At 69.9% G+C, this 115343-nt stretch carries 82 protein-coding genes (1 of these 82 running past the window's edge); 45 read left to right on the top strand and 37 right to left on the bottom strand.

Annotated elements, in window-relative coordinates:
• On the top strand, positions 1-737 hold the 3' portion of the coding sequence (gene ppc, locus ACFO6Q_RS06560; protein ID WP_380019793.1) for a phosphoenolpyruvate carboxylase. Its footprint begins 1969 nt before the window's first position; 737 of the gene's 2706 nt are visible here — the last part of the coding sequence; the start codon falls outside the window, past its left edge; it ends in the stop codon at positions 735-737.
• 67 nt (positions 738-804) lie between these two features.
• Here the strand turns inward: ppc and azu are convergent, their stop codons facing one another.
• From azu to ACFO6Q_RS06530, 6 genes are all read right to left on the bottom strand, one after another.
• On the bottom strand, positions 805-1248 hold the full coding sequence (azu, locus tag ACFO6Q_RS06555) for an azurin (RefSeq protein ID WP_380019792.1): 444 nt from the start codon (positions 1246-1248) through the stop codon (positions 805-807).
• A 38-nt stretch (positions 1249-1286) separates the two neighbouring features.
• A complete protein-coding gene (locus ACFO6Q_RS06550; RefSeq protein WP_380019791.1) occupies positions 1287-2333 on the bottom strand; it encodes a DUF6607 family protein in 1047 nt (348 codons plus the stop codon).
• An 11-nt stretch (positions 2334-2344) separates the two neighbouring features.
• A complete protein-coding gene (locus tag ACFO6Q_RS06545) occupies positions 2345-3019 on the bottom strand; it encodes a hypothetical protein (RefSeq protein ID WP_380019790.1) in 675 nt (224 codons plus the stop codon).
• Positions 3020-3047: 28 nt separating this feature from the next.
• Positions 3048-5306 (bottom strand): TonB-dependent hemoglobin/transferrin/lactoferrin family receptor, encoded by a 2259-nt coding sequence (locus tag ACFO6Q_RS06540; protein ID WP_380019789.1) that lies wholly within the window; start codon positions 5304-5306, stop codon positions 3048-3050.
• Between the two features lie 128 nt (positions 5307-5434).
• Complete coding sequence (hemP, locus tag ACFO6Q_RS06535; RefSeq protein ID WP_380019787.1) at positions 5435-5647, bottom strand: hemin uptake protein HemP; 213 nt, start codon at positions 5645-5647, stop codon at positions 5435-5437.
• 252 nt (positions 5648-5899) lie between these two features.
• On the bottom strand, positions 5900-12085 hold the full coding sequence (locus ACFO6Q_RS06530; RefSeq protein ID WP_380019786.1) for a DUF3616 domain-containing protein: 6186 nt from the start codon (positions 12083-12085) through the stop codon (positions 5900-5902).
• A 305-nt stretch (positions 12086-12390) separates the two neighbouring features.
• Here ACFO6Q_RS06530 and ACFO6Q_RS06525 point away from each other — a divergent pair, with 305 nt between their 5' ends.
• The 5 genes from ACFO6Q_RS06525 (at position 12391) to ACFO6Q_RS06505 (ending at position 27777) form a co-directional block, all read left to right on the top strand.
• On the top strand, positions 12391-14748 hold the full coding sequence (locus tag ACFO6Q_RS06525) for a winged helix-turn-helix domain-containing protein (RefSeq protein ID WP_380019785.1): 2358 nt from the start codon (positions 12391-12393) through the stop codon (positions 14746-14748).
• A 359-nt stretch (positions 14749-15107) separates the two neighbouring features.
• Positions 15108-20813 carry an Ig-like domain-containing protein gene (locus ACFO6Q_RS06520; protein ID WP_380019784.1) on the top strand — a complete coding sequence of 1902 codons (5706 nt, stop codon included), beginning with the start codon at positions 15108-15110 and terminating at the stop codon, positions 20811-20813.
• Positions 20814-21049: 236 nt separating this feature from the next.
• Positions 21050-23365 (top strand): winged helix-turn-helix domain-containing protein, encoded by a 2316-nt coding sequence (locus tag ACFO6Q_RS06515; protein WP_380019782.1) that lies wholly within the window; start codon positions 21050-21052, stop codon positions 23363-23365.
• 334 nt (positions 23366-23699) lie between these two features.
• Positions 23700-26714, top strand: a complete 3015-nt coding sequence (locus ACFO6Q_RS06510) for a choice-of-anchor J domain-containing protein (RefSeq protein ID WP_380019780.1) — start codon at positions 23700-23702, stop codon at positions 26712-26714.
• A gap of 52 nt (positions 26715-26766) precedes the next feature.
• Positions 26767-27777, top strand: coding sequence for a hypothetical protein (locus ACFO6Q_RS06505; RefSeq protein WP_380019779.1), 1011 nt, complete (start codon positions 26767-26769; stop codon positions 27775-27777).
• Positions 27778-27906: 129 nt separating this feature from the next.
• Here the strand turns inward: ACFO6Q_RS06505 and ACFO6Q_RS06500 are convergent, their stop codons facing one another.
• The 6 genes from ACFO6Q_RS06500 to ACFO6Q_RS06475 form a co-directional block, all read right to left on the bottom strand.
• Positions 27907-31926 (bottom strand): S8 family serine peptidase, encoded by a 4020-nt coding sequence (locus ACFO6Q_RS06500; protein WP_380019778.1) that lies wholly within the window; start codon positions 31924-31926, stop codon positions 27907-27909.
• A gap of 673 nt (positions 31927-32599) precedes the next feature.
• A complete protein-coding gene (locus ACFO6Q_RS06495) occupies positions 32600-33583 on the bottom strand; it encodes a FecR family protein (RefSeq protein ID WP_380019776.1) in 984 nt (327 codons plus the stop codon).
• Entirely contained in the window at positions 33573-34142 is a 570-nt protein-coding gene (locus ACFO6Q_RS06490) for an RNA polymerase sigma factor (protein ID WP_380019775.1), read from the bottom strand. The genes ACFO6Q_RS06495 and ACFO6Q_RS06490 overlap by 11 nt, the downstream gene beginning before the upstream one ends.
• A 62-nt stretch (positions 34143-34204) precedes the next feature.
• Positions 34205-34885: a TetR/AcrR family transcriptional regulator gene (locus ACFO6Q_RS06485; RefSeq protein ID WP_380019774.1), complete on the bottom strand. Its 681-nt coding sequence runs from the start codon at positions 34883-34885 to the stop codon at positions 34205-34207.
• Between the two features lie 105 nt (positions 34886-34990).
• Entirely contained in the window at positions 34991-37840 is a 2850-nt protein-coding gene (locus tag ACFO6Q_RS06480; protein WP_380019773.1) for a TonB-dependent receptor, read from the bottom strand.
• A gap of 329 nt (positions 37841-38169) precedes the next feature.
• On the bottom strand, positions 38170-38760 hold the full coding sequence (locus tag ACFO6Q_RS06475; protein WP_380019772.1) for a GNAT family N-acetyltransferase: 591 nt from the start codon (positions 38758-38760) through the stop codon (positions 38170-38172).
• A gap of 177 nt (positions 38761-38937) precedes the next feature.
• On the opposite strand from ACFO6Q_RS06475, the gene ACFO6Q_RS06470 reads away from it, so the two are divergent.
• From ACFO6Q_RS06470 to ACFO6Q_RS06455, 4 genes are all read left to right on the top strand, one after another.
• Complete coding sequence (locus ACFO6Q_RS06470; RefSeq protein WP_380019771.1) at positions 38938-39168, top strand: hypothetical protein; 231 nt, start codon at positions 38938-38940, stop codon at positions 39166-39168.
• Between the two features lie 10 nt (positions 39169-39178).
• The gene (locus ACFO6Q_RS06465) at positions 39179-39493 is read left to right on the top strand and encodes a hypothetical protein (RefSeq protein ID WP_380019770.1); all 315 of its coding nucleotides are present in this window, start codon (positions 39179-39181) and stop codon (positions 39491-39493) included.
• Between the two features lie 145 nt (positions 39494-39638).
• The gene (locus ACFO6Q_RS06460; RefSeq protein WP_380019769.1) at positions 39639-40709 is read left to right on the top strand and encodes a serine hydrolase domain-containing protein; all 1071 of its coding nucleotides are present in this window, start codon (positions 39639-39641) and stop codon (positions 40707-40709) included.
• An 88-nt stretch (positions 40710-40797) separates the two neighbouring features.
• On the top strand, positions 40798-41949 hold the full coding sequence (locus tag ACFO6Q_RS06455; RefSeq protein ID WP_380019768.1) for a serine hydrolase domain-containing protein: 1152 nt from the start codon (positions 40798-40800) through the stop codon (positions 41947-41949).
• On the opposite strand, the gene ACFO6Q_RS06450 is transcribed toward ACFO6Q_RS06455, so the two are convergent.
• On the bottom strand, positions 41900-43510 hold the full coding sequence (locus tag ACFO6Q_RS06450; protein ID WP_380019767.1) for a winged helix-turn-helix domain-containing protein: 1611 nt from the start codon (positions 43508-43510) through the stop codon (positions 41900-41902). The two genes, ACFO6Q_RS06455 and ACFO6Q_RS06450, sit on opposite strands and share 50 nt — an antisense overlap.
• A 260-nt stretch (positions 43511-43770) precedes the next feature.
• On the opposite strand from ACFO6Q_RS06450, the gene ACFO6Q_RS06445 reads away from it, so the two are divergent.
• A complete protein-coding gene (locus ACFO6Q_RS06445; protein WP_380019766.1) occupies positions 43771-44328 on the top strand; it encodes a TMEM165/GDT1 family protein in 558 nt (185 codons plus the stop codon).
• A 59-nt stretch (positions 44329-44387) separates the two neighbouring features.
• Here the strand turns inward: ACFO6Q_RS06445 and ACFO6Q_RS06440 are convergent, their stop codons facing one another.
• Positions 44388-44726, bottom strand: coding sequence for a P-II family nitrogen regulator (locus ACFO6Q_RS06440; RefSeq protein ID WP_380019764.1), 339 nt, complete (start codon positions 44724-44726; stop codon positions 44388-44390).
• A 293-nt stretch (positions 44727-45019) separates the two neighbouring features.
• On the opposite strand from ACFO6Q_RS06440, the gene ubiK reads away from it, so the two are divergent.
• The 7 genes from ubiK (at position 45020) to ACFO6Q_RS06405 (ending at position 53417) form a co-directional block, all read left to right on the top strand.
• Positions 45020-45289, top strand: coding sequence for a ubiquinone biosynthesis accessory factor UbiK (ubiK, locus tag ACFO6Q_RS06435; protein ID WP_380019763.1), 270 nt, complete (start codon positions 45020-45022; stop codon positions 45287-45289).
• 188 nt (positions 45290-45477) lie between these two features.
• Positions 45478-46980 carry a YifB family Mg chelatase-like AAA ATPase gene (locus ACFO6Q_RS06430; RefSeq protein ID WP_380019761.1) on the top strand — a complete coding sequence of 501 codons (1503 nt, stop codon included), beginning with the start codon at positions 45478-45480 and terminating at the stop codon, positions 46978-46980.
• A 72-nt stretch (positions 46981-47052) separates the two neighbouring features.
• Positions 47053-48834 carry a potassium/proton antiporter gene (locus ACFO6Q_RS06425; protein ID WP_380019760.1) on the top strand — a complete coding sequence of 594 codons (1782 nt, stop codon included), beginning with the start codon at positions 47053-47055 and terminating at the stop codon, positions 48832-48834.
• Between the two features lie 61 nt (positions 48835-48895).
• Positions 48896-49954, top strand: coding sequence for an XdhC family protein (locus ACFO6Q_RS06420; protein WP_380019759.1), 1059 nt, complete (start codon positions 48896-48898; stop codon positions 49952-49954).
• Positions 49951-50550, top strand: a complete 600-nt coding sequence (locus ACFO6Q_RS06415; RefSeq protein ID WP_380019757.1) for a nucleotidyltransferase family protein — start codon at positions 49951-49953, stop codon at positions 50548-50550. Before ACFO6Q_RS06420 ends, ACFO6Q_RS06415 begins: the two co-directional genes overlap by 4 nt.
• Positions 50551-50743: 193 nt before the next feature.
• A complete protein-coding gene (locus tag ACFO6Q_RS06410) occupies positions 50744-51214 on the top strand; it encodes a (2Fe-2S)-binding protein (protein WP_380019756.1) in 471 nt (156 codons plus the stop codon).
• Positions 51204-53417 (top strand): xanthine dehydrogenase family protein molybdopterin-binding subunit, encoded by a 2214-nt coding sequence (locus ACFO6Q_RS06405; RefSeq protein WP_380019755.1) that lies wholly within the window; start codon positions 51204-51206, stop codon positions 53415-53417. Before ACFO6Q_RS06410 ends, ACFO6Q_RS06405 begins: the two co-directional genes overlap by 11 nt.
• A 36-nt stretch (positions 53418-53453) precedes the next feature.
• Here the strand turns inward: ACFO6Q_RS06405 and ACFO6Q_RS06400 are convergent, their stop codons facing one another.
• Positions 53454-54641, bottom strand: coding sequence for a putative peptide maturation dehydrogenase (locus tag ACFO6Q_RS06400; protein ID WP_380019754.1), 1188 nt, complete (start codon positions 54639-54641; stop codon positions 53454-53456).
• A 65-nt stretch (positions 54642-54706) separates the two neighbouring features.
• Here ACFO6Q_RS06400 and ACFO6Q_RS06395 point away from each other — a divergent pair, with 65 nt between their 5' ends.
• The gene (locus ACFO6Q_RS06395) at positions 54707-55048 is read left to right on the top strand and encodes an NHLP-related RiPP peptide (RefSeq protein ID WP_380019753.1); all 342 of its coding nucleotides are present in this window, start codon (positions 54707-54709) and stop codon (positions 55046-55048) included.
• Here the strand turns inward: ACFO6Q_RS06395 and ACFO6Q_RS06390 are convergent.
• The 4 genes from ACFO6Q_RS06390 to aceB form a co-directional block, all read right to left on the bottom strand.
• Entirely contained in the window at positions 55045-57696 is a 2652-nt protein-coding gene (locus tag ACFO6Q_RS06390) for a putative peptide modification system cyclase (RefSeq protein ID WP_380019752.1), read from the bottom strand. The genes ACFO6Q_RS06395 and ACFO6Q_RS06390 overlap by 4 nt on opposite strands.
• Before the next feature lie 163 nt (positions 57697-57859).
• Complete coding sequence (locus tag ACFO6Q_RS06385) at positions 57860-58927, bottom strand: GGDEF domain-containing protein (protein ID WP_380019751.1); 1068 nt, start codon at positions 58925-58927, stop codon at positions 57860-57862.
• A 286-nt stretch (positions 58928-59213) separates the two neighbouring features.
• Positions 59214-60515: an isocitrate lyase gene (gene aceA / locus ACFO6Q_RS06380; protein WP_380019749.1), complete on the bottom strand. Its 1302-nt coding sequence runs from the start codon at positions 60513-60515 to the stop codon at positions 59214-59216.
• Positions 60516-60597: 82 nt separating this feature from the next.
• Positions 60598-62199 (bottom strand): malate synthase A, encoded by a 1602-nt coding sequence (gene aceB, locus ACFO6Q_RS06375; protein WP_380019748.1) that lies wholly within the window; start codon positions 62197-62199, stop codon positions 60598-60600.
• A gap of 143 nt (positions 62200-62342) precedes the next feature.
• On the opposite strand from aceB, the gene ACFO6Q_RS06370 reads away from it, so the two are divergent.
• Both ACFO6Q_RS06370 and ACFO6Q_RS06365 read left to right on the top strand, forming a co-directional pair.
• Positions 62343-63341 carry a LysR family transcriptional regulator gene (locus tag ACFO6Q_RS06370; RefSeq protein WP_380019747.1) on the top strand — a complete coding sequence of 333 codons (999 nt, stop codon included), beginning with the start codon at positions 62343-62345 and terminating at the stop codon, positions 63339-63341.
• Between the two features lie 139 nt (positions 63342-63480).
• Positions 63481-64038, top strand: a complete 558-nt coding sequence (locus tag ACFO6Q_RS06365; RefSeq protein ID WP_380019746.1) for an ECF-type sigma factor — start codon at positions 63481-63483, stop codon at positions 64036-64038.
• Between the two features lie 40 nt (positions 64039-64078).
• Here ACFO6Q_RS06365 and ACFO6Q_RS06360 read toward each other — a convergent pair whose 3' ends face one another.
• Together ACFO6Q_RS06360 and ACFO6Q_RS06355 are read right to left on the bottom strand one after the other, a co-directional pair.
• Entirely contained in the window at positions 64079-64708 is a 630-nt protein-coding gene (locus ACFO6Q_RS06360; RefSeq protein ID WP_380019745.1) for a hypothetical protein, read from the bottom strand.
• Positions 64709-64792: 84 nt separating this feature from the next.
• On the bottom strand, positions 64793-65608 hold the full coding sequence (locus ACFO6Q_RS06355) for a rhodanese-like domain-containing protein (protein ID WP_380019744.1): 816 nt from the start codon (positions 65606-65608) through the stop codon (positions 64793-64795).
• 129 nt (positions 65609-65737) lie between these two features.
• Between ACFO6Q_RS06355 and ACFO6Q_RS06350 the strand changes: the two genes are divergently transcribed.
• The gene (locus ACFO6Q_RS06350) at positions 65738-68035 is read left to right on the top strand and encodes a protein kinase domain-containing protein (RefSeq protein ID WP_380019743.1); all 2298 of its coding nucleotides are present in this window, start codon (positions 65738-65740) and stop codon (positions 68033-68035) included.
• A 46-nt stretch (positions 68036-68081) separates the two neighbouring features.
• On the opposite strand, the gene ACFO6Q_RS06345 is transcribed toward ACFO6Q_RS06350, so the two are convergent.
• A complete protein-coding gene (locus ACFO6Q_RS06345; protein WP_380019742.1) occupies positions 68082-69632 on the bottom strand; it encodes an Ig-like domain-containing protein in 1551 nt (516 codons plus the stop codon).
• Between the two features lie 150 nt (positions 69633-69782).
• Here ACFO6Q_RS06345 and rraA point away from each other — a divergent pair, with 150 nt between their 5' ends.
• Entirely contained in the window at positions 69783-70259 is a 477-nt protein-coding gene (gene rraA, locus ACFO6Q_RS06340) for a ribonuclease E activity regulator RraA (RefSeq protein WP_380019741.1), read from the top strand.
• Between the two features lie 16 nt (positions 70260-70275).
• Here the strand turns inward: rraA and ACFO6Q_RS06335 are convergent, their stop codons facing one another.
• Complete coding sequence (locus ACFO6Q_RS06335) at positions 70276-70893, bottom strand: DUF4126 domain-containing protein (protein ID WP_380019740.1); 618 nt, start codon at positions 70891-70893, stop codon at positions 70276-70278.
• Between the two features lie 148 nt (positions 70894-71041).
• Here ACFO6Q_RS06335 and ACFO6Q_RS06330 point away from each other — a divergent pair, with 148 nt between their 5' ends.
• Both ACFO6Q_RS06330 and ACFO6Q_RS06325 read left to right on the top strand, forming a co-directional pair.
• Entirely contained in the window at positions 71042-71332 is a 291-nt protein-coding gene (locus tag ACFO6Q_RS06330) for a hypothetical protein (RefSeq protein ID WP_380019739.1), read from the top strand.
• 139 nt (positions 71333-71471) lie between these two features.
• Positions 71472-71729 (top strand): GlsB/YeaQ/YmgE family stress response membrane protein, encoded by a 258-nt coding sequence (locus ACFO6Q_RS06325; RefSeq protein WP_380019738.1) that lies wholly within the window; start codon positions 71472-71474, stop codon positions 71727-71729.
• A 74-nt stretch (positions 71730-71803) separates the two neighbouring features.
• Here the strand turns inward: ACFO6Q_RS06325 and ACFO6Q_RS06320 are convergent, their stop codons facing one another.
• Both ACFO6Q_RS06320 and ACFO6Q_RS06315 read right to left on the bottom strand, forming a co-directional pair.
• Positions 71804-73465, bottom strand: a complete 1662-nt coding sequence (locus tag ACFO6Q_RS06320; RefSeq protein WP_380019737.1) for an MFS transporter — start codon at positions 73463-73465, stop codon at positions 71804-71806.
• Positions 73466-73505: 40 nt separating this feature from the next.
• Positions 73506-74891 (bottom strand): hypothetical protein, encoded by a 1386-nt coding sequence (locus ACFO6Q_RS06315; RefSeq protein ID WP_380019736.1) that lies wholly within the window; start codon positions 74889-74891, stop codon positions 73506-73508.
• A gap of 376 nt (positions 74892-75267) precedes the next feature.
• Here ACFO6Q_RS06315 and acs point away from each other — a divergent pair, with 376 nt between their 5' ends.
• From acs to ACFO6Q_RS06295, 4 genes are all read left to right on the top strand, one after another.
• Positions 75268-77208, top strand: a complete 1941-nt coding sequence (gene acs / locus ACFO6Q_RS06310; protein ID WP_380019735.1) for an acetate--CoA ligase — start codon at positions 75268-75270, stop codon at positions 77206-77208.
• A 106-nt stretch (positions 77209-77314) separates the two neighbouring features.
• Complete coding sequence (locus ACFO6Q_RS06305; protein ID WP_380019734.1) at positions 77315-77998, top strand: response regulator transcription factor; 684 nt, start codon at positions 77315-77317, stop codon at positions 77996-77998.
• A 51-nt stretch (positions 77999-78049) separates the two neighbouring features.
• Entirely contained in the window at positions 78050-79177 is a 1128-nt protein-coding gene (locus ACFO6Q_RS06300; RefSeq protein ID WP_380019733.1) for a hypothetical protein, read from the top strand.
• Positions 79174-79920, top strand: a complete 747-nt coding sequence (locus tag ACFO6Q_RS06295) for an ABC transporter ATP-binding protein (protein ID WP_380019732.1) — start codon at positions 79174-79176, stop codon at positions 79918-79920. Before ACFO6Q_RS06300 ends, ACFO6Q_RS06295 begins: the two co-directional genes overlap by 4 nt.
• A 48-nt stretch (positions 79921-79968) precedes the next feature.
• Here the strand turns inward: ACFO6Q_RS06295 and ACFO6Q_RS06290 are convergent, their stop codons facing one another.
• Together ACFO6Q_RS06290 and ACFO6Q_RS06285 are read right to left on the bottom strand one after the other, a co-directional pair.
• The gene (locus ACFO6Q_RS06290) at positions 79969-81177 is read right to left on the bottom strand and encodes a S8 family serine peptidase (RefSeq protein ID WP_380019731.1); all 1209 of its coding nucleotides are present in this window, start codon (positions 81175-81177) and stop codon (positions 79969-79971) included.
• Positions 81178-81404: 227 nt separating this feature from the next.
• Entirely contained in the window at positions 81405-84896 is a 3492-nt protein-coding gene (locus ACFO6Q_RS06285; RefSeq protein WP_380019730.1) for a hybrid sensor histidine kinase/response regulator, read from the bottom strand.
• 87 nt (positions 84897-84983) lie between these two features.
• Here ACFO6Q_RS06285 and ACFO6Q_RS06280 point away from each other — a divergent pair, with 87 nt between their 5' ends.
• The 5 genes from ACFO6Q_RS06280 to ACFO6Q_RS06260 all read left to right on the top strand — a co-directional run bounded on the left by ACFO6Q_RS06280 (position 84984) and on the right by ACFO6Q_RS06260 (position 88637).
• Positions 84984-85655, top strand: coding sequence for a 4'-phosphopantetheinyl transferase family protein (locus ACFO6Q_RS06280; RefSeq protein WP_380019729.1), 672 nt, complete (start codon positions 84984-84986; stop codon positions 85653-85655).
• Between the two features lie 151 nt (positions 85656-85806).
• Entirely contained in the window at positions 85807-86307 is a 501-nt protein-coding gene (locus ACFO6Q_RS06275) for an RNA polymerase sigma factor (protein ID WP_380019728.1), read from the top strand.
• Positions 86300-86761, top strand: coding sequence for a hypothetical protein (locus tag ACFO6Q_RS06270; protein ID WP_380019727.1), 462 nt, complete (start codon positions 86300-86302; stop codon positions 86759-86761). Before ACFO6Q_RS06275 ends, ACFO6Q_RS06270 begins: the two co-directional genes overlap by 8 nt.
• A gap of 23 nt (positions 86762-86784) precedes the next feature.
• Complete coding sequence (locus ACFO6Q_RS06265) at positions 86785-87777, top strand: PDZ domain-containing protein (RefSeq protein ID WP_380019726.1); 993 nt, start codon at positions 86785-86787, stop codon at positions 87775-87777.
• A 65-nt stretch (positions 87778-87842) separates the two neighbouring features.
• On the top strand, positions 87843-88637 hold the full coding sequence (locus tag ACFO6Q_RS06260; RefSeq protein WP_380019724.1) for a pyridoxine 5'-phosphate synthase: 795 nt from the start codon (positions 87843-87845) through the stop codon (positions 88635-88637).
• Positions 88638-88641: 4 nt separating this feature from the next.
• Here ACFO6Q_RS06260 and ACFO6Q_RS06255 read toward each other — a convergent pair whose 3' ends face one another.
• From ACFO6Q_RS06255 to dnaA, 9 genes are all read right to left on the bottom strand, one after another.
• Positions 88642-89058: an ExbD/TolR family protein gene (locus ACFO6Q_RS06255; protein WP_380019723.1), complete on the bottom strand. Its 417-nt coding sequence runs from the start codon at positions 89056-89058 to the stop codon at positions 88642-88644.
• A 249-nt stretch (positions 89059-89307) separates the two neighbouring features.
• Positions 89308-89724 (bottom strand): ExbD/TolR family protein, encoded by a 417-nt coding sequence (locus tag ACFO6Q_RS06250; RefSeq protein ID WP_380019722.1) that lies wholly within the window; start codon positions 89722-89724, stop codon positions 89308-89310.
• Between the two features lie 3 nt (positions 89725-89727).
• Entirely contained in the window at positions 89728-90438 is a 711-nt protein-coding gene (locus tag ACFO6Q_RS06245) for a MotA/TolQ/ExbB proton channel family protein (RefSeq protein WP_291183140.1), read from the bottom strand.
• An 85-nt stretch (positions 90439-90523) separates the two neighbouring features.
• Complete coding sequence (locus ACFO6Q_RS06240) at positions 90524-91282, bottom strand: energy transducer TonB (RefSeq protein ID WP_380019720.1); 759 nt, start codon at positions 91280-91282, stop codon at positions 90524-90526.
• Positions 91283-91538: 256 nt separating this feature from the next.
• A complete protein-coding gene (locus ACFO6Q_RS06235) occupies positions 91539-92819 on the bottom strand; it encodes a tetratricopeptide repeat protein (RefSeq protein ID WP_380019719.1) in 1281 nt (426 codons plus the stop codon).
• A gap of 197 nt (positions 92820-93016) precedes the next feature.
• Positions 93017-95425 (bottom strand): DNA topoisomerase (ATP-hydrolyzing) subunit B, encoded by a 2409-nt coding sequence (gene gyrB, locus ACFO6Q_RS06230; protein WP_380019718.1) that lies wholly within the window; start codon positions 95423-95425, stop codon positions 93017-93019.
• A 67-nt stretch (positions 95426-95492) separates the two neighbouring features.
• The gene (gene recF / locus ACFO6Q_RS06225; RefSeq protein WP_380019717.1) at positions 95493-96575 is read right to left on the bottom strand and encodes a DNA replication/repair protein RecF; all 1083 of its coding nucleotides are present in this window, start codon (positions 96573-96575) and stop codon (positions 95493-95495) included.
• A gap of 58 nt (positions 96576-96633) precedes the next feature.
• On the bottom strand, positions 96634-97734 hold the full coding sequence (gene dnaN / locus ACFO6Q_RS06220; RefSeq protein ID WP_380019716.1) for a DNA polymerase III subunit beta: 1101 nt from the start codon (positions 97732-97734) through the stop codon (positions 96634-96636).
• A 230-nt stretch (positions 97735-97964) separates the two neighbouring features.
• Positions 97965-99290, bottom strand: a complete 1326-nt coding sequence (gene dnaA / locus ACFO6Q_RS06215; protein WP_380019715.1) for a chromosomal replication initiator protein DnaA — start codon at positions 99288-99290, stop codon at positions 97965-97967.
• A gap of 251 nt (positions 99291-99541) precedes the next feature.
• On the opposite strand from dnaA, the gene rpmH reads away from it, so the two are divergent.
• From rpmH to ACFO6Q_RS06185, 6 genes are all read left to right on the top strand, one after another.
• Positions 99542-99682 (top strand): 50S ribosomal protein L34, encoded by a 141-nt coding sequence (gene rpmH / locus ACFO6Q_RS06210; RefSeq protein ID WP_131993844.1) that lies wholly within the window; start codon positions 99542-99544, stop codon positions 99680-99682.
• Positions 99683-99698: 16 nt separating this feature from the next.
• Entirely contained in the window at positions 99699-100082 is a 384-nt protein-coding gene (gene rnpA, locus ACFO6Q_RS06205; RefSeq protein WP_380019714.1) for a ribonuclease P protein component, read from the top strand.
• A 122-nt stretch (positions 100083-100204) separates the two neighbouring features.
• Positions 100205-101902, top strand: a complete 1698-nt coding sequence (gene yidC, locus ACFO6Q_RS06200) for a membrane protein insertase YidC (protein ID WP_380019713.1) — start codon at positions 100205-100207, stop codon at positions 101900-101902.
• Between the two features lie 7 nt (positions 101903-101909).
• Positions 101910-103244 carry a tRNA uridine-5-carboxymethylaminomethyl(34) synthesis GTPase MnmE gene (mnmE, locus tag ACFO6Q_RS06195; RefSeq protein WP_380019711.1) on the top strand — a complete coding sequence of 445 codons (1335 nt, stop codon included), beginning with the start codon at positions 101910-101912 and terminating at the stop codon, positions 103242-103244.
• Positions 103245-103420: 176 nt separating this feature from the next.
• Complete coding sequence (locus tag ACFO6Q_RS06190) at positions 103421-104467, top strand: virulence RhuM family protein (RefSeq protein ID WP_380019710.1); 1047 nt, start codon at positions 103421-103423, stop codon at positions 104465-104467.
• Between the two features lie 239 nt (positions 104468-104706).
• Positions 104707-109545: an ExeM/NucH family extracellular endonuclease gene (locus tag ACFO6Q_RS06185; RefSeq protein ID WP_380019708.1), complete on the top strand. Its 4839-nt coding sequence runs from the start codon at positions 104707-104709 to the stop codon at positions 109543-109545.
• Between the two features lie 54 nt (positions 109546-109599).
• Here the strand turns inward: ACFO6Q_RS06185 and ACFO6Q_RS06180 are convergent, their stop codons facing one another.
• A complete protein-coding gene (locus ACFO6Q_RS06180) occupies positions 109600-110496 on the bottom strand; it encodes a TraB/GumN family protein (protein ID WP_380019706.1) in 897 nt (298 codons plus the stop codon).
• Positions 110497-110583: 87 nt separating this feature from the next.
• Here ACFO6Q_RS06180 and ACFO6Q_RS06175 point away from each other — a divergent pair, with 87 nt between their 5' ends.
• From ACFO6Q_RS06175 to ACFO6Q_RS06155, 5 genes are all read left to right on the top strand, one after another.
• On the top strand, positions 110584-111285 hold the full coding sequence (locus ACFO6Q_RS06175) for a glutathione S-transferase N-terminal domain-containing protein (protein ID WP_380019705.1): 702 nt from the start codon (positions 110584-110586) through the stop codon (positions 111283-111285).
• 268 nt (positions 111286-111553) lie between these two features.
• Positions 111554-113806: a S9 family peptidase gene (locus ACFO6Q_RS06170; RefSeq protein WP_380019704.1), complete on the top strand. Its 2253-nt coding sequence runs from the start codon at positions 111554-111556 to the stop codon at positions 113804-113806.
• 9 nt (positions 113807-113815) lie between these two features.
• On the top strand, positions 113816-114229 hold the full coding sequence (locus ACFO6Q_RS06165; protein WP_380019703.1) for a VOC family protein: 414 nt from the start codon (positions 113816-113818) through the stop codon (positions 114227-114229).
• Positions 114216-114647 (top strand): EamA family transporter, encoded by a 432-nt coding sequence (locus tag ACFO6Q_RS06160; RefSeq protein WP_380019702.1) that lies wholly within the window; start codon positions 114216-114218, stop codon positions 114645-114647. The genes ACFO6Q_RS06165 and ACFO6Q_RS06160 overlap by 14 nt, the downstream gene beginning before the upstream one ends.
• Positions 114648-114836: 189 nt before the next feature.
• Positions 114837-115343, top strand: a 507-nt coding sequence (locus ACFO6Q_RS06155) for a winged helix-turn-helix domain-containing protein (protein WP_380019701.1), incomplete at its 3' end; no start/stop codon positions are given.

Genomic DNA, 115343 nt, shown 5'->3' with positions numbered 1-115343 from the left:
CCGTGCTGCTGGCCACGCTGCGGCCGCGGCCACCCGAGCCGCGCGAGAACCGCTGGCGCGAGGCGATGCGCCTGCTCGCCGACGACGGCGCCGCGCGCTATCGCGAGCTGGTCGTCGAGACACCGGAGTTCGTCGACTACTTCCGCGCCGCCACGCCGATCGACGTGATCGAGCGCATGACGCTCGGCTCGCGGCCGTCGCGACGCGGCGGCGGCAAGGCCGGCGTGGCCAGCCTGCGCGCGATCCCGTGGGTGTTCGCCTGGACGCAGTGCCGCTCGAACCTGCCCGGCTGGTACGGCGTCGGCAGCGCGTTCGACGCGGCCGCCGCGCGCGGCGACGAGGCGGTGCTGCGCGAGATGGCGCGCGACTGGGCGTTCTTCCGCACGCTGATCGGCGACCTGGAAATGGTGCTGGCCAAGAGCGACCTCGGCATCGCCGAGCGCTTCTCGCATCTGTCGGGGCCGCTGCACGCGGCGTTCTTCCCGCGGCTGGCCGAGGAGTTCCGCCGCACCGTGGACTGGGTGCTGCGGCTCAAGGACGCCGACCGCCTGCTCGCCGACGATCCGCGCCTGGCGCAGTCGATCCGCCTGCGCAATCCGTACGCCGATCCGATGAATCTGATCCAGGCCGACCTGCTGCAGCGCTGGCGTGCGGCCGACTGCCCCGACGACGAGGTGTTCGGCGCGCTGGTGTCGAGCGTGCACGGCGTCGCGCAGGCCCTGCAGAACACCGGCTAGGAACGGTCGCGCCGCACCGGCCGCTCCGTGGCCGGCGCGGCGCCCGTTCCCCAAGCGCGAGCGGCGCTCAGTTGCGCCGGATCGTTCCCTTCATCACGCTCCAGTGGCCGGGGAACGAGCAGAAGAACGCGTAGTCGCCGCCGGCGGCGAGCTTGTCCGCGGCGAAGGTGACCGTAGCGCTCTCGCCGCCGCCGACGACCTTGCTGTGGGCGATCACGCGCGCGTCGTCCGGCTTGACGTAGTCATGGTCGAGGCCGGCGGTGGCGCCGTCGGTGGCCACGCCCTGCAGGTCGGCGGCCTTCGCCACCACGACGTTGTGGCCCATGAGGTTCTTCGCCAGCTTGCCCGAGTGCTTGAGGTGGATGGTGAAGTCCTTGCAGCCGGCGTCGACGACGATCTCCTTCTTGTCGAACTGCATCATGTCGTTGCCGTCGAGTTCGACGGTGCAGCCGGCGGCGGCCGCGGAGGCCGATCCGGCCAGCAGGGCGAGTGCGGCGAGAGTCTTGAGCATGGCGCGGGTTTCCTTCGTGTCTGGATTGGGAGCGGTCGTCACGGCGAGCGCGAGGCGATGCCGGCGGCGGACGCGCGGACGTATTCGTCGAACACGGCGCGGATGTCGGCCGCCGGCACCGTCTCGCCCTTCTCCGCGCGCTCGGCCAGCGCGAAGAACTTCTCGATGCGGGGCTCGCCGTTCGGTTCCGGACTGGTGGTGAAGTTCGGGTGCGCGGCCTCGTAGCGCGCCCACTCCGCGCGCAGGTCGGACCAGAACGCCGTGGTCTTCTTCCAGTACTCGCGGCCGGCGCCGAAGTCGTAGTCGGCGATGCGCGTGTAGCTGTTGATGCCGCGCTCGCGCGCCAGTGCCTGCACGCCGCCGCCGGGCGTCAGCGCGAGCTTGGTGTTGTCCTGCTCGTGCACCCAGCCGCCCGGCGTCAGCGCGTGGCGGTTGATCACTTCCAGCGCCTGGTAATCGCTGCGCTTGGTGTATTCGCGCCGCGGCAGCGGACGCCAGACGCGGGCCGATTCCCACACGTTCTCGCCGTTGGCGTGCACCCAGCGGCCGACGCCGGCGTAGCGCGGCGCGTCGTCGACCTCGTACACGGTCTGCGACCAGGCCCCGCGCGCGTCCGCCTCGGCGACCGGCTGCGTCTGGAAACGGCCCAGGCCGCGGAAGCTCAGGATCTGCCTGGGCTGGTACTGCCAGTCCTGGCGCCAGTGCTTGACCACGGTGTGGTCCTTGCCGAGCACGAGGATGTGCTGCAGCGAGATGCGCTCGCCGGTGTCGGCGATGACCTCGACCAGCTCGGTGCCGCCCGAACGCTGCGCCGCACGCGGCGCGTAGCCGGGCGCGAGCGCGGCGGTCTCGTCGAAGGCGAAGCGCACGCGGAACTCGCCGGCCATCGCGAGGATGCTCTTGCGGTCGCACTCGAACGCGGCTTCCGGCGTCGACGGCGTCGACGCACACGGCGGCGTGTAGTTGGCCGGCGCGGCTTCGGCCAGCGGCCTGGGCGCTTCCTTCGCCGGTTTGGCCGCGTACGAGGCGCAGCCGGAGAGGGCCAGGACGGCTAGCGCGACAAGGGCTGGCAACGAGGGACGCATCACAATCTCCTTCAAGCGGAATGCAGAGGCGAAACGAGCTCGGCGCCTTCGCTGCGCGCGATCGCGCGCGACAGTTCCAGGCCGAGCAGGGAAAGACGCAGCGGCGGTTGCGCGTCGAGCGTGCGCAGCCACGGCAGGCGGCCGAGTTCGAAGCGCAGAACGCGCGCGCGCCAGGCGCTGCCCAGGCGCGCCAGCGCGCCGCGCAGGAAGGCCGCGTGTGCGTGCCAGCGCGTGGGTTCTTCGCAGGCCGGCGCCAGGCGCGTCGCCGCCGCCATCTCGTCCCAGGCCAGGTAGTCGGTATCGGGCAGCAGGAACAGCTTCGCGCGCACTTCGTCGCGGGCGTCGCGGAAGCTGAGCCATTCGCGCGGGCCGTGCGGGGTGACCGCGGTGTGCGCCGTGATCGAGCGGCAGCGGCCGAGCACGGCCAGCGCCGGATGCTCGAGCAGCACGATGCCGCGCGCACCGATCAGCGCGCGCAGCGGCGACGGGCGCCGCTCGCGGCGTTCCAGCCAGAGCACCGCGCCCAGGCGCGGCAGCCATTCGGCCAGGCGCGGCAGGTCGAGCACGACGGGATCGGTCGAGGCGGCCGGCGCGGCCTGCGGCGCGGGCGCTTCGCTCCAGCGGCCGAACGGCTCGTCGACGGGATCGGGCGGCAGCGCATTCCAGTCGTCGTGATGGTCGCTCATGCTCCGCCCTCTTAGGCCGGTGGTCTCGTCAGAAGGTCGCGCGCAGGCCGACACGCACCGCGCGGCCGGGTTCGCTGTAGCGATCGATCGTCGTCGCGCTGAACGGAATCGCGTTGACCATGCTCCAGTTCCAGTAGCGGCGGTCGGTGAGGTTGGTCAGTGCGCCGAACAGCTCGATGCGCTCGTACGGTTTCCAGCGCGCATAGAAGTCGACGGTGGCGTAGCCGGGCGCGGCGAACGGTGCGGATTCGCCTTCGGCCGGCTTCGGCAGGCGGTCCTTGCGCCGGACGAAGCGGCCGAGCAGCTCGGCGCTCCAGTCGGCGCGCTCGTAGGCGAGGCCGACCACCGCGCTGAGCGGATCGACGCTGGCCAGCGGTTCGTTGGCGGTTTCGTCATCGGCGTGCGCGTAGGCGATGTTGCCCTTCAGCGAGAACCCGGCCAGCGCGTCGTCGAAGGCGCCGAAGTCCAGGCCGTAACGCGCCTCGACGCCGCGGATCTTCACGCGGCTGCGGTTGACCGACTGGAACAGCATCAGCCCGGTTTGCGGATCGATGCCGACGAAGGACTGCGATTCGATGAAATCGCGGTAGCGGTTCTCGTAGGCCGACACGCTGGCGTAGCCGTAGCGGCCGTTCGCGCGCAGGCCCACTTCCAGGCCGTTGCTGGTTTCCGGCTTCAGCTTCGGATTGGGCAGCGCGGTGTAGCCGAACTGCAGATTGGTGAAGCCGATGTTGACGTCGTTGTACGGCGGCGCGCGGAAGCCGTGCGCGTATTGCGCGAACGCCGACCAGGTGTCGTCGAAGCGCCAGATCGCGCCGAGCTTCGGCGACCAGCTGGTGTGGTCGACGTCGACCGGGCGGATGCCGGGATTGTCATCGGCAAACACTCCGTCGTGGCGCGGCTCGAGCTTGTAGTAGTCCACGCGCAGCGCCGGGATCAGGCTGAGCCGGCCGTCGGCCAGGCGCATCTCGTCCTGCGCGAACAGCGCGGCCGTGGTGGTGTCGCTGGTCGGGAAGTCGCGCACCGGGAACGTGTCCGGCGAGACGACGTTGGTGACCGCGCCGGTGGTCACGTCGCGCTGCCAGCCGTCGCGCTGTTCCTGCGTGCGCGTGCGCGAAAGATCCACGCCGTAGGTGATCGCATGCTCCACGCCGCCGGCGCTGAAGTCCTTGCGCGCGGTGGCTTCGGCGCCGAGCACGCGCTGCTCGAAGGTGAACCGGCGGTAGCGCTGCTTCGGATTGACCGGGCCGGCGTCGCCGAGCGTCCAGCGGTCCTCGTAGGTGTCCTGCGTGATCTCGCTGCGCTGCAGGTAGACCTTCCAGTCGAGCCGGTCGGCGAGCGCGGAGGCGAGCGGCAGCTCCTGGTCGAACGACAGGCGCAGGCGTTCGCGCTCGTCGCGGCCGTCGAGCGCGGTCGTCAGCGTGTTGGTCATCGCGCTGTAGCCCAGGCTGCTGAGCACGTCGGTGTCGACCTTGCCGCGCTCGCCGTCGAAGGTGAGCCGGTCGACGCGACCGGAATCGGCGTTGTGCACGTACTTGGCAAGCAGCGCGTCGCTGCGCGTGTCCTGCGGATTGGGCCGCGTGCGGCGCGCGCCGGAGCTATCGTCCTCGCCCATCGTGTTCTGCGCGTGGCCGTCGCGGTGCGTGGCCACCACCACCACGCCGTCGCTCGCGCTGCCGCCGGCCCAGGTGCCGCTGACCGCGGACTCGCGGCTGGCGCTGTCGTAGAGCAGCTTGGCCGAGCCGAACTGGCCGCCGTCCTTGCCGAGGTAGTCGGCCGGATCCTTGGTCGTGAACGCGACCACGCCGGCCAGCGCGTCCGAGCCGTACAGCGACGACGCGGCGCCGCGCACGATCTCCACGCGCTTGAGCGCGTCGACGTCGACGACGTCGCGGCCGGCGCTGGAGAAGCTGCCGATGGCGAACGCGTCGGGCGCGGCGATGCCGTCGACCTCGATGCGCACGCGATTGCCGGACAGGCCGCGGATCGCGAAGCCGCCGGTGCCGAAGCGGTTGCCGCCGCTGCTGCTGCCGGTGACCGACACGCCCGGCTCGTAGCGGACCAGGTCGGCGATGTTCTGCGCCTGGCGGCGATCGATCTCGAGCGCATCGATGACGCTGACCTCGCTGGCGACGTCCTTCTGCGCGCGCTCGGTCATCGTCGCGGTGACGACGATGCGTTCGAGTTCGTCGAGGATGCCCAGTTCGGGCTCGGGCGCGGCATTGTCGGCACGCGCGATGCCGGCGAGCGCGGCCAGCACGGCGCCGACGAGAGGTTTGCGGATCATGCGGTCCCTGTTGGACAGTCGTTCGGAACAACTGGCTGGCGAGAGACCGGGATGGCGACCGGCTCGGAGCTGGCGACGTTGGAGCGGTAACCGGCGCGACGGCCGGGGGCGCGGCGGTGCCGCGCGGTTTACTTGGTGAGGATCAGCTTGTCGTTGCGCGTCAGGCGCAGGCGGTATTCCTGCCCGGCGTGCTCGATGACCAGCTCGTTGCCGCCGCCGAGCAGCTTGCCGCTGGCGATGCGCTGCGGCGCGAGGCTGCTGCGCGGACGAGGGTCAGCGACCGGATTGGCGCGCGTGCCGGAGTCGGAAACGCCCGGCGCAGCATGATGTGGCTCGAACATGGCTCAGCTCCCGCATCGTGGTGTCGGGGTAAATGATAACGATTCTCATTTGAGTGTCAATCGCTTCATGCCGGGGCATATGGAATATCGTGGGAGCCTTGGGCAAACCCGCGGCAATCGGGGTCTGTGCAAACGCGAAAGCCCGCATTGCGCGGGCTTTCCTTATTTCGGCAGTCGCGGAAAGCCGGCGCCGCCTCGTTCCGCCACGTCCGGCGCCTGCTTCCTGCCGCAGGCGCCGGACGTTGCGACGGGTCAGTCTTCGGCGGCGGCCGGGATGACGCTCAGCGGCGCCGCCGACATCAGGCGGTAGGTGGCCGGACGCAGAACCAGCGGCAGGTGCAGTTGCGCGCTTCGGGACTGCAGCTGCGCCGTCCGCTGGATGCCGCTCTCCACATGCTCGCCGTTCGAGGACGATTGCGCGTCGGCGAAGGTCAGGGCGATCTCCTCGCCGACCCGCACCGGCAGCCATGCGCTGGCGTACTCGTTGCCGCCTTCGTCGGAAGCGACCAGTCGCGCCCAGCTTCGCGAGTCGGCATCGAACCGCTCGAGGCGGAATGCCTCGCGCGCCGCGGACCCGCTGCCGGCTTCTCCGGTCAGCACGGTACCAATGAGGTTTCCGTCCGCGGCCGGCCAGGTCATTGTGATCGTCTCAGCGGCCGTCGCCGACTGCGGCGGCGTCGCATTGACGCCATTGCCGTAGGCTTCGAAGCCGCTGCGGAAAAGCACCACATAGGCCGTTGCGCCGGCCGTGTTGTTGGACGGTTCGGTGTCGTGGGCGTCGTGCGCCTGCGCCTGGCTCTCCAGCGCGCCCTCGGCGTCCCAGCGCACCGGTGCGCTGATCAGATAGCTGACGCTGCCGCCGGCCGGAATGGTCAGGCCGCTGTCGCTGATGTCGCCTTGCCCGCTGGCCGTGCAGCCGCTGCTGGCCGGCCCGACGCACAGCCATTGCGCGAAATCCACATCCAGCGCGGCCGACAGGACGCTCGACACGCTCGACGAGGTGGCGGCATCGGGGCCCAGGTTGTTGACGACGACCAGATGGTCCAGGAGCTGGCCGCGCTGCACGTGCTGCTGGCGCGCCTGGATGTCGACGGCCAGGTTCGTCGCCGGATCGGGCGACTCGACGCCGGTGCCGGTCAGCGCGACCGAGGCGGTACCGCCGCTCGTGCTGCCGACGTTCAACGTCGCCTGCACCGGTCCGGCGGCGGTCGGCGCGAACATGACCACGACGTCGCAACGGCCGGCCGGCGGCAGGCGGTCGCCGCATGCACCGGCGTCGATCGTGAAGCCGTTGCCGGGAGCAACGAAGCTCAGGCCGGTCGCTTCGGTACCGCCGCCGTTGATCAGGGTCGCCGACAACGCCTGGCTGGTCGTGCCGACTTCGACTTCGCCGAAGCCGAGCGTGGCCGGATCGAAGGAGAGTGCCGCTTCGGCGAGGAAGGTCGCGGTGACATTTTTGTCGGCGCCCATGCTGATCGAGCATTCGGCGACACCGCTGCAGTCGCCGCCCCAGCCGCCGAAGACGAAACCGGCCGAGGGCGTGGCGGTCAGCGTCGCCGCCGTGTCCTGCGGGTAGCTCTGCTCGCAGTCGCCGGGACAGGCGATGCCGTCGCCGGTCACCGTGCCCTGGCCGCTGCCTTCGATGACGACCGCGAGCGAATGCTCCACAACACCCGGGCATTGCTCGAAAGGCACGCTGGCGCGCTTGCTGCTGCCCGGATTGCCGATCGCACCGCCGGCGGAAGCACGCGATTCCTCGACGTCGCCGACGGTGGACAGCGTCCACTGGTAGACGTCGTCGGCGCCCAGGCCCGCGGCGGACACCCAGCCGCTGGCGCCGCTGGTCACGATGCTGCCGGGGAAGTTGCCGCTGCCGTAGGCCAGGCGATCGACGAGCTGGTTACCGGCGTCGAAGATGTTGATCTGGTCATTGCCGCCGAGGTTGTTGGTGTAGCCGCCGAGAATCTTCACCTCGGCGCACAGGCCCCATTCGGCGCGGAACGCCTCGGCGTCGCTTTCCGTGAAGACCACCGACTGACCCGGCTGCACGATTCCGAAACCGCTCAGGCTGAAGACGCCCGGCGTGGCGCTGTCGTCGTCGTAGCTCCAGCCGGTCAGGTCGACCGCTTCGGCACCGACGTTGGTCAGCTCGACGAACTCGCCGCCCGGACCGCCGTACATCCATTCGGTGATGCGGATGCCGCTTTGGCCGCCGCCCGGAACCGCCGCCAGCGCGAACACCTGCGAATAGGATTTCTGGAACGGCTGCTGCAGGTCCTTGGTGGCACCGGTTCCGTAGAAGTTGCTGTCGCCGCTGTCGGTGATCAGGCGCACCAGCGCGCCTTCCGTCAACGGATGCGGCACCGTGCCGATCGCTTCCCAGGTTCCGCCGGTCAGCGCGTTCTCGGCAGGCAGTTCCTGGTTCAGCGCCGGCGCGTGATCGGGATTGCCGTCCCAGGTGTACAGCGCCCAGGTCCCGTTCTGCGGGGACGGCCCGGCCGAGATCAGATAGTCCCCTTCGGCGTTCGAAGCCATGGCGCGAATGCTGCGCCCGCCCAGGTCCATGAGGATCGGTGCGCCGAACTGCGCCGGGCCGGTACCGGGAGTACCGTTGATGATCGACTCGACGTTGAGCAGCGGAACGACCAGCGCGCGATGGACGCCGGCGACGTTGATCGTCGGCGCGCGGAAGCCGAGGTAGACCGCTTCACCGTCCGGGCTGAACTCGAGGCCTTCGATGTTGAACCCGTCCGGCGCGTTGGGCAGCACGCCCGGCGTGGTCGCCGCGATGAAGCCCAGCGCGTCGGCTCCGAGCCCGTGGCCGTTGTTCTGGTCCCACGAGCGCAGCTCCGACCACAGGTTGTTGTATCTGCCGCGGAAGGTCAGCTCGGTGTCCGCACCGGAGCCGCTGATCGTGGCGGCGACGAAGGTGCGGCGTTCCGGACGGGCCGAGCCGCTGCGGTTGTTGCCGTGCGAACCGGTCAGCAGCACCAGGTCGCCGAATCGCGCGATGCCTTCGAAGTCCACCTCCGAGCCGGTGCCCAGATCGCCCGAACTGAACGACCACGTCTTGACCGGCGGTCCGCTGCGGTCTTCCCGATGCAGGAAGATCGTATTGGTTTCGTCGTTGAGCAGGATCACGTAGCCGTCGCCGACGCCCAGTGCCGCAGAAGCGTCGCTGATCCAGTGGTGGTAGCGGCCGCTCGGATCGGGCGCCTGGTTCGACGAGGCGTACTGCATCGTCACCGACTGACCGTTGCCTTCCGGGTCGGTGACGATGAAGGTCACGTTGGAAACGCCGCGCCCCGTCGGACTGAACGAGACCGTGCGCTCCGCGCCGGTGCCCGCGACCACGACGCCCGAGGCCGGAATCACCGCCGCATTCGACGAAGACACCTCCACCGCCAGGGCGGCGAGGTCCGAATCCGGATCGCCCAGCGTCAGCGTCGTACCCGGATTGGTCGGATCGCCGACCGAACCGGTCACGATCGACTGCGCCACCACGATCGTCGGCGGCAGGCCGATCACCGTCTCGAACGGATCCACCGCCGTCGGCTCGTGCGAAGGATCGGCCGTCAGGGTCGGGCCGTTGCCCAGTTGTCCGTAGTTGTCGCGGCCCCAGCAGTAGAACTTGCCCGCCTGCGTCGCGGCGCAGGTGAGGTTGTTGTCCGCACTCAGTTCGGTGAACACGGTTCCGGCCGGAAGGTTCGCGGTCGACACGGGATGCGGGCTGTAGCGCGAGGTCCCGTCACCGGTGCCCAGGGCGCCCCAGTTGCCGAAGCCCCAGCAATACGCCGCGCCGGTATCGAGAATGCCGCAGGTATTGGTGCCGCCGCCTTCCAGTCGCACGAAATGCGTGCCGGCCGGAATCGTCGACGTCACGACCGGGTTCGGCCGCAGGATGTCCAGGCTTTGCGCACCGTTGCCGGTGGCGCCGTTGATGCCGGCACCCCAGCAATAGGCGACGTGCCCGGTCGACAGCGCGCAGCTGTGGCTGTCGCCCGTGGTGACCTGGTCGAATACCGTTCCGGCCGGCAGGGCCGAGACGTCGACCGCGGTGATCGGATAGCTTCCGCCGGAAACGCCGACGCCGATGACGCCGTTGCCGTTCTGTCCCCAGCAGTACAGGGCGCCGTTCGAGGCCACCGCGCAGGTGTGGTTGAACGCCGCGCTGATCGACGACAGCGTCACGCCTGCGGGCAGCAGGGCCATGTCGACCGGCGAAGGACTGGGCTGGTCGTCGACGATGCCGGCAGGCAGGCCGAGCGCACCGCCGCGGCCCCAGCAATAGCCGGTGCCGCTGTCGGCGACGCCGCAGACGTGCGTCCGGGCCGCCGACAACGAGACGAACCTCGCGCCGTTCAGCGGTGCCATGTCCACCGCGACCGGCACGTACTGGTTGCCGGTGACGCCGGCACCATTGCCGAGCTGGCCGTAGTTGTCCTCGCCCCAGCAATAGGCCGCGCCTTCGGGCGTCAGCGCACAGGCCGACGTGCCGCCTGCCGTGATCGACGCGAAGCGCGTACCGGCCGGCAACGCGCTCATGTCCACCGGGTACGGACTGACCATGTTCGCGGTGACCGTCGCGCCGTTGCCGAGCTGGCCGACCGAGTCCCGGCCCCAGCAATAGGCCGCGCCGGCCGGATCGAGGCCGCAGGCGAATTCCAGGCCGGCCGCGATGGTCGCCGGCTCGATGGTCGGCGTCACGCCGCCCGGATAGGCGATCGGCGTGTTCGGCACCCATTCATCGCCGAGGTCGGGGCCGTTGCCGAGCTGGCCGAAGGGATCGGTGCCCCAGCAGTAGCCGACGTCCGCCGTCGACTGGGCGCACATGTGCGTTCCCGAGGTCGCCACCGCGATGTGATCGAAGCGGGAGCCCGGCGGCAGCGCGGAAAGACTGACGGCGACCGGGCTGATGTTCGTCGAGGAGCCCGGAATGTTTCCCCAGCAGTACGTCGCGCCGCCGAGCGTGACCGCGCAGGTCAGTTCATCGCCGGCTTCGACGAACGACCAGGTCGTTCCGCCCGGCAACCCGGTCAGGTCGAGCGGCAGCGGCCGCGGATTGTAGTTGCCGCTGGCCATGCCGCCGTTGCCGAGCTGGCCCACGTTGTCGCGGCCCCAGCAGTAGACGACTCCCTGCGTGGTCAGGCCGCAGCTGTGGTTGTCGCCGGCGACCACCCAGTCCCACTGCGTTCCGGCAGGCAGGCCCGTCAGGTCGACCGCAACGGGCGAGTACACGTTGGTGTCGAACTGATCGCTGCCGATGCGTCCGTACGTCGTGTTGCCCCAGCAGTAGGCGTCGCCGCCGGTGGTCACGCCGCAGGTGTGGATCGAACCCGCCGACAGACGCTTCCACTTCGTTCCCGCGGGCATCGCCGACATGTCGATGGCGGTCGGCACCCAGACCGTCGCGCCGTTGCCGCCGATGCCCAGCTGGCCCGGTCCGCCCGAGCCCCAGCAATAGCCCGTGCCGTCGGCCGCGACGGCGCAGGTATGTCCTTCGCCGACGGCGACGTCGACGAAGGTCGCGCCCGGCGGCAATGCGGAGATGTCGACGGCGACCGGCGAAACCTGGTCGCCGGTCACGCCCGGACCCGCGCCGAGCGCACCGGAATTGCCGGCGCCCCAGCAGTAGAGCGCCCCTTCCGTGGTCAGTCCGCAGGTGTGCAGGTCGGCCGCATCCACCGCCGCCCATTCGATGCCGGCGGGCAGACCGGACACGTCGACCGGTGTCGGCGACTGCTGATTGCCGGTGAGTCCGGCGCCGTTGCCGAGCTGGCCGCGCGTCTCGATGCCCCAGCAGTAGGCGACGCCGTTGCGGATGCCGCAGGCATGATCGTCGCCGGCCGCCAGCGGTTTTTCGACCAGGGCCGCACCGACGGAGCCGCAGGGATCGTGCGCCACGCCGGCGCGCGCGCTCCTGCCCGGGCTGCCGATCGCGCCGCCGGACGACGCGAACGAACCCTCGGTATCGCCCACGCTCGACTTCGTCCATTCGAGCGCATTGTTCGCGCCCAGTCCCGCCGCGGACACCCAGCCGCTCGCGCCTTGCGTGCGGATGCTGCCGGGGATGTTCTGATCGCCGTACGTCAGGCGATCGACCAGCGCATGGGAGGCGTCGAAGATGTTGATCTGATCGTTGCGACCGAGATTGTTGGTGTAGCCGCCCAGCAGTTTCTGTCCGGCGCACAAGCCCCAGTCCGCGCGGAACGTTTCGGCGTCGCTTTCGGTGAAGACCACCGACTCGCCCGGCTGCACCACGCCCAGACCGCCCAGGTCGAAGACGCCCGGCGTGGCGCTGTCGTCGTCGTAGCTCCAGCCGGTGAGGTCCACCGGCTGGCCGCCGACATTGGTCAGCTCGACGTATTCGCCTCCGGCGCCGTCGTACATCCATTCGGTGATGCGTACCTGTGCTTGAACCGTGCTCGCGACAAGCACGCCAAGCAAGCCGGCAGCGAACCGGCGCGCCCGATCGATCGTCATGGTGACCCCTGCGAAGAGAAGAAGAACGGCCGCCGATGCGGCTCGGCTGCCGAAGTCCTCGTAGCGTGGGCGAGCGATGTAACAGCGCCGTGAAGACGGCGTGTCAGATACGTCTAGACGTCCAAACGCAAAATTTCCTTCGTCGTTCCTTCCGCTCGTCGGCGACGAAACCACCCTGCGCGTCGCGCGCATCGTCCGGTTTCGCGACGCGCGATCGCATCGCGGCACGCCGGCCTCGGGCGGCGCACTACAATGCTTCGATGGGCCCGTGCATCTATCGATTCTTCGACTGCAGCGTCGACGTGGCTGCGCGCGAGCTGCGCCGGTCCGGCGAGCGCGTCGCGCTGTCACCGACGGTGTTCGATTGCCTGGTCTATCTGATCGAGCATCGCGGACGCGCCGTCGGCCACGACGAACTCGTCGCCGCCGTGCTCGGCAAGGTCGACGTCGGCGACACCGTCCTGCGGCAGATGGTGCGCCGCTTGCGGCAGGCGGTCGGCGATGCCGGCAACCAGCAGCGCGTGCTGCGCACGGTGGCGGGTTTCGGTTATCAGTTCATCGCCGAACTGACCGTCGACGGCGGCGCCGAGCCGACGGCAGCCGCGTCACCGGTACTTGCCCCTCCGACACCGGCGGCGCCGGCGCGCCGGATCGGATGGATGGCCAGTGCGCTGGCGCTGCTGACCCTGCTGGCGGGTGCGGCCGCCGTCCTGCATTCCGGTCGCGAGCGGAGGTCCGATCCGCCGCTGCCGCCCGTGCCGGCCGCAGCGACGACGGACGCGGCCGTGCTTCCGGTCGAGACCGCCGCCGCCGAACAGTGGGCCTGGGTCCGGCTGGGCCTGATGGACCTGATCGCGTCACGCCTGCACGCCGGCGGCCTCACCGTGGTGCCGACGGAGAGCATCGTCGCGCTCCCGCGCGACAGGCCGGCCGCGGAGATGGCTTCGGCGGTGCGCAAGCTCTCCCCGACACGCTATCTGATCCTGCCTTCGGCCGAGCACAACGAGCGCGAGTGGATCGTTCGCCTGCGCCTGGACGCCGACGACGGCAATCATCGCGAAGTCGAGGCGCGCGACGCCGATGTGACGCGCGCCGGCCAGCTTGCCGTCGATCAGGTTCTGATCCTGCTCGGCCGTCCGCCGTCCGCGCGGGCGGGCGAGCAGGTGTCGCTCGACGAGCGGACGGCGCGGATCCGGGCGGCCATCCTCACGCAAAACCTCGACACCGCACGCAAGCTGATCGAAGACGCGCCCGTCGAACTGCAGCGGACGCCGGAGCTGCGCTATTCGGCGGCCGCCATCGAATACGGATCCGGACACCTCGACACGGCCTATCGGGCGCTGGAGTCGTTGGCGAAGGACGTCAGCGCCGAGTCCGATCCGGTACTGCGCGGCCGCCTGATGAATGCCATGGCTCTGATCTCCACCGACCTGGGCGAAGCTGCCCGCGCCGTCGACCATGCGGACGAGGCGATCGACCTGCTCGGCGGACAGCGCGAGCCCCTGCTGCTGGGTCGCGCGCACAACACGCGCGGCATCGCGTATTCGTCGATGGGACGCTACGACGAATCCAGCGCCGACTACGCGCAGGCACGCCTGGCGCTGACGATCGCAGGAGACGCGCGCGGGCTGGTCACCGTCGACCTCAACGAAGGCATTCTCGCGGTCCTGCGCAATCAGCCCGCCGCCGCCCTGCCCTTGCTGGAGAGCGCATCCCGGCGGGTCGAACTGCTGACGGATCTGACCGGCCTGGCGCTGGCGGCCAGCTACATGACCGAGGTGCACCTCCTGCTGCTCGACCCGGTGCAGGCGCTGGCGGCATACGATCACGCGACGCTGAAACTGGAAGGCCTGCACGACCCGGTGACGCGCAACAACCTCGACTACGCAGGTGCCGTCGCACTGCAGGCGAACGGCCGGCTCGCCGAAGCGCGCGGCAAGTTCGACGCGCTGGTGCGCAGCGCCGACGTCGCCAACGGCAACGCGCTGAAGCCGCTGGTGCGCTCTCATCAGGCGAAGTTCGAGCTCGGCCTGGGGCGATCGCAGTCGGCCCTGAACTTCGCCCGCGAAGCGATCGACGCGATCCAGTCCCCGTCCGACGGACGGGTGCGGGCGGATGCGTGGCTGACGGCGACACGGGCGCAGCGCGATCTGCACGGCGGCGCCGAGGCCGACGCCGAGGTGAAGCGATTCTCGGCCTGGGCGGACACGCAGAACAATCCGGTGGTCGCGCTGCACGCGCGGCTCGCCGAAGCGGAACGGGCCTGGAGCCGGAACCCTCGCGAAGCGATCCCGATCTACGACGCGGCCTTGCGCCAGGCGCTGCAGCTGGGCATGCCGGCCTACGTCGCGATGGTCGTGAACTCCTACGCCAACGGCTTGCTGGGCGAGGGCGACCTGAATGCGGCGAGCACGGTGATCGGCCAGATCGCCCGCTGGGGCGACCGCGATTTCGATTGCGCCCTGACCCTGGCCCGCTTCTACCTCGCGGCCGGCAAGCAGGACGCCTGGAAGAAGGCGCTGCAGCACGCCCGCGCCCTGGCCGGCGAGCGCCCGATTCCGATCGCCCTGGCGACGCCGCCGGACGACAACCCGCGGCTGGGATCGCGGCAGCCGTAGTCGCGCCGCCCTTCCGCTCGCTCCCGCGTCGGCGGCACGAACCTGCCTTTCCGGCGGAGCGGAACCGCCCGTTCACGGCGTCCCGCCGGCCCTGACACGCGTTCGATACGCGGTTGACACGCGTTCTGCCTGCCTGCGCAGCCGGAGCGGCGTATATCTGCCGATCTGAAGCGCGTCGCTCGGCGGACGCCGCTTCGCGCACATCGGCGGAAGTCTTCACAACAGGGGCGGGGATGTCAGGCAAGCCATTCACCAGGCCGTCCGGCAGGGCGGCGCCGATCGCCCGCGTTCTGCGCCGGCGGCGCCGATCCCGGCGCCGCCTGGACGAAGGCACCGGGCCCGCGCAGCCGATACGTCACATGAACCGCGTCATCGACTCGAGGAAATCGAACATGTCGTACACGTTAGTATTCCGATGGCTGCTGCCGATCGTGCTGTGCATCGCCGCGCTCGGAAAGGCTCCGTCGGCCACGGCGCAGAGCGCCTACGACGGCTTCAATCCGCCGCCGTTGAACAACGGCTTCCCGACCAGCGTCGCGGTGCAGGCGGACGGCAAGGTCCTCATCGCCGGCTACTTCCAGCTCGACAACGGCAGCATCGCCCGCCTGCTTGCGGACGGCTCGCACGATTCGACCTTCAGCGTGCACTCGTTCTCGACCACCAAGGTGCTGGACCTGGCGGTTCGCAGCGACGGCTCCGTGCTGGTCGCGGGCGATCTGACGCCGAGCAGCGTCGACGGCGTCGTCGCCCTGCTCAACGGCGACGGCTCGACCGTTTTCCATCGCCTGGGTCTGGCCAACGGTTCCGTGCGTACCATCGCCGGGCAGCCGGACGGCAAGATCCTGATCGCCGGCGCGTTCACCCGCGTCGACGGCCAGCCGCGGCCGCGCATCGCGCGGCTCAATCCCGACGGTTCGCTGGACGAAAGCTACGCCCCGTCGACGGGTGCGAACGCGCCGATCGCGCGCCTGCTGGTCCAGCCCGACGGCAAGGTGGTGGTGGCGGGCGAATTCACCGAGGTCGGCGGCCAGCCGCGCGTGCGGATCGCGCGCCTGAACTCCGACGGCTCGCTGGACGCCGGCTTCCAGCTGCAGACCGGCACCAATGATGCGATCGCCGCGCTCGCGTTGCAGGCCGACGGAAAGATCCTGATCGCCGGCGCGTTCACGGCCGCAGGTCACGGCGTGCGCCATCGCATCGCGCGTCTGAACACCGATGGCAGCCTCGACGACACATTCCGCCCCGCTCCCGGACCCAATGCCGCGGTGAACGACATCGCGCTGCAGCCCGACGGCAGCGTGCTGATCGCGGGCAACTTCCTCGCCGTCGACGGCCAGCCGCGTACGCGCGTCGCCCGCCTGCGTCCTGACGGCACCCTGGACGAGCGCTTTCCGCCGAACGCAGCGCACGGGCGCGAGGCACCGGCAACGACCGGCGCCAATTCGTCGATCCTCGGCCTGGCCCTGCAGCAGGACGGCAAGGTGGTGATGGTCGGCTCGTTCAACGAGGTCGACGGCAAACCGCGCTCCGGCATCGCGCGCCTGAACACGGACGGTTCGTTCGATGCCGACCTGGAGATCGGACCGCAGATGGCGATCCTGGCCTGGAACGGCGGCAGCGCGAGCGGCAGCCTCAGCGCGACCACGGTCCAGCCGGACGGGAAATACCTGGTCGGCGGGCGGTTCGACGAAAGTCACGGCGTGCCGCGCAAGGGCGTCGTCCGATTCAACGCGGACGGATCGCTCGATCTGGGCTTCGACCCCGGCGCCGGCCCCAGCTATCCCTGGACGGACGGCCAGGATGCCTTCGGCGTCGACGCCGTGGTGCTGCAGCCCGACGGCAAGGTGCTCGTGGGCGGCTCGTTCACCACGTTCGACGGCCTGCCGCAGCCAGGCTTCGTTCGGCTCGACGACGACGGCCGCGTCGATCCCGGTTTCGTCCTGCCGCCACTCCACCCCGAGACATCCCTCACCCTGATTCCAAGGGTCACCCAGATCGCCCTGCAGGCCGACGGCAACGTGTTGATCGCCGGTTCGATCCGGACGGAGGCCGACCGCGGCCATCGCAAGATCCTGCGCGTGCGGCCGGACGGCTCGCTCGATCCCGGCTTCGCGCCCTACGATTTTTCTTCGACGATCCCGTGGGCCAGCTACGTCAATGCGCTCGCGCTGCAGCGCGACGGCAGGATCCTGCTCGGCATCGAGGCGGGCGATTCGAACGGAATCCACCTGCGCGAACTGATCCGGCTGCAACCGGACGGCTCGCTCGACCCGAGCTTCGCTCTCGTCCTCGACCTCGACGTCAACACCGCCGGAATCGAGCAGATCCTGCCGCAGCCGGACGGCAAGATCCTCATCGTCGGCGGATTCGTCGAGATCCACGGACAGCGGCAGACGTCGATCGCCCGCCTCGATCCCGAAGACGGATCGCTCGACGCCGCGTTCGTTTCGGACGTGACCGTTCCCGGCGACCAGCCGCACATCTCTCATGCGGCACTGCAATCGGACGGCTCGATCCTGATCGGCGGAAGTCCGCAGTTCCTCATCGACGGCGCGACGACCGGAAAGGTGGCACGCCTCTTCAACGACGGCCTGCTGGACCGGCGCTTCGATTTCACTCCTCCTGCCGGTCCGTCCGCGGCCGGAGGCGCCGCGCTCCTTTCCCTCGATGCGTCCGGCAAGGCGCTGCTGGCGGGCAGCTTCCAGTGGCTGTATCCGGGAACGCAGTGCTGCGACAGCATCGCCCGCCTGCAGACCCGGGACGCGGCGCGGCATTCGCTGTCGCTCACCGGCGACCTGACGGGCGTGGAATGGCTGCGCAGCGGCGTCGGACCGGAGTTCGCGCGCGTCTCCTTCGAAGGTTCGGTGGACGGCGAACGCTGGGAAACGCTCGGAGAAGGTGCTCCGCTGCCCTGCGAAGGCGGCGATTGCGGACTCGGCTCCTTCGCGCCCGCGCTCGCAGCGGGGCACTCGTCCGCGGCGCCGGCCGGCGTCGCGAATCCGCCGACATTCGCGAGGAACCGCACGACCGGCGGCATGGATCGGGTGGCAATGTTCGACGGACGACCGGCCGCCGCGAGCACGGCCCGATCGGCCGGAACGGAGCGCGGCGGGCCGGGGATCGCCAAGGTCGTCATCCGCCAGGTCTACGGCGGCAGCACCACGTCGTCCCTCATCCGTCGCGACTTCATCGAACTGTTCAACGCCGGGGACGCGCCGCAGGACTTGAACGGATGGTCGGTCCAGTACGCCCTTGCCGGACTGGACAACTGGCAGGCGACGGTCTTGCCCGACGTCACGCTGCAGCCGGGCCAGTACTACCTGATCCAGGAAGGCGGAGCCGGAAGCGACGTCGGCGCGCTGCCGACACCCGATGCGATCGGCAACATCGACCTGGGCACGAACACGGGCAAGGTCGCCCTGGTCAGGAGCACCGCGCTGTTGACGGGCACCTGTCCGACCACGCCGGCCATCGCCAGCCTGGTCGGCTACGGCACCGGCGCGAACTGTTACGAAGGCGCCTCGACCGGCCAGCTCTCGAGCGCCCTGGCCGCCGTTCGCGGCGACGCCGGTTGCACCGACGGCTTCAACAACCAGACCGATTTCGCTCTGACGGCACCGACGCCGCGGAACGGCGCGAGCGCATTCCACGTCTGCAGCGCCGATGGAGTCCAGGCGGCAATCGCCGCCGTCGACGGCGCATCGCAGAGCGCGCCGGCGAACCTGCCGTTCGCCGTTCCGCTGAAGGTCCGGGTCACCGACGCGGGCGGCAATCCCGTTCCCGGCGCAGCGGTCGGCTTCGACGGCCCGGCGGCGGGAGCGAGCGCCGCGCTGTCTCCGGACATGGCGAGGACCAACGCACAGGGCGAAGCCGTCGTCATCGCCACGGCGAGCCCGGCCCTCGGCAGCTACGTCGTGACGGCGAGGGTTGCCGGAGTGGGCACCGTGGCGAGCTTCGCGCTGGCCAATGTCGCGGAGGGATCGCCTGCGTCCATCGTCGTCACCGGCGGAGCGTCGCAGGAGACGCCGGTGAACCAGCCGTTCGCCGCGCCGCTGGCCGTCAGGGTCGTCGACGCCTTCGGAACCCCGGTGGCCAACGCGTCGATTCGCTTCGGTGCGCCGCAGACCGGCGCGCGCGCGCTGCTGGCGTCGACGGATGTCCTGACCGACGGCAATGGCGAGGCGAGCGTCGCGGCGAGGGCCAACCGGATGGTCGGCAACCACGTCGCCACGGCGACGGTGGCGGGGCTCGCCGCGGTCGACTTCCCGTTGACCAATACGCCCGGCCCCGACGGGAGGATCGTGATCAGCCAGGTGTTCATCTCCGGCGCGGCCTACGACAGCCGGTTCATCGAGCTGTTCAACGCCGGCGACGCTCCGCAGGACCTGACGGGATGGTCGGTCCAGTACGCGCGCGCCGACCAGCAGGCCTGGGCGGCGACGGCCCTGACGGGATTCACCCTGCAGCCCGGGCAGTACTATCTGATCCAGCAGAGAAGCAACGGATCCGGCGGCGCGCCGCTGCCGACGCCCGATGCCGTCGGCACCCTCAACATGCTCGACGCCGCCGGAAAGGTGGCGCTGGTCAGGAACACGGCCGCCCTGACCGGCTTCTGTCCCAGCGACGATGCCAACGTCGTCGACTTCGTCGGCTACGGCACGTTCACCCCGTGCGCCGAATACCGCCCCATCGCCGTGAGCACGCTGGCCAACCAGGCCGCGCTGCGTGCCGGTTCCGGCTGCACGGATACCGGCGACAACGGCGCCGATTTCCTGCTCGGCACGCCCTCGCCCCGCACGACGTCGACGCCGGCCAACCCGTGCAGCACGGGAAGCCTGGAAATATCCGGCGGCACTCCGCAGGAGACGACGGTCTACCGGCCGTTCCCCGCGGCACTGGCCGTGCGCGTGATCGACGCGCTCGGCAATCCGGTATCCGGCCGGACGATCCAATTCAACGTACCGGGCAGCGGCGCCAGTGCCGTCCTGTCCGCCTCGAGCGCGGTGACCGACGCGAACGGCATCGGCAGCACGATCGCAACGGCAAACCACGTTGCGGGAAGCTACCTCGTCACGGCGAGCGCATCGGGCATCGACGGCTCGGTCGGCTTCGAACTGTCCAATACGCCAGCCGCCTTGATCGCAGCGAGCGGCACGCCCCAGCGGACCGTCGTCGATCAGGCGTTCCAAGCCCCGCTGGTCGTGCGCCTGACGGGCAGCGACGGTGCGCCGATCCCGAACATCCAGGTGAGCTTCACCGCTCCCGGCAGCGGGGCCAGCGCGCTCCTGTCGTCGGCCACGGCGACGACGGATTCGAACGGAACGGCGAACGTGACGGCGATCGCCAACGACGTCGCCGGAGAGTACGGCATCACGGCCAACGTGATCGGCGCCTCCGCCACGGCCGTGTTCGCCCTCGCCCAGACCGGATTGCCGACCGGATCCTGGCGCGGCTGGGCCATCGCCGACGTGAATCTGCCGCGCAACCGCAACGTGTGGATCCGCGCGCGCGGCTTCACCGCCGACGGCTCGATCCACGAATCGGTGAAGGTCTTCCATCCGGCCGGCGGCTACACGGCGACGCCGGTCGCAGGCGCCCACGGCCGCATCGAACCGGCAATTGCGCAGGGCGGCGAAGCCGGGACGGTGCTCGGGTTCACGATCGTTCCGGACGCCGGTCACGGGATTTCCGAGGTGACCGGATGCGGCGGCTCCCTCAACGGATCGGTCTACCTGACGGCACCGCTGACGATGGACTGCGAAGTGACCGCACGCTTCGGCGCAGACGTGATCACGCACACGGTGAACGCGAGCGCAGGCGCGGGCGGCGCCATCAGCCCGTCGGGTGCCCTGACGGTCACTGAAGGCCAGACGATGAGCTTCGTGTTGCTGCCCGATGCCGGGCAGCGGACCGCGGCCGTGGACGGAACCTGCGGCGGCGCTCTCGTCGAGGACGTCTTCACCACCGCACCCGTCGCGATGGACTGCACGGTGCAAGCGCGCTTCGAACCTGCCGCCGAACCGGATCGCCTGTTCGTCGACGGCTTCGACGGCGCGTCGCCGTAGAGCATACATCCGCCCGCCGCAACTGCTGAGGAACGCCGCCCTCGATCGGGCGGCGTTCCCTGCACCGGCAAACGCGTTCGCGCAACGGCGTCCAGCGCTGCCCGAGCCCGGCTCTGCCGGCTGCCGATCGCCCGAACCGCGCGATACGCTCGCGCGGGCTTCGCAGGCGCGCGCGACGCGGCCGCCCGGCTAGCGCATCGGACCATCGAGAAAGGTGCCCACGCGCGTGCATCGCCGTGCACTATCCTCGCGCCGTGCAGCCGCCGATCTACCGTTTCCGCAACCTTCGCCTGGAGCCCGCCAAACGCGAGCTGTGGCGCGACGGCGTGCGCGTGCCGCTGCCGACGAAATCGTTCGACTGCCTGACCTACCTGATCGAGCATCGCGATCGCGCAGTCGGGCGCGACGAGCTGATCGCCGCCGTGTGGGGGCGCACCGAAGTCAGCGACAAGGTGCTCGGCCAGACGCTGCTGCGCGCGCGCCGCGCGATCGGCGACGCCAGCGCCGGGCATACCGCGATCCGCACCCTGCCGCGCTTCGGCTACCACTGGGAGGAAGCCGTCGAAGTCGACACGCCGGCCGTCACGCCGGCGACAGCGGCCGCCGTCGCGCCGCCAGCGATGCGCCGCGGGATGCCGAAGAAATGGCTCGCCATCGCCGCGGCCGTTCTGGTCGTCCTCGCCGGCGCCGCCGTTCTGCTCGCCGGTCGTACGCCGGCGCCGGCGCCCGCGCCGGTACAGGCGACGGCCGACCGGCACGTCGTGCTGGTGCTGCCGGTCGCCGGACCGCACACGCCGGACGACACCTGGATCCGCCTCGGCGCGATGGACTACCTCGCCGCGCAGCTGCGCGGCGTGCGCGGACTGCAGGTGCTGCCCAGCGAGCAGGCCGTCGCCCTGTACGGCCGCGACGCCGCGGCGGACCCGCTCGGCGAGAACGATCTCTACCGCCTGGAGCAGGTCACCGGCGCGGCCTACATCCTCGCGCCGCGCGCCACGCGCACCGGCGGCACCTGGAACGTCACGCTCGACGTCTACCACGACCGCGGCACGCGCGCGCTCGAGGCGCAGGCGCCGGCCTCGCTCGACGCGATCGCGCAGGTCGCCGACCGCTTCGCCGCCAGCGTCGGCCTCGAGATGCCGGCGCGGCGCGGCCTGCCCGCCACGCCGTCGGAATACCTGCAGCGCATCGACGCCGCCGTGCTGGCCGGCGACATGCCGCTGGCCCGCAGCCTGGCCGACGCCGCACCCGCCGAACTCAAGAGCGAACCCGCCTACCTCGTGCGCGCCGGCCGCATCGCGTATCGCAGCGGCGACGTCGACAGGGCCGAGCGGATCCTGCGTCCGCTGGCGAGCGCGGACGCAGCGCCGGCGCAGGACATCCGCGCGCAGGCAATGCTCGTGCTCGGCTCCACCTCGGTCTACCGGCAGGACTACGACGCCGCGGAGCGCTACTACACCGGGACCATCGCCCTGCTCGACAAGGCCGGCGCGCCGGCCGCGCTCGGCCGGGCCTACCTGGAGCGCGGCATCGTCTACGGCGTCACGCGCCGCGTCGACGCCGCCATGGCCGACTTCGGCCGCGCCCGCGTCGAACTCGAGCGCGCCGGCGACCGGCTCGGCACGGCCAACCTGGACGTCGCCATCGGCCTGGTCGAAGTCTTCCGCAGCCGGCTGGTCGAAGCGGTGGCCGCCTACGACCGCGCCATCGCCACCTTCACCCGCTTCGACGTCAACGACAACCTCGTCATCGCGCTCACCGGCAAGTCGTCCGCGCAGCGCAAGCTGCTCGACCTGGAAGGTGCGCTCGCCACCACCGACCGCCAGATGGCGATCGCCGAGCATCTGCAGAATCCGATGCTCATGCGCCACGTCCTCACCGAACGCGTGCCGGCGCTGATCGACGCCGGCCGCTTCGGCGCGGCCGACGCGCTGATCGACCGCTACCTGCCCGCGACGGCCTCCGCCGCCGACGATCCGGTGTTCGCCGTGCTGCGCGCGCGCCTGCGCACCGTGCAGGGCCGTCCGCAGGACGCGCTGCGCGACGCCGATGCGGTGCTCGATTCGATCGAGCGCGAACCCACGCCGGGCGGCCAGACCTATCTCTCCGCCGCGATCGACACCTACGTCGACGCCGCGCTGCGCGCCGGCCGTCCCGACGAAGCGACGCGGTTCCTCGAACGCCTGCGCGCGTCGCGGGACCTGCCGCAGGACGACGACCGCCCGTTCGTGCTCGAGTTCGGCACCGCCCGCGTGCAGGCCGCGCGCGGCGATCCCGCCGCCGCCGCGGGCTTCCGCGGAGCGCTCGCCCTCGCCAACGGCATGGCGCCGCAGAAGGTGGTCGCCGTCGCCGTGGCGCACGCCGGGTACCTGCTCGCCCGCGACGACCTGCACGATGCGCCCACCCTGCTCGGCCATCTGGTGCCCTACGTCGGCCGCGACTACGAAGCGACACAAACCGCAGCCCGGCTCTACACCGCGCTCGGCGATCGCGACCTGGCCGAACGGGCCGCCGCCGGCCTGCGCCGGCTGGCCGGCGAACGCACGCCCTAGGCCCGCTGCCCGCCCGTGGCGGGCATTTCATGAATTTGTTGAAACCGGTTGGAAGAAAACCGATGCGCGTGTGACCGTTCCGCGCCCCTCGCCGATCGTCCGCGCCACATGATCCGGCGATCACGCAACGTCGCGTGACGCCTGCCGTCCGGCGTCGGTCGCGCTCGCAGCGAGCGCGGTCGGACGGCAGCCTTTCTTCCCTTGGGGGGTAGTCATGAATCGAAGTCAAAACCTCACACGGCATCCGACGGGCGGGCCGGGACCGTTGCCTTGCATCGCTGCTGCCGCGGCTGTCGTCCGCGACGGCATCGGCCGGCGCTCACGCGCCTGGCGGGTGGCGGCGTGCGCGCTGCTGCTGGCACTGCCCGCGGCGGCCGGCGCGGCAACGGCGCCGAAGAGCCGCGCCGCCGTGCTCGCCGATACGCAGGCGCGGGCGCAGATCGACGCCCCCGACCTGGCGGTGCGGACCGTCACCGGGGCGCCGGTGCGGCCCAATCCGCGCCCCGCCGGCGCCGCTGCGCCGGTGCTCGCCGTCGACGAGGGCTTCGACCGCGTCGACCTGCTGACCTCGGACGGCCGCTTCGGCGTTCCCGGCGGCATCTTCGAGGACGGCTGGATCCGCCAGAACAACAGCGACAGCCCCGGCAACGCCTGGTTGTCCAAAGGCGTGGGCGATCCGGTCGACGGTTCGGCCAAGGCCTTCATCTATTCCAACCCCTTCGCCACCCTCACCGACGAGGGCACGGTCAGCTCCTGGCTGCTGACGCCGCCGGTCAACTTCAGCGCGACCACGAAGCTGTCGTTCTACACGCGCAAGTACGCCTACTGGTCGGTGCCCACGCGCATGCAGGTGCGCGTCTGCGCGGCGGCGGACTGCGGCGACGTCGGCACGGCGCCGGAAGACGTCGGCGGATTCCACGACGTCGTGCTCGACATCAATCCGGACGAAACCGACGGCGTCTACCCGGAGGAATGGACGCGCTACGAGCTGACCGCGGCGAACGGCCTGCCGACCTCCGGCAGCGGGCGCCTGGCGTTCCGCCACTACGTGCACCAGGACGACGGCGTTCTGCGCGGCGACACGATCGCGCTCGACCGCGTCGTCGTCGAGGAAGGCGAGGACGCGACCAGCCCCCTGCAGTTCGACGTGACGGTCGGGCCGGTCGACGGTTCCAATCCGGCCGCCTGCGGCACGGCCACCGAGATCGAGGTCGCCGTCGGCGACCAGGTCAACCTCTGCTATCGCATCACCAACGGCAGCGACCAGCCGCTGCGCCACCACTGGCTACGCGACAACGAAACCGGGACGATCCTGAGCGCCAGGGGCGTGCAGGTGCGGCCTGGCTCGAGCTACCAGTACAACCGCATCGTCACGGTCGGCCAGTCGGGTGCGCCGTCGGCGACCTGGATGGCGTCGAAGGATCCGCCGGGCTACCTCGTGGACGACAGCCAGCCGGCGCAGTTCGTCGACCTGGACGGCGCCACCGCGATGGACACGCAGTCCTACGCGTACTCCAGTGAGCTGCCGTTCCCGGCCGACTTCGATTTCCGCCTGTACCGCGAGCGCATCGACACGCTCTGCGTCGGCTACACCTGGGCGGCGATCGAGAACAAGAAATCCGAATTCTGCGGGCTGCTGCCGCACTACGGCGTGCGTGCGCTGCCGGACTCGCAGGTCACCATCTACGGCTCGGCGCTGGCCCTGTACGTCGCGCCGCTGGTGTCGCCGCTGACGCCGCCGTCCGGGATCGTCTACAAGACCGTCGGCGAGGCGCCGAACCGCCGTTTCGTCATCGCCTACGACCGCGTGCCGACCGCCTACGGCTCGACCGATCCGGCGCGCGAGCTGTCGGCGCAGGTCGTGCTCAACGAAGGCAGCGGCGTGATCGAGTTCCAGTACGCCGACGTCTCCTTCGGAATCACCAAGACCTGCGACTACGGCGGCTGCGCCTCGATCGGCATGCAGCACCACATGATCGGGCAGCCGTATTCCTACCTCGAGCAGAGCCTGCGCCTGGTCGACCGCATCGCCTGGATTCCGTCCGATCCGACGGTGCACACGCGCACGCGCCAGGTGCGCATCACCGCGCGCGCGCCCGCGCTGCAGCTCGACACGGAGTCGATCGACGCCTCCGCGGCGGCGGGCGAAACCGTGACGCGGACGATCGCGATCGGCAACGGCGGCGACGGACGCCTGGACTGGTACCTGAGCACCTCCGCCGCCGACAGCCACATGCCGCCCGGTCCGCGCCGGGTGCTGCCGCTGCACGAGCACGATCCGGGCCGGTTCGCCACCCGCCTGCCCGATCCCGCCGCCCTGGCGGGAATGCCGGCGCCGTCGCCATCGCCGGCTCCGCTCGCGCTGCCGGCCGGCAACGGCAGCGGCGACGAGCGGCCGCTGTGGTACTTCGACATCTACGGCGGCTATCTGGTCAACACGAACCTGGACGACTCGCTCAGCAGCATCCGCGGATATCCGGCCGGCCGCACCATCACCGGCGCGGATTTCATCGACGACAACTTCAACCAGCTGCTCGCGCTGGACGGATGGACGGGCGAGCTGCTGGCCTACGCGCCCATCGGTTCGGGCTTCGCGTCGGAGCTGGTGCTCGGCGCGCTCGACATGTCCTACGACGAAACCCTGAGCGGGCTGAAGCAGGACCCGACCACCGGCGTGATCTACCTGGCCAGCTCCAACGGACAGGGCAGCCGGCTGTGGCGCGTCGACCCGGCCACCCTGACCAAGACCCTGGTCGGGCCGATCGACACGGCGCCGGGCATCCTCAGCATGGACTTCGACGACGACGGCCGGCTGTACGGCCTGGACGCCGTGCTCGACGCGCTGTTCGCCATCGACAAGACCAGCGGCGCCGCCACGCCGATCGGTTCGCTCGGCATTTCCACCGGCGGCATGATCCCCTCGCTGGCCTTCGATCCGGGCAGCCGCACCTGGTATCTCGGCGCCATCGTGTCGGGAAATTTCGGACAGCTCTACACGGTCGATCCGCTGACCGGCCAGGCGACGTATCTCTCGACGCTGAGCATCGGCGGCCTCGGCGCGCAGATCGGCGCGATGGCGTTAGCCCATCCGGGCAACCGCTGCATCAGCTGGGACGAGGTGCCGTGGGTCTCGCCCAGCGGCTGGGGCGGCACGATCGAGCCGGGCGCGACGGCGACGGACCTGCAGCTGAGCTTCGACGCCACCGTCGCCGGCCCCGGCACGCACGCCTTCGACCTGTGCGTCTTCAGCAACGATCCGGCCAGGCCGCGCACGGCGGTGCCGATCCGCTTCACGGTCGCACCGGGCGATGCGATCTTCGCCGACGGCTTCGATGCGCCGTCGCCGTAACCGCACAGCGGTCCGGTGCCCCGCGCCGGACCGTCCCTCGGCAGCGTCGTCCGTGCGGGCGGCGCTGCTCCTGGCCGGTGCGCTGCTGGCGATTTCGCCCGCGCGGGCGGACGCGGCCGGGTTCAGTGCGCTCGGAACGCCCGGCGCGCGACTGCTGGCGCTGTCGCGCGACGGACGCGCCGGCGCCGGCGCCCTCAGCGGCGCCGGCAGCGGGGGCTTCCGCTGGTCGGAGGCCGAAGGCGTGCGCACCCTGGCCGGCGCGATCTCGGTGCAGGGCATCTCCTCGTCGGGGCGCTACGTGGCCGGTTCCTCGCTCGACGGCGAGCAGCGCGAAGTGGCGAGCTACTGGAATGCCGACGCAGCGCCGGTCCGCCTCGGCGGCCTGCCCGGCACGGCCTGGCAGGGCGGCCGCGTCAGCATCGCGCTGGCGGTGTCCGACGAGCCGCGCGTGGTCGGCGTCGCGAACGATCCCGCGCAGCGCAGGACGGCGTTCGAATGGCGCGCCGGGGCCGGCATGCGCGCACTGCCGCTGCCGCCGGAAGCCAGAGCCGCGCGCGCCGGCGGCATCAGCGACGACGGCCGCCGCGTGCACGGCTGGATCGAGGGCGCCGCCGGCGCACGGCGCGGCGTGCTGTGGTCCGACGGTGCGCCGCAACTGCTCTCGTCGCCGGAACTCGCCGCGGGCGAAGTGCTCGGCGCCAACCGCGATCTCACGCTGCTGTTCGGCGCCAGCTATCTCTGGCGCGCTGGCCGCGGCGCGCAGCGCCTGCCGCCGCCGGCTCGGCCCGACCCGCTGCTGCAGCTGGCCGCCGGCAGCGACGACGGCCGCCTGCTCGCCGGAAGTCTCGGCGACGGTGCCCTGCGCACGGCGGCGGTATGGACGCGCCAGTCCGGCGCGGTCCCGCTCGACCGCTGGCTCGCCTCGCGCGGCATCGCCGTTCCGCACGGCTGGAGGCTGGTCGCCGTCACCGGCGTGAGTGGCGACGGTCGGCGCATCGGCGGATGGGGCCAGCACGACGGCCAGTTCGATTCGTTCGTCGTCGAGCTGCCGATCGCCGAATGAGCGCGGCGTCGCCGACTGGAGGGCGGTGTCGTTCTCGATCTCGCGGCAGATGCGCGTGATCGGCACGTCGCCGACGCCGCCCTCGTGCGCGCTTCGTCGCCGAAGCGCGCACGTCTCCTGCCGCGTGGATCAGTGCGGACGCTTGGATTGCCCCGCGACGTTCGCGCGCCGCACCGGGCCCGATGACGAGGCCGGCTGCGCCGAGCAGTCGAGCGTCACGTCGTCGAGGAAGTAGCTGCCGTCGCCGGCCGTGCCGGTGTGCGCGAAGGTGAACTTCACCTCGTGGCTGGCACCGTCCGCGTGCGCGCTGACGTCGACCGACTGCACGACGTAGTCCTCGTCCTCCGCCGTCACCGCTTCGCTGTGCACTTCGGTACCGTCGACGGTCACCTTGAACGTGTCGGCGGTCGCGTCGGACGAAATGCGGTCCGCTTTCTTCCAGAAGTTCAGGAAGCGCGCACTGCCGCTCGGGATCGTCACGCTCTGCGAGGCGTAGGCCGTATACGCATCGGTACCGTCGGCGCTCCAGCCGCCGAACCACGAGAACCAGTCGCCCGTGCGCGCGCCGGTGTCGCCGCCACCTTCGATGCAATCTCCGTTGCAGAACACCGACGACTCGTCGTCGTGGCTGTCGATCGACGCCCACGACGGATTCGTACCGAACGCCGCGGTGGTCGCCTCGAAGCTCGGATCCTGCAGCAGCTGCAGCGGCTTGCACGTTTCACCGCCGCCACCTTCGTCGAAGCCGTCGGCGAAGATCACGTCGTCGCCGCCGCCCGTGACCGTCATCGTGACCGGCACCGCGACGACCGGCTGCTCGGTGTCGTTGCTGTTGACGCACACGTTCGCGCTGTAGCTTCCGGCCGCCAGCCCGGTCGAGTCGAACGTCACGGTGACGTCGCTGCTGCCGTCCGCCGCGGTCGTTCCCGATTCCGGTGTCGCGCTCAGCCACGGCACGTCGGCCAGCGCCGTGCACACCGCCGCGCCGCCGCGGACGCCATGGCCGCGCAGGACGAGGTTGGACGCCTCGAAGCCATCGATGCCGAGGTCCTCGGGCTTGCGCAACGCCAGTGCGGCCAAGTCCGGCGGATCGCCGATGGTCGCGTCGAAGTCGGTGCCGAGCCAGCTGCGGCCGACGCCCGGACCGTCGTCGAAGGTCGCCGGGCTGCCGCCGGTGGCGTCGCGCGCGACTACCGCGATCAGCACGTCGCCCGCTCCGTCCACCGCGATGCCGCCCGGCACCGGCACGCTCTGCAGCGCATCCACGACCGAGACTTCCACGTCCTTCACCGAACCGAGCAGGGTAGCGCCGTTGCTCGGATCCTCGTCGTCGTCCTGGTAGACGTAGACATCGAACTTTTCGCCGATCACGGCACCGTCGTCCCCGTTGTCGAGGCGGCCGAGGAACTCCACGTCGACGCGGTCGAGCGTGAACGGCAGGTCCGCCGCTTCCGGCGTGAAGCGGTTCAGGAAGATTACCGGCGTGCCCGAACCGACACCCAGCACGTGGCTGCCTAGGCCGACGTCGACCTGCAGGTTCACCTCGTCGCCGCCGGTCGGCGCGAGCGTCGGCGCGGCAGCCGCACCGGTGCCGGACACGCGATCGCCCAGCGACAGGCTCACGCCGGCCGGCTGTTCGCCGATGCTCCAGGTCAGCGGCGCGTCGCCGGTGTTCCTCACGGCCAGCGTCTGCGTCTTCGTTTCGCCGGGCGCCTGGCTGCTGTCCAGCGCAGCCGGCGCGACGTCGATGCTCGGACCGGTTTGCGCCGCATCCGTCTTGCGCACCGCGACCGGCAGGGTCAGCGCGTCACCCGACTCCGGCGTCAGCGTCACCTCGCCGAACGACCAGCTGTTCGCCGCGGCCGTGCCGACGTCGATCGTGATCGTCACCGACTGCGTCGCGCCCGGTTCGACGCTGAAGCTCGCCGGTGCCACGGTTCCGCTCAGCGCGCCGCCGTTGCTCGGCTGCACGGCGGCGGTGAAGCTCTGCGCCGTCGCGGTCGGGTTGCGGAACACGCGCGTGAAAGTGCAGGTGCCGGCGCAGGCCGCCTTCGAAAGGCTCGGCTCGTTCAGCGCCGACAGATCACCGCCGTCACGCGGATTGGCCGCCTCCATGTTCGCCGCGGTCTCGTTCATGACCAGCGGCGAGGTGGCGGCGCGCGTCAGATCGGTGCGGCCGGCGCCGCTGTCGAACGGGTCGGTCGGATCGGCGGCATTGCGTTTGCGCAGGCCTTGCTTGGCGGTCAGCATCAGCGCCGACTTGATTTCCATCGGCGTCCAGTCCGGATGCAGCGCGCGCAGCAGTGTGCCGGAACCGGTCACGTGGGGCGCGGCCATCGAGGTGCCATTCAGGAATCGGTAAGCACCGGCCTCGCCCGAATATGCGGCCAGGATGCTCACGCCCGGTGCGGTGATGTCCGGCTTGAGCAGGTCGCGCGGCGACTGCGTGCCTCCCGCCGGCCCGAGGTTGCTGAAATCGCCCATGATGTCGGCGAACGCCGCGACGTGATCGAACGTCGGCGGAGTCGTCAGATCCGCCGTGACAGTGGCAGCCGGATTGGCCTGCAGGTGCGCGACCAGTGCCTGGCCGTCCGCCTGCGAGATCATCAGCGCCGGAATCGTCGTGCCGGGCACGTCCATGCCGGCCGGCGCTGTGCCCGTATTGTTGTAGATGACCACCGCGGCCGCCCCGGCGGCCTTGGCATTGTTGATCTTGACCGAGAAGTTGCAGCCGCCGCGCTGGATCAGCGCGATGAAATTCGGCGCTGCCGGCGTCGGCGCGAATGAGGTACAGGCCGCGGGATCGGTGCTCGTGGCGAGTGCGCCGCTGATCGGACCGCTCAGCTGCGGCTGGTCGCCGCCGCCGCCTTTGAAGCCTGCGAGCGAGCCCAGGTCCGGCACTTCGACGTGCGCGTTGGAGTACAGGCGGTCGTGCGTGGAGGCGCCGACCGTGATGGTCCAGGGCTCGAGGTGATCGACCGAGCCCGGCGACGAGCCGCCGGAGGTGTTTCCGGCCGCCGCGGCGACGAAGATGCCCGCCTCGACCGCATTGCGGAACGCGATCGAGGTGTCGTCGGTCCACGGGGAGGAGCCGCCGCTGATCGAGAAGTTGATCGCGTCGACGCCGTCGGCGACGGCTTGATCCGCCGCCGCAGCGGTGGCATCCGTCGCGCACGTGCCATCAGGTTGCGGAAATTCCGCCGGCGGCGGCGCCCAGCAGGTCTTGTACATGATGACGTTCGCGCGCGGCGCCACGCCGGACACCGCCACCGTCGCACCATCCGTCGTGGTCGCCTGGGCACGGCTGCCGCCGGCCGTGCTGGCCGTGTGCGAACCGTGCCCGTCATAGTCAGCGGCACTGGTGGGCACGTCGGGCGATCCTTCCCATGGGTCGTCGGGCTCGACGAAGGTGTAGGCGCCGATCAGCTTGTCGTTGCACTTGCCGACGTCGGTGCCGCCGGCGGCGCAGGTGCCCAGATAACTGCCGGCGCCGTGCGGGTTCACGTGCTGGTAGCCGTCCGCGCTGGTCGCGGCGAACGACGGCGAATCGAAGTTGATGCCGGTGTCGATGATGCCGATCAGCATGCCTTCACCCTGCGTGCCGGCAGCACCGCCGGTGGCGGTGCCCTGCCAGATCGACGGCGCGCCGATCCACGCCGGGCCCGAATCGGTGGCGAGCCGCAGCAGCTCCGATTTCCTGACCGACACCACGCCCGGCATCTTCGCCAGCTGCGCCGCTTCGTCGGCCGTCAACTCGACCGCCATGCCGTTGAGCGCGTGCGTGTAGGTGAACTTCGCCTGCAGCGGACGTCCCAGCGTGGCGCCGGCCGTGCTCAGGAAGGCGTTCTGTTTGCTGGCGAGGTGGGCGACGTAGGCCAGGCTCTGCGGCGCGCGGGCGTCGAGCTTGGCCGGGCGGCCGGCGATGCTCAGCCGCGGCGCCGCGGCGATGCCGGCCACGCCTCCGCGGTACGTCGCCAGCGGCGCCTCGGCGAAGCGCACGATGTAGGTGCTGGGCGCGGCCTGCCGGGCGGAGAACGAGGTCGTCGACGCCTCGGCGAAGCGCGGCTCGGCGACCAGTCCGGCCGCGGCGATCGCTGCGGCGATGGCGCCTGCCAGCGCGGTGTTGAAAGGGGATGCTTTTCTGGACATCGCAACGTACTCCGAAGGGAACGAGACGACGGGGCGCGCTTCCGGACGACCGGGGCGTCGCGTCGTTTTGCGGGCATTGGGTGAATGCCCGCGCGCACGGATCGGGATTCCTCGCACTGCTCGGCGAGGGAATCGCGCCTCGAGCGGCAGCTGACCGTATCGGGCGGACCGCAGGCCCGGCACTGGGCATTCGCCCGCGTTGCTGCAGCGAACTGGACGGCGACGACGAGACGTCTGGATGACGGAACGAAACGGCGATTTCGTCCGACGACGCGGACGCATCCGGGCGAAGCCACTCATCGAACGGACGATTGCGCCCACGCGCCCAGCGGACTTCGCGACCGGCATCGCGGCGATCAGCCGACTGCCGTGGCGCGAAGGAAATGTCCAATGGTGCCGCACGCGGCACCGGACCTAAGGTGTGATCGGGCGTCGACCGGTTAAGGCTGGTTCCCCGCAGGACCCCGGCGAGTCCCCCCATGCTCGTCGACCGGCCTTTCTCAGGCCCGACGCGACGTCCATTCGAAAGGCCCCGCGAGGGGCCTTTCGTTTGCGTGTGCAGCGGCACGGCATCGGCGGGCGACGGCCGGCGGAACCGCTCGAGGAAAACCGGACGCAGGCATACCCGCCGTGCACAAGCGCGGCGGGCGACGGCGGGCGCGAGCGGACGCGGCTACTCGTGCGACAGCTCGATTTCGCGATCGGAGACGTGCCGCGAACGGATCGACCAGCCGGCGCGCAGCGCCTGCAGCAGCGAGGACTGGTCGCCGGTGCGGAACACGCCGCTGACGACCAGCGAGGAAAGCGCCGGATCGGCGATGCGGATCTTCGTCTCGGAGTAGCGGTTCATCTCGTCGAGCAGATCGCCCAGGCGCCGGTCCTTGAACGTCAGCACGCCGCGCGTCCAGCCGGAAACGACGTCCAGATCCACGCGCGTGGGCCAGCCCAGGTCGCCGCGGTCGCCGATGTGCAACTCCTCGCCGGGTGCGAGCACGCGGTTCTCCTGCGGGCTCGCCGGTTCCGCCAGCGCGACGCTGACCAGGCCGGACAGCAGGGTCACGGTGACGTCGCCGCCGTAGCGCGCGACCTGGAACTGCGTGCCGATGTCGTGCACGACGCCGCGCCCGCTGCGCACCGAGAACGGACGCTTCGCGTCGGCGGCGACCTCGATGTCGATGCGGCCGCGGTCCAGCCTCAGCTCGCGCGAGGACGCGTCGAAACGCACGTCCAGCTGCGTGTCGGTGTCCAGCTGCACGTGCGTGCCGTCGGCCAGTTCGACGCGGCGCTGTTCGCCGACGGTGGTGGCGTAGCGGAAGGACTGCGTTTTCTCGCTGCGCGCGGTCCACAGCACGCCGGCACCGACGGCCAGCACCAGCGCGGCCGCGGCGGCGAATCCGGCCAGCCGCGCCGGACGGCGATGGCGCGTGCGCGCGGACACCGCGTAGCGCGCCGCGCGTGCGCCGGCGCGCATGCGTTCGTCGTTCTTCAGGACGGCCGCATCGGCATGGCACTGCGCGACCGCCGCGAAGGCGTCGGCGTGCGCCTCGCTCTGCGCGCACCAGGCTTCGAAGGCGTCGCGGTCGCGTTCCGTGCAGTCGGGCGAAAGGAGCCGCGCGAACCAGTCCGCGGCCGTTTCGTCGATTCGTTCAGAGGACATCTTCTTGGTTCCTTGTGGTGCCCGCCTCGAGCTGTGCCCGCAGCAACCGCAGCGCGCGCGAGATGTGCTTCTCGACGGCCTTCGAGGAAATTCCGCTGCGGTGGGCGATTTCGGGGTACGTCATTCCTTCGATCCGATGCAGCAGGTACACCTCACGGCAGCGCGCCGGCAACTGGCCGATCGCCGCCTGCATGCGTGCCAGCGCCTCGCGGCCGCTGGCGTGTTGTTCCGGCGACGGCTCCGGCGAAACCGCCTCCGCCGCCGCGGACGGCTCGACCGGCGCCGCGCCCAGCCGCTGTTCCATCCGCGCGTGCCGCGCGCGATCGCGCAGCAGGTTGATCGCGATCCGGTACAGCAACGCCTGCCACGCCTCCGCCGGCTCGCTGGCGCTGTAGCGCAGCAGGCGCGCCAGGCTTTCCTGCGCGATGTCCTGCGCATCGTGTTCCTGCACGTTCATCCGCGACAGGAATCGCAGCAGCGGCAGCCGGCGCTCCCGCACGAAACGGTCGAGACGGCTCCCGCCCCGCTCCGATTCGGGCGGCCGCGTCGAATCTGGCATGTCGCTACCTGCGGTGCATGAGGAAACCCCGATGCCAACGTCGGCTGGAAAGGTCGTGCTTGTCAATGACGGAAGCGCTCCGCGTGCAGTGAAACGGCGCGCGCGACGCGTCCGCCGCCGATCGAGGCGACGCGGCCGGGCGCGTCGGCGTAGCGCTCGGCCGGCGCGTCGACCGCCGAACGCTCGCGCGCTTCCGATCCGGCGTACAGGCCCGGAATGCAGCGGTGCAGCGCCGGCTCGAGCAGGGCCGGGCCGAGCAGCAGCAGCAGCCACTGCAGGGATTGCCGCGTCAGCTCCGGCTCGCCGCACGCGTCCTGCGAACGCACGACCACGCCGCGCACCAGCGCCAGCAGCGAACCGAGCAGGGCCACTCCGTTCGGCGTGCCGTCGACCACGATCATGCGGCGCAGATAGGCGCGCACTTCCGGCCGCGCGCCGAGGATGTCGCCGACGGCGTCGGCGAAGCGCCGCCAGACGGCCTCCCCCGAGCCGCCTTCCGGCCCGACGGCGGCTTCGCGCGCCGCCCGCTCGAAGGTCGCCAGCACCCAGGCGTCCACCGCGTCGCGCAGCTGGTGCTTGCTGCCGAAATGATGGGCGATCAGCGCCAGCGAGACGCCGGCCGTGTGCGCGATCGAGCGCAGCGAGGTCTGCGCGTAGCCCTCGGCGCCGAACAGGTGCAGCGCGGCGTGTCGGATGCGGGCCCGGCCCGTGAGGTCTGCAAGTCGGATGTCGATAGCGTCCACCGGATCTCCTGCGCTGCGCGAGGCGGTCGCCGACCATCGGCGACCCATTCGTTTCCTGGACAGACGCGCGAACGCCCCATCCCCCTACCTGCGGGAATGCGGGCGTCAGAAGCGATAGGTGGCACGGAACGCGTAGTAGCGGCCGACCGGATCGTCGAAGGCGGGGTTGTAGCCGCCGGAAAGCTCCTCGTAGTAGCGCGGCTGGTGGTCCGCGACGTTGTTCACGCTGAGCGTGAACGCCCAGTGCGGGATGCCGGAGTAGGTGACGTTGAGGTTGAGCAGCCCGAACGGCGGCACCGAGCATTTCCCCTGCGCCGCGCGGTAGGCCGCGCACGGCGCGACGTAGTCCGCGTAGGGACGCAGCCGGTACGAACCGACGTAGCGGTAGTTGGCGCCGACGATCCAGTCGCCCAGCGCCCAGCGCGCGGTGGACACGCCGGTCAGCCGCGGCGTGGCGGCGTAGCCGGCGCTGCGCGCGACCGGCACGCCCGGCGCCCCGCGGCGGTCGAGCGCGTCCAGATAGTTCAGCCCGACGTTCAGGCGCAGCTGTCCGGCGCGGCCGAAGTCGACGTCCCAGCGGGCCTCCGCGTCGATGCCGCGCGTGGTCGTGCGGGCGAGATTGACGAGCACGTCGTTGAGCGCGGCGATGCGGCCGTCCTGCGTGCGTACGACGACGTCGGCGAAACGGTCGGCGTGGTCGAGCGTGTACGCCACCGGCACGCCGGCGATCTCGTTCCTGCGCACGCTGCGGTAGACGTCGGCGCTGAGGCTGAAGGAAGGCGACGGCGACCACACCAGGCCCCAGGCCGTAGTGTGCGAGGTTTCCGGCCGCAGCGCCGGATTGCCGCCGCGCGTGACGGAGAGCAGGCAGGCGGCCTGCCCCGTCGTCGAGGCGAGCGTGTCGACGCAGGGGCCGGCCGATTCGGGCACCCAGACGGTCTCCGGATTGCCGATGCTGCGCGGCTGGTAGAGCTCGTGCAGCGTCGGCGCGCGATAGCCCGACGACGACGACGCCCGCAGCAGCAGGCCTTCCGCCGGCCGCCAGTGCAGTCCGAGCGTCGGCGCGCCGTGCGCGGCGAAACGGCCGGTCTTCTCCACGCGCCAGGCCAGATCGGCGCCGAGCGACTCGAGGATCGGCAGATCCAGTTTCACGAACGCCGCCGAGGCCACGCGATGGCGCGACAGCGGGTATTCGCGCGGCTGGTTGAGCAGGTGCCCGCTCTGCAGCGTGAGACCGGGCCGCTGCTCCACGCCCTCGCGCCGCAGCTCCGCGCCGGTCGACAGCGTGGCCGCGCCGGCCGGCAGGTCGAAGGCCGCGCCCGAGGTCGCGAAGGAGGCTTCCTCCAGCGTGCTCGACCCGCGCCGCACCGCGCGCGGCGCCATCAGCGCACGCAGCGCCGCGCTCGGCGGCGTGTCGCCGAAGGTGTAGCGCTCGCCGTCGACGGACAAGCGGAAGGCATCGTCGCGGACCAGGCCGTCGATGGTGTCGACCACGCGGTTGCGCTGCGCGCTGGCGTCCACGCTCCAGGTCCAGCTGCCGATCAGCCCGTCGACGCCGGCGCCGAGGCTGAGCAGGGTCGAGCGCGTCGTCTCGCGCACCGGACCGATGTCGTTGAACGAGTACAGCCACTGGACCGGCTGCGGCTCGGACTCCTCCTGCAGCGAGGCCAGCACCAGCTGCGCCGCGGACGGAGCGGCCTGCTGGCGCTGCACCAGGTCGGTCACGCGCAGGTCCAGGCGCAGGCGCGTGGAGCCGTCCAGCGGAACGTCGAGCCGGCCGAGCAGCGACTTGCCGTTGTTGCCGTTCTGCAGCGTGGTGAACTTGGCGCCGTCGAGCACGCACAGGCCTCGCGCCGTGAGGTTGCGCGGCGCGCATCCCTGCGCCGCCTCGATCGAGCCGTCGTCGTAGATGACGTTGCCCGGAAACGAATACAGGCTGCGCAGGTCGCGCAGCCCCTGACGGCGCTGGTCCAGGCTGTACCAGGAACGCTGGTCGCCGGTCAGCGGCGAGGCGTGCAGGTAGTTGAGGTTCAGCAGCAGGCCGATGCCGCTCGCGGTGCGCGCGCCCCAGGACACCGAAGCCTGCTGCGCGGCAGCGTCGCCGCGGTCGGATGCGCCCGCGTAGACGCTCGCCTCCGCGCCGGCGAAGTCGCGGCGCAGCAGGATGTTGACGACGCCGGCGACGGCGTCCGAGCCGTAGATCGCCGAGGCGCCGTCGCGCAGGATCTCGATGCGCTCGATCATCGCCAGCGGGATCGCGTTGAGGTCGGGCACGGTGCCGGTGCCGTCCGGCGCCAGGCCGTAGCCGGCGATGCGGCGGCCGTCGACCAGGAACAGCGTGCTCTTGCTGCCGAGCCGGCGCAGCGCCACCGCCGCCGCGCCGGAGGCGCCGGTGCGGAAATTCGCGTCGCTCGTCGCGGCCATCGCTTCGGGCTGGTTGGCGACCTGGATGCCCGGCTGCGCCTTGAGCAGGTCGAACAGCGTGGTGTAGCCGCTGCTGTCGATCTGTTCGCGCGTGATCTCGGTCACCGGCATCGTCGGCGACATGGCCAGGCGGGAAATGCCGGCGTCGTTGACCAGAACGCGCGACAGCTCGATCTCGGGCGCCTGCCGCGGAACGACGGGAGTGTCCAGCGCAGGCGGCGGCAGCGTGCTGCGCGTGGCCGGCTTGACCACGAACGTGTCGGCGTTGACCGCGACGGCCTCCAGGCCGCTGCCGCGCAACAGGCGGGTCAGCGCGGCTTCGACCGAATAGGTCCCGTCCAGCCCTTCCGCACGGCGTCCGGCCAGCAGTTCGGCGTCGTAGAGGATCTGGATGCGCCCCTGCGCCGCCAGCGCGTTCAGCAGCGCGGCCAGCTCGCCGCCGGCCAGGCGAAAGGTCTGCGCCGCGGAATCGGCCAGCGCGCCGGAAGCGCACAACGCGAGGGCGAACGCGCAGGCCGCCCACTTGCGCAACCGGCGAGGCGCGGGCCCGGCGCCGGAAGATGCGAGCGCGCGCGAAGGATCGGTCGTCGCCGATGCGTCGAACGATTGCACTGGCGTCCGCTTCAATTCGAAGTCCCGTCCCGCTGCGACTCGGCGCGATGGACCGATCCGCCCCCTTCGATGCGGAATCGCGATCCGATGTCTTGCGCGCTCCGGACCCGCGACCGGACGACGCCCATCCGGCCCATCTTAGCCGCAAAGTTTCCGTGGCATGACCGCGAATTGAATTTTTGAACTCGCTCCGGCGCGACGCCGACGACCGGCGACCAACCCTTCCGCCTGCGGGCGGAGCGCCGGCTTCAGGCCGCGGTCTGTCGCCTGCGCGGACCGGTCCAGCGTTCCCGCGGCAGGCCGAAGCGCAGCGCCGGCCGGCCGTACTGGACGGTCGTCCCCTCCGGCTGGAAACCCAGCCGCTGCAGCAGCGGCGGCACCGAGCGGTTCTCCGGCGTGCACAGGCCGATCAGCGCCGGCAGGCCGAGGTGGGCGAAGGCGTGCTCGCACAGGGCGACGCCACCTTCGAGCGCGTAGCCGCGACCCCAGAAGCGCGGCAGCAGGCGGGTGCCGATCTCGACCGCGCCGACTTCCGTGCTCGGCACCAGCGAGAAGATGCCGATGAACTCGCCGTGCGCGCCGGTCGCGTACCAGATGCCCAGCCCGGGCCGTTCGAGCGCGATGCGCTGCGCGTGCTCGATCAGGCCGACGATCTCGGCCAGGGTGTTCAGCGGCGCATCGAGGATGTGCCGCGCGACGCGGCTCTCCAGGCCCAGGCGCAGCAGGTCGAGGGACTGCCCGTAGGCGAGGTCGACCAGGGTGATCCGCCGCGTCTTCAGGAACGCAGGCGGAGCGGACGACGGCGGCGCGGCGGGGCTGGTGGAATCGGTCTGGGTCATGTCTACTCAATAGGTCAAAGCCGGCCTTGCCGGACCTAGGGCAATCCCGAGGTCGGGCGCGCCCTAGATTGACCCAAAGGGGGGCTCGGACAAATTATCGCCAGCGTCCGCGGTGCGGACGTTCGTGCGGCGAACGCAGCCGCTGTCAACCAGACATCGCTACATAGGAGAACGGTCATGGGTCAAGCAGTAGGCGGTCTCGTCAGCAATCTCATCGGCAGCATCGTCAAGCCGCTGCTCAGCCAGCTCACCGGCATGCTCGGCAACCTGCTCGGCGGCGCCGCCGGCGGCCTGCTGAACAACGTGCTCGGCCAGTCCGGCATGGGCCAGGACTCGCAGCAGTCGTTCCTGAACAATTTCACGCAGGGTTTCTCGCAGGGCTTCGGTCAGGCGATCGGCCAGCACTGAGGTCACCGCGATGAGCAATGCAGGAACCGAAGAAGATCGGCGCGTCTACCTGGCCAGCTTGGCCGAGATGCGCTCGAACGATCTGATCGACGCCGACGACGAGAACGCGCTGGCCCGGTACTACGAGGACCAGAAGGCTTCGCTGGAAGCGGCGTTTCTGCAGTTCCTGCCCGAGTATCAGCGCCGCGTGCGCGAGGACGGCGAAGCCAGCGCCAACGAATGGCTGGCCGAGACCGCACGCGAAATCGGCAAGCGCGAAGGCGAGGCAGCGCGCAAGGTGGTGGACGGACTGTCCGCGACCCGCAACGCGACCCCCGACGCCTGACGTCCGACGCCACCGGCGTTCGATACTCGCAAGACAAGCGACCACGGCGACGTGGTCGTTTTTTTTGTGCCTCCACGACCGGCCCTGCAACCGGACGCCGGCCCGGCGTCTCCCTGGCGCACATCCTGCCGCCCGGAGACTGCCGATGAGAACCCTCCTGTGGATCGCCCTGTTGCTGGTCGCGTTCGGCGTGCCGGCGCGCGCGGCCGACGTGGACGCCTTCGTCCGCGACTACGCGCAGCAGCACGGCTTCAGCGGCTCGATCCGCATCGTGCGCCCCGGCAAGCCGGACTACGTGCGCAGCTTCGGCCTGGCCAACCTTGCGTTCGAGGTGCCGAACCGGACGCACACGAAGTACAGGATCGCCTCGATCACCAAGCTGTTCACCGCGACGCTGATCCTGCAGCTGCGCGACCGCGGCCGGCTCGATCTCGATCGCCCGATCCGCGCCTACCTGCCCGACTACGCCGGCCGCGGCGGCGACACGATCACCGTGCAACAGCTGCTCAACCACACCTCGGGCCTGCCCAACTTCGACCAGGTCGCCGAGGCGACCGACGCGATCCGCGACGGCCTGCCGACCTACCAGAAGCCCTACACCAGCGACCAGCTGCTGGCGAAGTTCTGCAGCGGCGATCCGCTGCACGCGCCCGGCACCACGTTCGACTACAACAACGGCGACTACGTCGTGCTCGGCAAGATCGTCGAGCGCCTGTACGGCCAGCCGTACGAGCATGTGCTGCGCGAGCGCATCCTCGATCCGCTGCGCATGAAGGACAGCGGTTTCCTGCATCAGGCCGACGTCGTCGCCGGACTGGCCGACACCTATTTCCGCCACGACGACCGCAAGACGCTGTCGCCGGACCTGCCGGTGTACCCGGAAAACTGGTACGCGGCCGGCGCGCTCTATTCGACCACCGCCGACCTCGCGACCTTCTCGCGCGCGCTGTTCGACGGCCGGCTGGTCGGGCGCGATTCGCTCGAGCGCATGTTCCGGCCCGGGCTGGACGACTACGGCTACGGCCTGTGGTCGTACCAGACCCGGCTCGGCGGCGCCGCGCGCCGCGTGGTGAAGCGCCCCGGCCGCATCATGGGCGCCCAAGCCCAGCTGTTCCACGTCTTCGACCCGGACCTCACGATCGTCCTGCTCGCCAACACCGCCTCTGCCGATCTGGACGAATTCGTCGCGCAGATCGCCAGGCGCGCGGTCGATTGACCGCGACTTCACTTTTCTTCATTCGCATTTCCGGCACTTCAGCGGGCGCCGCGCTGAACTGGGCGCTCCTTTTTCGACGGAGTGCGTCATGTCACGACGGTTTCTCGGCCCGCTGCTCGGCCTTCTTCTGGTTTCCGCCAACGCCGGCGCCGCGCCGGCCGCCCTTCCGGCCCCGGAGGCGACCTCCGACGGCTGGCCCGTCGCCGACCCCGCCCGGCTCGGCTGGGACACGGCCAAACTGGAAGAGATTGCCGCGCGCATCGCCGCGCGCGACCTGAAAGGCGTCACCAGCGTGCTGGTCGCCGACCACGGCCGGCTGGTCTACGAGCACTACTTCAACGGCGGCGCGCGTGACACGCTCAACGACATGCGTTCGGCGACCAAGACGCTCACCGCCGTGCTCGTCGGCGCGGCGATCGACCGCGGCAGGATCCCCGACGTGTCGGCCAGGGTCTATCCGTACTTCCGCGACCTGGCGCCGCTGCGCAACGCCGACCCGCGCAAGGACGCCTTCACGCTCGAAGACCTGCTGACGATGAGTTCGCTGTGGGAATGCGACGACGAGAATCCGTTCTCCAGCGGCAACGAGGAACGCATGTACGTGACCGAGCACTGGCTGCGCTTCGCGCTGGAGCTGCCGATCAAGGGCTTCGCGCCGTGGATGGCCAAGCCCGCCGACAGCCCCTACGGCCGCGCGTTCTCCTACTGCACGGCTGCCTCCTTCGTCGCCGGCGCGGTGGTCGAACGCGCGACGCGCCAGCCGCTCGACGCGTTCGCGGCCCAGGTGCTGGAGAAGCCGCTGGGCATTGCGAGATCGCAGTGGAGCCGTTCGCCCGACGGGGTCGCGATGGGCGGCGGCGGCGCGCGCTACAGCAGCCGCGACATTGCGCGGATCGGCGCGATGCTCGCCGACGGCGGCCGCTGGCAGGGCAAGCCGGTGATCTCGCAGCGCTGGGTCGAGGCGATGCTGACGCCGCGCGCGCAGGCGCGCGACGACGCCGACTACGGCTATCAGATCTGGCGCTTCCGCTACGCGCAGGACGGCAGGGAGCAGGCGGTCTGGGCGATGAGCGGCAACGGCGGCAACTACGTCTTCGTGCTGCCCGAGCGCGGCCTCGTCGCGGTCGTCACCAGCCGCGCCTACAACCAGCGCGATTCGCACCCGCAGTCGCAGGCGCTGTTCCGCGAGCTCATCCTGGCGGCGGCGCCGGCAGCGGCGCAGGTACCGGCGCCGCGCTGACCAGGTCGGGCGGGAACCACACCGCGGCCAGCGCCTTCGCGCGCTCGGCCGTGCGTGCGCGGCTGATCGCGTCGACGACCTCGGCGAAGCCGGGCTCGTCGGCGAGCGGGCGGAACAGCGGCGAGGCCTGCAGCCAGGCCTGGTCGCGGAAGCCTCCGGCCACCGCGCGGCGCAGCGCGTCGATCGCCGCGGCGCGATCGGCGTCGCGGCGCAGCAGCGCGACCTCGAGCCAGTCCTCCGGCGCGCCGTGTCCGGCCTCGCGCGCACGCGCCTGCGCACGCGCATCGAGCGCGGCGGCGTCGACCGGCGGCTCGGCGTACAGGTCGGTCAAGGTGCGCGGCAGGCTCTGGTGCGGACGCAGGGCCATCGCCTTGCCGAACATCTGCGCGGCGCGTACGCGATCGCCGCGCAGCAGCGCCAGTTCGCCGGCGAGCAGGAACAGCTGCGGATGCTGCGGCCGGCCCATCGCCTCGGCCAGCGCGCTCTCCGCCTCGCTGTAGCGGCCCTGCGCGAACAGGAAGCGCGGCCACGCCGCGTTGCCGAAGACGTTGTCCGGATACAGACGGAAGATCCTCGCGTAGCGCCGTTCGGCCGCCTCGGCGTAACCGAACAGGTCGAGGTTGCGCGCGATCTGCAGGTCGAGGAAGCGCAGCTTCGCGCCGGCGCGTTCGGCGGCGAGGTTGTTCTCCAGCGCATCGGCGAGGCGGCCTTCGGCGACGTAGAGATTGGCCACCGACGCCCGGCTGTCCAGCCGCGCGGGTGGATCGAGCGCGATCGCGCGCTCGTATTCGCCGATCGCCGCGTCGATCTCGCCGCGGCAGTCGTGCGCGTAGGCCAGCGCGTCGTGCGCCGCGCTGTCGCGCGGGCTGCGCGCGACGACCGCTTCGGCCAGCGCCTGCGCGCGCACGGTCGAATCGGGACTGCCGTTGTACAGGCACATGCGCGCGCTGAGCGCACGGCTGAGTCCGACGCTGGCCGCGTCGTCGAGCGGATTGGCGCGCAGCGCCTCCTCGTACAGCGCGACGGCGCGCTCGTTGTTCTCGCTCTGGCCGATGCCGGCGTAGTAGCGCGCGCGCTGGCGCAGCTCCTCCTGCGCCGTCGCCGGCGGCGGCGCCGCCTGCCGGGCGCCCGAACACGCCGCCAGCGCGGCGAACGCGGCGCGCGCCGCGGCGAGTCCGCCGAGCACGAGCCGTCGCCGACGCCCGCCCGGCGGCGCCGCCGCCGGTTCCGCCGCGGCCGGCTGCGGCGCGCTGCACAACTGGTATCCGCGCCCGCGCACCGAGCGGATGTAGCGCGGGTTGCGGCCGTCGTCCTCGAGCGCCTGGCGCAGCAGCTTGACGCGCTGGGTGACGGTCTCCTCATTGACCACGGCCGGCGCCCACACGTGCTCGATCAGCTCGTCGAAGCCGACCACGCGATCGCCCTGCTCGACCAGGTGGTGCAGCAGCTTGAAGCTGAGGCCGGACACGTCGAGCACGCGCCCGCCGCGCGTCACGCGCTGCCGCGCGAGATCGATGCGGAGGTCGTCGAGCACGACGGTGGGCGGGCGGGCCTGGCTCATCGGCCGGCATCGTATGCCAAGCGCGGTGCCGGTTGCCGACCCGCGGCGCCGCCCTTACACTGCGCGCGCTCCATTGGGGAGTAGCCGGTCGCGGCGAACCGCCGCGGCAAGCGCGTCAACACACTTGGCGAACACGCCATGGCGCGCAGCGATTCTCGCGGATCGCCCGGCAAGACCTTTGGTTCTCGCGTACCGGACCCGGGCCGGGGCGGTGCGCGCGGAATCATTGCGTCCACCTTCCCCAGCCCGCCGGAGCCTTCATGCAGACCCTGCTCGTTTCGACCGCCGCGGTGGCCATCGCCGAGATCGGCGACAAGACCCAGCTGCTGTCCCTGATCCTCGCCGCGAAATACCGGCGGCCGTGGCCGATCTGCATCGGCATCTTCGTCGCGACCCTGGTCAACCACGCGATCGCCGGCTCGGTCGGCGCGCTGGTCGCGCAGTGGCTGTCGCCCGATACGCTGAAGTGGATCGTCGCGCTGAGCTTCTTCGCGGTCGCCACCTGGACCCTGATCCCCGACAAGGCCGACGAGGAAGGCGCGGCGCGCGGCGCCGGCCGCGGCGTGCTGATCGCCACCCTGATCGCGTTCTTCCTCGCCGAGATGGGCGACAAGACGCAGGTCGCCACCGTCGTGCTCGCCGCGCAGTACCAGCCGCTGTGGCAGGTCGTCGCCGGCACCACGATCGGCATGCTGCTGGCGAACGTGCCGGTGGTGTGGCTCGGTGCGCGCTTCGCGCAGAAGCTGCCGCTGAAGGCGGCGCGCATCGGCGCGGCCCTGCTGTTCGCCGTGCTGGGTGCGTGGATCCTGCTGCGCTAGGCACCTGCGCCGGGGAAACGGAACGACGCTCCCGCCTTCACGAATCACCAATCCCGGCTCTACAGCGCATCCGCATCGAGTTCGCCGGTGCGGATGCGGATCACGCGGTCGAGCCGCCACGCGAAGATCTTGCCGTCGCCGATCTTGCCGGTGTTGGCGGTCTGCGCGACGGTTTCGATCACGCGCTCGAGCTGGTCGTCGCTGACCGCGACCTCGATCTTGATCTTCGGCAGGAAGTCGACGACGTATTCGGCGCCGCGGTACAGCTCGGTGTGGCCCTTCTGGCGGCCGAAGCCCTTGATCTCGGTGACCGTGATGCCCTGCACGCCGACCTCGGCGAGCGCTTCGCGCACCTCGTCGAGCTTGAACGGCTTGATGATCGCCATGACCATGTGCATCGGTCGCTTCCTGTCGCGGACGTCGCCGCGACTATAGCCGGATCGATCCGTGTAGGAAATTTCCTACAAACAAATCCGAATCCGCCGGCTGGCGCGCGCATCCGCCACGGCTAGACTGTCGTGCATGGGGAGCGGCGCCGACGGACCGGCGCGGCACGGAAGCTCCCGGCCGGTGGCGGGTCCGCCCGCCGCCGGTCGAACCCCAAGGACGCACGCACACCGCCGCAGCAACCGGCACAGGTCGCGCGGCAGCCTTCCGATCCATCCGAATCATGCCCAGAAAGGGGTGAGCCATGATCGAGCTTCGATCCATCGACGACCTCGCGCAGCGACTCGCCGCGCTGGTCCCGCCCGGTCTCGCGCAGGCGCGCGAAGACCTCACCGAGAATTTCCGCGGCGCCCTGCAGTCGGGCCTGCGCCAGCTCGATCTCGTCACGCGCGAGGAGTTCGACGTGCAGCGCTGCGTGCTGCTGCGCACGCGCGAGAAGATCGAGGAGCTCGAGCAGCAGATCCTCGCGCTCGAACGCCTGGTTGGCGCCACGGCCGCGCAGCCCAGGCACTAGCCGACCCGCCGGCTCCCGCTTCCTCGACACGAGCGCCGCTGCCATGCGGCGCCGCCGGGGAGTCGCGTGCCCGCGATCGCCGCCATGACTTCGCACCGACACCGATTCGACGATTTCCCGGGAAGCCCGCTGCCCTGCGCAGCTCACCCCCTGGCGGGGGCGGCGGGCGTTTTTCCCGGCGGCCGCACATGAGCCTCGCCGTCGTCTACACGCGTGCCCAGGCCGGCGTCGTCGCGCCGCTGGTCGCCTGCGAGGTGCACCTGTCCGGCGGACTGCCCGGCACCTCGATCGTCGGCCTGCCCGAAGCTGCGGTGAAGGAGGCACGCGACCGCGTGCGCGCGGCGATCCTCAACGCCCAGCTCGAATACCCGCAGCGCAAGGTGACGGTGAACCTGGCGCCGGCCGACCTGCCCAAGGACGGTGGCCGCTTCGACCTGCCGATCGCGCTCGGCATCCTCGCCGCCAACGGCGGACTGCCGCGCGAGGCGCTCGCCGGCCACGAATTCGTCGGCGAACTCGCGCTCTCCGGCGAGCTGCGCCCGGTGCAGGGCGTGCTGCCGGCGGTGCTGCACGCGACCCGCGTCGGCCGGCGCGTGATCGTGCCGCGCGGCAACGCCGCCGAGGCCGCGCTGGTTTCCGGCGCGGACGTGCGCGTGGCCGATTCGCTGCTGGAGGTCTGCGCGCATCTTGCCGGCCGTGCCGAGCTCGCCGAGGCGGCGACGGTTCCGGCATCCACGACCGCGCCGGCCACGGAGGTCGCCGACCTGGCCGAGGTGCGCGGCCAGTCGCAGGCACGCCGCGCGCTCGAGATCGCCGCGGCCGGCGGTCACAACCTGCTGCTCTGCGGCGTGCCCGGCACCGGCAAGACCATGCTGGCCAGCCGCCTGCCCGGCATCCTGCCGCCGCTGGAGGAACACGAGGCGCTGGAGCTGGCCGCGATCCGCTCGATCGCCGGCCAGGACAACGACGTCGCCTCGTGGAAGCGGCGCGCCTTCCGCCATCCGCATCACACCGCTTCGGCGGTCGCGCTGGTCGGCGGCGGATCGATGCCTCGGCCCGGCGAGATCTCGCTGGCGCACCACGGGGTGCTGTTTCTCGACGAACTGCCCGAGTTCGACCGCCATGTGCTCGAAGTGCTGCGCGAACCGCTCGAATCGGGCCGCATCTCGATCTCGCGCGCTGCGCGCCAGGTCGAATTCCCGGCGCGCTTCCAGCTGGTCGCCGCGATGAACCCCTGCCCCTGCGGCTATGCCGGCGATCCGGGCGGACGCTGCCGCTGCACGCCGGACGCGATCGCCCGCTATCGCTCGCGCATTTCCGGCCCGCTGCTCGACCGCATCGACCTGCGGCTGGACATGGCGCGCGTGCCGCACGCCGAACTGCGCGACGCCGCCGGCGGCGAACCCAGCGCGGTCGTGCGCGAGCGCGTCGCCGCCGCGCACATGCGCCAGCTCGAACGCGCGGGCAAATCGAACGCGTGGCTGAGCAATCGCGAAGTCGAGCGCGACTGCGACCTGTCGCCCGCCGAACACGCCCTGCTCGACCGTGCGGTCGAGCGGCTCGGCCTGTCCGCACGCGCCTACCACCGCGTGCTGCGCGTGGCGCGCACCATCGCCGACCTCGCCGGCACCGCGCGCATCGACGCCAGCCACCTGTCCGAGGCGATCCAGTACCGCCGCTTCGCCGAATGAGCCGCCGGCGGCGGCGTCGAAACCGGACGCCGGCCCGGTCGTGGACGCGGGCGGCGACGCTATGATCGGCGCATGACCATCATCCAGCACATCTACTGGGTCTTCGCCGCCGCCTCCGCACTGGTCCTGGTCGGCATCGCGTCGAGCGTGATCGCGCGGCGCTTCGGCGCGCCGCTGCTGCTGGTGTTCCTGGTCATCGGCATGCTCGCCGGCGCCGACGGCCCCGGCGGCATCGCCTTCGACGACTACAGCGGCGCCTACGAGCTCGGCTCGCTGGCGCTGGCGATCATCCTGTTCGACGGCGGCCTGCGCACGCGCTTCGCCACCGTGCGCCGTGTGCTGGCGCCGACGATGCTGCTGGCGACGGTCGGCGTGCTGCTGAGCGCGATCCTCACCGGCTTCGCCGCGAGCTGGCTGCTGCAGCTCGATTCGATGACCGGCTTCCTGGTCGGCGCCGTGGTCGCCTCGACCGACGCCGCCGCCGTGCTGTTCCTGCTGCGTGCCGGCGGCCTGCAGCTGCGCGAGCGCGTCGGCGCGACGCTGGAGATCGAATCGAGCGCGAACGATCCGGCCGCAATCCTGCTGACGATGCTGCTGGTCCAGTACGTCACCTCCCCCGCCGGCCTGTCGCCGCTGGCGCTGGTGCAGGAGTTCGTGGTCGAGTTCGGCATCGGCGGCATCGCCGGCGTGATCGGCGGCGGCGCGATCGCGCGCGGCCTGAACCGCCTGCAGCTCGACCACGCGCTGTCGGCGCTGTTCGCGCTGGCCGCCGCGGTGCTGGTGTTTGGCATCACCGGCCAGTTGCACGGCAGCGGCTTCCTCGCCGTCTACGTCGCCGGGCTGATGGTCGGCAACCGCGTCAGCGGCGGACTGACCAACCTGCTCGGCACGCTCGACGCGGCCACCTGGCTGTGCCAGATCGCGATGTTCCTCGTGCTCGGCCTGCTCGCCTCGCCGCGCCTGCTGCTGGAGTCGCTGCTGCCGGCGCTCGGCGTGGCGGCGTTCTTGATGTTCGTCGGCCGGCCGCTGGCGGTGGTGGCCTGCCTCGCACCGCTGCGGCGCTACGGCAAGCGCGAGATCGCCTTCATCTCGTGGATCGGCCTGCGCGGCGCGGTCGGCATCTTCCTCGCTTCGATCCCGATGCTGGCGCAGCTGCCGCACGCGCAGCTGGTCTTCAACGTCGCCTTCGTCGTCGTGCTGGTCTCGCTGCTGGTGCAGGGCTGGACGCTCGGCCTCGCCGCGCGCCTGTTCGACGTCGCGCTGCCGCATCGCGAACGCGCGGTGCGCCGCGTCGAGCTCGACCTGCCCGGTTCGCTCGAACGCGAGCTGGTCGGCTATCCGGTCGCGGCCGAGGCGCGCATCCTCGGCGGCGCGTCGCTGCCGGGCTGGGCGCAGCTGACCATGGTCGTGCGCGGCGGCGAGATCCTGACGACCGCCGAGGCCGACAGCCTGATGCCGGGCGACTACGCCTACCTGCTCGCGCCGCCCGGCCGCGTCTACCGGCTCGACTGGCTGTTCGCACCGCCCGAGGAAGCCAGCGAAGCCGAGCGCGAGCTGTTCGGCGAGTTCAGCCTGGACGCCGACGTGCGCCTGGGCGACGTCGCCGATTTCTACGGCCTGCCGGTCCGCCCCAAGGACGCGCCGCTGACCCTGGCCGAACATTTCGCACGCCGCTTCGAGCACACGATCGAGGTCGGCGACCGCGTCCGCCTCGGCCCGGTCACGCTGGTCGCGCGCGAACTGTCCGACGAGGGCGTGGCCAAGGTCGGATTCAAGATCGAAAGCTTCGGCAAGGCGCTGGCGCGGCCGGCGCGGCTGGTCGACGGCGTGGCCCGGCTGCTCGGAAGGCGTTGAATCCGCGTCCGGGCGCCTTCATGCAAGCGCTTCGCTTCTTCGTCCGCACCCGATCGCCACGATGACCTCCTTTCCTCCCGACCTTTCGCACGCCGCGACCGCCTTTGCGCTCGGCGGCACGCGCGCCGTCGTCGAAGGCGCGCGCGTGCTCGCCGCGCGCGGCGAAGCGGGCGTGCTGGCGGTCGTCGTCGAGACCGCCGGCTCGACCTATCGCAAGCCCGGCGCCCTGATCCTGCTCGACGCCGCCGGCGTGCACGTCGGCGCGCTTTCCGGCGGCTGCCTGGAAGGCGAGCTGGAAGCCGCCGCGCGCGACGTGCTGGCCCGCGGCGTCGGCGCCGACGTGCGCTTCGACACCAGCGGCGACGAGGACCGCGTGTTCGGTTCCGGCACCGGCTGCGGCGGTTCCACACGCGTTCGGCTGCTGCCGCTGCCGGCACGGGCGGCGCCGTTGCGCGAGGCGCTGATCGACGCCGACCAGCGCGGCACCGCGCTGGAACTGCGGCTCGCCGGCGCGGCCGAGCACATCGGCGCAGGCGAGGCGCGCGTCGTCGGTGCGAACGGCGAGACGCGCCGCTACCGTTTCGACGCGCGCGGCGGCGTGCGCGACGACGACGACGTGCCGCCCGATCCGATCGCGCTGACCGTACGTCCCGCGCCGCGCCTGCTGCTGCTCGGTGCCGGGCCGGAGACGCGGCCGCTGCTGCGGCTGACGCGCATGCTCGGCTGGCGCGTCGAACTGGCCGAGCACCGCGGGCGCTGGGCGCGCTTCGCGCAGGATTGCGGCATCGACCGCACCCACGACGGCGGCCCGGATGCGCTGCCCGCCCTGTTCGCGAGCACGCGCTTCGACGCCGCGCTGGTGATGAATCACAACTACCTGCTCGACGCGCGCTGCCTGACGCAGCTGGCCGCGACCGGCATCAGCTACGTCGGCCTGCTCGGCCCGGCGTCGCGGCGCGACGACCTGCTGGCGGAGATTGGCACCGACGCCACCGCCCGGCTGCAGCCCCATCTGCACGCGCCGGTCGGGTTGACGCTCGGCGGCGAAGGCGCCGAGGCGATCGCGCTGGCGATCGCCGCCCAGCTGCAGATCGCGTTCTCGCGGCGCGTGCCGGCATGAACGGCGATCGCGCCGCGGTGCACGGCGCGATCCTGCTCGCCGCCGGCGCGTCGCGGCGGCTCGGCCACGCCAAGCAGCTGATCGAGTTCGACGGCGAGCCGCTGCTGCGCCGGGCCGCGCGCGCGCTGCTCGCGACGCAGCCGCTGGAATGCGTCGTCGTGCTCGGCCACGACGCCGCGCGCATGCGCGCGGCGCTGGCCGGATTGCCGGTCCGCGAGGTGCTCGCCGCCGATCACGAGGAAGGCCTGTCGGCCTCGCTGCGCGCCGGCGTCGCCGCGCTCGATGCGCGCTGCGCCGGCGCGCTGGTCGCGCTGACCGACCAGCCGGCGCTGCAGGTCGATCACCTGCTGGCCCTGTGCGACGCGTGGCGCGCGCAGCCGCAATGCGCGGTCGCCAGCGCCTACGCCGACGTGCTCGGCGTGCCGGCCCTGCTGCCGCGGAGCTGGTTCGCCGACGTCGCGTGCCTGCGCGGCGACGTCGGTGCGCGCGAGCTGCTGCGCCGCCGCGGCGCCGTGCCGCTCGCCGCGCCGGCGCTCGCGCACGATGTCGACACGCCCGCCGACCGGGAACGGCTGCGCGGCGAAGAATCGGCGTAAAGCTTTCATGAACCCTCTGGTACGGAAAAAGGACCCGGTGTACGCTTTCGTCAGGTTCTGAATACGTCTCTTCTGGTCATCCGGCGATCCGCCGCACCGATCGGAATCGAGCCAGCCGATCGCGGCGTTCGCCGACGACGGCCATGTCCGGACCGTTTCCTACCTCTCCCCCAAGCCAGCTCGGAGTACGACCATGAAACTCGTCGTCAACGGCCAGCCGCACGAAGTCGATGCGCCGGCCGACATGCCTTTGTTGTGGGTGCTGCGCGATCTCGTCGGCCTGACCGGCACGAAGTTCGGCTGCGGCATGGCGCAATGCGGCGCCTGCACCGTGCATCTGGACGGCGCGCCGATCCGTTCCTGCATCACGCCGGCATCGGCCGCCGCGGACAAGTCGATCACCACCATCGAAGGCCTGTCCAAGGACGGCGCGCACCCGGTGCAGCGCGCCTGGCAGGAAGTGGACGTCGTGCAATGCGGCTACTGCCAGTCCGGCCAGATCATGGTCGCGGCCGCGCTGCTGAAGACCACGCCGCAGCCGACCGACGCCGAGATCGACGCGGCGATGTCCGGCAACCTGTGCCGCTGCGGCACCTACCAGCGCATCCGCACGGCGGTGCATCGCGCGGCGGAGCTGACCAAGGAGAGCGGCCATGTGGCGTGAGAACCGCGATTCGAACGGGGATCTGCGCGAAGCGGCGCCCGCGCTCGCCGGACGCCGCGCGTTCCTGAAGACGGCTGCGACCGCATCGGCCGGCCTGGTGATCGGCTTCTTCCTGCCGGCCGCCGTGCGCCAGGCGCTGGCGCAGGAGGGCGCGCCCGCCGCCAGGCCGCCGGTGGCGCCGAACGCGTTCATCCGCGTCGCGCCGGACGACACCGTCACCGTGCTGCTCAAGCACTCGGAAATGGGCCAGGGCATCTGGACGTCGATTCCGATGGTGGTCGCCGAGGAACTGGGCTGCGACTGGAACCAGGTGCGCGTCGAACACGCGCCGGCGGCGCCGGAGTACGCGCATACCGCCTTCGGCATGCAGATGACCGGCGGTTCCACCAGCACCTGGGAATCGTTCGACCAGCTGCGCACGGCCGGCGCGATGGCGCGCGAGATGCTGGTCGCCGCGGCGGCGGCCAAGCTCGGCGTGAAGGCGTCGGACTGCCGCGTCGCCGACGGCGTGGTGCTGAGCGGCACCAAGAAGCTGCGCTTCGGCGAGGTCGCGCAGGCGGCGGCGAAGCTGCCAGCGCCGGCCAAGGTCACGCTGAAGGAGGCCAAGGACTGGACGCTCATCGGCAAGCCCACGCGCCGCCTCGACAGCCTGGCCAAGACCACCGGCAAGGCCGAGTTCGGCCTCGACGTGAAGCGGCCGGACATGGCGATTGTGCTGGTCGCGCGCGCGCCGTCGTTCGGTGCCAGGCTGAAGAAGTTCGACGCGACGAAGGCGAAGGCCGTGCCCGGTGTTCTCGACGTCGTCGAGGTGCCGAGCGGCGTGGCCGTGCTGGCCAGGCACTTCTGGGCCGCCACGCAGGGCCGCAACGCGCTCGTGCTGGAATGGGACGAGAGCGCCGGTGCGAACGTGTCCACGCCGCAGCTGCGCGAGTCGTACAAGAAGCTGGCTGCCACGCCCGGCGCGCCGGCGAAGGTCGCCGGCGACGTCGACGCCGCGCTGAAAGGTGCGCCGAACGCGATCGAGGCCGACTACGAGGTGCCGTTCCTCGCCCATGCGGCGATGGAGCCGCTGAACTGCACGGTCGAATACAACCCCGCCAAGGCGGCGAAGGACGGCTGCGACATCTGGACCGGCACGCAGTTCCAGACCGTGGACCAGATGGCCGCAGCGAAGATTCTCGGACTCAAGCCCGAGCAGGTGCGCATCCACACCACCTTCCTCGGCGGCGGTTTCGGCCGTCGCGCGACGCCAAGTTCGGACTTCGTCGCCGAAGCGGTGCAGGTCGCCAAGGCGTCCGGGCGCACGGTCAAGGTCGTGTGGACGCGCGAGGACGACATGCACGGCGGCTACTACCGGCCGATGTGGCTGTCGCGGTTCCGCGGTGCGCTCGGCGAGGACGGCAGGCCGCGTGCGTGGTCGCACACGATCGTCGGCCAGTCGATCATCGCCGGCACGCCGTTCGCGTCGGCGATGATCAAGGACGGCATCGACGGCACGTCGGTCGAGGGCGCGGCCGATTCGCCGTACCTCGCCTCGATTCCGGCGCATCGCGTCGACCTGCATTCGCCGACCAGCCCGGTCACCGTGCTGTGGTGGCGCTCGGTCGGGCATTCGCACACCGCCTTCGCGGTGGAATGCTTCCTCGACGAACTCGCCCACGCGGCCGGACAGGATCCGCTCGCCTACCGCCGCGCGCTGTTGCCGAAGGATTCGCGCGAGCGCCGCGCGCTCGATCTGGCGGCCGAGAAGTTCGGCTGGGGCAAGCCGCTGGCGCCGGGCCGCGCGGCCGGGCTCGCCGTGCACCAGTCGTTCGGCAGCTACGTCGCGCAGGTCGCGGAAGTGTCGCTGGAGGACGGCAAGCCGCGCGTGCATCGCGTCGTCTGCGCGATCGACTGCGGCCCGGTGGTGAACCCGCTGACGGTGGAAGCACAGATGCAATCCGGCATCGTCTACGGCCTGTCGGCCGCGCTGCACGGCGAGCTCACGCTGAAGGACGGCAAGGTCCAGCAGAGCAACTTCCACGACTATCCGGCGCTGCGCCTGACCGAGATGCCGAAGATCGAGGTGCACATCGTGCCGAGCACGGACAAGATGGGCGGCTGCGGCGAGCCCGGCACGCCGCCGATCGCGCCGGCGGTCGGCAACGCGCTGTTCGCACTGACCGGCAAGCGCCTGCGCAGCCTGCCGTTCCGGCTCGCCTGACGAACGTTCGCCCGAGGGAAAGCGGTGTGGCCGGTGTCAGTCCAGCCACACCGCGTGCAGCGGATCGAACTCCACTTCCTTGCGTTCCGCCGCGCGAATGCCGAAGCCGCAGACCGCGAGCGGCCCCTCCTCGAGCGGATCGAGGCCGAACGCCTGCTCGATGTCGACCTCGTTGATCGCCGCCGTGATGAACGCGGCCAGGCCGAGTTCGGTCGCCGACAGGTAGATCGTGTGCGAGAGGTAGCCGACGTCGAGCGTCAGTGCGCGGTACGCCTTGGCGTGGTTGCGGTACTTCCAGAAGTTGCGGCGGAAACGGCTGGTCGGGATCACCATCACGTGCGCGTCGACGAAATAGGCCTGCGCGGCGACGAAGCGCCGGGCGAGTTCGCTCGCCTCCTCCGCCGACAGCGAGCGGATCGGCTCCAGCGCGTGATCGATCGGATGGTAGTGGTACAGGCCCGGCGCGACGCCTTCGACGCGCTGTACGAGCAGATAGGCTTCGGTCGGATGCAGCCCGCCCGCCGACGGCACGCCCTTCTTCAGCAGGCGCACGCCGGGCGCGGTTTCCACCACTGCGCGCGCACCGAAGGTGCGGAACAGCACCGACGAGAATTCGGCGAGGCCCAGTTCGCGCGAGCGGTCGTAGTTGCGGCAGGTGACGCGCTTGAGCAGGAGGGCGTCGAAGGGGGTGGGGGCGGCGGGGGGCAATCGAAAGCGTTGGGCAGGTTCCACACGCTCTCTTACAGGAACGGGCGGCGGACCGAGATAGTCGAGGACTTTGCGCGCGGCATGCTCCTTGAACTCCCGATCCCGCTGTTCGATGTCGATACCCTGCCAACGAGAGGCATAGTGCGCAACAGCCGAAGTACGGTGCCAATGGCTGTCTCGGGAAGACTGGTCCGCTTCGTCCGCAGAACTCCCCTGCACGATCAACAGTCGCTTCTCCACAAGCGACCTGAGAACTGCTTCGTCATGGATTGCGATCAGATCTTCCCAATCCGCCCATTCCGATGAAGGCAGCTCCCCGATGAGGCGCAGTTCCTCGATACTGACCGTCGTTTCCACCCTCAGATGTGGGGCGCGAGCAACCCACTCGAGCACGATGTGCAGGCCACTCTCGCTTTCTCCCAGGCGTTCCAGGTCGAATGCAATGCGCTCTCTCGGTTCGGTTGCAACGATGTGGCAGCGCCTCACCTTCGTGGCAGTAAATTCGTCGCTCTTCATGGGTTATAGTGCCGTCCGCGCCCACGGCGGACTCGAGCGCTTTCTCCATCGACTGGAAAAAGTTCTTGCTGTACCGGTCGATGGGCTTTGCCGGATCCTCCGAACGTGCGATTGTGGAGAAATATATGAGTGATGCTGCGCTTACTCTCGAAGAGAGCCGTCGATTGATTCATGAATTGGCTACGAATGATGCTTTTCGGGAAAGATTCGAAGAGAAACCTGCTGCAGCCTTGGTCGAGCTCGGGATTCCTTTTCACGTCGTCGTGAATCTGAAGGCGACGTGCCTCTCGCCCAGAAAGCTGGCTTCCAAGAAAGTCTTTGAAGATGCCAATCGAAGCATGGACGACGACATTGCCCAAAGATGCGCCGGCTTTTTTGTTCCGTCGGTCGCAATCAAGCGTGACTAGGACCCTAGTTGAGCTTCGATCCGCTTGATTTTTTCTGACAGAAAACTTTTGTCGACAGCAGCGCTCCAGTTTCTCTTGAATTCACTTAATGCAGCAGCTGCTTTCGACTTTTCTCCAATGGCAATTGAGAATTCAGCCGTACGTAAAAGAGCCAGATTGGATTGCGCAACATTGAAGGGGCGAGCCACCCAGTCGGAATTGGCCTCCGTATAGGCACGCCCTCGGTGCTGCGTCAGCCACTGCGCATGCACCAGCGCTTCCCTGTAGTCCTTTTGGTCCGCGTACGCATTCATGAGCGCCACACGCGTGAGATACAGCTCACTTCCGTCCAGAGCTTGCTGCCGCAGAAGTCGAACGGATTGCTCCGGGTTACCCTTTGCGCGAAAGATTTCCGCCTGAGCGGCAGCACGAACACGATTCAGAACCGGATATTTTTCCTCGTTGACGTCCATGCCGGCGGTCGAAATCATCGACTCCGCGGTTTTTACGTCTCCTGCGAAAGCGGAGAGATAAATGGCGAATAGTTGATGAAAAGTGGCATCGTACTTGTCCGCTGAATTCTGCTCACTGCCCGGCGAAGGCGATTGCGAGAGAAAGGTCTTTGCGATGTCGCGCTGGTTGCTTTCGGTTGAAGCGAGCGTGCGCAGGCTCAGCTCCATGACTTTCAATTTCCGCCGAGCCATTCTCTCCTCGGCCCCAAGACCGGAGAGGTCGTTGTCCAGAAGGGTCCAAACACCGTCCCATTGACCGCGATCGACCTTGAGGGCGATCGAGAAGTTGAGTGCGCCGGTATCCGTTTTCCCCACCTTGGAAGGTTGGTTTTCCTTCAACAGCGCTTCGGCCTTGTCGAAATTGCGTTGCGCAGCTTCGATTTCTGCATCGAGCTGGGGAAATACGAACCCCAGATTTCTGGCCTTCCGAATTCTCTCCCGCGCCTGTTCGTAGTTTTCTTGGCCAAGATAAAGAATGGCCATGGTGGCCTCTCGACTTCCCGAAAACGGGCTCTGTGGGGAATCCAGGCCTTGATATGAGCGGATCGCCTCGTCGTATCGATTGGCGAAAACGTAAGCGTTGTATCCGTACAATCCGAGCGCTACCTGGAAATCCGGATACAGCTGGGAGAGGGCCTTCCATTTGCCCAGGGCGTGGCCGGGAGCGTCAAGCGACGTCTTCCATGCATCGACGTACAAGCTGTCCCTCGCGGAAAGGCGATCGCGCAGTGCGACGGCCTGATCGATTTCGCGCTGGGCCGAGGCGTTGTCACCGGCGTTGATGTGGATTGCCGCAGTCAGCGTGCGGGCGAGCGCGAAACTGGGATCGAGCTTCGTCGCCTGTTGAACCAATCCCAAGGCTTCCTTCTGCTTGTTCGAGTTGTACGCCCGTTGAGCCAGCGAGTACGCGCGTAACGCTTCCAGATTTTTCGTGGCTGCTTTCTCCAGCGGAGTCGACTCGTTCGACACCGTCGCCAACGCCTCGCCCAGCCGCACGCGCAGCTGCTGGTTGACCTTGTCCAGCGAAGGCAGCACCGACTGTTCGCCGACGCCGTCGGCGGATTCGGAATAGACCGTGGTCTGCGTATTCGGATCGACCACCTCGGCGGTCACGCGCACGCGGCCGCCGATCTCGGCGACGGTCGGCAGGATCAGCGCGCGCGCGCCGTCGCGGATCGCGATCTCCGAACCGACCCCGCGGTCGACCGGCGTCTTTTCCGGATCGCGCTGCATCAGCTTGATCGTCTCGCGCGTCTTCAGGTCGGACAGCACGTTGACGTGACGCGACTGCTCCAGGCCGATGCGGAAGGCGGTCTGCAGGGATTCGTCGAACTTCGCTTCGCCGGTCAGGTTCTTGAGGTCGCCGACGACGACCCAGTCGCGGTTGGCGAAGGCGATCGCGGGCGCGGGCTTGAACAGGTACCAGGCCGGAACGGCGATCACGGCGAACAGCAGGGCGAGTTCGATGGCGAGGGTGGCCGGCCGGCGCCAGAACGGGATTTCGCGGTGCGCCTTGCCGGACCACGGCGGCGGCTTCAGCGGCGCGTGGCCTTCCTCGCCGACCTCGAACACCGGAATCGGATCGGGAATGCCCTTGAACTGGTAGCGGCCGTGCGTGCGCCAGCGCACCGTGGCGAGCCGCTCGCCGAGTTCGCCCTGCGCACGATGCGCAAGCGAGTAGGCGACGCCGGAAAGCAGGGTCTGCCCCGGCAGCGCGAGCTGCGCGAGGCGCGAGACGATCGGCTTGACCAGGCCTTCGACCTCGGTCGCCTTGGCGCCCTTGGCGACGTCGTCGGGCGAGTTGTCCCAGGTCAGCACGTCGCCGACGTGCACGCCGACGCGCGCGGTCAGCGTGCAGCCCTCGTCCTCGCCGAGCTGCTTGAGCTGGCGCTGGTAGTCGAGCGCGAACGCGACCGCCTGGATCGGGCGCTCGAACATGGTGAGGAAGCCGTCGGTCTTGTCGATCTCGCGGCCGCCGTGTTCCTGCAGCAGCGCGCGCACGACGCGGTCGTGCTTGCGGAACAGCTCCGCCGCGCGCTGGTCGCCCAGACGCCCGACCAGGGCCGTCGAGTCGACGAGGTCGCTGAGCACCAGCGTGCGCAGCAGCGGCACGGCGAACGGCGTAGCGGACGGTGCGGATTGTGCAAGCGCGTTCATGGCTCGAATGCTCGTTCCCCCGCGTCCGGCAATCGACGCGTTGCGATCTTGCGCGCCCGGCGGCGCGCGTACCAGTGCTCGCGTCCGTGCGGCCCCTTCGGTTACGTCGAAACACGGCCCGATGCGACACGCCTGCCGTCCGTGCCGGACGGAGCGGCCGGGTTCAGGCCGGATCCGGCACGCCGGCGGCGAAATCCCCGGCCCGGCTCACCTCGTAGCCGTCGCCGCCGCGCCCCTTGGCCTCGTACAGCGCCGCGTCCGCGTCGCTGTACCAGACCGCCCAATCGACACCGTCCACGCACAGGCTGCCGCCGATGCTGACCGAAACGACCAGCCCGTCGCCGACGCCGGGAAAGCGCAGCGCACGCACCGCGGCGATGATCTGCGTGGCGCGGGCGCGCAGTTCCTCCTCGCCGGTGATCTGCATCAGCAGCGCGAACTCGTCGCCGCCCAGGCGGCACGGCACGTCGGTGGAGCTGGCCGCGCTCTGCACTTCCTCGGCGATCGCGCGCAGGACCTGATCGCCGATCAGGTGACCGCAGCGGTCGTTGATCTGCTTGAAGCGGTCCAGGTCGACCAGCAGCAGGCCAAGCACGGTTTCCGGCAGGCGCTGCTCGTGCAGCCGCTCCAGATACATGTAGAGGCCGCGCCGGTTGCACAGGCCGGTCAGCTCGTCGGTCTGCACCAGGCGCTCGGCCGTGGTCAGCTGCGTGCGCGTCTGGCGCAGCGAATCGAGCGTGACCATCAGATCCTCGTTGCGGCGCTTGAGGCCCTGGATCAGCTGCTGCTCGCTGGCGACGAGGTAGGAGAACGAGCGGCGCATGAACTGCGCGACGAGGCGCGGCTCGGTGTCGAGCAGGCGCTCGAACGCATCGTGCTCGACGATGCGCAGGCCGGTGTGGCCGAGCGCGACGGCGTTGGCCACGCGCGTGTGGCTGCCGATGAACAGCACCAGCTCGCCGAAGAACTCGCGCGGACCGATCAGCTTGTCGGGAAGGCCGTCGCCGAACTCGAGCTGCACCTGCCCCGATTCGACGATGAACATGCTGCGGCCGAGTTCGCCGCGGCGGAAGATGATCTCGCCGGGCGCGACGTCGCGGCGCTGGCCGGTGCGCGCGAACAGCGAATGCTCCTCGTCGGAAAGCTGGCGCGGCTGTGCGCGCGGACGCGACGCCGCTGCCGGCACGGCAGTGACGTTTCCGACCGGAAGTTCTTCCTTGACGCTGGCCACCGAACCTCCGCACGCGGCTCGCTGAGTACACAATGGTAACCGATGTCCTTCCGGGGCTCACGCCCCGGCCCGGGCAGGCCGCGGCGGGCCCGGACTGCGGCTTGCTCGAGCGCCCTCGACGCACCGCTGCGACGGTCCGGCGCACCGCTCCGTCTGAGGCTGCGCAGCCCCGGCATCGGAACAGTTGAACCCGACGGCGAACCCCGGCCGTCGGGTCCATCCTCTCCCCCCCGCTCGTTCCGGTGCCGGCGGCCTGCGCTCCCGGGGACGCAGGCCGCGACCGTCTTCAGGCGGCCTGCGACTTGCTGCCGTGGAACTGCTCTTCCTCGGTCGAACCCTTCAGCGCGGTCGTCGACGACTGGCCCTGCTGGATGGTCTGCGTGACCGCGTCGAAATAGCCGGTGCCGACCTCGCGCTGATGCTTGACCGCGGTGAAGCCGCGCTCGGCCGCGGCGAACTCGGCCTCCTGCAGTTCGACGAAGGCACTCATCTGGCGGCGCGCGTAGCCGTGCGCCAGATTGAACATCGAATAGTTCAGCGCGTGGAAGCCGGCCAGCGTGATGAACTGGAACTTGTAACCGTAGCTGGCGATTTCCTTCTGGAATTTCGCGATCGTCGCGTCGTCGAGATTCTTCTTCCAGTTGAACGACGGCGAGCAGTTGTAGGCGAGCAGCTTGCCCGGGAACTTGGCGTGGATCGCTTCGGCGAACGCCTTGGCGAACTTCAGGTCCGGCTTGCCCGTCTCGCACCAGACCAGGTCCGCGTACGGCGCGTAGGCGAGGCCGCGGCTGATCGCCTGGTCGAGACCGTTCTTGGTCTTGTAGAAGCCTTCGACGGTGCGCTCGCCGGTGGTGAACGGCTGGTCGTTGGCGTCGACGTCGCTGGTGAGCAGGTCGGCCGCTTCGGCGTCGGTGCGCGCGACCAGGATTGTCGGCACGCCGAGCACGTCCGCCGCCAGACGCGCGGCGTTGAGCTTCTCGACCGCCTCGCGCGTGGGCACCAGCACCTTGCCGCCCATGTGGCCGCACTTCTTGACCGAGGCAAGCTGGTCCTCGAAGTGCACGCCGGCGGCGCCGGCCTCGATCATCGCCTTCATCAGCTCGAACGCGTTGAGCACGCCGCCGAAGCCGGCCTCCGCGTCGGCGACGATCGGCTGCAGGAAGTCGACGCTGTCGTCGCCCTCGGCGTGATGGAGCTGGTCCGCGCGCAGCAGCGCGTTGTTGATGCGCCGGACCACCGCCGGCACCGAATCGGCCGGGTACAGCGACTGGTCGGGATACATCTGCCCGGCGAGGTTCGCATCCGCCGCGACCTGCCAGCCGGAAAGGTAGATCGCCTTCAGGCCGGCCTTGACCTGCTGCATCGCCTGGTTGCCGGTCAGCGCGCCGAGCGCATTGACGAAGTCCTCGCTGTGCAGCGATTTCCACAGCTTCTCCGCCCCGAGCCGCGCCAGCGAATGCTCCACGTGCACCGTGCCGCGCAGGCGCACGACGTCCTCGGCCGTGTAGTTGCGCTTGATGCCGGCCCAGCGCGGGTTGTTGGTCCAGTCGAGCTTGATCTGTTCGGCCGTGGGCAGCGTGTTCTTCATGACAGGACCTCGTCGCGGTGTGAGTGGAAGGTGGATCGGGTCGGTGAAGGATCGGATCGAAGGCGACCGGCGGGCATGCCGCTCACGGCAGCCTTCCGTACGCCGTCAGCGTCAGGAAATCGGCCAGCGCATCGGCGCGCGTGAGTTCGTCGAGCAGATCGGCCGCCTCGCCGACGCGCGACTGTCCAGGCATCGCCGTCGCGCCGAGGCGCTCGCGCGCTTGCGCAAGGTCTGCGGCGAACGCGTCGAAGCCGATCGCGCTGCCGTCGTCGAAGCGAACGCCGGGCTGGTGCAGCCACTGCCACAGCTGTGCGCGCGAGATCTCGGCGGTCGCCGCGTCCTCCATCAGGTGATGGATCGGCACGCAGCCCTGGCCGTCGATCCACGCGGCGAGATAGCGCAGGCAGATCTCCACGTTCGCGGCGAAACCCGCGCGCGTGATCGTGCCGGCGCTCGGCGCAAGCAGCGTGTCGCGGTCGGCGACGACGTCCTTGCGCATGACGTGCAGCTGGTTCGGCGTCGGCATGTGCTCGTCGAACACCTCGCGCGCCACCGCCACCAGCGCCGGATGCGCGACCCAGGTGCCGTCGTGGCCGGCCTTGACCTCGCGCAGCTTGTCGGCGCGCACCTTGGCCAGCGCGGCCTCGTTCGCGGCCGGGTCGTGGCCGATCGGGATCTGCGCGGCCATGCCGCCCATCGCGAACGCGCCGCGGCGGTGGCAGGTCCTGATCAGCAGTTCCGAATAGCTCTTCAGGAACGGCACCGTCATCGCGACCTGGCCGCGCTCGGGCAGCACGCGGTCGCGCTGCGCGCGCAGCGTCTTGATGTAGGAAAAGATGTAGTCCCAGCGGCCGCAGTTGAGCCCGGTGATGCGCGAGCGCAGCGCGTGCAGGATCTCGTCCATCTCGAACACGGCCGGCAGCGTCTCGATCAGCACGGTGACCTTCATCGCGCCGCGCGGCAGGCCGAGCGCGTCCTCGGCGTGCTCCATCACCGCGTTCCACAGCGCCGCCTCGCGATGGCTCTCCATCTTCGGCAGGTAGAAGTACGGGCCACGATCGGCCGCGTGCAGCACCTTGGCGTTGTGGAACGCGAACAGGCCGAAGTCGAACAGCGAACCGGACATCGGCTCGCCGTCCACTTCGACGTGCCGCTCGGGCAGATGCCAGCCGCGCGGACGCACCATCAGCACGGCCGGGTCCGCCTTGACGGCGTAGTGCTTGCCCTCCGGCGAGGTGTACTCGATGCCCCCGGCGACCGCGTCGCGCAGGTTGAGCTGGCCGTCGAGCAGGTTGGCGAAGGTCGGCGCGGTCGAGTCCTCGAAGTCGGCCATGAACACCTTCGCGCCGGAGTTCAGCGCGTTGATGATCATCTTGCGGTCGACCGGGCCGGTGATCTCGACGCGGCGGTCCTGCAGCACCGCCGGAATCGGCGCGACCTTCCAGTCGCCGTCGCGCACCGTCTTCGTCTCGGGCAGGAAATCGGGCAGTTCGCCGGCATCCAAGCGCACCTGGCGCGCCCGGCGCGCGGCCAGCAGTTCACGGCGGCGCGCATCGAAGCGGCGGTGCAGATCGGCCAGGAACGCCAGCGCCTCCGCCGTGAGCACGACGGCCTGCGCCGGAACGGCGGGGGAAGCCAGAACGACCGGCGATGCACCGTGCATCGCTGTTTGCGGAACCGACATCGACGGACCCTTGCTTGATGCTGTGCAGCAAGCCTGGGGGAATTCCCGTCTTTTGACAAAAGATATGTTTCAATGCACTACATTATCTTTGTCAATACAATCGCAAGCTTCGGTTTTGCATGGCAAATACGGCCCGCAACGGGATGAATCGACGCCGAAAGGCGGCTCCGGACCGCTCCGGCGAGGCGCCGGCGGCGACGCGCTTCTACTACAAGGGCAGCCGCCTCAAGCAGCTGCGCGCGTTCTGCACGATCGCCAAGCTCGGCACGCTGTCGCGCGCGGCCGAGGCGCTGTTCCTGTCGCAGCCTTCGGTCAGCCTGCAGCTGCGCGCGCTGGAGGAGGAGCTGGGCGCACGTCTGATCGAGCGCCGCCGCCGCCGCGTCGTGCTGACCCGCGAAGGCGAAGCGCTGTACGAACTGGCGCAGCCGCTGGTCGACGGCTTCGACGCGCTCGACGAGGCCTTCCGCTCGCGCACGCGCGGCCTGGGTCACGCCGCGCTCGACATCGCCTGCGGCAACTCGACCATCCAGTACCTGCTGCCGGACATGGTGAAGGCGTTCCGCGCGCGCCATCCGGACGTGCCGCTGAACCTGCGCAACGTGACCGGCACCGACGGCCTCGCCCTGCTGCGCTCGGACCAGGTCGACTTCGCCGTCGGCTCCATGCTCGACGTGCCGCACGACCTGTCCTACGAGCCGCTGTACCACTTCGATCCGATGCTGATCACGCCGCTCGGCCACCCGCTGGCGCGCAAGGCCGAGATCACGCTGGAGGACATCTCCCCGCACGGGCTGATCCTGCCGCCCAAGCGCCTCACCACCTACCGCCTGGTCGACCTGATCTTCCAGAGGAGCAAGGTGCCCTACCACGTGGCGATCGAGGTCGGCGGCTGGGAGGTCATCAAGCAGTACGTCGCGATGGGACTGGGCATCTCGATCGTCACCGGCATCTGCATCGGCGCCGACGACCACGCGCGGCTGGCCGCGCGCAACCTCGCCGCGTACTTTCCGCAGCGCAGCTACGGCGTGGTCGTGCGCAAGGGCAAGTACCTCAGCACCGAGGCACGCGCCTTCATCGACCTGATCCGCCCAGGCCTGTTCACGCGGCAGGACTACTGGGAAGCGGGCCACTCCGAGCGCTGAGCGAATTCGCGCGAGCAGCGGAAAGCGGCGGCGCGAACCCGCACGCGGACCGGCGCCCGCCCCGCGTGCGTCGCGCGACGGCGCCGTACTTTCCGGGCGCGCCGCTACAATCGCCCCGTCTGCGCCAGGGGAACGCAACGTGGCCGAATCCGACGCCATCACCTCGCTGCTGCAACGGCTGTCGCACGGAGAGTCGCGCGCGGAAGCCGAGCTGCTGCCGCTGGTGTACGCCGAACTGCGCGCGATCGCGGCGCGCCACCTGCGCGGCGAGCGCGCCGGACACACGCTGTCGCCGACCGCGCTGGTGCACGAGGCGTGGATGCGGCTCGACGGCGACGACACGCTGGCGCCGGCCGACCGCCGCCAGTTCTTCGCGATCGCGGCGCGGCGCATGCGCCAGGTGCTGATCGATCACGCGCGCCAGCGCGACGCGGCCAAGCGCGGCGGTCCCGCGCGCGAAGCGGTGACGCTGTCATCGCTGACGACCGGGGAGGAAAACGGCGTCGACCTGCTCGCGCTCGAGCAGGCGCTGCAGCAACTGCAGGCGCTCGACGCGCGCAAGGTGCAGGTGGTCGAACTGCGCTACTTCGGCGGCCTGGACATGAGCGACATCGCGCAAGTGCTGGGCATCTCGCGCGCGACCGCGCAGCGCGACTGGGAGGTCGCGCGCACGTTCCTGTATCAGGCGCTGGCCTGAGTATTCAATTCGTCGGCGACGCGCCGCCGCGCTCGACGCCTCACGGTTCCGGCGTCATCTCGTACACGTAGCCGTTGAGGTCGCGCACGAAGTAGCGGCCGCTGGCGTCGCGCTGGTAGACGTAGCCGTTGGGGTCGGTGTACGGCACGTTTTCGCCGAGGTACGGCAGCGAGACGCGATGACCGTCGTTCGGATCGACCCAGGTGCGCTCGCCGCCGAGCGTCTGGCGGAACGCCGCCTGGTTGTCGGAAAAGTGCGCGTTGCCGTCGGCGATCGCGTTGGAGAGGTTCTGCTCGGCCTGGCGCACGCCGGCGTAGGTGGCCCTCTCGCGGCGCTGGTTGTCCGCTTCGGTGGCACGGTAGCGCGCGATGCCCGGCCCGCTGAAATGCCCGGTCGCCAGATACTGGTAGGCGAAGTCCGGGAACGACAGCCCGCCGCCGGCCGCCCGATGCTGCTGGTACATGGCCTGGCATTGCGCATCCTGCATCGCCTGCGCGACCAGGGCCTGCGTCTGCTGCTGCATCTGCGCATTCATCGCCTGCTGCTGTTGCTGCACCTGGCCGATCATCGCGCCGTAGTCGGGTCCGAGGTTGTAGCCGCCGTAGTAGACCTGGGCGGACGCGGCGGAGGCGAACAGGCTGGCCAGCAGGAGTGCGGCGGTGCGGAACATGTCGGTGTCCTCTCGGAAGGCCTCGCACGCGGAGGCGTCCTCGTTCGTGGCGCGAAACGGCACGCGCGTGTCGCACGCGTCGCGCTAGCCGCTCCAGCCACTGCGCAGGTTCGCTGCCGGCACGGCCGCGCCCGGCGCGCCGGGTGCCTGCGGCGGGCGCTGCGTCGGCTGGCCGGCCGCCTGCCAGGCTTCGAGGCCGCCGCGGTACCACAGCACGTTGGTGTAGCCGAGCCGGATCGCGCGCAGGGCGGCGTTGTAGGACATCCAGCAGTGTGACGAGGCGCAATAGAACACCAGCGGCAGGTCGCGGCGGCCTTGCGTGGTCTGCTGCAGGAACTGGCCGAACTGCTGCTGCGTCGGGTCCTGGAAATTGCCGGGCTGGCTCGCCGGCACCGCCGCGAGCGCACCCGGCAAGGTCTCCGGCCCACCGAGCACGTCGAACACGCGCGCGCCGAGCGAGCGGTCGCCGAGCAGGGCGATCAGGCCCGGCGTGGTGACGACCTGGCCGCCCGGAATCGAGGCCGGCGTCGGCCCGTGCATCGCGCCGGCGTGCAGTTCGGCGGTCGGCGGCACGCCGAAGTCCTGCCGCTCGACCTGCGTGCGCGGATCCTGACTCGCCGGTGCGGTGCCGTAGCGCGGATTGTCCGGCTGGCCGACCGGAAAGGATGCCGGCGGCGGCGGTCCCGGCGCCGCGGACGGAGCGGAGAACGGCGACGGTGCGCCGTATCCCGGCGGCGCCGAAGGCGCCGGATAGCCGCCCGACGCCGCGGACGGAACGCGCGGAGTCAGCGGGAACGCACGCGGCGGCGATGGCTCGCCGTCGCGCAGGAACCATTGCAGGGCCGCGGTCGAGGCGGCGACCGCGAGGACGAACAGGACCACGGTGTGCGAGGTGCGCATGAGCTTTCTCGTCGGGGAGGGAACGCGCGTTTCCGCCCGGCCGCAAAGAGCGGATGCGGAACTCGCGGCGTCGAACGCACAGGCGCAGAATCGCCACCGCCTGTCGCACGCGGCGATCGGAAGGGGACCATGACGTCAGCAGCGAACGACCCCGTCGTCGCCCTGCGGCTGTTCGAAGCGGCGCTGGAGCAGCCCGCGGCGCAGCGGCGCGCCTGGATCGAGGCCGCGCCTGCCACCGATGGCGCGCGCGCGAATGCGCTGCGCCTGCTCGACGCGCACGAAGCCAGCACGGGATTCCTCGAGCCCGAACCGGCCACGGCGCCGCGACAGCTCGGGCCGTACCACCTGATCGAGCCGCTCGGCCGCGGCGGCATGGGCCAGGTGTGGCTGGCCGAGCGCCGCGACGGCGCGTTCGAACAGCGCGTTGCGATCAAGGTGCTGGCCAGCGTGCTCGGCGATCCGGAATCGGTGCGCCGCGCCGAGAGCGAGCGCCAGTTCCTCGCCTGGCTGGATCATCCGCACGTCGCGCGCGTGCTCGACGGCGGCACCACGCCGCAGGGCCAGCCCTACGTCGTCATGGAATACGTCGCCGGCGTGCGCATCGACGACTGGTGCCGGAACCATGCGCTCGACGTGCGCGCGCGCGTCGAGCTGTTCCTGCAGGTGCTGGCCGCGGTCGACGCCGCGCATCGCGCGCTGATCATCCACCGCGACATCAAGCCGGCGAACGTCCTCGTCGACGCGCAGGGCCAGGCCAAGCTGCTCGACTTCGGCATCGCCAAGTCGCTCGACGGCCGCCTCGCCGGCACCACGCGCACCGGCCTGCTGCCGCTGACGCCCGAATACGCCAGCCCCGAGCAGCTGCTCGGCCGGCCGCTGACGACTGCCTGCGACGTCTACGCGCTCGGCCTGCTGCTCGACGAACTGCTGACCGGCCGCCGCCTGCACGCCGGACTCGCGCCGACCGAGCTGGCGCGGCGCATCGAGACGCAGATGCCGACCCGGCCGAGCGGCCGCGTCGACGCGCAGGCGCTGGCGCTGCCGCCGCGCACGGCGGCCGACTGGCGCAAGCGCGTGGGCGGCGATCTCGACCGCGTGGTGCTGAAGGCACTCGAAGCCGAGCCCGCGCGCCGCTACGAATCGGCGCGCGCGTTCGCCGACGATCTCGAACGCTGGCTGGCGCACCGGCCGGTGCGCGCGCGCGCCGGCGGCTTCGGCTACCGCGCGGCGAAGTTCGCGCGGCGCAACCGCTGGGCAGTGGCCGGCGCCGGCGCGGCGCTCGGCGCGCTGCTGCTCGGCGGCGCCATGGCGCTGCACCAGGCGCAGCGCGCGCGCGTTGCCGCGGATCGGGCCGAACGCGCGAACGAATTCCTGACCAGCATCATCGGCTACTCCGATCCGCGCGTGAGCAACCAGTCGGTGCGCCTGGTCGACGCGCTGGACTACGCGGCGCGGCAGATCCCGGTCCGGCTCGCCGGCCAGCCGGAGCTGGAGGCGAGCGTGCGCAAGATCCTCGGCGAGGCCTACACCAACCTCGAGCGTCTCGACGAGGCGGAACAGCAGCTGGCCCGCGCGGCGGCGCTGTTCGCCCCCGCCGGCGGCACCGAATACGCCTCCACGCTCGACCTGCAGGGCATGCTGGCGTGGCGGCGCAACGACGCGGCGGAGGCCGAGCGCCTCGTGCGGCAGGCGCTGGAGGTGTGCCGACGCGATCCGTGCGAGGTGCAGCAGCGCGCGACGAACCTCAGCGACTACAGCGTCGTGCTCGGCGGCACCGGACGGCAGGCCGAGGCGCTGCCCTTCGTCGAGCAGGCACTGCGTCTGCAGGAAGGCGCCGGCGGCATCGATCCGTCGAACCTCGCCACCACCTGGTCCAACCTCGGCGCGATCCGCGTCGGGCTCGGCCGCTTCGACGCCGCGCAGGACGCGTTCGCGCGCTCAACGCGCCTGTTCGAAACCGTGGTGCCGATGCCGGACCTGCCGATCTCGGTCAACCTCAACAACCAGGCGCGCCTGCTGCAGAAGCTCGGCCGCAGCGCCGAGGCGGTGCCGCTGCAGGAGCGCGCGATCGCGCTCAAGCGCAAGGTCATGGGCGAGGACTGGCCGCAGCTGACACGCCCGCTGGCGAGCCTGGCCGAGTACTACGCCGCGGTCGGCCGCCACGCCGACGCCGGCGCCGCGATGCGCGAAGCGCTGCACCTGGCGCCGGGCCTGTTCGGCGACGACGTCGCCGGCCTGGGCGAACTGCACGAACGCGCCGCCGCGATCTTCCTCGCCGGCGGCGACGCGGAGGCGGCCGCCGCGCAGGCCCACGCTGCGCTGGCGATCGACGCGCGTGCCGGATCGCCCGATGCGGCGCGCCGCGCAGCGATGCAGGCCGTGCTCGACGCGGCGAGCCGGCACGAGGCGTCCGGCCGCGTGCCCTGAGCACCGCAGCGCCGGTGGCGCATCGGCACCGACGCTGCGGCCCTGCCTACTGCGGCGGGACGCCGAAGTCGAAGCCGCCGTAGAAGATGCCGTCCTGCGGCGTCGACACCTGCACCGTCACGGTGTCCTGGTTGGCGATGTACTGCGCATTGCCCGAATAGCGAGCGGTGATCGGGAAGCTGCCGCCGGGGAAGACGGTCGTGTACGAGGCGGCGCCGCCGGCGATCGGCCGGTCGGCGAGCTCGTTGTCGCCGAGCGCGAACGTGACGTAGCCGTCGTCCAGCGGCGCGGCGCCCGCAAGCCGGGCTCCGCCGGCGGCGACGATGCTCGCGGTGAGCGTGACCGGCTGGCCCTGCATCGCGTTCGGCGAGGTCATCAGCACCGAGATTACGGTGGGATCGGTCGGATCGCCGTTGACGACGGCGACGGTCTGCGGCGGCGAACAGCCCGGCGGGTTGAAGCCGTCGCCCGAGTACTGCGCGACGACCTGGTAGATGCCCGGCGCCAGCGTGTGCCGGCAGGAGGCGCTCACGTCGCTCATGGCGGTGCTGCACGCGATCGACGCGCCCGAGCCGGCGTCGGCGAGGAAGGTCATCGTGCCGGTGAACGGGTAGTGGATGCTCGCGCGCGCCGAGAAGAAGATCGGCTGGTTCATCCCGGCGGTCAGCGGCAGGATGCCGGTGGACACCGTCGTCGGCCCGCAGGTGGCGGTGTCGCCGACGGTGAGCAGGGTCAGATGCGATCGCGTCGCGCTGCCGCCGGCCGGAACGGCGACGTTCCAGCTGATGCCCATGCCGTTGTCGACTTCCTGCGTGCAGCCCGGACAGGTGTTGTTGAACGGCTGGTGCGTGCCGATCGCTTCCCAGACCTGCGAATAGTGCGCCTCGTAGTAGCTGGCGCTGCCGCTCAGCGGCACGAACTGCTGGATGCGGTCGGGCGCGCCGCTGGTGGGATTGGCCTTGCAGGCGATCTTGTTGCCGTCGACGCGGCCGTAGCCGGCGTCGCTGCCGCCGAGGTAGCAGTCCATCGCGCGGTAGAGGATCGCCGAGACGGTGCTGGTGCCGGTGTTGCGGATCGTGACGTCGGTGCGGTACGACTCGTAGGCGTGCACGTAGGTGTCGACCTGGGTCAGCTCCAGGCCGGTGTTGCCGGCGCGCACCACGGTGACGACCTTGTACGGGTCCAGCTCCGAGCCGGTGCCGGTGACCGCGCTCTGGCTCTGCGGCGTGAACGGCGTGTACGGCCCGATGTTCCCCGTCGCGGTCTGGCCGTGGCCGGCGAAGTCCGGCGCGTACAGCTGGTCGCCGACGACCAGGAAGGTGCCGAAATCGCCCGGCGCCACGCCGGGCGGATAGGTCTGGTAGGAAATGTCGCCGATGTGCGCGATCTGCGCGCTCAGTTCGTTGCCCAGATGGATCTGCCACAGCGGGCCGTCCGGCGTGGAGATGACCTGGGTCGGCGTCGCCGCCGGCGCGTCCGGCAGCGCCGCGGTGAGCACGCCCTTGGCCGTCGCGGCGGCGGCGCAGCCGCAGGCGAGCAGCGAGAATGCCGCGCGCGCGACTGCGCGCGCCGGCGTGGAGGAAGCGGAAAGTTTCATCGAAGTCCCCTTGGCTGATGTGGACGAATCGGCGCCGGTGTCGCCGCGCCTCGTCCGCCATGGGCGTAAGCCGGTCGCGAAATGCCTCATCCGGCGTCGCGCCGGCGGCGAATAGAATGCGTTCGTCCAAGCCCCACGGGAGTACCGCGCATGCCTGCCACGACCGATCTGTGCGACGCGCATCCGGACCTGCAGGTCTGCGCGCCGGTGTTCGACGACTTCGGCGGCGCGACCGCGTTCCATGGCCCGATCGCGACGCTGAAGGTGTTCGAGGACAACGCGCTGGTGCGCTCGACCTTGGAGCGTCCCGGCGAAGGCCGCGTGCTGGTCGTCGACGGCGGGGGTTCGCTGCGCTGCGCGCTGGTCGGCGGCCAGCTCGGGGAACTGGCCGTGCGCAACGGCTGGGCCGGCCTTCTCGTCAATGGCTGCGTGCGCGACCGCGCCGAACTCGCCGCGCTGGCGCTCGGCGTCAAGGCGTTGGCGGCGCACCCGCGCCGCAGCGAGAAGGGCCTGCATTCGGGCCAGGCTGACCGTGTCGTCGAATTCGCCGGCGTGCGTTTCGCGCCGGGCGCGTGGCTCTACGCCGACCGCGACGGCGTCGTCGTCGCCGCACGCGCCGTGCACTGACGGCACGCAGACCGCGCTAGCGCGGCGTCGGGCTCGGCAGCGCGGCGGTGTCGCGGCCGTTGAGGAAGCGCAGCACGCGCGCGAGGAAGCGGAACAGCTTCGGCAGGCACCACACCAGCACGAGCAGGAACACCGCGAGCGCCACGAGCAGGATCAGCGGATGCTGCACGGCGAGGAACAGCACGCCCAGCGCCAGTCCGTCCTCGCCCGCGCTGGCGGTCCAGTTCGTGAAGGGCTCGGGCGAGGTGTTGATCGCCGCGCGGCCGCCGCTCTTGGCCAGATGCGTGCCGCTGGTGATCAGGCCGCCGACGATGCCGGCCGCCATCTGCATGGCCGGCGTCGAATCGCCCATCGCGCCCCAGGCGAGGAATGCGCCGGCGGGAATGCGGATGAACGTGTGCAGCGCGTCCCAGACCGAGTCGAAGCCCGGCAGCTTGTCGGCGAGGAATTCGCCGGTCGCCATGATGCCGGCCGCGGCCAGCACCCAGGTGTGCTGCAGCACCAGCAGCGGCTCGGGCAGGTGCAGGTAGCCGTAGCGGCCGAGCAGACCGACGATGAAGATCGTCACGTACAGGCGGATGCCGCTGGCCCAGGCCAGGCCACCGGCGAGCGCGAGTTGCGACAGTGCGTCCATTGGGGGGGGTCCTCCGCGACAGGCGATCCTACGACGGACGAGCTTAACGATCCGTTGCAGCGACCGGCGCAATCGGGCCGATCGGCGGCGCCGGGCCGGGCGGGGTTTCTGCTAGCGTGGCGCCTCCGCCACGAACCGCCCCCGCCCCATGTTCCGCTGGATCGTGCTCGTCCTGGCCGTGCTCGGCCTTGCGCTCGTGTTCACGACGAAGTCGCCGGCCGTGCTCGGCCTCGCCCTGCTGTCGAGCCTGGTCGGGGTAGTCGGCTTCATCTTCTCGCTGGCGGCCGACCGCATCGCCTCGAACGCGCGGCCGGACACGGCGATGGCCTCGGTCGACGAACTGGCCGCGCTCGGGAAGCGCTACGGCGCCGCGCGGAAGCCGGCCTCGGGCGGCGTCACCAAAGTTTTCGCCGAGGGCGCCGACGACGCCGGGCGCTGATTGCGCCGGCGCGGCCCGGATGCGGCCCGCGAGGCGACGATCGGAAGCCGTCCCTCGCGGCGCCGCACCATGCGCCCGTCATTGGACTACGGCACAATCCATGCGGTCGCATGGCGCGACATCATAGAGGGAGGTTGGCGTGGGCATCGAATCGATTCTCGTCTTCCTGATCGTGGGTGCGGTGGCGGGCTGGCTCGCGGGGCAGATCGTCAAGGGGCATGGTTTCGGACTGGTCGGCAACATCGTCGTCGGCATCGTCGGTGCGTTCATCGCCGGCTGGCTGCTGCCGCAGGTGGGCCTCAACATCGGCGGCGGCTTCGTCGCCGCGATCATCAACGCGCTGATCGGCGCCGTGATCCTGCTGTTCCTGATCGGGTTGTTCAAACGCGCGACCTGAGTTTTCGGCGTTGCACATGAAAAAGGGCCGGATCCGATCCGGCCCTTTTTCTTTGCGCGATCGCCTCGCGCGAACTACTTCGTGATGTCGACGTCCTTGGTCTCGGGCAGGAACAGCAGGCCGATGACGAAGGTCATCGCGGCGACGATCACCGGATACCACAGGCCGCTGTAGATGTTGCCGGTGGCGGCGACGATGGCGAACGCGGTGAACGGCAGGAAGCCGCCGAACCAGCCGTTGCCGATGTGGTACGGCAGGCTCATCGAGGTGTAGCGGATGCGCGTGGGGAACAGTTCGACCAGCCACGCGGCGATCGGTCCGTACACCATCGTGACCAGCAGCACGAGGTAGGTCAGCAGCAGGACCGTCATCGTCGCGTTGATCTGCGCCGGATTGGCTGCGGACGGATAGCCCGCATTCTTCAACGCATCGGAGAGCTGCTTGCCGAACGCGTCGGACTGCGTCTTGAATTCCTCCTTCGACAGCGCGGCGCCCTCGAAGCTGTTCAGCGTGGCGCCGCCGATGGCGACCGTGGCGACACTGCCGGCCGCTCCCGGCGCGTTGACGTACGGAATGCCCTTCTTCGCCAGCGCCGACTTGATGATGTCGCAGGACTGCTTGAAGGTGGCCTTGCCGACCGGGTCGAACTGGAATGCGCAGCGCGCGGGGTCCGCGGTGACGGTGACCGGCGCCGCCGCCACCGCGGCTTCGAGCGCCGGGTTGACGTGGTGCGTGAGTCCCTTGAACACCGGGAAGTAGGTGACCACCGCGAGCAGGCAGCCGCCGAGCACGATGACCTTGCGGCCGATCCGGTCCGACAGCCAGCCGAAGAAGATGAACCCGGCCGTGGCGAGCGCCAGCGCGATCGCGATGAAGATGTCGGCCTGGTTCGGATCCATGCCCAGCGTCTTGGTCAGGAAGAACAGCGAGTAGAACTGGCCGCCGTACCAGACCACCGCCTGGCCGGCGGTCGCGCCGAGCAGCGCGAGCAGCGCGATCTTGCCGTTCTTGGAGAAGAAGCTCTCGGTGATCGGCGCCTTCGACTGCTTGCCCTCGGCCTTCATCTGCTGGAACAGGGGCGATTCGTTGAGCTGCATGCGGATCCACACCGACACGCCGAGCAGGGCCACCGAAACCCAGAACGGAATGCGCCAGCCCCAGTCCTCGAACGCGTCCTTGCCGAGGTAGTTGCGGCAGCCCCAGATCACCAGCAGCGACAGGAACAGGCCGAGCGTGGCGGTGGTCTGGATGAAGCTGGTGTACAGGCCGCGCTTGCCGTTCGGCGCGTGTTCGGCGACGTAGGTCGCCGCGCCCCCGTACTCGCCGCCGAGCGCCAAGCCCTGCAGCAGGCGCAGCGTGATCAGGATTACCGGCGCGGCGATGCCGATCGTCGCGTAGCTGGGCAGCACGCCGACGAGGAAGGTCGACAGGCCCATGATCACGATCGTGATCAGGAAGGTGTACTTGCGCCCGATCATGTCGCCCAGTCGCCCGAACACCAGCGCGCCGAACGGCCGCACGGCGAAGCCGGCGGCGAACGCGAGCAGGGCGAAGATGAACTGGCTGGTGTCGTTCAACCCGCCGAAGAACTGCTTGCCGATGATCGCGGCGAGCGAGCCGTAGAGGTAGAAGTCGTACCACTCGAACACCGTGCCGAGGCTGGAGGCGACGATGACGCGCCGGTGGCTGGTGCCCAGCCCGCCGCCGGACGGGATCGAAGATGCAACGGTGGCCATGCTGTGTTTCCCCCTCGGTGGGCGACTGGATCGCCGTTGATCAGAACGTGTACAGCGCGCTCAGGCTGAGCTGGTTGCCGCTGGTGGTCTTGCGCGCGATGCCGTCGCTGGTCGAATCGACCTTGTCGTACAGCCATTCGACGCCGAGCTGGTACGGACCGCTCGCGTACTGCACGCCGAGCGCGGCCTGGCGGTTCTTGAGCAGGCCGGTCGAGCCGTTGCCGAGCCAGCGGATCACGTCGTCCTCGTCGGACTTCTGGTAGGCGTAGAACGCGTTCGCGCTCCAGTGCTTGGTGAAGCTGTAGCCGACCTGGGCGAAGCCGCCGACCTCGCCGATGTCGCCGAACTGCGACAGGTTGCCGAAGATCTGGCCCATGCCCTTGCCGGCGTAGACCAGCGCCTTGAAGTTCCACGGCCCCGGCTTCCACATGCCGCCGATCTCGCCGCCGGTACTCTTCAGGCTCGACTTGACCGGCACCGGCGCGTTGCCGTCGACACCGCGCAGGTCGACCTTGCTGTAGTGGCCGGCGGCGTAGGCGAGCCAGGTGTCGCCCTGCGCGCGCAGGCGCGCCTCGACCTGCGGCTGGAAGTCGGCGTTGCCGCCGGAGAGGTAGTTCAGGTTGTCGCCCGGACCGTTCCAGGAACCGTCGAACGCGCCGACGTCGACGCGCCACTTGGTGCCTTCCGAGCCATGGTTGAGGTCCTGCATCCAGACCACGCCGGGGAAGCGCCAGCCGACGAAGCCGGCGCCGAAGCCGAGCGGAAAGGCCAGGTGCGACAGCGAGGTCGGCACGTTGTCGATCGGGAACATCAGGTCCCACTGCTGGCCGATGCGCACCTTGCTGCCGCTGGAGGGATTGTCCAGATCGATGTAGGCCTGGCGCAGGCGCGGCACCGGCTGCTGGCGGCTGTAGGCGCCGGTGCCGTTGAAGCCGCCGAAGAAGTCCATCTCGATGCGACCGCCGCCGCTCCAGTTCTCGTCGAACTTGGCGCCGGTGATGTCGAGCCAGAAACGCGTGTTGCGGATGTCGAAGCCGCTGGTGCGGCCGTCCGAACCGGGGACGGGTGTCTCGGCGTTCTGGCCGTTGCCGAAGCGGAAGCTGCGGTCCTGGGTGAACGCAGTCGCGCTGACGAAGCCGTGGAAGGCGACCGAAAGACCGGGCGCCGTGGTGAAGGTCGGCGGCGCTTCCTTCGCCGGTGCGGGCGGCGCCGGGGGTGGCGGGGGTGGCGGCGCCTGCACGATCTGCGGCGGCGCGTTGCGCTGCGCCTTCACCTCGGTCAACAGTTCCTGCAGCTGGCGCTCGAGGTCGCTCACGCGTTTCTCGAGTGCCGCCTCGCGTTTCGAATCGGCCAGCGCCACGCTCGGCAAGGCCAGGCAACAGGCCAGCGCGAGTGCGGTCTTCTTGAGGCCGGAGCATGCGGTCATCGCCATCCCTCCCGATCAGCCAAGCAACGCCGTCGAGCTTGCGCGGCCGGCCGCGGTGCGACCATTCGCCATTGGTCGCGCCCACGACCAAAGTCGAATCCCGCCGCTACCCCGCCGCACGCGGAGCCCGTGGCAAACTGGCCGTCCGTGCTGAACTGCAAACATCCGTCCGGCTCGCATCGAACCTCCCTGTCGAGTCGTCTGCGCTTTCCTTCTCCCGCTCGCGGGAGAAGGTGCCCCGAAAGGGGCGGATGAGGGGAAGAGCGCGGAACGTTTCGCGATGCACCCCTCACCCGCACCTGCGGCGCGGCCTCTCCCGCAAGCGGGAGAGGCGAACTGAAATGTCGTTGCGATAGGAAGATCAGGAGAAGAACCCATGTCGACCCTGCACCCCGTCTCGCCCGAATTCGCCGCACGAGCGCGCGTCGACAAGGCCGCCTACGAGCGCGACTACGCCGAATCGGTGCGCGACCCGGAGGGGTTCTGGCGCCGCATCGGCCAGCGGCTGGACTGGACCCGGCCGTACACGAAGGTCAAGGACGTCTCCTTCGACGTCGACGACTTCCGCATCCGCTGGTACGAGGACGGACAGCTCAACCTCGCCGCGAACTGCCTGGACCGTCACCTCGCCGCGCGCGGCGACAAGACCGCGATCGTGTGGGAAGGCGACGATCCGAACGAATCGCGCCGCATCAGCTACCGCGAGCTGCACGCCGAGGTGTGCAAGGCGGCCAACCTGCTGACTAACCTCGGCGTGAAGAAGGGCGATCGCGTCGCGATCTACCTGCCGATGATTCCCGAGGCGGCCGTGGCGATGCTCGCCTGCGCGCGCATCGGCGCCGTGCACACGGTGGTGTTCGGCGGCTTCTCGCCGGATTCCCTGGCCGGCCGCATCGCCGATTCGCAGTGCAAGCTCGTCATCACCGCCGACGAAGGCCTGCGCGGCGGCAAGAAGGTCGCGCTGAAGATCAACGTCGACGAGGCGCTGCAGCGTCCCGGCACCAACAGCGTCGAGACGGTGCTGGTGGTGAAGCGCACCGGCGGTGCGGTGGCGATGCAGGCGCCGCGCGACCGCTGGTGGTCGGCGCTGATGGACGGCCAGAAGGCCGAACACGAACCGGTCGCGGTCGGCGCCGAGGATCCATTGTTCATCCTCTACACGTCCGGCTCGACCGGCAAGCCGAAAGGCGTGCTGCACAGCACCGGCGGCTACCTGGTCTACGCCAGCTACACGCACGAATGCGTGTTCGACCTGCGCGAGGACGACGTCTACTGGTGCACCGCCGACGTCGGCTGGGTCACCGGCCACAGCTACCTGCTGTACGGGCCGCTCGCCAACGGCGCGACCACGCTGATGTTCGAAGGCGTGCCGAACTATCCGGACTCCTCACGCTTCTGGCAGGTCGTCGACAAGCACCAGGTGACGCTGTTCTACACTGCGCCGACGGCGATCCGCGCGCTGATGCGCGAAGGCGAGGCGCCGGTGAAGAAGGCCTCGCGCGCGAGCTTGCGCCTGCTCGGCTCAGTCGGCGAGCCGATCAACCCGGAAGCCTGGGAGTGGTACTGGCGCGTGGTCGGCGACGGCCGCTGCCCGATCGTCGACACCTGGTGGCAGACCGAGACCGGCGGCATCCTGATCACGCCGCTGCCCGGCGCGATCGACCAGAAGCCCGGCTCGGCCACGCTGCCGTTCTTCGGCGTGAAGCCGGCGATCGTGGACGCCGCGGGCGCGATCCTCGACGGCGCCACCGAGGGCAACCTGGTCATCACCGATTCGTGGCCGGGACAGATGCGCACGGTGTACGGCGACCACCAGCGCTTCATCGACACCTACTTCAAGACCTATCCGGGCATGTACTTCACCGGCGACGGCGCAAGACGCGACGCGGACGGCTACTACTGGATCACCGGCCGCGTCGACGACGTCATCAACGTCTCCGGCCATCGCCTGGGCACGGCCGAGGTCGAGAGCGCCCTGGTCGCGCACCCGAAGGTCGCCGAGGCGGCGGTGGTCGGCTGTCCGCACGACATCAAGGGCCAGGGCATCTACGCCTACGTCACGCTGAAGGCCGGCGAGACGCCGAGCGAGGAACTGCGCAAGGAACTCGTCGCCTGGGTGCGCAAGGAGATCGGGCCGATCGCCTCGCCGGATTTCCTGCAGTGGGCATCAGGGCTGCCGAAGACGCGCTCGGGCAAGATCATGCGCCGCATCCTGCGCAAGATCGCCGAGAACGCGCCGGACCAGCTCGGCGACACCTCGACCCTGGCCGATCCGGGCGTGGTGCAGAACCTCGTCGACGAACGCCTGGCGCGCTGAGGCGCGCCACGGAGACGGTTGCGGCCGCCTGACCGAAAGTCGAATTGCCTCGCAGGGCCGCAGCCGGCAAGCTGCGGTCCTGCCGTCATGGAGGGCGAACGCGTCGATGCGCGAAATCCTGATCGCCGACGACCATCCCCTGTTCCGCGATGCGCTCAAGCGCGCCGTGCTGCAAGCCCTGCCCGGCGCCGTGCTGCACGAAGTCGACGGCGTCGCCGCCCTGCACGCGGCGATCGAGGCGCACGCGGACGTCGAACTGCTGCTGCTCGACCTGCACATGCCCGGCGCGAGCGGATTCTCGGCGCTGGTGCACACGCGCGCGCAGCATCCGGGCCTGCCGATCGTGGTCGTGTCCGCGCACGAGGAGGCGCAGGTGATCCGCCGCGCGATCGCGCACGGCGCCTCCGGCTACATCCCCAAATCAGCGTCGGTGGAGACCATCGTCGAAGCCGTGCGCAAGGTGCTCGGCGGCGATCTGTGGGTGCCGGCGGCGGTGCGCGGCGGCGGCACGGCGCTGAAGCCGGCCGAAGCCGACGTCGCCGCGCAGGTCGCGCAGCTGACGCCGCAGCAGTTCCGCGTGCTGAACATGATCGCCGAAGGCCTGCTCAACAAGCAGATCGCCTACGAACTGGGCGTTTCCGAGGCGACGGTGAAGGCACACATGACCGCGATCATGCGCAAGCTCGGCGTTTCCAACCGCACCCAGGTCGCCCTGCTCGCCAGCCATCTCGCGGTCGACGCGGATGCGCTGGCCGGCGGCGACGCGATGCTCACCAACGGGCCGCACTGAACTCGGCGCGCGCGGCGCTATCGTAGTCGGGCGTCCGCCGAGGAATGTCCGATGCCCTCTCCCTCGCTCCAGACCGCGCCGGCGCCGGCGCTGCGGCTGCAGGCTCGACTGCTGGCGAATGCGCGACGCCGGTACTGGCTGCGGCACAAGCCGCTGCTCGCGCTGGCCGGCGTGCTGGCCGTCGCGGTGGCGTGGGTCGCGTGGCGCCGCCTGCAGGCCGATGGCGGCGCCCTGCTCGCCCTGCTGCACGACCAGCCGCTCGCGGTCGGCGTCGCCGGTTTCGCGCTCGCCTGGAGCCTGACGCGCAACGCGCGCCGGCGCACGCAGCAGACGTTGGCGAAATCGTGGCTGGCGACGGCGCCGATCGACGCACGCGAGACGCACGCCGCGACGCGTCGTGCGGTGGCCTGGCGCGTGGTGCCGCCGCTCGTCGCGATCCCCGCCGTACTGCTCGCCGCGATGGCCGCCAGCGGCGCCGACGCTTCGCAGACCCTCGCGCTGGCCGGTGCCGGCCTCGCCCTCGGCACGCTGGCCGGATGGCGTTCCGGTGCACGCGCGGACGCCGTCGCGACCGTCGCCCTGCCACGCCTGTCGGCGCGACGCAGGGCGGCATCGAACGCGGCCGGCCTCGGCGCGCTCGCGCGCTGGCCGTTCGCGCGCCTGCTGGCCGACGCGAACCCGCGCCAGCACGCGCAGCTGGTCGCCGGCGTGCTGCTGATGCTGCCGATGGGCATACCGCCGTTCGTCGCCGTGCTGATCGTGCTGCTGGCGGCGAGCCTGATCGCGGCGCATTCCCTGCTGCTGGCGCTGCTCGCGACGATTCCCGCCGCCGCCGCATGGACGCGTGCGACACCGTTGCCGCTCGGCACGTTCGCGCGATCGCTGTGCCTGCGCAGCGGCATCGCGCTGGCGGCGGCGATTGCGATCGCCACCTTGCTGCTGGCGCTGCTCGGCGCTTCGCCGATCGCCGCCCTCGCCTTCGCCGGTGTCGCCTCGGCCTGGTGCGTCACCGCGATCGGCCACGCGCTGGCCTCGCGCCATCGACCCGAACGTGCGCGCGGCGAGCGCATCGCGATCGCGCTGGCCATGCTCGCCCTGCTCGGCAGCGCGTGGTGGCTGCTGCCGGTGGCGCTGCCGCTGCTGTGGTGGCGCGACGTGCAGCGCGCGAGGCGCGCATGAGCGACGCCGTGCTGGAAATCTCGGCCCTGCGCGCCGGCTACGGCGAGCGCGTCGTGCTGCGCGACGTCGACCTTCGCGTCGCACGCGGCGAATGGCTGGCCCTGCTCGGCGCGAACGGCAGCGGCAAGAGCACCCTGCTCGACGTCTGCGTCGGCCGGCTGGCTCCCACATCCGGGACGGTGCGCGTCGGCGGGCATTCGATCGTCACCGAAGCCGTCGCGGCGAAGACGAAGCTCGGCTACGCGGTCGCGCCGGAACGGCTGCCGCCGCTGCTGAGCGCGCGCGAATGCCTGGCCGTGCAGGCCGCAGCGAAGCGTCTGGCGTCGATCGATGCGGAAGTGCTCGAACTCGCCGAGGCACTGCGCCTGGCGCCGTGGCTCGACGATGCCGTCGCGCTGATGTCCTACGGCACGCGGCAGAAGCTCGGCGTGCTGCTCGCCCTGCTCGGCGAGCCCGAGCTGATCGTGCTCGACGAAACCTTCAACGGCCTCGACCCGGCCAGCGGCCTGCTGCTCAAGCGCCACCTGCGCGCCCGCGTCGACGCCGGCCGCTGCGGCGTGCTGCTGGCCACGCATGCGCTCGACATCGCCGAGCACTGGGCCGACCGCGTGTCGCTGTTGCACGAAGGCCGGCTCGTGCACGAGTGGTCGCGCGCGGAGCTGGAACGGCTGCGCGTCAGCCGCGACGGCGGTCTCGAGGCGGCGCTGGCGGAACAGCTGGTCACGGGAAAGTCCGCGAACTGAAGCTGCAGTACGGCACGTCCTTGTGCCGTACTCCGGTAGAACGTCGGATCAATAACTCTTGAGGATGCGGTTGGGCGTGCCGGCCGGTGTCGCCGGAATGTCGGTAACCCGGCCCTGAATTGCGTGCCCGTTCATTTCCGAAATGATTGACGTCACCGCTACGTAAGGAAAGTCTTGACGGAGTTGGGCTGCGATGCCTGCCGCGACCGGTGCGGCATATGATGTTCCTATACCAGTGACATAGCTGTTGTCGGAGCCTGGCCCGGCCCCAATCACGATAACTCTCGCGTAGGCTGAAATGCAGGGCCCGGTGGGTGAGCCTCCATTGGTAGGAAATTGGAAATTCCAGCTTTCGTCGGCATCCGTAATTCCGGCCACGGTATAAACTCCGCTAGCACCTCCTATTGGACTTGCGCATGCGTCCCCTACCCCTCCGTTCCCCGCTGCCGCCGCCACGAATATTCCCGTGCTCACAAGATTTTCCAAGGCCGATTTAATGGCCGCTCCCTGATGTGGTGGAAATATGAAACTGACATTGGCCACAGCGGGGCGGATTGCATTCTGGGCAACCCAATCTATTCCTCCAAGCAACCATGCGTCACTACTGGTACTGTCAGTTGGATTGCTGATAACTACCCCGTGTATCCGGACGCTCTTGGCGACTCCACTGGTCACTCCACCCAGAACAGACGCGATCAGCGTGCCATGTCTTCCCGGCGCGAACCCCTGCCCGCGGATATCGACATCATTGGTGGCGCGGCTCGGCCCCGTCGGATTTCCGTAAGGCCGGAAGTCGTTGTGCGTGGTTCGGATGGCGGTATCGAGAACGTAGGCGTGAACACCGGTTCCACCCGGGCCAAAGACGAACTTTCCGTCGGTCGGCAGATCGTATTGGTCGATCCGGTCCAGCTGGGGCGGCGCGTTCAGCTGAGTGGTGCTCGGATAGACGACCGCATTCTGCTCCACCGACTCGACACCTTCGGTGGCGGCGATTTCCCTGGCCGTGGCCTCGTCGACGTTGGAGATCGCCATTCCGTGCAGCGCGGTTTCCCACCGCTGATCGATCTTGATCACGTTCCTTTCGGCCAGCGCAAGAATGGCGGCTTCAGCCGCCGCGGCCTTTTCGAGGCTGGATTCGAAAACGACGATGTACTCCCCTTCGCGAACCGGATGACCTTCGTACGTGAGGAAATTTCCGGCAAACGAGGCGGTCGGCATCGCGAGCGCCGCCAGTACTGCAAGCGTCAACTTCTTCATGAACTTCTCCTTGGAGTAATCCCCTACCCGCTGCCCTGCATCGATTTTCCCCTGGGGCCTTTCCTGTTCATCGCGTCAAAGACTTCCCGGCCGGGCAATGTCGCCCAGTGGCTGCTCGTCGTGCGTGATTCATTTCGCATCCTGCTTCGTCGAGATGTCGACCCTGTGACCCGTCGACAGGACGGCGCGGTGCCTTCGCCAATCGCCGGGAACGGCAAAGCCTGCGACTACGCGGTTCTTCTCTCGGTGCTGCGCCCGAGCTGCATGATCAACGCCCGCAGCGCCGCCGGCTTGACCGGCTTGCGCAGCAGCGCGTAGCCGAGCGCACGGGCGCGCACAGCCAGTTCCGCACTGGTGTCGGCAGTGATCAGCGCACCGGGCGGCGGCGGATTGCAGGCGTTGCGCAGGGCGCCGAGCGCTTCGAGTCCGTCCTGCGCGGCGTCGAGGTGGAAGTCGACCAGCAGCAGGTCCGGGCGGCGGCGGCGCGCGGCCGCGAGCGCCTCGTCGAGCGTGGCGGCGAGGTCGCAGGAGATCTCCCAGCGCGTCAGCAACGCCGACATGCCGTCGAGGATCGCCGGATCGTTGTCGAGGCACAGCGCGTGCAGGCTGCCGTCGAGCGCGGTCGGCTCGTCGGCGGCCGGACGGTCCTGCGGTGCACCGGCCTGCGCCGCGGCGCGCGGCACCTCGACGAAGAACACGCTGCCGCGTCCCTGCACGGACCGCACGCCGATGCTCGCACCGAGCAGGCGCGCCATGCGCTCGCAGATCGCCAGGCCCAGTCCGATGCCCTTCTCGCCCCACGGCGACACGTGGCTGCCGCGGCGGAATTCGTCGAACACGTGGCCGAGCTGGTCGTCGGCGATGCCGGGACCGCTGTCCCAGACCTCGATGCGCAGGTTCGCACCGTGACGGCGCACGCCGCAGACCACGCCGCCGCTGCGCGTGTAGCGCAGCGCGTTGGCGAGGAAGTTCTGCAGGATGCGGCGCAGCAGCTGCGCATCGCTGCGCGCCCATGCGTGCGTGGCGACGAAGCGCAGCTTCAGTCCGCGCGTGGCGGCGAGCACGCCGAACTGCTGCTGCAGCGATTCGATCAACCCGCCGAGCGCGAAGTCGGAAACGTCGACCTGGTACTTGCCCGCCTCGAGCCTGGAGGCTTCCAGCAGCGCGTCGAGCAGGTCCTCGGCCGCCTTGAACGCGGTGTCGATGCGTTCGGCGAGGCGTCCGCTTTCGTCGTCGAGCGGCTGGTGCCGCAGGGCGGAGGTGAACAGGCGCGCGGCATTCAGCGGCTGCAGCAGATCGTGGCTGGCGGCGGCGAGGAAGCGCGTGCGCGACTGGTTCGCCGACTCCGCCTGGCGCACCGCGCGCTGCTCGGCGAGCAGGGCGTGCTCGAGTTCGCCGGTGCGCTGCGCGACGCGCTGCTCGAGCGTCTCGTTCGCCTCGCGCAACGCGTTCTCGACGTGCTTGTACGAGGTGATGTCGCTGAAGGTGGTCAGGTAGCCGCCGCCCGGCAGCGGCTCGCCGCGCGTCTCGATCACGCGACCGTCGGGGCGCTCGCGCACGAACACGTGCGGCGTGCCGGCGCGCAGGTGCGCGAGTCGGCGCTCGATCTGCGTCTCGATGTCGCCGTCGCCGAGCAGGCGCCGCGAGGCGTTGTGGCGGATCAGGTCGGCGACCGGGCGGCCGACGTAGACGAAGCCGTCCGGGTAGTCGAACAGGTCGAGGTAGCGCCGGTTCCAGGCGACGATGCGCAGCTCGCGATCGACCACGCTGATTCCCTGCAGCATGTTGTCGAACGTGACCGCCAGCAGCTCGCGGTTGAAGCGCAGCTCCTGCGAGGTCTCGTCGAGCAGGGTCGCCGCTTCGGACAGGTCCAGGCCGGTGCCGCGCAGCGCGCTGGTCAGCATGCGCCGCGCCGAGGCGGCGCCGATCGCGCCGGCGAGCACGCGCTCGGTGTGCTGCACCAACGCGCGCTCGGCCGAGGCTTCCGGTGCGAGCGGCTTGCCGGTCGCCTCGGCGTATTCGCCGAACGCGCGCGCGGCGAGCTTCTCGCCGACGATGCGTTCGGCGATCGCGGCGAGATCGGCGACGCGCACGCGGCCCTGCCATTCGCCGATGCCGACGGCGCGCGTTGCATAAGGATCGAGGAAGGCGGCCGCGCGCAGGCGTTCCTCGACGCCGGGGCGGAAACGCAGCGAGACGAACACGCAGCAGCCGACGTTGGCGAGCAGCGACCAGAACGCGCCGTGCGTGACCGGCTCCCAGCCGCTGAGCAGGAACAGCGCGTGCGGCTTCAGCCAGGCGACGCCGTACGGGCCGTGCTCGACCCAGGCGATCGGCAGCCAGCCGGCGACGGCGAGCGAGGGCAGCAGCAGGGTGTAGGCCCAGACGGCGAAGCCGGCGAGCAGGCCGCTGATCACGCCGAGCCGGCTCGCGCCGCGCCAGTACAGGCCGCAGACGATCGCCGGCGCGAACTGCGCCACCGCCGCGAACGAGAGCAGGCCGATCGCGGCGAGGTTCTGCGCCTGCGTGCTGAAGCGGTAGTAGAGAAAGGCGAGCAGGCCGAGTGCGACGATCGTCACCCGGCGCACGCCGAGCACGATCGAGGACAGATCGGTGCGCTGCTCGAGCTTGAGCGCGCGCACGCGCAGCAGGGCCGGCATGACCAGGTCGTTGCTGACCATCGTCGACAGCGCGACCGAGGCGACGATGACCATGCCGGTGGCGGCGGAGAAGCCGCCGATGTAGGCGAAGATCGCCAGCCACGGATTGTCGTGCGCTAGCGGCAGCCACAGCACGTAGGCGTCGGCGGCGACCTTGCTGCCCTGCGCCGCCTGCATGCCGGCGGTGGCGATCGGCAGCACCAGCGCGGAGACGATCACGAGGTAGAGCGGGAACATCCAGCGCGCGCGGCGCAGGTCGCCGGCGTGTTCGCATTCGACCACCGCGACCTGGAACTGCCGCGGCAGGCAGAACATCGCCGTGAACGCGAGCACGCTCTGCGCGATGAAGCCGGGCGGCAGTCCGTCGTCGGCGATGCGCGCCAGCGGCGCGGCGATCGTCTCGAAGCGGCCGCCGACGTACAGCGCGTAGACGCCGACCGCGACGAAGGCGAGCAGCTTGATCACCGACTCCGCCGCGATGGCGAGCATCATGCCGTGGTGGTGCTCGGTCGCGTCGATGCCGCGCGTGCCGAACAGGATCGCGAAGATCGCCAGCAGCAGGGCCACGTACAGCGCGCTGTCGCCGAACAACGGAGGCGTCGCCGCGCTCGGCGCACCGGAGAGCACGTCGAAGCTCAGCGCGACCGCCTTCAGCTGCAGCGCGAGATACGGGATCACCGCGGTCACCGCGATGATCGTGACCAGCGCCGCCAGCGCGTGCGACTTGCCGAAGCGCGAGGCGATGAAGTCCGCGATCGAGGTGACGTTGCGTTCCTTCGCCACCAGCACCAGGCGCTCGAGCAGGCCGAAGCCGAACACGAACAGCAGGATCGGGCCGACGTAGATCGGCAGGTACGACAGCCCGCCGCGAGCGGCGGTGCCGACCGCACCGTAGAACGTCCACGACGAGCAGTACACCGCCAGCGCCAGGCTGTAGACGATCGGCCGCAGCCACGCGCGCGCCGGATACAGCGGCCGGCGGTCGCCGTAGTACGCGATCGCGAACAGCGCGGCCACGTACGAGACGGAAACCAGCATCAGCAGCCAAGCGGCGATCATGCGCACCTCCGGAGCGACGGGGCATTCTAAGCCGAGCGGCGCGCGGTTCCGCTTGACGCGCGCGGCCGCGCCGCCAAGCATGGCGCGATGCAGACCCTGACCGCCGACGCCTTCGTCCGCCGCGACCGACCGCCGCCGCTCGGTGCGGACGAGATCCACCTCTGCTCGATGGAATTCGCCCCGGGGACGATGCCGCGCGCGGTCGCCGACGCCGCGCGCGCCACGCTCGACCGGCTGCTGCGCGACTACGCCGGCACGGACCGCACGCTCGAGATCGCGCGCGGCGCGCACGGCAAGCCGTACGCGCCGGCGGACACGGGACTGGATTTCAACCTCAGCCACGCCGGCCACCACGTGCTGCTGGCCTTCGCGCGCGGGCAGGAGCTGGGGGTCGACCTCGAGCGCGACGAGCGGCGCCTTTCCCTGCTCGAGATCGCGCGCCGCTTCTTCGCCGCGGACGAGGCCGACGCCCTGGAACGCCTGCCGGCGCACGCGCGCCTGCCCTGCTTCCTGCAGCTGTGGACGCGCAAGGAAGCCGTACTGAAGGCGCTTGGCCAAGGCCTGAACTTCGGTCTCGACCGGCTGGCGTTCGCGGTCGGGGCCGACGGCGAGGTCGGCGCGCTGCAGCGGATCGCGGACGAAGCCGGGCCGGTGGCGCAGTGGCGCCTGTGCCCACTGCAGCCGGCGCCCGGCCTGGTCGGGGCGCTGGCCTGGCGCGGCGCGGCGCGTTCCTTACAGTCCTTTACATTGGCCGCATGAACGCGCCGATTGCAACGGTGGCAGGCTTTGGGCCGTCCTGGGGAGCGAAATGGCCGATGGACAGCCCAGCTCTGTGAGCGAGATTCGTGCACCTTCCGGCTTCGGACTCGAGCTGGACCGGGTCACGCTGGAACGCGCCCGAAGAGGGGAGATGGCAGCGTTCGCGGCCATCTACGACCGTTTCGGCGGCGCCTGCTACAACCTGGCGCTGCGCGTTCTGGGGGAGCCGGCTGCGGCGGAGGACATCGTGCAGGAAATCTTCCTCAAGCTGATGGTCAGCCTGCGCGGGTTCCGCGGCGACGCGCCGTTCGGCGCCTGGCTCAAGCGCATGACGGCGAACGCGACGATCGACGCGCTGCGCTCGCACCAGCGCTTCCGCGACGACGATCCGGACACGCTGTTCGAGTCGATGCCGGCGCGGGCGACGGATGCGGAGGACCGCGCCGACGCGTGGGCGATCCTGATGCGGCTGCCGCCGCGCGCACGCGCGGTGGTCATCCTGCACGAGGTCGAAGGCTATACGCATCGGGAAATGGCGGAGCTGTTCGGTCAGAGCGAGAGTTATTCGAAATCGATCCTGGCGCGCGCGCTGAAGCGGCTCAACGACGCCGTGGCGGACCCGGGATCGGCGGAGGCGATGGACCATGCATGAGACTGCTTTCCCCAAGCCGAAGCTGGACCTGCGCCAGCTGCCGGTGTTCGAGCCGGACCCGGCGCTGTGGTCGCGCATCGCGGCCGCGCACGTGCGGCGGCGACGCGTCCGGCAGTGGAGCTTCGCGGCCGCGGCGACCGTCCTGCTCGGCATCGCGGCTGCACTGCTGGTGCGGCCGGCGCCGCCGGCGGGTCCGAGCTGGGCCGACGCGCAGCGCGAGTCGCAGGCACTGGAAGCGCAGTGGCGGCAGCTGGCCGACGGTGGCCGGCCGGTCGCAGTCGGCCTGACGCGGCTGCGCTCGATCGACACGGCGCTGCAGGCCGCCTACGACCGCGGCGCCGAGGCGACGGAACTCGAACCGCTGTGGAAACAACGCAATGACGCTCTGCGCGGATTGATCGCGCGGTTCCAGGACGCGAGTGCGTACGACGCGACGCGAGTCACGCGCATTTGACGAGACGAGGTGACGAGATGGCGATGAGGATCGACGAAGCTGGAATGCGCAAGCGGGTGCCGTGTCTGGCGCTGGCGATGCTGTTCGCGCTCGTCGGCGGCGCGAATGCCGAGGACGGCGCGCGGACGGCCGCCTCGTCGGAGGCGACGCGCGGCTCGAACCCCGCCGTCGAGCAGCGCCTGCGCGAGGAGCTGCGCGCCCTGGTGGCCGAGCTGGTCGAGAGCGGCGCGTTCGGCGACCGCTCCGCGCAGGAGATTTCCCTGGCCATCGATGCCCCGGCGCAGCGCGTCAGCAATCTCGGCCTGCTGGTCGACAGCGCGCACGCCGCAGACGACGGATTGCACGTGCTGGCGGTGACGCCGGGCGGCAGCGCCGAGCGCATGGGCCTGCGCGCGGGCGACGTGCTGCTGGCACTGAACGGCACGCGCCTGGCCGGGGTCGCCGGCGCCGCGGCGATCCTGCGCCGCAGCGTCGACGAACTGCCCAACGGCAGCCCGCTCGTCTTCGAAGCCAGGCGCGACGGCCGCACGCAGACCTTCTCCGGCAAGCTGTCCAGCGTCGAGCTGCCGGCGATGCATCTGTCCATCGGCGGCGGCGCGAAGCCGGCGGCGAGCACCGGCTCGCCGGCAGCGGTGCCGCCGATCGCCGCGGCCCAGGGTTGCGGCCGCCTCAGCGACTTCGACGTCGCGCCGCGCCAGCAGCAGCTGCACGCCGCGAAGATCCTCAGCATCGACGGCGCCGTGCCCGGGCCGGGAGGCTCGAAGTCGTACGAGGTGCCGGCCGGACATCACGTGCTGAAGATCGCCGAGCGCATCGAGTCGCGCTACCTCGCCTTCAACGACCGCCTGCGCAACAGCGGCCCCGATTCGCGTCACAAGACGCTCGAGGTCGACGTCGAGCCGAACACGACCCTGTTCGTCGCCGCGCGCCTGGACGACGCCAAGCGCAACGAGTGGCGCGACGGCGCGTACTGGGAGCCGGTGGTATGGCGGACGTCGCCGGAAAGCTGCGACTAGCGTTCCGCGACAGCGGCGAACGTCGCCGCCGATATACTGCGCGTCCTCTCCGCTTGCGACCTGCGATGACCGCGCTCAGCGTCAACGTCAACAAGATCGCCGTGCTGCGCAACTCGCGCGGACACGCCCTGCCCGATCCGGTGATCGCCGCGCGTGTGGCGATGCAGGCCGGATGCCACGGCATCACCGTGCATCCGCGTCCGGACCAGCGGCACATCCGCGCCGACGACGTTCCACGCATCGCCGCCGAGCTGGCTTCGTCGAACGCCGCCGCCTCGCGGGCCGGCGCGAGCCTTGTGGAATACAACATCGAGGGCAACCCGTTCGCGCCCGCGCGCGGCAGCTATCCCGGCTACGTCGAACTCGTGCGCGCGGCGCGGCCGGCACAGGCGACGCTGGTGCCCGACGGCGATGCGCAGCTGACCTCCGACCACGGCTTCGATCTGGCACGCGACGCCGAACGCCTGCGTCCGCTGGTGCGCGAGCTGAAGTCGATCGGCTGCCGCGTCAGCCTGTTCGTCGACGCCGGCGTCGACGACGTCGAGCGTGCGGCCGAGATCGGCGCGGACCGCATCGAGATCTACACCGAGCCGTACGCGAACGCGTTCGCCGACGGCGACTTCGCGCGCGCGCTGGACGACTGCGTGCGCACGGCCGAGCGGGCGCGCGCCGCCGGACTCGGCGTCAACGCGGGTCACGACCTCGATCAGCGCAACCTCGGCGCGCTGGTGCGCGCGATTCCGTTTCTGGCCGAAGTCTCGATCGGCCATGCGCTGATCGGCGAGGCGATCTACGACGGACTGGCGGCGACCGTGCGCAACTACCTCGCGATCCTCGCGCAGGCCACCGCCGCGCGGTAGACGATCAGTCCGCCGTCGCCGCGCGCGTGCCCTCGATGCGGATCGCCGGCAGGCCGCTGCGCTTGGCCAGGGCGAGCACGGCGGCGACCTCGTCGTAGCGTGTGGTCGCTTCGGGGCGGATCTCCAGCACGGGCGGCGACGCGCTGGCCGCCGCGCCCGCCAGGGCCGCGGACAGCTGCGCACGGCTGACCGCGCTGCCGTCGAGGTAGAGCTCGCCGGTGGTCTTCACCGACAGGCCGAGGATCTTCGGCTCGGCGCCGCCGGCGTTCGCGCCGAGCGGGAGCGGGATGCGGTGCATCGCCAGCGGCGCGGTCACCATCAGGATCAGCACCAGGGCGAGCAGGACGTCGATCAGGGACGTGACGTTGATCTCGGCGCGCACCGGGGCCGGGGCATAGCTCTGCAGCGAACGGACGCTCATCGCGCAATCTCCTCGGGTTGGGAAACGGCGAGGACAGGCTACGCCTCGGCGGCCGCGGTGCGCCTCAGGAAATTCTTGAGATCGCCGAGCCGGTGGCGTGCGGGTCTTGCGCGAGCGCGGCGAGCGGCGCCCGCGAACGGACTCCACCCCGCGGCGCCTCGATCGCGGCGCCGGGGGACGAACGTCGTCGCAAAAAAAAAGGGCGCCGCGTTTGCGCGGCGCCCTTCGCATCGATTCCGGCAGCAGGTATTACTGGTCGCCGCCGGTGGTCAGGAAGCCGATCTTGACCATGCCCGCGCGCTTGGCGGCGGCCATGACCTCGGCGACCTTCTGGTACTGCGTGGTCTTCTCGGCGCGGATCTGCAGTTCCGGCTGCGGGTTCTTCTGCGCCGCGACGCGCAGCTGCGCTTCGAGGATCGCCGAAGTGACCGGCTCGTCGTTCATGTACAGATCGCCGTTTTCCTTCACCGCGAGATCGATCGGCTCCGGTGGATTGGTGTCGATCGTGTTCGGGTTGGCCTGCGGCAAGTTGATCTGGATCTTGTGCGACATCAGCGGCGCCGTGATCATGAAGATGATCAGCAGCACCAGCATCACGTCGACGAGCGGCGTGACGTTGATTTCCGCCATCGGGCCGCCGCCGCTACCGCCTGTGCTCATCGCCATGGCTTACTTCCTCGCGGCAACCGGCGCGACGCCGCCTTCGACTCGCGAACCGGTCGCGAAGAAATCGTGCAGGTCATGCGCGAACTCGTCGAACTTCGCGTAGATCACGCGGTTCTGGCGCACGAAGAAGTTGTACGCGAGCACCGCCGGGATGGCGACGAACAGACCGAACGCGGTCATGATCAGCGCCTCGCCGACCGGACCGGCCACCGCTTCCATCGAGGCGTTGCCCGACGCGGCGATCTTGATCAGCGCGTGGTAGATGCCCCACACCGTGCCGAGCAGACCGACGAACGGGGCGGACGAGCCGACCGTCGCGAGCACCGTCATGCCGCCTTCCAGACGCAGGCTTTCGCGGGCGACGGCCTGACGCAGGGCGCGATCGATGAACTCCGATCGGTTCAGCGCCTCGACCAGGCGGCTGCCCTCGTTGCGCTGGTGGTGGGCCGCGGCCGAAGCGCTGTCGAGAGCGATCTTCGAGAACGGTTCGCCCTTGGGCTGTTCTTCGAGGAAGCGCACGGCGTCCTGCGCCGAGGGCGTTTCCCAGAACGTGTTGATGACGCGATCCATGCGGCCGCGAATCATCGCGTTCCGCAGGAAGTTCGCCACGATGAAGTAGATCGACATGATCGACATCAGGCAGAGCGTGATGAACACGATCCAACCCAGAGCGTCGAAGTTGTGGATCAGATCGCTGAAGCCCATCTGGCTCATGGCAGCGGCATTGCCGCCGCCACCGGGGATGGCAGCCGGTTGGGCCGCTGGGGTCTGGGACGGATCTTGCTGCATGGCGCTACCCTTACTCACTCAGATTGAATTCAATGGGAACCAAGGCATACCCGCGACTGGGCTGCCCACCCTTCGAACCCGGATTGAATTTCCAGGTCTTCACTGCGTCGATCGCGGCCTGATCCAGCAAACGCGAACCGCTGGACTTTTCGACCGTGACTTCTTCCGGCGTGCCATCGAGGCCGACCAGCACCTTCAGCATGACCTTGCCCTGCTGCCGCTGACGCACCGCCTGGGGCGGATACTTCGGCGGACGCATCTTACGGTAGCTGATGTTCTCGCTCGGCGCGATATCCGCGGGCGGAGCCGGCGGCGCGGGCGGAGCCGGCGGCGGGGCCGGAGTGGACATCGGCGAGGCTTCCTCGACGACGACCGGAGCCGGCGGCGGCGGCGGCGCCTTCGGCGGCGGCTGCACCTTTTCGACCACCTTCGGCGGCGGCTTCTTCGGCGGCTCCGGCGGCGGCGGCGGCGGCGGCGGGGGTGGCGGCGGCGGTTCGATGAACTCCACCATCACCTTCTTGTCCAGGGATTTCTCTTTCGGCGGCGGCGGCGCGACCGGAGTCAGCATCACCGCGAAAGCGAACAGATGCAGCGCGAATGCGCAGGTAAAAGCCGTGACACGCCGCCAGCTGAAAGAAGAGTCGCCGCGCGATTGAGAATTGTCTGCCATCAGTGTTTGACCAGGTAAGTCTTTAGCGGCTGCTCGACGACGTTTCTGCTTTCGTTTCACCCCCCGGACCGCATGGGTCCAGTCGAGGGAGCGGAGCACGGTACAACACCCGATGCCCCTACGACAAGCGCATGGCGATCGTCGAATAGCACATGATCATTGCGTTGTGTTTCGTCACGCGACGGCATTGCCGTTGCGCTTTTTGCGCATCGGCACGATGCCTCCCGAACCGGCATTCCCCGAGAATTTCGGGGACCGTCGCACGACGGTCCCTTGAGCTTTCAGGAAGGCCCCTTCCGTGAACGCCGACGCCTGCGGGGCGATGGTATTCCGGAACGACTTCAGTAAATCGACGCTATTGTTTCTTCTTCGGCGCGCGCTGGATTTTCACGCCGCCCTTGGCCGCCTTGATGCGCTGCTCGGCCATGGTCTTGGTGCTCGGAAACCCGGCCGCCTTCTGCCAGTCGGCCATCGCGGCGGCGCTCTGGTTCAGATCGTTCTGCGCGTCGCCGCGCAGCAGGTAGGCCTCGCCTTCCTGGCGCAGGCTGCCGCGCGAGATCGCCTTGGTCAGCGAGTCGACGGCGTCCTTGGACTTGTCCGAGTAGTAGTAGAGGTAGCCGAGCTGGAAGTCGACGTTGCCGTCCTTGGCCATCGGCGAGGCCTTGGAGTAGCCGTCGACGGCGCAGTCGTCCTGCTCGGACTGCGTGCACACGTCGCCGAGCAGCTTGTAGGCGTCGTAGGAGGGCTGCACGATGTTCTTGGCGAAGCCTTCCTTGAGCGTGTCGGCGGCTTCCTTGGGCTTGTCGGCCGAGGCGTACAGCTTGGTCAGCTGCAGGTAGTCGTCGTTGGTCGTGATCAGGCCCTGGGACTTCGCCTTCGCCATCAGGTCGAGCGCCTGCTGGGTCTTGTCGCCCTGGATGTAGATAGTGGCGAGCTGGTTCAGCAGCTTCTTGTTGGTCGGATCCTTGGCCATCTGCTGCTGCACGATCTGCGCGGCCTGATCGTACTGGTTCAGCTCGAAGTAGCTGGCCATCAGGATCTGCGTCCAGCTGTCGTTCGGCTTGTCCGTCATGGACATCGCCTTCTTCATCGTGTCGATGGCCTGCTGGTACTGCTCGAGGCGGTAGTAGGCGTTGGACTTGACCGCCAGCTCTTCCGGCGTCTGCTTGCCGGTCAGCTTCTCCCACTGGTCCAGCGTCGTGAGGGCTTCCTGATACTTCTCGTCCTGCAGCTGCAGCTGGGCGACGTTGTAGAGGATGGAGAAGTGCTGCGCGTTCGGCAGGCCGTCGATCTCCAGCGCCTTCTTGTACTCGGTCTGCGCCTGGGCGGTCTTGTCCTGGTCGTAGTAGATCTGGCCGAGCAGCTGGTGCGCGAACGAGGACGCGTACTTGCTCGCACGCGCGTTGCCGATGATCTTCTCGACCAGCGGCTGCGCCTCGGCGCCCTTGTCGTCACTGACGAGGTCGGCGGCCTTGCTCAGGTCGCGCTGCTCGCTGGAGGACATGTCCGGCTTGGGTTCCTGACGCGTCGCGTTCGGATAGTCGTTCGGCTTCTTCTCGTCCCGCGCGTAGGCGCCCGTGGTCAGCAGTAGACCGAGCGCGCAGATCGCGACAGGAATCCATTTCGAGTGTTTCATGCGGATCACCTCGAGAGACTACGAAGACCGTCGCAGTTACCGGCCCGACGGAAAGGGCGCAGAGGGTAACGCCCTGACGACGAAATGCACAAGCATGCTTAGCGGCGCCTGAATGCTGCACAGCAGCATTCATTGCCGAAGTATACTTTTGAACTCGGTCGCGTCCGCACGAACGGCCCCGCCGCGGCGGGGCCGGATCACACGTCGAGGTTGGCGACGCGCAGCGCGTTCTGCTCGATGAACTCGCGCCGCGGTTCGACCACGTCGCCCATCAGGGTCGAGAAGATCTGGTCGGCGGCGACCGCATCCTCGATGCTGACCTGCAGCAGACGGCGCGTGTCCGGATTCACCGTGGTCTCCCACAGCTGGTCCGGATTCATCTCGCCCAGGCCCTTGAAGCGCTGGATCGTGCGGCCGCGCTTGGCTTCTTCCATCAGCCAGCCGTAAGCCTGCGCAAAACTCGTCACCGCCTGCGTCTTGCTGCCGCGGCGCACGCTCGCGCCGGGCTGGACCAGGCCGGCCAGCAGCGCCGCCGCGTCGACGATCGGCTTGAACTCCGGCGCGGCGTGGAAACTGGCGGGCAGCGTCTGCGTGTGGCGGATGCCGTGCTGGTCGCGATCGACGACGAGCGCCGCGCCCTGCTCCTCGCCGGCCGGCTGGATGCGCAGCGCGTAGCGAGGCCGGCCGAGGCCGGACGCCGCCAGCGCGCCCTGCAGCTGCGCGGCCCAGGCCTGCAGCGCCGCGGGATCGTTCCACGCTTCCGGCGCCAGCGGCGCGTCGAGCAGGGCGTGCAGCAGGGCTGCATCGAAGCGGAAGCTCAGGCGCTCGATCTGGTCCAGCGCAGTGCGGTAGGCCGCCATCAGCTGTTCCAGGCCGGTGCCGCTGATGCCGGGTGCGTCGGCGCTGTAGACCAGCTCGGCGCCGTCCACGGCGTTGGAGATCAGGTAGGTGTTGAGGGCCGCGTCGTCCTTCAGGTACAGCTCCTGCTTGCCCTGCTTGAGCTTGTACAGCGGCGGCAGGCCGATGTAGACGTGGCCGCGCTCGATCAGCGCCGGCATCTGGCGGTAGAAGAACGTCAGCAGCAGGGTGCGGATGTGCGAGCCGTCGACGTCCGCGTCGGTCATGATGATGATGCGGTGGTAGCGCAGCTTGTCGACGTTGAACTCGTCCTTGCCGATGCCGGTGCCCAGCGCGGTGATCAGCGTGCCGACCTCGGCCGAGCCGAGCATGCGGTCGAAGCGCGCCCGCTCGACGTTGAGGATCTTGCCCTTCAGCGGCAGGATCGCCTGGTTCTTGCGGTTGCGGCCCTGCTTGGCGGAGCCGCCGGCCGAGTCGCCCTCGACGATGAAGAGTTCGGACAGGGCCGGATCCTTCTCCGAGCAGTCGGCCAGCTTTCCGGGCAGGCCGGCGATGTCGAGCGCGCCCTTGCGACGCGTCATCTCGCGCGCCTTGCGCGCCGCCTCGCGCGCACGTGCGGCGTCGACGACCTTGGCGGCGATGGCGCGCGCCTCGTTCGGGTTCTCGAGCAGGAATTCCTCAAGCTTCTGGTTGACGATCGCCTCGACGACGCCCTTGACCTCGCTCGAGACGAGCTTGTCCTTGGTCTGCGAGGAGAACTTCGGATCGGGCACCTTGACCGACAGCACCGCAATCAGGCCCTCGCGCATGTCGTCGCCCGACAGCGCAACCTTGGCCGTCTTCTGCAGGCCCACCGCCTCGATGTAGTTCGACAGCGTGCGCGTCAGCGCGCCGCGGAAGCCGGCCAGATGCGTGCCACCGTCCTTCTGCGGGATGTTGTTGGTGAAGCAGAACACCGTTTCCTGGTAGGCGTCGGTCCACTGCATCGCGACGTCGACGGTGGTGCCCTCGTTCTGCGCGGTGAAGGTGATCACCTTCGGGTGCAGCGGCGTCTTCAATTGCGCCAGGTGCTCGACGAAGGAACGGATGCCGCCCTCGTACTCGAACACGTCGCGCCGGTCGGCGCGCTCGTCGATCAGCTCGATCTTGACGCCGGAATTGAGGAACGACAGCTCGCGCAGGCGCTTGGCCAGGATGTCGTAGTGGAACTCGACGTTCGAGAACGTCGCCGGGCTCGGATGGAAGCGCACGGTGGTGCCGCGCTTCGTCGACGGGCCGACCACCTTCAGCGGATACAGCGGCTCGCCGTTGGCGTATTCCTGCTGATGCTCGAAGCCGTCGCGGTAGATCGTCAGCCACAGATGATCCGACAGCGCGTTGACCACCGACACGCCGACGCCGTGCAGGCCACCGGAAACCTTGTAGCTGTTGTCGTCGAACTTGCCGCCGGCGTGCAGCACGGTCATCACGACCTCGGCCGCCGAACGCCCCTCTTCCTCCTGGATACCGACCGGAATGCCGCGACCGTTGTCGATGACGCTGGCCGAGCCGTCCGCGTGCAGGGTCACCACGACGTGGTCGCAGTAGCCCGCCAGCGCCTCGTCGATCGAGTTGTCGACGACCTCGAACACCATGTGGTGCAGGCCGGTGCCGTCATCGGTGTCGCCGATGTACATGCCGGGCCGCTTGCGCACGGCCTCGAGGCCCTTGAGCACCTTGATCTTGCTTGAGTCGTATTGGTCGTTCATGAGGCTCCGGCGCACGCCGTGGAGCGCGCGAGACGCGCTGGGAAGTCGGAAAGGGACAACCGACGAATTATAGCAGCCTCGTTACACGACCTTGTTCCACGTGGAACCTTCCGATCGGCTGCCCCGCCTGCGCAAGCGCCGGCGACTCCTCGGTCCCCGTCACCAGCACCTGCGCGCCGGTGGCCGCGAGGATGCCGAGCATCCTGTTCTGGTGCGGCAGGTCCACCTCGGCAGCGAGGTCGTCCAGGCCGATGACCGGCCATTCGCCGGTCGTTTCCGCATGCAGCCGCGCCTGCGCCATGACGCAGGTGAACGCACAGAGCTTCTCCTGCCCCCGCGACAGATGCTCGCGGCGCGGCGCGTTCTCGAAGCCAAGGGACCAGTCGGCCCGATGCGGTCCCGCACCCGTGTGGCCGCGCATCCGGTCGCGATCACGCTGGACGGCCAGCACCTCCTCCAGCGACAGCCCGTCGTCGAATCCGGGATGGAACTGCAGGCGCGGAGCGCCCAGTTCCGGCAGCAATTCCCCCGACAACTGCGCCAGGTGCGGCAGCAAGGCCTCGAAATAACGCCGCCGCATGCGCGAGAGCGGCTCCGCCGCCAGCGCCAGCTCGTGATCCCAGGTGTCCAGATCCACAGAACTGCCACCCTCGGTCCTCAGCAGCGCATTGCGCTGGCGCAAGGCGCGCTGGTAGCGGCGCCAGTCGGCCAGGAAGGTCTGTTCCACGTGGAACACACCCCAGTCGAGGAAGCGACGTCGTTCCTCGGAGGGGCCGGCGATCAGCTCATGCGAGCCCGGCTCGAAGCACAGCACGGCGACGTGGCGGACCAATTCCCCGATCGCGACACTCTCGCGATTCAGCCGCGCCTCCAGCCGCCCGGCCGTGCGCGCGATGCCGACCCGCTCCAGCGTAGCGCCGGACTTGAGCAATTCGCCGTAGATCGAGAAGCCGCCCGAGCCGCGTCGCGTCAGGGCGTCGCGCGCGGCGCTGCGGAACGAGCGCCCGTGCGAGAGCAGGAAGGCGGCTTCGAGCAGGCTGGTCTTGCCGGCGCCGTTGGCGCCGAGGAACAGATTCCAGCCGGGAAGGAGATCGAGATCCAGCGCCTGGATCAGGCGCAGGTTCTCGATGCGGAGCTGCTTGAGCTGCACGGGCGGATTCGGCCGAACCCGCAGCCGCGAGCCGCGGAGGGCTGCTGCTCGCCGTCGGTCAGAGGCGCAGCGGCATGATGACGTGGCGCGTGTCTTCCGACTCCGGCTTGCGCATCAGGCAGCTGGACTGGCCGTCGCGCAGGCACAGCAGCACTTCCTCGCCACCGAGCGCGCCGAGCGCGTCGAGCAGGTAGTTCACGTTGAAGCCGACGCTGAGCTCGGCCACGCCGGTCTTGGCCTCGACTTCCTCGACGGCTTCTTCCTGTTCGGGGTTATGCGCCACGATGCGCAGGCGATTCGGCCCGACTTCGAGCTTCACGCCGCGGTACTTCTCGTTGGAGAGAATCGCCGCACGCTGCAGAGCCGAGCGCAGGTCGTCGCGCTGCACGCGCACTTCCTTGTCGGCACCGATCGGAATGACCGCTTCGTAGTCCGGGAAGCGGCCATCGATCAGTTTCGAGGTGAAGGTGACTTCACCACGACGCACGCGCAGGTGATTGCGCGCGAATTCGAGTTCGACCGTGCCCTCGCCCGGCTCGAACAGGCCCTGCAGTTCGATGATGCCCTTGCGCGGCACGATCACCTGCCGCGGCGAGGAGATCTTGGTGTCCACGCGCGTCTCGGCCAGGGCCAGACGGTGGCCGTCGGTAGCCACGCAGCGCAGCACCTGCTCGCGCAGATCCAGCAGCATGCCGTTGAGGTAGTAGCGCACGTCCTGGTGCGCCATCGCAAAGCCGGTGCGGTCCATCAGCTCCTTCAGCGTGGCTTCGGACAGGCTGACGCGTTCCACCAGGTCGATGTTTTCGATGACCGGGAATTCCGTTGCCGGCAGGGTCGCCAGGGTGAAGCGGCTGCGCCCGGCGCTGACCGTGACCCGTTCACCGTTCTGCTCGAGCTTGATGCGGCAACCGTCCGGTAGCGCGCGACAGATGTCGAACAGCTTGCGCGCCGGAATGGTGACTTCGCCGGCGACGAGGTCGTCGGCTTCGGTGCGCGCGACCATCTCCACTTCGAGGTCGGTACCGGTCAGCGAAACGCCGCCGGCATCGACGACCACCAGGAGATTCGCCAGCACGGGCAAGGTCTGTCGACGCTCCACCACGCCGACGACATGCTGCAGCCGTTTCAGGAATGCCTCGCGCTGGATGCTGAATCGCATGGTCTTCCGGTCCCTGTCGTTGATTTCTTTGGTATGTGGAACGTTTGGTTTTGGTTGGTGCTGTGCGCAACTGCGAATCGGCTGAAATTATATTTTATTTCAATCGCTTGCAGAAGAATTTCCAGCTGGAAAACGTGCCCGCTCCGCTGTGGAACGTCTGTGGATAATACTGGGCGCCTTCAATCCGCACAGCTTGTCCACAGGCTGAGCCGCGACTTTCCCACCGCCACTCACTCGGTCAGCATTCTCAACAGCTTTTCCCAGTCCTGGCGCAGCTTGCCGTCGGTCTCGCGCAGATCGCGGATCGTGCGGCAGGCGTGCAGAACGGTGGTGTGGTCCCTTCCGCCGAACGCATCGCCGATTTCCGGCAGGCTGTGTTCGGTCAGTTCCTTCGCCAGCGCCATCGCCATCTGCCGCGGCCGCGCGATCGAGCGGCTGCGCTTGGCCGACAACAGGTCGGTGAGGCGCAACTGATAGTAGTCTGCCACGGTCTTCTGGATGTTGGGGATGGTGATCGCCTGGGCGTGCACGGTGAGCAGATCGCGCAGCGTCTCCTGGGCGAACTCGGGGCTGATGCGGCGCCCCTCGAAGTTCGCGCGCGCCACCAGCGTGTTAAGCGCACCCTCGAGATCGCGCACGTTCGAGCGCATGCGCTTGGCCATCAGCACCGCCACCTCTTCCGGCAGCTCCACGCCCTTGGCCTGTGCCTTGGCCAGCACGATCGCCGCGCGCGTCTCGAAGTCGGGCGGCTCGATCGCCACGCTCAGACCCCAGCCCAGGCGCGACTTCAGCCGCGGCTCGAGGTTGTCCACTTCCTTCGGATAGCGGTCGCAGGTCAGGATGATCTGCTGCTTGCCCTCGAACAGTGCGTTGAAGGTGTGGAAGAACTCCTCCTGCGTGGTGTTCTTGCCGGCGAAGAACTGGATGTCGTCGATCAGCAGCGCGTCGACGCTGCGGAAACGCCGCTTGAAGTCGTCCATGTTCTTCTGCTGCAGCGCGCGCACCATGCCGCTGACGAACTGCTCCGAGCGCAGGTACAGCACCTTCACGTCGGGGCGGTTGGCGCGCATCAGGTTGCCGGCCGCGTGCATCAGATGGGTCTTGCCCAGGCCGGTGCCGCCGTACAGCAGCAGCGGGTTGTAGGCGCGGCCCGGGTTCTGCGCGACCTGCATCGCGGCGGCCTTGCCGAGCTGGTTCGACTTGCCCTCGACGAAGGTTTCGAAGGTGTAGTTCGGGTCGAGGTTGGATTCGACGCCGCGCTCGGGCGTCGCCGGCTTCGTGCTGCGCAGGGCGGGCCGGGCCGCGTCGCGCGCGCTCGGCCGCACGCCGACCTGCAGGTCGACCGCGACCGGCGCGCCGCCGATCAGCTCGAGCACGCGCAGGATCGGATCAAGGAACCGCTCGCGCACGGTTTCCATCGTGTAGGCGTTGGGCGCCCACAGCGTCAGGCCACCCTCGCCTTCGCTGACCTGCAGCGGGGCGAGGTACATTTGGACGTCCTCGACGCTGAATTCCGCCTCCAGGCGGGACAGGCAGCGTCGCCAAAGATCACTCATGAGTCTTGCGGTTCCAGAAAAAGAAAGGCGGGAAGGCGGGAGCGCCGGCGTCCGCGATGCGGCGCGGCGGGCAGAAGCGGAAGTCTAGCAGTGCCGGACCGACCCCGCGGCCGCGCTCGCCGCCGTGACGGCCGCCGTCGTGCGGCGTGCGGCGCGGCCCGGTGGTCGAGCCGGCGCGGTCGCCGCGCTTGACGTGGCGGCTCGCGCAGGCCTATCATCCGCGCCCTTTTTTGCATCCCGGCGTTACAGCGATGGCCACCAAGCGCACCTACCAGCCGAGCAACCTCAAGCGCGTGCGCGACCACGGCTTCCGTGCCCGCATGAAGACCCGTGGTGGCCGCAAGGTCATCAACGCGCGTCGCGCCAAGGGCCGCAAGCGTCTCGCGGTCTGATTCCGCGTTTGAACGCGTGAGCGCGCCGGCTCCGTTTCCGCGCGCCGCGCGTCTGCTGACCCCCAAGGATTTCGCCCGCCTGCGCGGCATCAGCCGCCGGGTGGGCTCGCGTCATTTCAGCGCCGAAGTCGCCGCCAACGATCTCGACGGCGCACGCCTCGGGCTGGCCGTCTCGCGCCGCGTCTCCAAGAAGGCCGTGCGCCGCAACCGCATCAAGCGACTCGCGCGTGAAAGTTTCCGCCGCGCACGCGCCGGCCTTCCCGCGGTGGACGTGCTGGTGATCGCGCGCGGCAGTGCGGACCTCGAAGCGAACGCGGAACTGCGCGCCGAACTCGAACGCCTGTGGCGCCGCATCGCGACGTTGAACGCCACCGACGCCACCGGCACAATGCGCGACTGACTCTTTCGACCTCGCGCGATCCCTGCGCGGGCCATCCACGCCTCCAGCCATCGTTTCGGCCACGCGCCCGGCGCGGAACCGCGCCCTGCAGGCGACCTGCCTTCGCGTCAACAGACCGTGTCATGACAAGCCCGCGCAATTTTCTCCTGATCGCCCTGCTGTTCCTCGGCTACCTGCTCTGGATGCAGTGGCAGGAGGACTACAACAAGCCGCCTGCCGCACCGGTCGCCTCGACGTCCGCCGCTGCCGGCGAAACGCCGGCGGTGCCCTCGGGCGCCGACGTGCCGAACGCGGCCGCGCCGGCCGCCGCCCCCGGCGTGCCGGACACCGCAGCGCCGACCACCACTGCCGCGCCGAACGTGGTGGTGACCACCGACCTGCTGCGCGTGGAGATCAACCCGCGCGGCGGCAGCGTGGTCGTCGCCGACCTGCTCGCCTATCCGCAGCAGCCCAAGGACTTCGCCCATCCGGTGCGTCTGCTCGACGACCGCGCGCCGACCTACTTCGTCGCGCAGAGCGGCCTGGTCAGCGCGAACGCCGCCGCGCCCGACCATCAGGCGACCTTCAGCGCGGAGAAGAACGCCTATTCGCTCGCCGACGGCGCCGACACGCTCGAGGTGCCGCTGACCTGGACCGATCCGTCCGGCCTGCAGGTGCGCAAGGTGTTCGTCTTCAAGCGTGCCAGCTACGTGATCGAGCAGCGCCAGGACATCACCAACGGCACCGCCGCGAACTGGAACGGCAATGCCTACCGTCAGCTGCAGCGCGTGCCGCCGGTGTACGACACCAGCGGCATCAAGGGCTACACCAACACCGAGCACTACAGCTTCGCCGGCGCCGCCTGGTACAGCCCGACGGACAAGTTCCAGAAGCTGAAATTCGATCATTTCGAGAAGGAACCGCTCGACAAGGGCGTGACCGGCGGCTGGGCCGCGATGCTGCAGCACTACTTCTTCGCCGCGTGGATTCCGCCCGCCGCGGAAACCGACCAGTACGCCACCAAGGTGGTGCCGGTCGGCGACGCCAAGCGCTACCTGATCCGCACGCTGTCGCCGCCGATCGCGCTCGCGCCGGGCGAGACCAAATCCGACAGCGCGCGCCTGTACGTCGGTCCGAAGCTGCAGAGCACGCTCGACGAGGTCGCGCCGGGCCTGTCGCTGACGGTCGACTACGGCATCTTCACCGTGATCGCCGAACCGCTGCACTGGATCCTCGCGCAGCTGCACAAGCTGACCGGCAACTGGGGCCTGGCGATCATCCTGCTGGTGCTGCTGATCAAGGCCGCGTTCTTCAAGCTCAGCGAGACGCAGTTCCGCTCGATGGCGAAGATGCGCAAGCTGCAGCCGCGCATCGAGGCGCTGAAGGAACGCTACGGCGACGATCGCCAGAAGCTCAACCAGGCGATGCTCGAGCTGTACCAGAAGGAGAAGGCCAACCCGCTCGCCGGCTGCCTGCCGATGCTGGTGCAGATGCCGGTGTTCTTCGCGCTGTACTGGGTGCTGCTGGAAAGCGTCGAGCTGCGCCAGGCGCCGTTCCTGGGCTGGATCCAGAACCTGTCCGCGCCTGATCCGTACTACGTGCTGCCGGTCCTCAACGGCCTGGTCATGGTCGCCACCTCGTTCCTCAGCCCGACCACCGGCATGGATCCGACCCAGGCCAAGATGATGAAGATCATGCCGGTGATCTTCTCGGTGCTGTTCGCGTTCTTCCCGGCGGGCCTGGTGCTGTACTGGACCGCCAACGGCGGCCTGTCGCTGCTGCAGCAGTGGATCATCACCAAGCGCGTGGAAGCGGGCGAGGCGAAAGCCGCCAAGGCTTGATGGTTCCATGACCGACACCATCGCCGCCGTCGCCAGTGCGTCCGGCATCGGTGGTGTCGGCGTGCTGCGCATCTCCGGCCCGCTGGCACCGGTGATCGCGCAGACCCTGCTCGGGCGCGAGCCGCGCGAGCGCCATGCGCACTACGCGGCCTTCCGCGACGCGGACGACGCACTGATCGACCGTGGCCTGCTGCTGGCGTTCCGCGCACCGCGCTCCTACACCGGCGAACACGTGCTCGAATTGCAGACGCACGGCAGCCCGGTGGTGCTGCGCCTGCTGCTCGCGCGCGTGATCGAACTGGGCGCGCGCCACGCGCGGCCGGGCGAGTTCTCCGAACGCGCCTTCCTCAACGGCAAGCTCGATCTGGCCCAGGCCGAAGCCGTCGCCGACCTCGTCGCCAGCGGTTCGGCCGCGGCCGCGCGCGCGGCGCAGCGCAGCCTCGACGGCGAGTTCTCGCAGCGCGTGCGCGCGCTGGTCGAGGCCGTGGTGCGCCTGCGCGTGTGGATCGAGGCGGCGATCGACTTTCCCGAGGACGAAATCGACTTCCTCGCCGCGCCGCAGCTCGCCGCCGATCTCGCCGCGCTGCGCACGCGGCTCGACGAACTGCTCGCCGCCGCGCGCCGTGGCGTGCGCCTGGCCGACGGCCTGCACGTCGTCATCGTCGGCCGGCCGAACGTCGGCAAGTCGAGCCTGCTGAATGCGCTGGCGGCGAGCGAACGCGCGATCGTCACCGACGTTGCCGGCACCACGCGCGACGTCCTGCGCGAGACGCTCGACCTCGACGGCATCGCGCTGACCCTGGTCGACACCGCCGGCCTGCGCGAGGCCGCCGACGTCGTCGAGCGGGAAGGCATCCGCCGCGCGCGCGCCGAGCTGGAACGCGCGGACCTCGCGATCCTGGTCAGCGACGACACCCACGCGCAGGAGGACCTCGCCCTGCTGTCGGGCCTGCCCGCCGACGCGGCGCGGCTGGTCGTGCACAACAAGATCGACCTCGCCGCCGCGCCGCCGCGCGTGGAACGGCGCGACGGACGCCTGCACCTGTGGCTGTCGGCCACCAGCGGCATCGGTCTCGACGCGCTCGTCGACGAACTCAGGCGCAACGCCGGCGCCGAAGAAGGCGACGGCGCCTTCAGCGCGCGCGCGCGTCACGTCGCCGCGCTCGAACGCGCGCGCGGACATCTCGCGCTGGCCGCCGATGCGCTGCAGCGGCAGCGCGCCGGCGAACTCGCCGCCGAGGAACTGCGCCAGGTGCAGCACGCGCTCGGCGAGATCACCGGCCAATTCAGCAGCGACGATCTGCTCGGCGAGATCTTCGCCTCGTTCTGCATCGGCAAGTAGGATCGGCTCCGGGTGTACTTCGCTCAAACCGGACCGAGCGACCGACTCAGCGGCGAGAAATGCTGCAATGATGGCCCGCCTTTGCGAAGGCTCGGATCGAGGATCGCCTCAAGGGCGTTGGTCGCTTCGGCGAGAGAGACCACGCCGCGTAGCTCGCCTGGGAGAGGATACGAGACATGACCGATTCCCCCGCCCCGCCGACCAGCGAAGTGCTGTTGTACCGCACCGAAGACGGACGCGTGCGTGTGGAATGCCGCTTCGAGGGCGAAACGCTTTGGCTCACCCAGGCGCAAATGGCCGAACTGTTTCAAGTGACTGTGCCGACCATCAACGAGCACCTGAAAGGCATCTACGAGGAAGCTGAGTTGCTACCTGAACGAACTATTCGGAGTTACCGAATGGTTCGTGCGGAAGGCAAGCGCGAAGTGGCACGGGAGATTGCGCACTATGCCCTCGACACCGTGCTCGCCGTGGGCTACCGCGTGCGCTCGCCGCGCGGCACGGCCTTCCGTCAGTGGGCCACGGAACGCTTGCGGGAATATGTCGTCAAGGGTTTTGCACTGGACGATGTGCGCTTGAAGCAAGGTGGCGGCGGGCTGTACTTCGACGAACTGCTCGCGCGCATCCGTGACATCCGCGCTTCGGAAAAGATGTTCTGGCGCAAAGTGCTGGACATCTACGCCACCAGCATCGACTACGATCCTTCCGTCGAAGCTTCGCAGCGTTTCTTCGCCACGGTGCAGAACAAGATGCACTGGGCCGCGCATGGGCATACTGCTGCCGAAGTGGTCTATGCGCGCGCCGATGCCGGCAAGCCGAACATGGGGTTGACCGGCATCGGTGGCTCGCGCCTGACGCGGCAGGATGCGAGCATCGCCAAGAACTACCTCACCGAAACCGAACTGGACGGCTTGAATCGTATCGTCACGGCCTATCTGGATTTCGCCGAGTTGCAGGCCATGCGACGCAGCACCATGACGATGGCAGGCTGGATTGCCAAGCTGGACGACTTTCTACGCCTGTCCGAGCACGACATCCTCACCCATGCCGGACGCATCTCACACGAGGCGGCGTTGAAAAAGGCCGAAGGTGAGTTCGAAAGATTCCAGCGGCAGCAAGCCGCATTGCCCAGTCGTATCGAGCGCGATTTCGAGGCAGCGATCAAGGCATTCCCCACGGCTTCCGGAAAACGGCGTTCGCCGAAGAGGCCGGACGAGGCGTAGCGCTTCCACTACCGTCCGCTGCCGCCGCCGCGTAATTGCCCTGTCGCATCCGGCGGCCATGCTTGACAGGTAACCTACGCAATCGGATCGGCGGTCGTCGCAGGGGTGCGGCGTGCCGGCGGCCGATCGGGTTTTCGTCGTCTTTCTGATCCAGGGGTGAAATCGTGAGTCCGTTCCGTCTTCCGCGCTCGCCGTGGTTGCGAGTGTTTTGCCTGCGCGCGCCGCTGCGCGTCGCAGCCTTGGGTTTCCTGATCGCGCCGCCGGCGTTCGCACAGGTGTCGATGACGGCGCTCGACGTGCCGTACACGCAGAACTTCGACGCGCTGCCGGCGAGCGGCAGCACCACCTGGACCAACAACTCGACCCTGCCCGGCTGGTTCCATGCGCGCAGCGGCAGCGGCACGACGATCGTCGCCGACACGGGCGTCAGCAACAGCGGCAACCTGTACAGCTTCGGCGCCTCCGGTGACGGCGACCGCGCGCTCGGCTCGATCGGCTCGGGCAATGCGGCGGCCGGCGACTTCTACTGGGGCGTGCGGCTGCAGAACCACACCGGCGGCACGATCACCTCGCTCGACGTCACCTACACCGGCGAGCAGTGGCGCAACGGCGGCGCGACCGGAACGGCCGCGCAGCAGACGCTCGCGTTCTCCTATCTGGTCGGCACGCCGACCGTCAGCGGTTCGCTGGCCGAGTTCACCTCGCCCGGCAGCGCGGTCGCCGCGCTGGATTTCGTCAGCCCGATCACTACGGCCACGGCCGGTGCCTTGAACGGCAATCTGGCCGCGAACCGCAGCGTGCGCACGGCGACGATCAGCGGGCTGAACATCCCCGACGGCGCCGAAGTCATGCTGCGCTGGGCCGATCCGAACCACACCGGCAACGACCACGGCCTGTCGGTCGACGACTTCAGCGTCACGCCGCACGGCGACAGCGCGCAGCCTGCGCTGTCGATCGACGACGTCGCGCAGGTCGAAGGCAACTCCGGCACCAGCGTGTTCCGCTTCACCGTGAGCCTGTCCGAACCGGCAGCGGCCGGCGGCGTCACGTTCGACATCGCCACCGCCGATTCCGGCGCGACCGCGCCGTCGGACTACGTCGCGCGCGCGCTGACCGCGCAGACGATCCCGGCCGGCAGCAGCAGCTACACGTTCGACGTGACCGTCAACGGCGACACCCAGCCGGAAGCGGACGAGGCGTTCTCGGTCAACCTGTTCAACGTCGTCGGCGCGCGCGTCGAAGTCGGCACCGGCATCGGCACGATCCTCAATGACGACGGCGGCACCCTGCTCAGCGTCGACGACGTGAGCCACGTCGAAGCCGACAGCGGCACCACCACGTACACGTTCACGGTCAGCCTGTCCGAGCCGGCGCCGTCGGGCGGCGTCACGTTCGACATCGCCACTGCCGACGGCACCGCGACGGTACCCTCGGACTACGTCGCGCGCGCGCTCACCGGCCAGACCATCGCCGCCGGCAGCAGCAGCTACACGTTCGACGTGACCGTCAACGGCGATACTTCGCCCGAGCCGGACGAGACCTTCTTCGTGCGCGTCACCAACCTCGTCGGCGCGATCGCCGGCGACGCCGAAGGCCGCGGCACGATCGTCAACGACGACATCCAGAACGGCGAACGCATCCACGACGTGCAGGGCAACGGTGCGAACTCGCCGATGATCGGCGCGACGGTGTCGGTGGAAGGCGTGGTGACCGCGACCTACCAGGGCACCAACCTGGCCGGCTTCTTCCTGCAGGAGGAAGACGCCGACGCGGACGCCGACCCGGCCACCTCCGAGGCGATCTTCGTGTACTGCAGCGCCTGCCCGGTGACGGTGTCCGAAGGCCAGCGCGTGCGCGCGGCCGGCAGCGTGTCGGAATACTTCGGCATGACGCAGATCACCGCGTCGACGCCGGCGAGCGTGACCGTGACCGACGCCGGCAACCACCTGTCCGAGGTGACGCCGGCGCCGATCGCGCTGCCGATCGTCGGCGACGTGAACGCCTTCTACGAGGCACGCGAAGGCATGCTGGTGACCTACACCGACACGCTGCTGGTGTCGGAATACTTCCAGCTCGCGCGCTTCGGCCAGGTCATCCTGTATCCGGGCCAGCGCCCGCGCCAGTTCACCGAGACCAGCGCGCCGAGCAGCTCGGGCTACAGCGCGCACCTGGCCGACCTGGCGCGCCGCCGCGTGATCCTCGACGACACCAACAACGTCGACAACTGGCCGCTGACCCTGCCCGAAGGCAGCCAGTACATGTACCACCCGCACGCCAACGGCGGCTTCTCAGCCGGCACGCAGGGCGCGGACTTCTTCCGCGGCGGCGACCAGGTCGCCAACCTGACCGGCGTGCTGCACTGGTCCTTCGCCGGCGCCAGCGGCACCGACGCGTGGCGCATCCGTCCGACCGTGGCGCGCCCGGCCACCTTCACCGCGGCCAACCCGCGCCCGGCCTCGGCGCCGACCGTCGGCGGCGCGATCAAGGCGGTCGGCCTGAACGTGCTGAACTACTTCACGACCATCGACACCACCGCCAGCACCTCGTCCGGTCCCTGCGGTCCGTCCGGCGGCATGGACTGCCGCGGCGCCGACAGCGCGGCGGAACTGGCGCGCCAGCGCGAGCGCACCTCGATCGTGGTGTGCGGCCTGAACCCCGACGTCGCCGGCCTGATGGAGATCGAGAACGACGCAGCGCAGAACGCGATCATCGACCTGGTCGCCGCGATCAACACGCGCTGCGGCGGCGCGCATCCGTACGCCCGCGTGAACACCGGCGGCGCGATCGGCACCGATGCGATCCGCGTCGCGCTGATCTATCGCTCCGGCGTGCTGTCGCCGGTCGGTTCGCCGCTGGTGGACACCAACGCGATCAACAACCGTCCGCCGCTCGCGCAGACCTTCGAGGTCGTCGACGCGGCCAATCCGGCGCTCGGCGAGCGCTTCACCGCGATCGCCAACCATCTCAAGTCCAAGAGCTGCTCGGGCGCCGGCGGTGCCGACGCCGACGCCGGCGACGGCCAGTCGTGCTACGCCTCGCGCCGCACGCAGCAGGCCACGCGCCTGCTCAGCTGGATCAACTCGACGGTGATCCCGGCCGCCGGCGACAGCGACGTGTTGCTGCTCGGCGACTTCAACTCGAACGCGAAGGAAACGCCGATCGCCACGCTCGCCGCCGGCGGCTACGAAGACCTGCTCGCCAGCCGCACGCCGGGCGAGTACTCGTACCTGTTCGACGGCCAGCTCGGCCATCTCGACTACGTCTTCGCCAGCGCCAGCCTCGGCAGCAAGGTCGTCGGCGTCGCGCCGTGGCACGTCAACGCCGACGAAGTGCCGGTGTTCGACTACAACGACGACGTCAAGGACGCCGGCGAGGCGGCCTACGAGGAGGAGCCCAACGGTTCGGCGATGACTCCGCCGCGCAACCTGTACGAGCCGGGCACGCCGTTCCGCGCCTCCGACCACGATCCGGTGCTGGTCGGCCTGTTCGCCACCGGCGGCAGCGGCAGCGACCTCTCCGTCAGCATCGTCGATTCGCCCGATCCGGTCGTCGCCGGCGCCAACCTCACCTACGCGATCACGCTGGCCAACGCCGGCCCGACCGCGGCCTCGGCGGCGACGCTGACCGACACCCTGCCGGCCGGCACGAGCTTCGTCTCGCTCGCCTCCGCCGGCGGCTGGAGCTGCACGACGCCGGCCGTCGGCGCGAGCGGCACGGTCAGCTGCAGCAATGCTTCGTTCGCGCCGGGCAATGCGGGCTTCACGCTGGTAGTCAAGGTCGCCGCGGACGTCGCCGGCGGCACGCAGATCGCCAACACGGTCAGCGCCGCCTCGAGCACCAGCGATCCGAATCCGGCCAACGACAGCGCCACGGCGACGACCACCGTGCAGGCGGCGCCGCAGGGCCAGCTCACCATCAAGCCGACCGCGCACGACTTCGGCGAACTGACCGTCGGCACCGGCAGCGCGCCGGTGGTGGTGACGCTGGCCAATAGCGGCGGCGCCACGCTGCAGGTGACGGCGCTGACGGCGCCGACCGCACCGTTCGCGCGCAGCGGCGGCAGCTGCGCCGCGACCGCGCCGATCACGCTCGGTGCCGGCGCGAACTGCACGCTGACCTACACCTTCTCGCCGACCGCGGCGGGCGCGGCCAGCCAGACGCTGACGGTCACCGCCGACGCGCCCGGCAGCGGCACGATTACGCTGTCGGGTACGGGCACCGATGCCGTGGCGCAGGCCGACATCGCCGTGGCGATCACCGACGGGCGCGAGTACGCGCGCGTCGGCGACACGCTGGACGCGGTCATCACGGTCTCCAACATCGCCGGCAAGGCGACCGCCACCGTGCAGGTGCACGACGCGCTGCCGGCCGAACTGGCCGACGGCAGCTGGACCTGCACGCCGAGCGGCGGCGCGAGCTGCGCCGGCGGCAATGGCGACGAACTCGTCGACAGCGCCACGCTGCCGCCGGGTGCGCAGGCGGTGTACACCTACTCGGCCACGGTGCAGGGCGGCGCCGGCGAGGTCATCGTGCACACGGCGACCGCGACGGTCGGCGGCGGCACGGTCGATCCGAACCCGGCCAACAACAGCGCCAGCGACACGCCGGCCACGGTCATCGTGATCTTCCGCGACGGCTTCGACGACGCGGCCGCGACGCAGAAGCTCGACGGCCACGCCGATGCGGACGGCTTTGTCAGCGCGCAGCTGCAGGTCGAGGCGGCGCTGCTCGACCGGCTCGGCCCGATGCCGGTGGTCGTCGCGCGCGGCGACGCCGCCGGCGGACAGGTGCTCGCGGTCGAACTGGCCCGCTTCGGCGCGCAGGCCGTGCTGCGGCTGACGCTGCACGACGCGCACGGTCGCCCGCTGCGCAGCGCGTGGCGCACGGTCGAACTCGCCGCGACTCCGCTCGACCTGGCCTGGCAGCCGGCCGCCGCCGGACACGAGGACGGCTACGTGCGTCTGGCGGCCGGTGCGGTGTCGCTGGACGTGACCGAGCGCAGCGAACCGGCCCGCCTGCTGCGCCTGCGCATCACCCAGCTCGACGGCACGCCCTGGCTGACGTTGCTGCCGCAGTGAGGCCATCCCGGCGCGGAGTCCATGCGGGCTCCGCGCCGCGGCGGAACGAAGCGTTCAATCGGGCGACTCCGGCTTCGCGTCCGTCGAGGCAGTCGCCTCGACCGCCGGCGGCGACGCGGTGAAGCGCGGCAGGCTCAGCGTGCCGACGTAGCCCTTCCCGTCCGGCTGTGCGGCCATGCGCAGCGAGGCGTCGCCGGGGGCGCGGTCCGCGCCGAAGCGATAGACGCCGCAGTCCGGATTGCAGACCCAGCTCGAGCCGGTCGGCGCGCCGACGTCGACCGACAGCGGCGACAGGTCGCGCAGATGCCAGCCGAGAAATTCCTGCTGCGCGTTCCACGGTGCGCCGCGGCCGATGCGTGCGTGGTAGTTGCCCATCAGCGCGACCGCGCGCCGGTGCCGCTCGGTGCTCAGCGCGGTGCGCAGGGCCTGCGCCATGCGCGCGTCGCGGTCGCCCGCGCTGCCGTCTTCGGCCACGTCGTCGAAGCACACGACGTGGATGTCGCGGCCGCTGCGGCGCAGCGCGCGGACGGCGTCGATCAGCTGCAGCATCGCTTCGCTGGAGCGGCCGTCCTGCAGCTCGCGCGTCCAGAACGCGCCGCCCGTCAGCGCGGCGCGCGCCCTGGCGCCGCCGTCCGATCGCAGGAACGCCTCGATGCGCTCCTGTTCCTGGCGCGGGATCTCCAGCCCGAGCAGCCACGGCCGGCCGCTGCCCTGGCGCAGCATCGACGCCAGCAGCGCGGGCGTCTCCTGCGTGCCGTGGATTTCGCCGATCAGCAGCGGACGCAGGGCGTCGGCCTGCGCGAGCAGATCACGCGCGGCGGTCTCCACGACGCGGTCGGGCGTGGCCGCCTCCGCCACCACCGGCGAGGCGATCAGCACGGCCAGCAGGAAGGCGCGGGGGCCTCCACCGCCGGGCGGCGCGGTCCACGGGCGCAACCAGGGGTTGTTCATCGGCGGCGACTCGGCAGGGACATCGGTGGATAAAACGCACAATCGCCCCCATTCGGATCATCCCGCCCCAAAAAACCGAGCCAACCCATGATCGACCTGCACTACTGGCCGACGCCGAACGGCCACAAGATCACCCTGTTCCTGGAAGAAGCCGGCCTGCCGTACCGGATCGTGCCGGTCGACATCGGCAAGGGCGACCAGTTCAAGCCCGACTACCTGGCGATCTCGCCGAACAACAAGATGCCGGCGATCGTCGACCACGCGCCGGCCGACGGCGGCGCGCCGGTCAGCGTGTTCGAGTCCGGCGCGATCCTGCTCTACCTCGCCGACAAGACCGGCCGCTTCATTGCGCAGGACCTGCGCGGGCGCAACGTCGTCAACGAGTGGCTGTTCTGGCAGATGGGCGGCCTCGGCCCGATGACCGGGCAGTACGGTCATTTCACCGTCTACGCGCCGGAGAAGATTCCGTACGCGATCGAGCGCTACACCAACGAGGCGCGCCGCCTGCTCGGCGTGCTCGACAAGCGCCTCGCCGGGCGCGCCTTCATCGCCGGCGACGACTACACGATCGCCGACATGGCGGCCTACCCATGGATCAGTCCGTACACGAAGGCGCCGATCGACCTCGCCGACTTCGCGCAGGTGCGCCGCTGGCACGCCGCGATCGCCGAACGGCCGGCGACGCAGCGCGCCTACGCGCGCGCGACGGAAGTGAATCCGTCGGCGGGCCAGCCGCTCAGCGAGGAAGAGAAGAAGATCCTGTTCGGGCAGGGCAGCCGGAAGTCCTGAAGAGTCGCCGGGCGCGGGTGGCTGGCAAGCGCTTCAATGGATGCCCGCGTGCGCGGGCATGACGTGGCGAGTGTGTCGAAGTAAGTGCGTTCGTGTGGGGAATGCGAAAGCCATTTTCTCGCAGAGGCGCGGAGGGCGCAGAGGAAAAATCTCTATCTCGGCGTTCTCTGCGCCTCTGCGAGAAATCGCTCTGCCATAGTTTCCCCCGGCGACCTTCCCATCTGCGTTCGCGGCTCGCGATAATCGGGGCGACTTTCCGGAGAAACGGATGCGCACCCTGCTGTTCGCCGCCGCCTTGGCGGCCAGTGTTCCCGCCATGGCCGAAAAACTGACGATCGACCGCCTCTACTCCGACCCGGACCTCAACGGTCCGAGCCCGCGTTCGCTGAAGATCGCGCCGGACGGCAGCCGCGTGACCTTCCTGCGCGGGCGCGCCGAGGACCAGAACCAGCTCGATCTGTGGCAGTACGAGATCGCCGGCGGCAAGACGCAGCGCCTGGTCGATTCGCTCGCGCTGGAAGAGCGCAAGGAACTGTCCGACGCGGAGAAGGCGCGGCGCGAGCGCGAACGCATCGCGCAGCTCAAGGGCATCGTCGCCTACCGCTGGGCACCGGATTCGAGGAAGCTGCTGTTCACCGTCGGCGAGCGCCTGTGGCTGTACGACTTCGACGCCGAGCCCGGCGCCCAGGCGCGCGCGCTGACGCCGGAAGGCTTCGAGGTCAACGACGCCAAGGTCTCGCCACGCGGCGGCTTCGTCTCCTTCGTCAGCCGGCAGAACCTCTACGCGATCGATCTCGCCAGCGGCAAGACGTACCCGCTCACGCGCGACGGCAAGGGCACGGTCCACAACGGCGAGGCGGAGTTCGTCGCGCAGGAGGAAATGGACCGCGCCACCGGCTACTGGTGGGCGCCGGACGATTCGTCGATCGCCTTCGAGCGCTACGACGAAGCGCCGGTCGACGTGGTCGAGCGCACCGAGGTCTACGCCGAGCGCAGCGAGACGATCGGCCAGCGCTACCCGGCCGCCGGACGGCCGAACGTCAGCGTGCGGATCGGCCTCGTCGCGCCGCGCGGCGGACGTACGCGCTGGATCGACGTGGAGGATCGAGAGCAGGGCGCGGTCGACGTCTACCTCGCGCGCGTGGACTGGAGGCCGGATGCGAAAGGCCTGGTCTACCAGCGCGAGAGCCGCGACCAGCGCCGCCTCGAGCTGATCGCCGTGGACGCCGCTTCGCGGCGGCAGCGCATGCTGCTGACCGAGACCAGCGCGACCTGGATCAACCTGCACGACGACCTGCGCTTCCTGAAGAACGAGGACGCCTTCGTCTGGGCCTCGGAGCGCGACGGCTACAAGCACCTGTACGTGTTCGGCCTCGACGGCAAGCAGCGCCGCCGCCTCACGCAAGGCGCGTGGGACGTCGACAAGCTGCTCGCGCTCGACGAGAAGAACGGCAAGGCGTACTTCGCTGCGAACCGCGACGATCCGCTGCAGCAGCAGGTCTACGCCGCCGCGCTCGACGGCAGCCAGGCCGACGGCGCCACGCGCGTCAGCGAAGACGACGGCTGGCACGAGGCGGTATTCGGCGAGAGCGCCGCGGCGTGGATCGACACCTACTCCGATCCGCGCACGCCGCCGCAGGTGTCGCTGCGCAAGCCCGACGGCAGCCGCATCGCCTGGATCGAGCACAACGAGCTGAAGGAAGGCCATCCGTATTGGCCGTATCGCGACACGCAGATCGTGCCGGAATTCGGGGCGCTCAAGAGCGAAGACGGCCAGGACCTGCACTACCGCGTCTACAAGCCGCTCGGCTTCGACGCGAAGAAAACGTATCCGGTGTTCATGACCTACTACGGCGGTCCCGGCCGCCAGTACGTCAGCAAGGCCTGGGGCGCGCATTTCGAGCAGTACATGGCGCAGCACGGTTACGTCGTGTTCGCGCTCGACAACCGCGGCACGCCGCGGCGCGGGCGCGCGTTCTCCGACGCGATCTTCAAGCGCCTGGGCAAGGCCGAGGTCGCCGACCAGATGGCCGGCGTCGCCTGGCTCGCGCAGCAGCCGTGGGTCGACGCCAAACGCATCGGCCTGTTCGGCTGGAGCTACGGCGGCTACCAGACGCTGATGCTGCTCGCCACGCATCCGGAATCGTTCGCCGCCGGCGTCGCGGTGGCGCCGGTCACCGACTGGCGCCTGTACGACACGCATTACACCGAACGCTATCTCGACACGCCGCAGAACAACGCGGACGGCTACGAGCAGTCCGGCGTGCTGCACTGGCTGGCCGGCATCCGCTCCGGTGCGCTTCTGCTCGTGCACGGCATGGCCGACGACAACGTGCTGTTCGCCAACTCGACCAAACTCATGGCCGCGCTGCAGCAGCGCGGCACGCAGTTCGAGCTGATGACCTATCCGGGCGGCAAGCACGGGCTGTCGACGCCTGCGATGAAGAAGCACGTCTACACGCTGATCGCGGGTTTCTTCGACGCCAAGCTGAAACCGGCCGCGGCCGGAACGCCGAAGTGAGCTAGCCCGATGAGCGCGACGATCGGCGGCCTTGCTCACGTCAACCTGCGCGGGCCGGAAGAACTGATCGAGCGCCTGCGTCGGTTCTACCGCGACGTGATCGGTCTTTCCGAAGGTCCCCGGCCGCCGTTCCGCTCGCGCGGCTACTGGCTGTACGGCAGCGGCCGCGACCTGCTGCATCTGACGATCGACCCCAAGGCCGCTCCGGCGCGCGGCAGCGGCTGCCTCGACCACGTCGCCTTCGCCGTCACCGATCTCGCCGCGACGCTCGAACGCCTGGCCGCGGCCGGCGTCGCCTACGAGCGCGACGAGGTGCCGTCGCTCGGCCAGGTGCAGCTGTTCCTGACCGATCCGGCCGGCGTCGGCATCGAGCTGAACTTCACGGCGCAGGCATTTCGTCGAGGCGTGCATGAATCTGCGTGAGCCATGGCTGATCTACGCACTGGGTTCGGCGTTCTTCGCCGGCCTGACCGCCGTGCTCGGCAAGATCGGCGTGGCCGGCATCAACTCGAATCTGGCGACCTTCATCCGCACCGTCGTGATCCTCGGCGTGACGGCGGCGATCCTCAGCTGGCGCAGTGAATGGCGCGCACCCGCGCAGATCGACGCGAAGACCTGGCTGTTCCTGGTGCTGTCCGGCATCGCCACCGGTCTTTCGTGGCTGTGCTACTACCGTGCCCTGCAGCTCGGGCCGGTCGGCAAGGTCGCACCGATCGACAAGCTCAGCGTGGTGTTCGCGATCGTGCTCGGGCTGCTGTTCGTCGGTGAACGCCTGAGCTGGCCGGTCGCGGTCGGCGGCACGTTGATCCTCGCCGGCGCGATCGTCATCGCTTCGTTCTGAGCGGCGGCGCCACTTCGGCATTTCTCCACAATGCCTCGCCGTCGCCCGGTCCGGGTAGGATGCGGTACGGGGACGGCAGGCGCGTGCCACCGGGACCGAACCGGCGGCCGCGCGTCGCCGCGGAAGGTCTCGAAGGCCGTCGGGCGGCCGCTCGGCACACAAACCGGTCAAGCCGGCTAACCTTGGACGATGGCCCGTCTTCTCTACCGCTTCGGCGACTGCAGCGTCGATCCGGCGGCGCGCGAACTGCGCCGCGCCGGCACGCCGACGACGCTGTCGCCGAAAGTCTTCGACGTGCTCGCCTACTTGATCGACCATCGCGACCGCGCGGTCGGCCGCGACGAGCTGATCGCGGCGGTGTGGGGCCGCCTCGACGTCAGCGACGCGCTGCTCGGCCAGGTCGTGCTGAAGGCGCGCCGCGCGATCGGCGACACCGGCGACGAGCAGAACGCGATCCGCACGATCCCGCGCTTCGGCTATCGCTGGGTCGCCGAAGTCGAGGTCGAGGAGCGCGCCGATGCGCCGCGCGCGGCGGAAGTCGAGGCGCCGCCGCCGCAGGCCGAAGCGCAGGCGCCGGCCGCGGTCGACGTGGCGACGGACGCTCCGCCGAGATCGCGTGCCCGCGTCATCGCCGCCGCCGCGCTGTTCGCGCTGCTGGCGATCGCGGCCGCCGCCTACGTGCTCGGCCGCCGCGCC

It is taken from the genome of Dokdonella ginsengisoli, from assembly GCF_042652785.1.
In the GTDB taxonomy this organism is placed as follows: domain Bacteria; phylum Pseudomonadota; class Gammaproteobacteria; order Xanthomonadales; family Rhodanobacteraceae; genus Dokdonella_A; species Dokdonella_A ginsengisoli.
Note: the sequence above shows the minus strand (reverse complement) of the source record. Positions and strands in the feature narration are given on the sequence as shown.

What these genes read in the sequence shown, in the direction of transcription:
- azu (WP_380019792.1), bottom strand. Translation starts at nt 1,248, where the DNA reads ATGCTCAAGACTCTCGCCGCACTCGCCCTGCTGGCCGGATCGGCCTCC.
- ACFO6Q_RS06550 (WP_380019791.1), bottom strand. Translation starts at nt 2,333, where the DNA reads ATGCGTCCCTCGTTGCCAGCCCTTGTCGCGCTAGCCGTCCTGGCCCTC.
- ACFO6Q_RS06545 (WP_380019790.1), bottom strand. Translation starts at nt 3,019, where the DNA reads ATGAGCGACCATCACGACGACTGGAATGCGCTGCCGCCCGATCCCGTC.
- ACFO6Q_RS06540 (WP_380019789.1), bottom strand. Translation starts at nt 5,306, where the DNA reads ATGATCCGCAAACCTCTCGTCGGCGCCGTGCTGGCCGCGCTCGCCGGC.
- hemP (WP_380019787.1), bottom strand. Translation starts at nt 5,647, where the DNA reads ATGTTCGAGCCACATCATGCTGCGCCGGGCGTTTCCGACTCCGGCACG.
- ACFO6Q_RS06525 (WP_380019785.1), top strand. Translation starts at nt 12,391, where the DNA reads ATGGGCCCGTGCATCTATCGATTCTTCGACTGCAGCGTCGACGTGGCT.
- ACFO6Q_RS06520 (WP_380019784.1), top strand. Translation starts at nt 15,108, where the DNA reads ATGAACCGCGTCATCGACTCGAGGAAATCGAACATGTCGTACACGTTA.
- ACFO6Q_RS06500 (WP_380019778.1), bottom strand. Translation starts at nt 31,926, where the DNA reads ATGTCCAGAAAAGCATCCCCTTTCAACACCGCGCTGGCAGGCGCCATC.
- ACFO6Q_RS06495 (WP_380019776.1), bottom strand. Translation starts at nt 33,583, where the DNA reads ATGTCCTCTGAACGAATCGACGAAACGGCCGCGGACTGGTTCGCGCGG.
- ACFO6Q_RS06490 (WP_380019775.1), bottom strand. Translation starts at nt 34,142, where the DNA reads ATGCCAGATTCGACGCGGCCGCCCGAATCGGAGCGGGGCGGGAGCCGT.
- ACFO6Q_RS06475 (WP_380019772.1), bottom strand. Translation starts at nt 38,760, where the DNA reads ATGACCCAGACCGATTCCACCAGCCCCGCCGCGCCGCCGTCGTCCGCT.
- ACFO6Q_RS06470 (WP_380019771.1), top strand. Translation starts at nt 38,938, where the DNA reads ATGGGTCAAGCAGTAGGCGGTCTCGTCAGCAATCTCATCGGCAGCATC.
- ACFO6Q_RS06465 (WP_380019770.1), top strand. Translation starts at nt 39,179, where the DNA reads ATGAGCAATGCAGGAACCGAAGAAGATCGGCGCGTCTACCTGGCCAGC.
- ACFO6Q_RS06460 (WP_380019769.1), top strand. Translation starts at nt 39,639, where the DNA reads ATGAGAACCCTCCTGTGGATCGCCCTGTTGCTGGTCGCGTTCGGCGTG.
- ACFO6Q_RS06455 (WP_380019768.1), top strand. Translation starts at nt 40,798, where the DNA reads ATGTCACGACGGTTTCTCGGCCCGCTGCTCGGCCTTCTTCTGGTTTCC.
- ACFO6Q_RS06450 (WP_380019767.1), bottom strand. Translation starts at nt 43,510, where the DNA reads ATGAGCCAGGCCCGCCCGCCCACCGTCGTGCTCGACGACCTCCGCATC.
- ACFO6Q_RS06445 (WP_380019766.1), top strand. Translation starts at nt 43,771, where the DNA reads ATGCAGACCCTGCTCGTTTCGACCGCCGCGGTGGCCATCGCCGAGATC.
- ACFO6Q_RS06440 (WP_380019764.1), bottom strand. Translation starts at nt 44,726, where the DNA reads ATGCACATGGTCATGGCGATCATCAAGCCGTTCAAGCTCGACGAGGTG.
- ubiK (WP_380019763.1), top strand. Translation starts at nt 45,020, where the DNA reads ATGATCGAGCTTCGATCCATCGACGACCTCGCGCAGCGACTCGCCGCG.
- ACFO6Q_RS06430 (WP_380019761.1), top strand. Translation starts at nt 45,478, where the DNA reads ATGAGCCTCGCCGTCGTCTACACGCGTGCCCAGGCCGGCGTCGTCGCG.
- ACFO6Q_RS06425 (WP_380019760.1), top strand. Translation starts at nt 47,053, where the DNA reads ATGACCATCATCCAGCACATCTACTGGGTCTTCGCCGCCGCCTCCGCA.
- ACFO6Q_RS06420 (WP_380019759.1), top strand. Translation starts at nt 48,896, where the DNA reads ATGACCTCCTTTCCTCCCGACCTTTCGCACGCCGCGACCGCCTTTGCG.
- ACFO6Q_RS06415 (WP_380019757.1), top strand. Translation starts at nt 49,951, where the DNA reads ATGAACGGCGATCGCGCCGCGGTGCACGGCGCGATCCTGCTCGCCGCC.
- ACFO6Q_RS06410 (WP_380019756.1), top strand. Translation starts at nt 50,744, where the DNA reads ATGAAACTCGTCGTCAACGGCCAGCCGCACGAAGTCGATGCGCCGGCC.
- ACFO6Q_RS06405 (WP_380019755.1), top strand. Translation starts at nt 51,204, where the DNA reads ATGTGGCGTGAGAACCGCGATTCGAACGGGGATCTGCGCGAAGCGGCG.
- ACFO6Q_RS06400 (WP_380019754.1), bottom strand. Translation starts at nt 54,641, where the DNA reads ATGAAGAGCGACGAATTTACTGCCACGAAGGTGAGGCGCTGCCACATC.
- ACFO6Q_RS06390 (WP_380019752.1), bottom strand. Translation starts at nt 57,696, where the DNA reads ATGAACGCGCTTGCACAATCCGCACCGTCCGCTACGCCGTTCGCCGTG.
- aceA (WP_380019749.1), bottom strand. Translation starts at nt 60,515, where the DNA reads ATGAAGAACACGCTGCCCACGGCCGAACAGATCAAGCTCGACTGGACC.
- aceB (WP_380019748.1), bottom strand. Translation starts at nt 62,199, where the DNA reads ATGTCGGTTCCGCAAACAGCGATGCACGGTGCATCGCCGGTCGTTCTG.
- ACFO6Q_RS06370 (WP_380019747.1), top strand. Translation starts at nt 62,343, where the DNA reads ATGAATCGACGCCGAAAGGCGGCTCCGGACCGCTCCGGCGAGGCGCCG.
- ACFO6Q_RS06360 (WP_380019745.1), bottom strand. Translation starts at nt 64,708, where the DNA reads ATGTTCCGCACCGCCGCACTCCTGCTGGCCAGCCTGTTCGCCTCCGCC.
- ACFO6Q_RS06355 (WP_380019744.1), bottom strand. Translation starts at nt 65,608, where the DNA reads ATGCGCACCTCGCACACCGTGGTCCTGTTCGTCCTCGCGGTCGCCGCC.
- ACFO6Q_RS06350 (WP_380019743.1), top strand. Translation starts at nt 65,738, where the DNA reads ATGACGTCAGCAGCGAACGACCCCGTCGTCGCCCTGCGGCTGTTCGAA.
- ACFO6Q_RS06345 (WP_380019742.1), bottom strand. Translation starts at nt 69,632, where the DNA reads ATGAAACTTTCCGCTTCCTCCACGCCGGCGCGCGCAGTCGCGCGCGCG.
- rraA (WP_380019741.1), top strand. Translation starts at nt 69,783, where the DNA reads ATGCCTGCCACGACCGATCTGTGCGACGCGCATCCGGACCTGCAGGTC.
- ACFO6Q_RS06335 (WP_380019740.1), bottom strand. Translation starts at nt 70,893, where the DNA reads ATGGACGCACTGTCGCAACTCGCGCTCGCCGGTGGCCTGGCCTGGGCC.
- ACFO6Q_RS06330 (WP_380019739.1), top strand. Translation starts at nt 71,042, where the DNA reads ATGTTCCGCTGGATCGTGCTCGTCCTGGCCGTGCTCGGCCTTGCGCTC.
- ACFO6Q_RS06320 (WP_380019737.1), bottom strand. Translation starts at nt 73,465, where the DNA reads ATGGCCACCGTTGCATCTTCGATCCCGTCCGGCGGCGGGCTGGGCACC.
- ACFO6Q_RS06315 (WP_380019736.1), bottom strand. Translation starts at nt 74,891, where the DNA reads ATGACCGCATGCTCCGGCCTCAAGAAGACCGCACTCGCGCTGGCCTGT.
- acs (WP_380019735.1), top strand. Translation starts at nt 75,268, where the DNA reads ATGTCGACCCTGCACCCCGTCTCGCCCGAATTCGCCGCACGAGCGCGC.
- ACFO6Q_RS06305 (WP_380019734.1), top strand. Translation starts at nt 77,315, where the DNA reads ATGCGCGAAATCCTGATCGCCGACGACCATCCCCTGTTCCGCGATGCG.
- ACFO6Q_RS06300 (WP_380019733.1), top strand. Translation starts at nt 78,050, where the DNA reads ATGCCCTCTCCCTCGCTCCAGACCGCGCCGGCGCCGGCGCTGCGGCTG.
- ACFO6Q_RS06295 (WP_380019732.1), top strand. Translation starts at nt 79,174, where the DNA reads ATGAGCGACGCCGTGCTGGAAATCTCGGCCCTGCGCGCCGGCTACGGC.
- ACFO6Q_RS06290 (WP_380019731.1), bottom strand. Translation starts at nt 81,177, where the DNA reads ATGAAGAAGTTGACGCTTGCAGTACTGGCGGCGCTCGCGATGCCGACC.
- ACFO6Q_RS06285 (WP_380019730.1), bottom strand. Translation starts at nt 84,896, where the DNA reads ATGATCGCCGCTTGGCTGCTGATGCTGGTTTCCGTCTCGTACGTGGCC.
- ACFO6Q_RS06280 (WP_380019729.1), top strand. Translation starts at nt 84,984, where the DNA reads ATGCAGACCCTGACCGCCGACGCCTTCGTCCGCCGCGACCGACCGCCG.
- ACFO6Q_RS06275 (WP_380019728.1), top strand. Translation starts at nt 85,807, where the DNA reads ATGGCAGCGTTCGCGGCCATCTACGACCGTTTCGGCGGCGCCTGCTAC.
- ACFO6Q_RS06270 (WP_380019727.1), top strand. Translation starts at nt 86,300, where the DNA reads ATGCATGAGACTGCTTTCCCCAAGCCGAAGCTGGACCTGCGCCAGCTG.
- ACFO6Q_RS06265 (WP_380019726.1), top strand. Translation starts at nt 86,785, where the DNA reads ATGAGGATCGACGAAGCTGGAATGCGCAAGCGGGTGCCGTGTCTGGCG.
- ACFO6Q_RS06260 (WP_380019724.1), top strand. Translation starts at nt 87,843, where the DNA reads ATGACCGCGCTCAGCGTCAACGTCAACAAGATCGCCGTGCTGCGCAAC.
- ACFO6Q_RS06255 (WP_380019723.1), bottom strand. Translation starts at nt 89,058, where the DNA reads ATGAGCGTCCGTTCGCTGCAGAGCTATGCCCCGGCCCCGGTGCGCGCC.
- ACFO6Q_RS06250 (WP_380019722.1), bottom strand. Translation starts at nt 89,724, where the DNA reads ATGGCGATGAGCACAGGCGGTAGCGGCGGCGGCCCGATGGCGGAAATC.
- ACFO6Q_RS06245 (WP_291183140.1), bottom strand. Translation starts at nt 90,438, where the DNA reads ATGAGCCAGATGGGCTTCAGCGATCTGATCCACAACTTCGACGCTCTG.
- ACFO6Q_RS06235 (WP_380019719.1), bottom strand. Translation starts at nt 92,819, where the DNA reads ATGAAACACTCGAAATGGATTCCTGTCGCGATCTGCGCGCTCGGTCTA.
- gyrB (WP_380019718.1), bottom strand. Translation starts at nt 95,425, where the DNA reads ATGAACGACCAATACGACTCAAGCAAGATCAAGGTGCTCAAGGGCCTC.
- dnaN (WP_380019716.1), bottom strand. Translation starts at nt 97,734, where the DNA reads ATGCGATTCAGCATCCAGCGCGAGGCATTCCTGAAACGGCTGCAGCAT.
- dnaA (WP_380019715.1), bottom strand. Translation starts at nt 99,290, where the DNA reads ATGAGTGATCTTTGGCGACGCTGCCTGTCCCGCCTGGAGGCGGAATTC.
- rpmH (WP_131993844.1), top strand. Translation starts at nt 99,542, where the DNA reads ATGGCCACCAAGCGCACCTACCAGCCGAGCAACCTCAAGCGCGTGCGC.
- yidC (WP_380019713.1), top strand. Translation starts at nt 100,205, where the DNA reads ATGACAAGCCCGCGCAATTTTCTCCTGATCGCCCTGCTGTTCCTCGGC.
- mnmE (WP_380019711.1), top strand. Translation starts at nt 101,910, where the DNA reads ATGACCGACACCATCGCCGCCGTCGCCAGTGCGTCCGGCATCGGTGGT.
- ACFO6Q_RS06190 (WP_380019710.1), top strand. Translation starts at nt 103,421, where the DNA reads ATGACCGATTCCCCCGCCCCGCCGACCAGCGAAGTGCTGTTGTACCGC.
- ACFO6Q_RS06180 (WP_380019706.1), bottom strand. Translation starts at nt 110,496, where the DNA reads ATGAACAACCCCTGGTTGCGCCCGTGGACCGCGCCGCCCGGCGGTGGA.
- ACFO6Q_RS06175 (WP_380019705.1), top strand. Translation starts at nt 110,584, where the DNA reads ATGATCGACCTGCACTACTGGCCGACGCCGAACGGCCACAAGATCACC.
- ACFO6Q_RS06170 (WP_380019704.1), top strand. Translation starts at nt 111,554, where the DNA reads ATGCGCACCCTGCTGTTCGCCGCCGCCTTGGCGGCCAGTGTTCCCGCC.
- ACFO6Q_RS06165 (WP_380019703.1), top strand. Translation starts at nt 113,816, where the DNA reads ATGAGCGCGACGATCGGCGGCCTTGCTCACGTCAACCTGCGCGGGCCG.
- ACFO6Q_RS06160 (WP_380019702.1), top strand. Translation starts at nt 114,216, where the DNA reads ATGAATCTGCGTGAGCCATGGCTGATCTACGCACTGGGTTCGGCGTTC.